This window comes from Acidovorax sp. SUPP1855 (assembly GCF_030158955.1).
Lineage (GTDB): Bacteria > Pseudomonadota > Gammaproteobacteria > Burkholderiales > Burkholderiaceae_C > Paracidovorax.
This window is the reverse complement of the sequence record NZ_BQXI01000006.1, coordinates 108,253-220,320: the sequence shown is the minus strand read 5'-3', so window position 1 is coordinate 220,320 and position 112,068 is coordinate 108,253. Positions and strand designations below refer to the sequence as shown.

The 112,068-nt window shown below is 70.0% G+C and carries 101 protein-coding genes and 1 pseudogene (2 of these 102 cut by a window edge); 56 read left to right on the top strand and 46 right to left on the bottom strand.

From position 1 onward, the window contains the following. The 3 genes from AVMA1855_RS07845 to recQ form a co-directional block, all read right to left on the bottom strand. On the bottom strand, positions 1–204 hold the 5' portion of the coding sequence (locus AVMA1855_RS07845) for a M15 family metallopeptidase (RefSeq protein WP_284425280.1). The gene continues 933 nt to the left of window position 1, outside the view; 204 of the gene's 1,137 nt are visible here — the first part of the coding sequence; it begins with the start codon at positions 202–204; the stop codon falls past the left edge of the window. A gap of 28 nt (positions 205–232) precedes the next feature. After that, a complete protein-coding gene (locus tag AVMA1855_RS07840; protein WP_284425279.1) occupies positions 233–1,234 on the bottom strand; it encodes a hypothetical protein in 1,002 nt (333 codons plus the stop codon). 271 nt (positions 1,235–1,505) lie between these two features. Beyond that, positions 1,506–3,380, bottom strand: a complete 1,875-nt coding sequence (recQ, locus tag AVMA1855_RS07835; protein WP_284425278.1) for a DNA helicase RecQ — start codon at positions 3,378–3,380, stop codon at positions 1,506–1,508. A 280-nt stretch (positions 3,381–3,660) separates the two neighbouring features. On the opposite strand from recQ, the gene AVMA1855_RS07830 reads away from it, so the two are divergent. The 5 genes from AVMA1855_RS07830 (at position 3,661) to AVMA1855_RS07810 (ending at position 8,586) form a co-directional block, all read left to right on the top strand. After that, the gene (locus AVMA1855_RS07830; protein WP_284425277.1) at positions 3,661–4,632 is read left to right on the top strand and encodes a Bug family tripartite tricarboxylate transporter substrate binding protein; all 972 of its coding nucleotides are present in this window, start codon (positions 3,661–3,663) and stop codon (positions 4,630–4,632) included. A gap of 172 nt (positions 4,633–4,804) precedes the next feature. Further along, positions 4,805–6,058: a CaiB/BaiF CoA transferase family protein gene (locus tag AVMA1855_RS07825; RefSeq protein WP_284425276.1), complete on the top strand. Its 1,254-nt coding sequence runs from the start codon at positions 4,805–4,807 to the stop codon at positions 6,056–6,058. Continuing rightward, on the top strand, positions 6,055–6,462 hold the full coding sequence (locus AVMA1855_RS07820) for a cupin domain-containing protein (protein WP_284425275.1): 408 nt from the start codon (positions 6,055–6,057) through the stop codon (positions 6,460–6,462). Before AVMA1855_RS07825 ends, AVMA1855_RS07820 begins: the two co-directional genes overlap by 4 nt. Further along, the gene (locus tag AVMA1855_RS07815) at positions 6,459–7,622 is read left to right on the top strand and encodes an acyl-CoA dehydrogenase family protein (RefSeq protein ID WP_284425274.1); all 1,164 of its coding nucleotides are present in this window, start codon (positions 6,459–6,461) and stop codon (positions 7,620–7,622) included. The genes AVMA1855_RS07820 and AVMA1855_RS07815 overlap by 4 nt, the downstream gene beginning before the upstream one ends. Before the next feature lie 52 nt (positions 7,623–7,674). Then, positions 7,675–8,586, top strand: a complete 912-nt coding sequence (locus AVMA1855_RS07810; RefSeq protein ID WP_284425273.1) for a LysR family transcriptional regulator — start codon at positions 7,675–7,677, stop codon at positions 8,584–8,586. A gap of 68 nt (positions 8,587–8,654) precedes the next feature. Here the strand turns inward: AVMA1855_RS07810 and AVMA1855_RS07805 are convergent, their stop codons facing one another. Continuing rightward, a complete protein-coding gene (locus AVMA1855_RS07805; protein ID WP_284394716.1) occupies positions 8,655–9,491 on the bottom strand; it encodes a carbonic anhydrase in 837 nt (278 codons plus the stop codon). 181 nt (positions 9,492–9,672) lie between these two features. On the opposite strand from AVMA1855_RS07805, the gene AVMA1855_RS07800 reads away from it, so the two are divergent. From AVMA1855_RS07800 to AVMA1855_RS07770, 7 genes are all read left to right on the top strand, one after another. Further along, entirely contained in the window at positions 9,673–10,737 is a 1,065-nt protein-coding gene (locus AVMA1855_RS07800) for a homocysteine S-methyltransferase family protein (RefSeq protein ID WP_284410384.1), read from the top strand. Positions 10,738–10,886: 149 nt separating this feature from the next. Further along, entirely contained in the window at positions 10,887–12,344 is a 1,458-nt protein-coding gene (locus tag AVMA1855_RS07795; RefSeq protein WP_284425272.1) for a sensor histidine kinase, read from the top strand. Then, complete coding sequence (locus AVMA1855_RS07790; protein ID WP_284425271.1) at positions 12,329–13,717, top strand: sigma-54-dependent transcriptional regulator; 1,389 nt, start codon at positions 12,329–12,331, stop codon at positions 13,715–13,717. The genes AVMA1855_RS07795 and AVMA1855_RS07790 overlap by 16 nt, the downstream gene beginning before the upstream one ends. Before the next feature lie 151 nt (positions 13,718–13,868). After that, positions 13,869–14,564, top strand: coding sequence for a hypothetical protein (locus AVMA1855_RS07785; protein ID WP_272566079.1), 696 nt, complete (start codon positions 13,869–13,871; stop codon positions 14,562–14,564). 61 nt (positions 14,565–14,625) lie between these two features. Continuing rightward, positions 14,626–15,183, top strand: a complete 558-nt coding sequence (locus tag AVMA1855_RS07780; protein ID WP_284425270.1) for a hypothetical protein — start codon at positions 14,626–14,628, stop codon at positions 15,181–15,183. A gap of 4 nt (positions 15,184–15,187) precedes the next feature. Next, positions 15,188–16,519, top strand: a complete 1,332-nt coding sequence (locus AVMA1855_RS07775) for an MFS transporter (RefSeq protein ID WP_284425269.1) — start codon at positions 15,188–15,190, stop codon at positions 16,517–16,519. Between the two features lie 162 nt (positions 16,520–16,681). Next, positions 16,682–18,151 (top strand): methyl-accepting chemotaxis protein, encoded by a 1,470-nt coding sequence (locus AVMA1855_RS07770; protein WP_284425268.1) that lies wholly within the window; start codon positions 16,682–16,684, stop codon positions 18,149–18,151. A gap of 24 nt (positions 18,152–18,175) precedes the next feature. On the opposite strand, the gene AVMA1855_RS07765 is transcribed toward AVMA1855_RS07770, so the two are convergent. From AVMA1855_RS07765 to AVMA1855_RS07750, 4 genes are all read right to left on the bottom strand, one after another. Then, the gene (locus tag AVMA1855_RS07765) at positions 18,176–18,499 is read right to left on the bottom strand and encodes a non-heme iron oxygenase ferredoxin subunit (RefSeq protein WP_284425267.1); all 324 of its coding nucleotides are present in this window, start codon (positions 18,497–18,499) and stop codon (positions 18,176–18,178) included. 13 nt (positions 18,500–18,512) lie between these two features. After that, positions 18,513–19,004, bottom strand: a complete 492-nt coding sequence (locus AVMA1855_RS07760; protein ID WP_284425266.1) for an aromatic-ring-hydroxylating dioxygenase subunit beta — start codon at positions 19,002–19,004, stop codon at positions 18,513–18,515. A gap of 3 nt (positions 19,005–19,007) precedes the next feature. Further along, positions 19,008–20,273, bottom strand: coding sequence for an aromatic ring-hydroxylating dioxygenase subunit alpha (locus AVMA1855_RS07755; protein WP_284425265.1), 1,266 nt, complete (start codon positions 20,271–20,273; stop codon positions 19,008–19,010). A gap of 83 nt (positions 20,274–20,356) precedes the next feature. Beyond that, on the bottom strand, positions 20,357–21,349 hold the full coding sequence (locus tag AVMA1855_RS07750) for a 2Fe-2S iron-sulfur cluster-binding protein (RefSeq protein WP_284425264.1): 993 nt from the start codon (positions 21,347–21,349) through the stop codon (positions 20,357–20,359). Positions 21,350–21,462: 113 nt separating this feature from the next. On the opposite strand from AVMA1855_RS07750, the gene AVMA1855_RS07745 reads away from it, so the two are divergent. The 3 genes from AVMA1855_RS07745 (at position 21,463) to AVMA1855_RS07735 (ending at position 26,197) form a co-directional block, all read left to right on the top strand. Further along, on the top strand, positions 21,463–22,374 hold the full coding sequence (locus AVMA1855_RS07745) for a LysR family transcriptional regulator (RefSeq protein ID WP_284425263.1): 912 nt from the start codon (positions 21,463–21,465) through the stop codon (positions 22,372–22,374). 259 nt (positions 22,375–22,633) lie between these two features. After that, a complete protein-coding gene (locus tag AVMA1855_RS07740) occupies positions 22,634–23,632 on the top strand; it encodes an AAA family ATPase (protein ID WP_284425262.1) in 999 nt (332 codons plus the stop codon). Between the two features lie 39 nt (positions 23,633–23,671). Continuing rightward, the gene (locus tag AVMA1855_RS07735; protein ID WP_284425261.1) at positions 23,672–26,197 is read left to right on the top strand and encodes a S8 family peptidase; all 2,526 of its coding nucleotides are present in this window, start codon (positions 23,672–23,674) and stop codon (positions 26,195–26,197) included. 316 nt (positions 26,198–26,513) lie between these two features. Here AVMA1855_RS07735 and AVMA1855_RS07730 read toward each other — a convergent pair whose 3' ends face one another. The 7 genes from AVMA1855_RS07730 to gtdA all read right to left on the bottom strand — a co-directional run bounded on the left by AVMA1855_RS07730 (position 26,514) and on the right by gtdA (position 33,222). After that, complete coding sequence (locus AVMA1855_RS07730; RefSeq protein WP_284425260.1) at positions 26,514–27,278, bottom strand: OmpW/AlkL family protein; 765 nt, start codon at positions 27,276–27,278, stop codon at positions 26,514–26,516. A gap of 84 nt (positions 27,279–27,362) precedes the next feature. Continuing rightward, the gene (locus AVMA1855_RS07725; protein ID WP_284425259.1) at positions 27,363–28,091 is read right to left on the bottom strand and encodes an alpha/beta fold hydrolase; all 729 of its coding nucleotides are present in this window, start codon (positions 28,089–28,091) and stop codon (positions 27,363–27,365) included. 199 nt (positions 28,092–28,290) lie between these two features. Next, positions 28,291–29,304 carry an AraC-like ligand-binding domain-containing protein gene (locus AVMA1855_RS07720; RefSeq protein ID WP_284425258.1) on the bottom strand — a complete coding sequence of 338 codons (1,014 nt, stop codon included), beginning with the start codon at positions 29,302–29,304 and terminating at the stop codon, positions 28,291–28,293. Positions 29,305–29,357: 53 nt separating this feature from the next. Then, positions 29,358–30,683: an MFS transporter gene (locus AVMA1855_RS07715; RefSeq protein WP_284425257.1), complete on the bottom strand. Its 1,326-nt coding sequence runs from the start codon at positions 30,681–30,683 to the stop codon at positions 29,358–29,360. Between the two features lie 61 nt (positions 30,684–30,744). Beyond that, on the bottom strand, positions 30,745–31,389 hold the full coding sequence (gene maiA, locus AVMA1855_RS07710; protein ID WP_284425256.1) for a maleylacetoacetate isomerase: 645 nt from the start codon (positions 31,387–31,389) through the stop codon (positions 30,745–30,747). Positions 31,390–31,405: 16 nt separating this feature from the next. Further along, positions 31,406–32,104, bottom strand: coding sequence for a fumarylacetoacetate hydrolase family protein (locus AVMA1855_RS07705; RefSeq protein ID WP_284425255.1), 699 nt, complete (start codon positions 32,102–32,104; stop codon positions 31,406–31,408). Positions 32,105–32,151: 47 nt separating this feature from the next. Continuing rightward, positions 32,152–33,222, bottom strand: coding sequence for a gentisate 1,2-dioxygenase (gene gtdA / locus AVMA1855_RS07700; RefSeq protein ID WP_284425254.1), 1,071 nt, complete (start codon positions 33,220–33,222; stop codon positions 32,152–32,154). 163 nt (positions 33,223–33,385) lie between these two features. On the opposite strand from gtdA, the gene AVMA1855_RS07695 reads away from it, so the two are divergent. Continuing rightward, positions 33,386–34,306 carry a LysR family transcriptional regulator gene (locus AVMA1855_RS07695; RefSeq protein WP_272566096.1) on the top strand — a complete coding sequence of 307 codons (921 nt, stop codon included), beginning with the start codon at positions 33,386–33,388 and terminating at the stop codon, positions 34,304–34,306. 88 nt (positions 34,307–34,394) lie between these two features. Next, complete coding sequence (locus AVMA1855_RS07690) at positions 34,395–36,062, top strand: acyl-CoA dehydrogenase family protein (protein WP_284425253.1); 1,668 nt, start codon at positions 34,395–34,397, stop codon at positions 36,060–36,062. A gap of 209 nt (positions 36,063–36,271) precedes the next feature. Here the strand turns inward: AVMA1855_RS07690 and AVMA1855_RS07685 are convergent, their stop codons facing one another. Both AVMA1855_RS07685 and AVMA1855_RS07680 read right to left on the bottom strand, forming a co-directional pair. After that, positions 36,272–36,610, bottom strand: a complete 339-nt coding sequence (locus AVMA1855_RS07685) for a hypothetical protein (protein WP_284425252.1) — start codon at positions 36,608–36,610, stop codon at positions 36,272–36,274. After that, positions 36,611–38,056 (bottom strand): NEL-type E3 ubiquitin ligase domain-containing protein, encoded by a 1,446-nt coding sequence (locus AVMA1855_RS07680; RefSeq protein WP_284425251.1) that lies wholly within the window; start codon positions 38,054–38,056, stop codon positions 36,611–36,613. It abuts the gene before it with no gap. Between the two features lie 157 nt (positions 38,057–38,213). Between AVMA1855_RS07680 and AVMA1855_RS07675 the strand changes: the two genes are divergently transcribed. The 14 genes and pseudogenes from AVMA1855_RS07675 (at position 38,214) to AVMA1855_RS07605 (ending at position 53,160) form a co-directional block, all read left to right on the top strand. Continuing rightward, positions 38,214–39,422: a threonine ammonia-lyase gene (locus AVMA1855_RS07675; protein WP_284425289.1), complete on the top strand. Its 1,209-nt coding sequence runs from the start codon at positions 38,214–38,216 to the stop codon at positions 39,420–39,422. A gap of 128 nt (positions 39,423–39,550) precedes the next feature. After that, entirely contained in the window at positions 39,551–41,152 is a 1,602-nt protein-coding gene (locus AVMA1855_RS07670) for an OpgD/OpgG family glucan biosynthesis protein (RefSeq protein WP_284425250.1), read from the top strand. Positions 41,153–41,234: 82 nt separating this feature from the next. Then, entirely contained in the window at positions 41,235–41,390 is a 156-nt protein-coding gene (locus AVMA1855_RS07665) for a hypothetical protein (protein WP_284425249.1), read from the top strand. 76 nt (positions 41,391–41,466) lie between these two features. Next, a complete protein-coding gene (queC, locus tag AVMA1855_RS07660) occupies positions 41,467–42,177 on the top strand; it encodes a 7-cyano-7-deazaguanine synthase QueC (RefSeq protein WP_284425248.1) in 711 nt (236 codons plus the stop codon). A gap of 214 nt (positions 42,178–42,391) precedes the next feature. Then, positions 42,392–44,038, top strand: coding sequence for a long-chain-fatty-acid--CoA ligase (locus AVMA1855_RS07655; RefSeq protein ID WP_284425247.1), 1,647 nt, complete (start codon positions 42,392–42,394; stop codon positions 44,036–44,038). Between the two features lie 112 nt (positions 44,039–44,150). After that, positions 44,151–45,374 carry an ABC transporter substrate-binding protein gene (locus AVMA1855_RS07650; RefSeq protein ID WP_284425246.1) on the top strand — a complete coding sequence of 408 codons (1,224 nt, stop codon included), beginning with the start codon at positions 44,151–44,153 and terminating at the stop codon, positions 45,372–45,374. Positions 45,375–45,410: 36 nt separating this feature from the next. Beyond that, a pseudogene (locus tag AVMA1855_RS07640) lies at positions 45,411–46,318 on the top strand (SMP-30/gluconolactonase/LRE family protein). Then, complete coding sequence (locus tag AVMA1855_RS07635) at positions 46,315–47,070, top strand: SDR family NAD(P)-dependent oxidoreductase (RefSeq protein ID WP_284425243.1); 756 nt, start codon at positions 46,315–46,317, stop codon at positions 47,068–47,070. The pseudogene AVMA1855_RS07640 and the gene AVMA1855_RS07635 overlap by 4 nt, the downstream one beginning before the upstream one ends. 22 nt (positions 47,071–47,092) lie before the next feature. Further along, a complete protein-coding gene (locus AVMA1855_RS07630) occupies positions 47,093–47,848 on the top strand; it encodes an ABC transporter ATP-binding protein (RefSeq protein ID WP_284425242.1) in 756 nt (251 codons plus the stop codon). Then, positions 47,841–48,560, top strand: coding sequence for an ABC transporter ATP-binding protein (locus tag AVMA1855_RS07625; RefSeq protein ID WP_284425241.1), 720 nt, complete (start codon positions 47,841–47,843; stop codon positions 48,558–48,560). The genes AVMA1855_RS07630 and AVMA1855_RS07625 overlap by 8 nt, the downstream gene beginning before the upstream one ends. Positions 48,561–48,594: 34 nt before the next feature. Beyond that, positions 48,595–49,476 (top strand): branched-chain amino acid ABC transporter permease, encoded by an 882-nt coding sequence (locus tag AVMA1855_RS07620; protein WP_272566111.1) that lies wholly within the window; start codon positions 48,595–48,597, stop codon positions 49,474–49,476. 8 nt (positions 49,477–49,484) lie between these two features. Further along, a complete protein-coding gene (locus AVMA1855_RS07615; RefSeq protein WP_284425240.1) occupies positions 49,485–50,441 on the top strand; it encodes a branched-chain amino acid ABC transporter permease in 957 nt (318 codons plus the stop codon). A 9-nt stretch (positions 50,442–50,450) separates the two neighbouring features. Further along, positions 50,451–51,242: an SDR family NAD(P)-dependent oxidoreductase gene (locus AVMA1855_RS07610; RefSeq protein ID WP_284425239.1), complete on the top strand. Its 792-nt coding sequence runs from the start codon at positions 50,451–50,453 to the stop codon at positions 51,240–51,242. A 214-nt stretch (positions 51,243–51,456) separates the two neighbouring features. Further along, positions 51,457–53,160, top strand: a complete 1,704-nt coding sequence (locus tag AVMA1855_RS07605) for a flavin-containing monooxygenase (RefSeq protein WP_284425238.1) — start codon at positions 51,457–51,459, stop codon at positions 53,158–53,160. On the opposite strand, the gene AVMA1855_RS07600 is transcribed toward AVMA1855_RS07605, so the two are convergent. Further along, positions 53,078–53,959: an IclR family transcriptional regulator gene (locus tag AVMA1855_RS07600; protein WP_284425237.1), complete on the bottom strand. Its 882-nt coding sequence runs from the start codon at positions 53,957–53,959 to the stop codon at positions 53,078–53,080. The two genes, AVMA1855_RS07605 and AVMA1855_RS07600, sit on opposite strands and share 83 nt — an antisense overlap. 218 nt (positions 53,960–54,177) lie before the next feature. Here AVMA1855_RS07600 and AVMA1855_RS07595 point away from each other — a divergent pair, with 218 nt between their 5' ends. Then, complete coding sequence (locus tag AVMA1855_RS07595) at positions 54,178–54,975, top strand: SDR family NAD(P)-dependent oxidoreductase (RefSeq protein ID WP_284425236.1); 798 nt, start codon at positions 54,178–54,180, stop codon at positions 54,973–54,975. Positions 54,976–55,153: 178 nt separating this feature from the next. Here AVMA1855_RS07595 and AVMA1855_RS07590 read toward each other — a convergent pair whose 3' ends face one another. From AVMA1855_RS07590 to AVMA1855_RS07555, 8 genes are all read right to left on the bottom strand, one after another. After that, positions 55,154–56,383: a porin gene (locus AVMA1855_RS07590; RefSeq protein ID WP_284425235.1), complete on the bottom strand. Its 1,230-nt coding sequence runs from the start codon at positions 56,381–56,383 to the stop codon at positions 55,154–55,156. Between the two features lie 288 nt (positions 56,384–56,671). Continuing rightward, the gene (locus tag AVMA1855_RS07585; protein WP_284425234.1) at positions 56,672–57,229 is read right to left on the bottom strand and encodes a nuclear transport factor 2 family protein; all 558 of its coding nucleotides are present in this window, start codon (positions 57,227–57,229) and stop codon (positions 56,672–56,674) included. Further along, a complete protein-coding gene (locus AVMA1855_RS07580; protein ID WP_284425233.1) occupies positions 57,216–59,327 on the bottom strand; it encodes an acetate--CoA ligase family protein in 2,112 nt (703 codons plus the stop codon). Before AVMA1855_RS07580 ends, AVMA1855_RS07585 begins: the two co-directional genes overlap by 14 nt. Before the next feature lie 69 nt (positions 59,328–59,396). Then, positions 59,397–60,476: an acyl-CoA dehydrogenase family protein gene (locus AVMA1855_RS07575; protein ID WP_284425232.1), complete on the bottom strand. Its 1,080-nt coding sequence runs from the start codon at positions 60,474–60,476 to the stop codon at positions 59,397–59,399. Positions 60,477–60,479: 3 nt separating this feature from the next. Next, the gene (locus AVMA1855_RS07570) at positions 60,480–61,697 is read right to left on the bottom strand and encodes an acyl-CoA dehydrogenase family protein (RefSeq protein ID WP_284425231.1); all 1,218 of its coding nucleotides are present in this window, start codon (positions 61,695–61,697) and stop codon (positions 60,480–60,482) included. A 154-nt stretch (positions 61,698–61,851) separates the two neighbouring features. Beyond that, positions 61,852–62,847, bottom strand: coding sequence for a Bug family tripartite tricarboxylate transporter substrate binding protein (locus AVMA1855_RS07565; protein ID WP_284425230.1), 996 nt, complete (start codon positions 62,845–62,847; stop codon positions 61,852–61,854). Positions 62,848–62,998: 151 nt separating this feature from the next. Further along, entirely contained in the window at positions 62,999–63,628 is a 630-nt protein-coding gene (locus AVMA1855_RS07560; protein ID WP_272566127.1) for a TetR/AcrR family transcriptional regulator, read from the bottom strand. A 165-nt stretch (positions 63,629–63,793) separates the two neighbouring features. Further along, positions 63,794–64,567: an enoyl-CoA hydratase/isomerase family protein gene (locus AVMA1855_RS07555; RefSeq protein WP_272566129.1), complete on the bottom strand. Its 774-nt coding sequence runs from the start codon at positions 64,565–64,567 to the stop codon at positions 63,794–63,796. A 421-nt stretch (positions 64,568–64,988) separates the two neighbouring features. On the opposite strand from AVMA1855_RS07555, the gene AVMA1855_RS07550 reads away from it, so the two are divergent. From AVMA1855_RS07550 to AVMA1855_RS07535, 4 genes are all read left to right on the top strand, one after another. Then, positions 64,989–66,851, top strand: a complete 1,863-nt coding sequence (locus AVMA1855_RS07550; RefSeq protein WP_284425229.1) for a phosphoenolpyruvate carboxykinase (GTP) — start codon at positions 64,989–64,991, stop codon at positions 66,849–66,851. Between the two features lie 351 nt (positions 66,852–67,202). Further along, on the top strand, positions 67,203–68,453 hold the full coding sequence (locus AVMA1855_RS07545; protein ID WP_284425228.1) for an efflux RND transporter periplasmic adaptor subunit: 1,251 nt from the start codon (positions 67,203–67,205) through the stop codon (positions 68,451–68,453). 52 nt (positions 68,454–68,505) lie between these two features. Then, entirely contained in the window at positions 68,506–71,667 is a 3,162-nt protein-coding gene (locus AVMA1855_RS07540; RefSeq protein WP_284425227.1) for an efflux RND transporter permease subunit, read from the top strand. Next, on the top strand, positions 71,664–74,783 hold the full coding sequence (locus AVMA1855_RS07535; RefSeq protein ID WP_284425226.1) for an efflux RND transporter permease subunit: 3,120 nt from the start codon (positions 71,664–71,666) through the stop codon (positions 74,781–74,783). The genes AVMA1855_RS07540 and AVMA1855_RS07535 overlap by 4 nt, the downstream gene beginning before the upstream one ends. A gap of 68 nt (positions 74,784–74,851) precedes the next feature. Here the strand turns inward: AVMA1855_RS07535 and AVMA1855_RS07530 are convergent, their stop codons facing one another. Then, positions 74,852–75,292: a hypothetical protein gene (locus tag AVMA1855_RS07530; RefSeq protein WP_272566134.1), complete on the bottom strand. Its 441-nt coding sequence runs from the start codon at positions 75,290–75,292 to the stop codon at positions 74,852–74,854. Positions 75,293–75,418: 126 nt separating this feature from the next. Between AVMA1855_RS07530 and AVMA1855_RS07525 the strand changes: the two genes are divergently transcribed. The 3 genes from AVMA1855_RS07525 (at position 75,419) to AVMA1855_RS07515 (ending at position 77,815) form a co-directional block, all read left to right on the top strand. After that, positions 75,419–76,387, top strand: coding sequence for a LysR family transcriptional regulator (locus AVMA1855_RS07525; RefSeq protein WP_272566136.1), 969 nt, complete (start codon positions 75,419–75,421; stop codon positions 76,385–76,387). Positions 76,388–76,421: 34 nt separating this feature from the next. Next, positions 76,422–77,267, top strand: coding sequence for a metallophosphoesterase (locus AVMA1855_RS07520; protein ID WP_284425225.1), 846 nt, complete (start codon positions 76,422–76,424; stop codon positions 77,265–77,267). 125 nt (positions 77,268–77,392) lie between these two features. Continuing rightward, positions 77,393–77,815 (top strand): universal stress protein, encoded by a 423-nt coding sequence (locus AVMA1855_RS07515; protein WP_284425224.1) that lies wholly within the window; start codon positions 77,393–77,395, stop codon positions 77,813–77,815. On the opposite strand, the gene AVMA1855_RS07510 is transcribed toward AVMA1855_RS07515, so the two are convergent. Then, positions 77,763–78,440 carry a TetR/AcrR family transcriptional regulator gene (locus AVMA1855_RS07510; RefSeq protein WP_502870290.1) on the bottom strand — a complete coding sequence of 226 codons (678 nt, stop codon included), beginning with the start codon at positions 78,438–78,440 and terminating at the stop codon, positions 77,763–77,765. The two genes, AVMA1855_RS07515 and AVMA1855_RS07510, sit on opposite strands and share 53 nt — an antisense overlap. Positions 78,441–78,484: 44 nt before the next feature. Beyond that, positions 78,485–79,396: a LysR family transcriptional regulator ArgP gene (locus AVMA1855_RS07505; protein WP_272566141.1), complete on the bottom strand. Its 912-nt coding sequence runs from the start codon at positions 79,394–79,396 to the stop codon at positions 78,485–78,487. An 88-nt stretch (positions 79,397–79,484) separates the two neighbouring features. Here AVMA1855_RS07505 and AVMA1855_RS07500 point away from each other — a divergent pair, with 88 nt between their 5' ends. Beyond that, positions 79,485–80,828: a D-amino acid dehydrogenase gene (locus AVMA1855_RS07500; RefSeq protein ID WP_284425222.1), complete on the top strand. Its 1,344-nt coding sequence runs from the start codon at positions 79,485–79,487 to the stop codon at positions 80,826–80,828. A 29-nt stretch (positions 80,829–80,857) separates the two neighbouring features. Further along, positions 80,858–81,418, top strand: a complete 561-nt coding sequence (locus AVMA1855_RS07495) for an NAD(P)H-dependent oxidoreductase (RefSeq protein ID WP_284425221.1) — start codon at positions 80,858–80,860, stop codon at positions 81,416–81,418. Between the two features lie 26 nt (positions 81,419–81,444). Here the strand turns inward: AVMA1855_RS07495 and AVMA1855_RS07490 are convergent, their stop codons facing one another. Both AVMA1855_RS07490 and AVMA1855_RS07485 read right to left on the bottom strand, forming a co-directional pair. After that, the gene (locus AVMA1855_RS07490) at positions 81,445–82,623 is read right to left on the bottom strand and encodes a M14 family zinc carboxypeptidase (protein ID WP_284425220.1); all 1,179 of its coding nucleotides are present in this window, start codon (positions 82,621–82,623) and stop codon (positions 81,445–81,447) included. Beyond that, positions 82,620–83,402: an alpha/beta fold hydrolase gene (locus tag AVMA1855_RS07485; protein ID WP_284425219.1), complete on the bottom strand. Its 783-nt coding sequence runs from the start codon at positions 83,400–83,402 to the stop codon at positions 82,620–82,622. The genes AVMA1855_RS07490 and AVMA1855_RS07485 overlap by 4 nt, the downstream gene beginning before the upstream one ends. A 99-nt stretch (positions 83,403–83,501) precedes the next feature. Here AVMA1855_RS07485 and AVMA1855_RS07480 point away from each other — a divergent pair, with 99 nt between their 5' ends. Then, positions 83,502–84,059, top strand: coding sequence for a flavin reductase family protein (locus tag AVMA1855_RS07480; protein WP_272566146.1), 558 nt, complete (start codon positions 83,502–83,504; stop codon positions 84,057–84,059). Between the two features lie 64 nt (positions 84,060–84,123). Here AVMA1855_RS07480 and minE read toward each other — a convergent pair whose 3' ends face one another. The 5 genes from minE to AVMA1855_RS07455 form a co-directional block, all read right to left on the bottom strand. Beyond that, positions 84,124–84,387, bottom strand: coding sequence for a cell division topological specificity factor MinE (gene minE, locus AVMA1855_RS07475; RefSeq protein WP_092744488.1), 264 nt, complete (start codon positions 84,385–84,387; stop codon positions 84,124–84,126). A gap of 3 nt (positions 84,388–84,390) precedes the next feature. Then, positions 84,391–85,206, bottom strand: coding sequence for a septum site-determining protein MinD (minD, locus tag AVMA1855_RS07470; protein ID WP_284397011.1), 816 nt, complete (start codon positions 85,204–85,206; stop codon positions 84,391–84,393). Positions 85,207–85,263: 57 nt separating this feature from the next. Beyond that, complete coding sequence (minC, locus tag AVMA1855_RS07465; protein WP_272566149.1) at positions 85,264–86,046, bottom strand: septum site-determining protein MinC; 783 nt, start codon at positions 86,044–86,046, stop codon at positions 85,264–85,266. A 290-nt stretch (positions 86,047–86,336) separates the two neighbouring features. Next, a complete protein-coding gene (pssA, locus tag AVMA1855_RS07460; protein ID WP_284425218.1) occupies positions 86,337–86,960 on the bottom strand; it encodes a CDP-diacylglycerol--serine O-phosphatidyltransferase in 624 nt (207 codons plus the stop codon). Between the two features lie 116 nt (positions 86,961–87,076). Continuing rightward, on the bottom strand, positions 87,077–87,538 hold the full coding sequence (locus AVMA1855_RS07455; protein ID WP_284397018.1) for an Lrp/AsnC family transcriptional regulator: 462 nt from the start codon (positions 87,536–87,538) through the stop codon (positions 87,077–87,079). Between the two features lie 149 nt (positions 87,539–87,687). Here AVMA1855_RS07455 and ocd point away from each other — a divergent pair, with 149 nt between their 5' ends. Next, the gene (ocd, locus tag AVMA1855_RS07450; protein ID WP_284425217.1) at positions 87,688–88,821 is read left to right on the top strand and encodes an ornithine cyclodeaminase; all 1,134 of its coding nucleotides are present in this window, start codon (positions 87,688–87,690) and stop codon (positions 88,819–88,821) included. Positions 88,822–88,979: 158 nt separating this feature from the next. Then, positions 88,980–89,951, top strand: coding sequence for an arginase (gene rocF / locus AVMA1855_RS07445; protein ID WP_284425216.1), 972 nt, complete (start codon positions 88,980–88,982; stop codon positions 89,949–89,951). Positions 89,952–89,974: 23 nt separating this feature from the next. Here rocF and AVMA1855_RS07440 read toward each other — a convergent pair whose 3' ends face one another. The 4 genes from AVMA1855_RS07440 to AVMA1855_RS07425 all read right to left on the bottom strand — a co-directional run bounded on the left by AVMA1855_RS07440 (position 89,975) and on the right by AVMA1855_RS07425 (position 95,435). Beyond that, entirely contained in the window at positions 89,975–92,095 is a 2,121-nt protein-coding gene (locus AVMA1855_RS07440) for an acetoacetate--CoA ligase (RefSeq protein WP_284425215.1), read from the bottom strand. Between the two features lie 134 nt (positions 92,096–92,229). After that, positions 92,230–92,466: a DUF6139 family protein gene (locus tag AVMA1855_RS07435; protein WP_272566159.1), complete on the bottom strand. Its 237-nt coding sequence runs from the start codon at positions 92,464–92,466 to the stop codon at positions 92,230–92,232. Between the two features lie 208 nt (positions 92,467–92,674). After that, positions 92,675–93,505 (bottom strand): M48 family metallopeptidase, encoded by an 831-nt coding sequence (locus tag AVMA1855_RS07430; RefSeq protein ID WP_284425214.1) that lies wholly within the window; start codon positions 93,503–93,505, stop codon positions 92,675–92,677. Between the two features lie 301 nt (positions 93,506–93,806). After that, the gene (locus AVMA1855_RS07425; protein ID WP_284425213.1) at positions 93,807–95,435 is read right to left on the bottom strand and encodes an IclR family transcriptional regulator domain-containing protein; all 1,629 of its coding nucleotides are present in this window, start codon (positions 95,433–95,435) and stop codon (positions 93,807–93,809) included. A gap of 184 nt (positions 95,436–95,619) precedes the next feature. On the opposite strand from AVMA1855_RS07425, the gene AVMA1855_RS07420 reads away from it, so the two are divergent. Further along, positions 95,620–97,104: an aldehyde dehydrogenase (NADP(+)) gene (locus AVMA1855_RS07420; protein WP_284425212.1), complete on the top strand. Its 1,485-nt coding sequence runs from the start codon at positions 95,620–95,622 to the stop codon at positions 97,102–97,104. A 51-nt stretch (positions 97,105–97,155) separates the two neighbouring features. On the opposite strand, the gene AVMA1855_RS07415 is transcribed toward AVMA1855_RS07420, so the two are convergent. Both AVMA1855_RS07415 and AVMA1855_RS07410 read right to left on the bottom strand, forming a co-directional pair. Continuing rightward, positions 97,156–97,683 (bottom strand): class IV adenylate cyclase, encoded by a 528-nt coding sequence (locus AVMA1855_RS07415; protein ID WP_284425211.1) that lies wholly within the window; start codon positions 97,681–97,683, stop codon positions 97,156–97,158. A 28-nt stretch (positions 97,684–97,711) separates the two neighbouring features. Further along, positions 97,712–98,167 carry a winged helix-turn-helix transcriptional regulator gene (locus AVMA1855_RS07410; RefSeq protein ID WP_284425210.1) on the bottom strand — a complete coding sequence of 152 codons (456 nt, stop codon included), beginning with the start codon at positions 98,165–98,167 and terminating at the stop codon, positions 97,712–97,714. 121 nt (positions 98,168–98,288) lie between these two features. Here AVMA1855_RS07410 and AVMA1855_RS07405 point away from each other — a divergent pair, with 121 nt between their 5' ends. The 5 genes from AVMA1855_RS07405 to AVMA1855_RS07385 all read left to right on the top strand — a co-directional run bounded on the left by AVMA1855_RS07405 (position 98,289) and on the right by AVMA1855_RS07385 (position 102,937). Next, positions 98,289–99,509 (top strand): MFS transporter, encoded by a 1,221-nt coding sequence (locus AVMA1855_RS07405; RefSeq protein ID WP_284425209.1) that lies wholly within the window; start codon positions 98,289–98,291, stop codon positions 99,507–99,509. 81 nt (positions 99,510–99,590) lie between these two features. Further along, complete coding sequence (locus tag AVMA1855_RS07400; protein WP_284425208.1) at positions 99,591–100,202, top strand: helix-turn-helix domain-containing protein; 612 nt, start codon at positions 99,591–99,593, stop codon at positions 100,200–100,202. Further along, entirely contained in the window at positions 100,199–100,777 is a 579-nt protein-coding gene (locus AVMA1855_RS07395; protein WP_284425207.1) for a GNAT family N-acetyltransferase, read from the top strand. The genes AVMA1855_RS07400 and AVMA1855_RS07395 overlap by 4 nt, the downstream gene beginning before the upstream one ends. A gap of 230 nt (positions 100,778–101,007) precedes the next feature. Beyond that, positions 101,008–102,303, top strand: coding sequence for a 5-demethoxyubiquinol-8 5-hydroxylase UbiM (ubiM, locus tag AVMA1855_RS07390; protein WP_284425206.1), 1,296 nt, complete (start codon positions 101,008–101,010; stop codon positions 102,301–102,303). A 79-nt stretch (positions 102,304–102,382) separates the two neighbouring features. After that, positions 102,383–102,937 (top strand): gamma carbonic anhydrase family protein, encoded by a 555-nt coding sequence (locus tag AVMA1855_RS07385; protein ID WP_284425205.1) that lies wholly within the window; start codon positions 102,383–102,385, stop codon positions 102,935–102,937. 25 nt (positions 102,938–102,962) lie between these two features. Here the strand turns inward: AVMA1855_RS07385 and AVMA1855_RS07380 are convergent, their stop codons facing one another. Continuing rightward, positions 102,963–104,000, bottom strand: coding sequence for an MBL fold metallo-hydrolase (locus AVMA1855_RS07380; protein ID WP_284425204.1), 1,038 nt, complete (start codon positions 103,998–104,000; stop codon positions 102,963–102,965). A 147-nt stretch (positions 104,001–104,147) separates the two neighbouring features. Here AVMA1855_RS07380 and AVMA1855_RS07375 point away from each other — a divergent pair, with 147 nt between their 5' ends. Then, positions 104,148–104,792 carry a TetR/AcrR family transcriptional regulator gene (locus AVMA1855_RS07375; RefSeq protein ID WP_284425203.1) on the top strand — a complete coding sequence of 215 codons (645 nt, stop codon included), beginning with the start codon at positions 104,148–104,150 and terminating at the stop codon, positions 104,790–104,792. A 13-nt stretch (positions 104,793–104,805) separates the two neighbouring features. Here the strand turns inward: AVMA1855_RS07375 and AVMA1855_RS07370 are convergent, their stop codons facing one another. Continuing rightward, entirely contained in the window at positions 104,806–105,702 is an 897-nt protein-coding gene (locus tag AVMA1855_RS07370) for a LysR family transcriptional regulator ArgP (RefSeq protein WP_284425202.1), read from the bottom strand. A 95-nt stretch (positions 105,703–105,797) separates the two neighbouring features. Here AVMA1855_RS07370 and AVMA1855_RS07365 point away from each other — a divergent pair, with 95 nt between their 5' ends. From AVMA1855_RS07365 to AVMA1855_RS07345, 5 genes are all read left to right on the top strand, one after another. Further along, a complete protein-coding gene (locus tag AVMA1855_RS07365; RefSeq protein WP_284425201.1) occupies positions 105,798–106,439 on the top strand; it encodes a LysE/ArgO family amino acid transporter in 642 nt (213 codons plus the stop codon). Next, entirely contained in the window at positions 106,436–106,849 is a 414-nt protein-coding gene (locus AVMA1855_RS07360) for an ACT domain-containing protein (protein WP_284425200.1), read from the top strand. The genes AVMA1855_RS07365 and AVMA1855_RS07360 overlap by 4 nt, the downstream gene beginning before the upstream one ends. 103 nt (positions 106,850–106,952) lie before the next feature. Next, positions 106,953–107,231, top strand: a complete 279-nt coding sequence (locus tag AVMA1855_RS07355) for a DUF2164 domain-containing protein (protein WP_284425199.1) — start codon at positions 106,953–106,955, stop codon at positions 107,229–107,231. Beyond that, positions 107,228–107,794: a GNAT family N-acetyltransferase gene (locus AVMA1855_RS07350; protein ID WP_284425198.1), complete on the top strand. Its 567-nt coding sequence runs from the start codon at positions 107,228–107,230 to the stop codon at positions 107,792–107,794. The genes AVMA1855_RS07355 and AVMA1855_RS07350 overlap by 4 nt, the downstream gene beginning before the upstream one ends. 85 nt (positions 107,795–107,879) lie before the next feature. Continuing rightward, positions 107,880–109,793, top strand: coding sequence for a B12-binding domain-containing radical SAM protein (locus AVMA1855_RS07345; protein ID WP_284425197.1), 1,914 nt, complete (start codon positions 107,880–107,882; stop codon positions 109,791–109,793). Between the two features lie 4 nt (positions 109,794–109,797). Here the strand turns inward: AVMA1855_RS07345 and AVMA1855_RS07340 are convergent, their stop codons facing one another. Both AVMA1855_RS07340 and AVMA1855_RS07335 read right to left on the bottom strand, forming a co-directional pair. Beyond that, on the bottom strand, positions 109,798–111,780 hold the full coding sequence (locus tag AVMA1855_RS07340) for a sensor histidine kinase (RefSeq protein ID WP_284425196.1): 1,983 nt from the start codon (positions 111,778–111,780) through the stop codon (positions 109,798–109,800). Then, positions 111,780–112,068 carry the 3' end of a response regulator transcription factor gene (locus AVMA1855_RS07335; RefSeq protein WP_284425195.1) on the bottom strand. 419 nt of this gene lie beyond the right edge of the window, so 289 of the gene's 708 nt are visible here — the last part of the coding sequence; its start codon lies off the right edge, out of view — the gene reads right to left on this strand; its stop codon occupies positions 111,780–111,782. The genes AVMA1855_RS07340 and AVMA1855_RS07335 overlap by 1 nt, the downstream gene beginning before the upstream one ends.

The window sequence follows — 112,068 nt, the reverse complement described above, 5'->3', positions numbered from 1 at the left end:
GACCGGGCTCTGCGCCAGCTTCTGGTCGATCTGAAAGCGTTCGATCGCCGCGCGGGTCTGCCCACCGTAGCTGCCGTCGTAGTCCACGCTGAGGTAGGGCGCATTCTTGGCGTCCTTGATGACCCGCAGCATGGCTTGCAGAAGTGCCACGTCGTGGCCCTGGTTCTTGGCGCCTTCTCCGACGCTGTCCTTGATGTCCGGCATGGTGCTCCCTCGGTGCAATGGTTCGGGCTTACGGGTTGGAGGATGAACGCGGCGACAGGCGACTGAGCAGATGCTGCCGTGCCTGCAGGCCTGGCTGGCACTGCCCCAGGCGCGCCGCCTCTGCATTGGCCTGCTCGGGTGCCACCGCCAGTGCGATCAGCGCGTAGCGGTGGGACACCCGCCCTTTGCCAGGCCAGGTGTCCACCACGCCATATCCCGCGAAACAGGCTGACGCGGCGCGTGCAGCGCGGGCCGCACGGACGGTGGGATACGAACCCGCCACCACCGCTTGCACGGCGGCCAGAGACGGTTCTTCGGAAAACACCTGCCGTTTGGCGTCCCACGCCAGACGCTGGGCGGACACCTTGTCGGCCGCATCGTCATCGGGGGAAAAGAACACGGAAAGGTACATGGGCGCATGGCCTGGCGTGGCGATGACCTGGGACACGTAGGGTCCCTGCGGTTCGCTGCGCGACCATGCCGTCTTGAGAGTGCCCTGCGAAGCCACGTACAGCGCGTGGCGGCGCTTGGGGTGGTCGAACCCGGCCATCTGCGTGACCAGCAAGGCGCGCGCACCAGAGGGCTTGCCCGGCTCCACCGGCACGGCGCTGGCCGACGCGGTGACCGTGCTTTCCTCTTCCCCCGTCGACCAGACGCGGGACGCGGCGGTGTTGGCCAGAAACGGGCCGGTTCCCGGCTGCGGGGCGTCCAGCGGCTGCGCGGGCGCTGCAGAGGCAGGCCACTCCAGCGCCGTGGCCCCAAGTACCGATACACCCGCACCGCCTTCGGCCAGCGGCTCCCCGACCCCGGACAGCAGGCGAACCTCGAAAGCACAGGCCGCATCCTTGCATGCGGCAAGGGAAAGCTCGTAGCCCTGCCGCACCCCAGGCGCCGGCTGGCCATTCACCGGGAAAGTCTCCAGCACCTGGCGGGAGGAAGGAACGTCTTGCTGTGCGGAGGCGGCATTGGCCACTCCTGCCAGCAACAGGAAGGACGCCAGCACCCCCAGCGCCCGGGTGGCGGCGGGCACGCCAACCGACGAGCAGGCACTGCGACATGACGATGAGGGGGAAACCATGGACATCCGCCTAGAAAAAGAAGGAAACACGGTGCGCTGGTCCCAAGGAAGGACAGGCAAAGCATGCGCGCGCCAGGCCATGCGCTTCGGGCAAGACCGGGGGCCATGGCAACGCCCGGCGCAGCGTTCGAGAGCGAACGCCGGCGGATGGTACCGGTCGCGTTACACCTGATCCAGTCTTCTTACGAGCTGAATCAATTAAGGCCGCGGTGTCAGGCGGGTGTCATCCAACGGTGCTCTCGCCCTGCCCGCAAACCCGCAGCACCTCGGCCCCATACGCCTCCATCTTCTTGGCGCCCATGCCGCTGATGCCCTGCAGATCGTCCAGCGTGGACGGGTTGCGTTCGGCGATCGCGGCCAGCGTGGCGTCGTGGAAGATCACGTAGGCGGGCAGGTTGTGCTCGCGCGCGACCTCGGCGCGCCAGGCCTTGAGGTTGATGAAGCGCACCTGCGCGTCCGGCCCCAGGTTGGCCGCGGCGGCCGGTGGGGCGGCGCTGCGGCGCGTGCGCCGGGCCGGCGTGGCGGCCGTGGATTCGCGCAGCTGCACCGGCGTCTGGCCCTTGAGCACGGGGCGCGAGCCGTCGGTGAGGCTGAGCGTGTCGAAGCTGTGGCCGCTCTCCAGCATCACCTTGTGCAGGCCCACGGCGCCGGTGGCCAGCAACTGGCGCAGCACGCCGCGCAACTGCGCCTCGGAGTAGTCCTTGCCCAGGCCGAAGGTGGAGAGCTGGTCGTGGCCGAACTGCTTGACCTTTTCGGTGTCCTTGCCGCGCACGATGTCCATGATGTGCCCGGTGCCGAAGGTGAGGCCGCTGGCCTCGTGCACGCGGTAGATGGTGGACAGCAGCTTGCGCGCCGCATCCGTGCCGTCCCACACCGCGGGCGGGCTGATGCAGTTGTCGCAGTTGCCGCAGGGCTCGGACGGCTCGCCGAAATAGCCCAGCAGCCGCACGCGCCGGCAATCGGTGGCCTCGGCCAGGGCCAGCAGCGCGTCGAGCTTGCCGCGCATGACCTGCTTGAATTCCTCGCCCGCCGGGCTTTCGTCGATCATGCGGCGCTGGTTCACCACGTCCTGCAGGCCGTAGGCCATCCAGGCATCGGCCGGCAGGCCATCGCGGCCGGCGCGGCCGGTTTCCTGGTAGTAGCCCTCGATGTTCTTGGGCATGTCCACGTGCGCGACGAAGCGCACGTCGGGCTTGTCGATGCCCATGCCGAAGGCGATGGTGGCCACCATCACGATGCCCTCCTCGCGCAGGAAGCGGTCCTGGTTCTGCTGGCGCACCTCAGGCGGAAGACCGGCGTGGTAGGGCAGCGATTTCAGGCCCGCATCCACCAGCGCGGCGGACATCTCTTCCACCCGCTTTCTCGACTGGCAATAGACCACGCCCGCGTCTTCGGGGTGTTCGCGCTCGATGAAGCGCAGCAGCTGCGCGAGCGGCTCCTTCTTTTCTTCGATGCGGTAGCGGATGTTGGGCCGGTCGAAGCTGCTGACGAAGTGCTGTGCGCCTTCCAGTTGCAGCCGCTCGACGATGTCGGCCCGCGTGAGCGCATCGGCCGTGGCGGTGAGCGCGATGCGCGGCACGCCGGCATACCGCTCGTGCAGCACGGTGAGCGCGCGGTATTCGGGGCGGAAGTCGTGGCCCCACTGGCTCACGCAGTGCGCCTCGTCGATGGCGAACATCGACAGTTGCCCGCGCTGGTGCAAGCCGTCCAGCAGCTCCAGGAACCGCGGCGTGGTCAGCCGCTCGGGCGCGGCGTAGAGCATGGTGATGTCACCGCGCGCCACGCGCTTTTCCAGCTCCTGCGTCTGCTGCCAGTCGAGCGTGGAATTGAGGTAGGCCGCATCGACGCCCGCCTCGTGCAGCGCGCCCACTTGGTCGTGCATGAGCGCGATGAGCGGCGAGACGACGATGGCCACGCCCTGCCCCGCATCGCGCCGCACGATGGCCGGCACTTGGTAGCACAGCGACTTGCCGCCGCCCGTGGGCATGAGCACCAGCGCATCGCCGCCGGCGATCACGTGCTCGACGATGGCCTGCTGGGGGCCGCGGAACTGGTCATAGCCAAAGACGTCGTGCAGAACGAAATGCGCGGGGGACAAAATCGAATACTCTCTTTTTGATAGCAGATCGCCCTAGTGGAATATGCACTAGAGGCCGATTGGACAGAAATTCCCCGGCCCCGCCGCGCCGGGCGGCCCACCAGGAAAGGCGCTTATTGTGCGCCGGCCCCGCGCCCCCACCACCGGCCGGCGGCCCCCAACGATTCGCAACGCGAATGGATCGCTCCGATTATTCAATTGGACGCGAATCGCTGCGCCAGACAAGATGCCTTCAGCCCCGGCACAGGGGCATGGCCTACCGACCCAGGAGACAAACGACATGAAGCACCTCATCCCGGCCCTGCTGGCAGCCTGCGGCCTGGCCGCCGCCATGGCGCCCGCACGGGCCCAGCAGCCGGCGTACCCCAACGCCCCCATCACCCTGATCGTGCCGTTCGCGGCCGGCAGCGGCACGGACTCGGTCGCGCGCACGGTGGGACAAAAGCTCGCCGAGCGCCTGAAGCAGCCGGTGCTGGTGGACAACAAGCCCGGCGCCAACGCGCAGGTGGCCGCGCAGATCGCGGCCAAGGCCAAACCGGACGGCTACACGCTGTTCATGACGACCAACACGTCGCACTCGGCCAACCCGGCGCTCTACAGCCACCTGAAGTACGACCCCATCAAGGACTTCACGCCCGTGGCGCGGGTGGGCGAGCTGCCCTTCGCGCTGGCGGTGCACCCCGGCGTGCCGGCGAAGACGCTGGCCGAACTGATCGACTACGCGCGCGCCAACCCGGGCAAGCTGAGCTACGCCACGCCCAACAGCACCTCGCTGGTGGCGATGGAGAGCATCAAACACATCGCGCAGGTCGATGTGCTGAGCATCCCCTACAAGTCCAGCCCTCAGGCCATGACGGACCTGGTGGGCGGGCAGGTGCAGGTCTACGTGGCCGACCTGGGTTCGGGCAAGAGCATGCTCACCAGCGACAAAGTGCGCACGCTGGGCATCACCACCACGCAGCCCTCGCCCCTGCTGCCGGGCGTGCCGCTGATCGGGCAGACGGTGAAGGGCTTCGACCTCACGTCGTGGAACGGCATCTTCGGGCCGGCCGGCATGCCGCCGGCCATCGTGAACCGCCTGAACACGGAGCTGCAGGCCGTGCTGGCCGAAAAGGACACGCAGGACAAGCTCGCGCAGATCGGCTTCCAGGTGTGGCCCAGCAAGACGCCGCAGGAGTTCGCGACCTACGTGGCCCACCAGTTGGCCCACTGGCGCACGCTGATCCAGCAGGCCCGCATCCAGCCCGAATGAACGACATCCCCCTGAGCGGCGTTGCCGCTTCCCCCCTTGCTCTCGTATCGCTGCGCGCTGCGGGAAGGGGGACGACGCCAGCGCGGCGGGGCGGCCCTTGCGCCGCGTCTGCTCGCGCTGGCCGCACCGGTGGCACCGGCCGCTGCCCCTGTCAGACGTTCTGGAGAATGGCATGACCGACAACACGCATAGCACTTCACGCACCGGCCCCCTGGCGGGCGTGCGGATCCTGGACCTGACCTCGGTCATCATGGGCCCGTTCGCCACGCAGATCCTCGCCCAGCTGGGCGCGGAGGTCATCAAGGTGGAAACGCCCGACGGCGACAACATGCGCCATGTGGGCCCCATGCGCCACCCCGGCATGGGCCACATCTTCCTGCATGCCAACGCGGGCAAGCGCAGCATCGCGCTGGACCTCAAGCACCCGGAGGGCCGCGAAGCCGCGTTGCGGCTGGCCGAGCGCTGCGACGTGCTCATCAGCAACGTGCGCCCGCAGGCGCTGGCGCGGCTGGGCCTGGACCCGGCCAGCGTGGCCGCGCGCAACCCGCGCCTCATCCACGTGAGCTGCTGCGGCTTCGACCAGGAGGGCCCCGACGCGGCGCGCCCCGCCTACGACGACCTGATCCAGGGCGCCACCGGCATCCCGTGGCTCATGCAGCGCTACGGCGCGCCCGAGCCGGCCTATGCGCCGACCACGCTGTCGGACCGCGTGACCGGGCTGCATGCGGTGTACGCGGTGACGGCGGCGCTCTATGCCCGCGAGAAGACGGGCCAGGGCCAGGCCATCGTCGTGCCCATGTTCGAGGCCATGGCGCAATTCATCCTGGGCGACCACATGGCGGGCCTGACCTTCGAGCCGCCGCAGGGCGAGGCCGGCTATGCCCGGCTGCTGACCACGCACCGCAAGCCCTACGCCACGGCCGACGGCATGCTCTGCGTGCTGATCTACAACGACAAGCACTGGCGCAGCTTCTTCGCGGCCATCGGCGAGATCGGCGAGGCGCAGGGCCTGGCGCAGGACCCGCGCTTTGCCACGCACGGCGCCCGCGCGGCGAACATCGATGCCGTCTATGCCGAGGTGGCGCGCATCCTGCGCACCCGCACCACCGCCCAATGGCAGGCGCTGCTGGATGCCGCCGACGTGCCGCACATGCCGATGAACTCGCCGGCCGACCTGCTCACCAACCCGCAGCTGCGCGCCACGGGCTTCCTGCACGACAGCGTGCACCCCACCGAGGGGCCCATGCACGCCATGGCCCATCCCACGCGCTGGTCGGCCACCCCGCCGCCCCGCACCCTGGCGCCTGCGCCGCAACTGGGCGAACACACCCGCGCCCTGCTGGCCGAGGCCGGCTACACCCCCACCCAGATCGACGCCCTGCTCGCGCAAAACGCCTGCCACGCCGCCACCGGAGAACCCGCATGAACCCCGCCACCCCCACCACCGCGCCCCGGTACCGCGTGCGCGCCCCCCAGGTGCCCAGCTACCAGCCCGCCAACCACCACCACACGCACAACCAGCGCCTGATCGGCCCCGAGACGGTGGGCGCGCGGCAGATGGAGGTGCTGCTGGGCACGCTGCACAAGGGCGGCGGCGCCCTGCCCCATGCCCATCCGGGCATCGAGCAATCGTGCTACCTGCTCGAAGGCACGGCCCGCGCCGAAGTGGCGGGCGAAGCCTTCGACATGGTGCCGGGCGACATGTGCTTCTTTCCGGCCGACCAGATGCATGTCTTCACCGTGACCAGCGACACCCCCGTGAAGCTGCTGGTGATCTACAGCCCGCCCTACGGCGAATCGCCCGACAAGGTGATCCGGCCCGCCCCATGAACTTCGACCTCTCTCCCGAACACGCCCAGATCCGGGACGCGATCGAGCGCGTGTGCGCCCCGTTCGATGCCGACTACTGGCTGCGCCGCGACCGCGAAGGCGGCTTTCCGGAGGACTTCCACCGCGCGCTGGCCGACGCCGGCTGGCTGGGCATCGCCATGCCCGAGGCCTACGGCGGCGCCGGCCTGGGAATCCGCGAGGCCGCGCTGATGATGCACACGATCTCGGCCACCGGCGCGGGGCTGTCCGGCGCCTCCGCGGTGCACATGAACATCTTCGGCCTGCACCCGGTGGTGGTGTTCGGCACCGAAGCGCAGAAGGCGCGCTGGCTGCCGCCGCTGATCGCAGGCCGCGACAAGGCCTGCTTCGGCGTGACCGAACCCAACACCGGGCTGAACACGCTCCAGCTCAAGACCCGCGCGGTGCGGGAGGGCGACCATTACGTGGTGCACGGCCAGAAGGTCTGGATCAGCACCGCGCAGGTGGCCAACAAGATCCTGCTGCTGGCGCGCACTACGCCGGTGGAGCAATGCCGCGGCACCGAGGGCCTGAGCCTGTTCTACACCGACCTGGACCGCCGCACGGTCGAGGTGCGCGAGATCGACAAGCTGGGGCGCAAATGCGTGGATTCGAACCAGGTGTTCATCGACGGCCTGCGCATTCCGGTGGAAGACCGCGTGGGCGAGGAAGGCCAGGGCTTCCAGTACATCCTGCACGGCCTGAACCCCGAGCGCATCCTGATCGCCAGCGAGGCCGTGGGCCTGGGCCGCGCGGCGCTGGCACGCGCCGCGGGCTATGCCAGGGAGCGCGAGGTGTTCGGCCGCCCCATCGGCCAGAACCAGGGCATCCAGCACCCGCTGGCCCTGTCGTGGATGGAGCTGGAGGCGGCGCACCTCATGGTGCAGAAAGCCGCATGGCTGTACGACCAGCACCTGCCGTGCGCGGCCGAGGCCAACGCCGCCAAGTACCTGGCGGCCGAGGCCGGCTACCACGCCTGCGAGCGCGCCATCTTCACCCACGGCGGCATGGGCTACGCGAAGGAATACCACGTGGAGCGCTACCTGCGCGAGTCGTGGATACCGCGCCTGGCGCCGGTGAGCCCGCAGCTCATCCTGTGCTTCATCGCCGAGAAGGTGCTGGGCCTGCCGAAATCCTATTGAACGGCCGCAAGCCGCTGCCGGCGCTGTGGGCCGCGCTGGCATCATCGCCGCCATGAAACTGCACCTCCTGCGCTACTTCGCCGTGCTGGCCGAGGAACTGCACTTCGGCCGGGCCGCCGAGCGGCTGGCCATCACGCAGCCGCCGCTCAGCTCGGGCATCAAGGCGCTGGAGGACGAACTGGGCGTGCGGCTGTTCGAGCGCACGAGCAAGCAGGTGGCGCTCACGCCCGCCGGCCACGCCTACCTGGCCGAAGTGCGCGTGGCGCTCGACCGCGTGGCGCGCGCCGGCGAGACGGCCCGCGCCGTGGCCGCGGGGCAGCGCGGCCGGCTGGACATCGGCTTCACCGGCTCCATGGTGTACCGCGACATGCCCGCCATCGTGCGCGCCTTCGGCGAGCGCGCGCCGGGCATCGAGGTCAACCTGCGCGAGATGTCCTCGGGCGAGCAGCTCGAAGCCCTGCTGCACCGGCAGTTGCATGCCGGCTTCATCAATGCCAGCGTCGTGCCCGCGCCGCTGCGCAGCCTGCCGCTGGCCGAGGACCATTTCGTGGCCTGCCTGCCGCAGGACCACACCCTGGCGGGCCAGGCGGAAGTCGACCTGCGAAGCCTCGCCGACGAGACCTTCGTGATGTTCGCGCGCGACGTGGCGCCGGCCAACCACGACAACGTGATCGCCCTCTTCCACCGTGCCGGCATCCACCCCCACACGCGCCATGCCACCCGGCAGTGGCTCACCGTGGTGGCACTGGTGGCCATGCGCATGGGCGTGGCCCTGGTGCCGGCCTCGATGGCGCAGGCGGCCGTCCAGGGCGTGCGGTTCGTGCCGATTGCCCGTCTGCACCACCCCACGGTGGGTGTGCTGGCGTGGCATGGAGAAGCGGTGACCCCGGCGCTGCAAACCTTTCTGGACGTGGCCGCAACCGCAGCCCGGAGCACCCCCCGGCCGGAAAACCCGGGCCGCTGATGGCCGGACCCAAGGCGAGAGGAAGGCAAGCGGGCCCGCGAGCAAAGCACCGTCGCCGTGCGCCCTCTTCAGCGGCTCTTCAGCAGGAACCGGCGGTGCAGCGGCTGCAGCGGGCGGGCATTGAACGGGTAGACGCGCTCGAACGCATCGATCTGCGCCGCGGAGACCTGCAGGGGCGCGCTCAGGACCACCCAGTCCACGGTTTCGGTGCAAGGCGGGGTGGTGAGCGATCCTTCGTAGCGGAAGAAGCGGCGGTGCTTTTGTGGCGGAAGAAAGTCGCTGGCCTTGATCGAGGCATGGGCCACCGCCTGGGTCTGGCCCTTGTCCCGGGGCATGGCATCCAGCACCCGCTGGAACACGGGGTTGCTCTTGCCCGTTTCGAAGAAGATCCCCAGCACGCCCAGCGTTCCGTCGGGGCCCTGGTGAACGATGTGCGCCTCCATCGGAAAGCGCCGGCCATTCAGCAGATGCTCGCTGGGGTGGTGGAAATGGATCTGCAGCGCCTCGTACTGGCGGCCACCGGTGCGCATCGTGCCGCCGCCGGGAAGGTCGAGCTGGATGGAGTGCCCGGTATTGCGCACCGCCATCGGCACCGAACGGTAGTTCAGCAGCAAGGGCCCCAGATCGGCCGCGACCGCCTGCCGAAGGTCGACGGGGCTGTTTTGCTGCCCACTGCCGCACAGCGCGTTTTCCTTGGCCAGGTCCGCCCAATGCTCGGCGCCTGCGGGGCCGGTGTAGCCCCATTCATGGCCGTCGTGCGGCGCGGTCTCGTGCGACTCGACCGGCGCCGCAGCGGGCAGCTCCGGGGTCTGCGCTCCAGAGGCGGCCGCCCACACCGCGGCCACGCACAGGCAAAGGGGCCGGATCCGGCGAAGAAGCGAGGGCAAGGCAGTGGGTGAGGGCATTTTTCGCCTCCATGGAACGAGGAAGGGGCGGGCCGGGCGACAGGCCGGCGAACGACGCCCGCCTGACGGCGGCCCGCATCGCAGCGAAAACCGCGAGTCACTCATATTACCTATTAATACATTTTTACAGAACACCAGCGGCGGCGGCGTGGCCGGCATGCAGCGTTCTTACAATTCAGCCATGCAGCAGATTACCTATACCCGCGGACAGCAGCTACCCGACATCCTGGCCCGCCGCATCGCCATCCTCGACGGCGCCATGGGCACCATGATCCAGCGCTTCAAGCTGGGCGAGGCCCAGTACCGCGGCGAGGGCTACAGCGGCCCGGACGGCGCGGGCGACCGGTTCAAGGACTTTCCGCGCGACGTGAAGGGCAACAACGAGCTGCTGAGCCTCACGCGGCCCGACGTGATCCGCGACATCCACGAGCGCTATCTGGCTGCCGGCGCGGACCTGATCGAGACCAACACCTTCGGCGCCACGACCATCGCGCAGGAGGACTACAAGATGGCCGATCTCGCGCGCGAGATGAACCTGAAATCGGCGCAGCTGGCCCGTGCCGCCTGCGACAAATACGCCACGCCCGACAAGCCCCGCTTCGTGGCCGGCGCCCTGGGCCCCACGCCCAAGACGGCCAGCATCAGCCCCGACGTGAACGACCCGGGCGCACGCAACGTCGATTTCGAGCAATTGCGCGCGGCCTACTACGAGCAGACCGAGGCCCTGGTCGAAGGCGGCTCCGACGTGCTGCTGGTCGAGACCATCTTCGACACGCTCAACGCCAAGGCGGCCCTCTTCGCCATCGACGAGTTCTTCGAGAAAAGCGGCGAGCGCCTGCCGCTCATCATCAGCGGCACGGTGACCGACGCCTCCGGCCGCATTCTCTCGGGCCAGACGGTGACGGCCTTCTGGCACAGCGTGCGCCACGCCCGGCCGCTGGCCATCGGCCTGAACTGCGCTTTGGGCGCCACCCTGATGCGCCCCTACATCCAGGAGCTGAACCGGGTGGCGGAAGACACCTTCATCAGCTGCTACCCCAATGCGGGCCTGCCCAACCCGATGAGCGACACGGGGTTCGACGAGACGCCCGAGGTCACCAGCCGGCTGGTGCATGAATTCGCCGCCGAAGGGCTGGTCAACATCGTGGGCGGCTGCTGCGGAACCACGCCGGACCACATCGCGGCCATCGGCCAGGCCGTGGCGCCCGTGCCGGCACGCAAGCTGTTTTACCCCGAAGCCGCCTGATCCCAAGGGGGCCGGATCGGCCCCATTCGAAGCCCCTGGCCCCGGCACGGGCTGCGGCCACCACCGGGCGATGCAAGACACGCCGCTTTCCTACCGGGCGGCCGCGTGTTCGCCCTTACGATCCGCCGTCCTCACTCCGATGGGCTACCGTGCGGTCTTTGCGCATCCAACTGCTTCTTTTCTGGGCCTTTCTGCTGGCCGCCTGTGCCCTGGTCGCGGCCATCATCGTGGTGCTTTACCAGACGGGCTCGGGCGCCCAGGTGGCGTCCAGCCGAGCACGCGCCACGCAGGCCTGCGAGGACATCGCCACGCGCTACGCCAAGTCGGTGCCCACCGTGCCGGCCGACAGCCCCCAGACCGACCTGCTGCGCGTGCTGCTGCACGTGGTGCTGCTGGAAGTGCCGCAGGTGGAAGGCGGCGTGTGGCGCGCCGGCAGCGGCATGCTGGCCTACGCCTACCCCACCTATGAAGGCAGCGGCGTCAAGATCGACGTGCCGGCCGCCGAGCAGCCGCTCATCGTCGAGTCGGCCAAGCAGGCCGGCAGCACCGGCCAGCCCATCGTGAACCTGGTGCGCGGCAGCCGCGAGGTGCTGGTCGTCGCGGCCTGCCCCCTGGCCGCGCACCCTGGCACCGCGGTGTGGACCATGACGCGCGCTCACGCCGGCGCCATCGCCGCCCAGGACACCCTGCGCACCGGCATCGCGGTGCTGGCACTGCTGGTGGTGGGATCGGGTGCCTGGCTGGGCTGGATGCTGCTGCGCGGCCTGCGCCAGGTGCGGCGCCTGGAAGGCGCGCTGGCGCAGGCCCAGGGCGACACCGTGCCGCGCCTGGAGCGCACCGGCATCCGCGAGCTGGACCGCATCGTCGACGGCTTCAACGCGTTCGGCACCCGCCTGGAAGACGCCCGTGCCCGGCTGAAGGAGGCCCTGGCCCAGCGCCACCGCGACCTGCGCCTGACCGCCCTGGGCCGCATGACGGCGTCGGTCGCGCACGAGATCCGCAACCCCATCGCCGCCATGCGCCTGAAGGCGGACAACGCCCTGGCCGCGCCCCCGGCCCCCCATGCCGACGCGCTGGCGTCCATCGTCACGCAGATCGACCGTATGGAGGGCCTGGTGCAAAGCCTGCTCTCGCTGGTGCAGCCGCTCAACCTCAGCCCCCGCACCGTGCCGCTCGGCCCCTGGCTGCAGGAACGGCTGGACACCGCCCGCCCAGCGGCCCAGGCCCGCGGCGTGCGGCTGGCGCTGCGCGGCGAGGCCCCCGCCGACGCCGTGTTCGACCCCGTGCACGCGGCACGCGCCATCGACAACCTGCTGGACAACGCCGTGCGCCATGCGCCGGCTGGCGGCGAGGCCGTGCTGTCGGCGCAGGTGGATGCGACACGCACCCTGTGCACGCTGACGGTGGAGGACGACGGCCCCGGCGTGCCCGAAGACCTGCGGGCGCAACTGTTCGAGCCCTTCGCCACCGGCCGCGCCGACGGCAACGGCCTGGGGCTGGCCCTGGCGCGCGAAGTGGCGCTGGCCCATGGCGGCGACCTGCACTACGCGCCCCGCGAAGGCGGCGGCGCCCGTTTCATCCTGGAGCTGCCATGGCGCGCCTCTTAGTCGTCGATGACGACGCGGCCTTCCGCGAATCGCTGGTCGAAACCCTGCAGAGCCTGGGCCACGAAGTGCACGGCGCCGGTGGCGGGGCCGAGGCGCTGCGCCGGGTGGAGAGCCACCGCTACAGCGCCATCTTCCTGGACCAGCGCATGCCCGGCATGGACGGGCTGCAAACGCTGCAGGCGCTGGCCGCGCGCATGGCCCGGCTGCCGCCCGTGCTGGTGCTCACTGCCTACGCCAGCGGCTCGGGCACCATCGAGGCCATGCGCCTGGGGGCGTTCGACCACCTGACCAAGCCCGTGAGCCGCGCGGCGGTCGTGGAGGTGCTGGAGCGCGCCCTGCGCTCCGAGGCCGACGCCGGTGCCACGGCCGCTGCGCCAGCACCGCTGCCCGATGCACAAGAGGACGGCGAACTCATCGGCATCAGCGAAGCCATGCGCGAGGTGCACAAGCGCATCGGCATGGCCGCCGCGAGCGACGCCCCGGTACTGATCGAGGGCGAGACCGGCACCGGCAAGGAACTGGTGGCGCGTGCCCTGCACCGGCATTCCACACGCGTGGCGGGTCCGTTCGTGGCGGTGAACTGCGCGGCGATTCCGAAGGAACTGCTGGAAAGCGAGCTGTTCGGCCATGTGAAGGGCGCCTTCACCGGCGCGGCCACCGAGCGGCCCGGGTGCTTTCGCGCGGCCGATGGCGGGGTGCTGCTGCTCGACGAAATCGGCGACATGGCGCCAGAGGTGCAGGCCAAGCTGCTGCGCGCGCTGCAGGAGGGCGAAGTCACGCCGTTGGGCAGCCACCGGCCCGTGAAGGTGAACGTGCGCGTGCTGGCCGCCACGCACCGCGACCTCGCGGCGGCCGTGCGCGAAGGGCGCTTTCGCGAAGACCTGCGCTACCGGCTGGACGTGCTGCACATCGTGCTGCCGCCGCTGCGCGAGCGCCTGGCCGACATCGTGCCGCTGGCCGAGCATTTCCTGCGCGGCGCAGCGGCGCCGCAGCCCGCCAAACGGCTGTCGGCCGGCGCGGCGCGCGCGCTGCTGGACCACGCCTGGCCGGGCAACGTGCGCGAACTGCGCAATGCCATGGAGCGCTGCCATGCCCTGCAGCGCGGCCCGGTGGTGGGGGCCACTGACCTGGGGCTACAGCCATCGCCGACCACGCCCGATGACCTAGGCCACAGCCACCGCGCCGGGGCGAGCGACGCGTTGCCCGCCGCCTGGCTGGAGGGATCGCTGCCCCAGGCCATCGAGCAGTTGGAGCGGCGGATGCTGGCACACGCGCTCGCGCAGGCCCAGGGCAACCGCTCGCTCGCGGCCCGGCGGTTGGGCATCCACCGCCAGTTGCTCTACAGCAAGCTCACGCAATACGGCATCGAATGACCGCCGGCCTGTCGCAAAAGCAGACAACCTGTCGCCGCTCCACCCACTGCGCGTGGTCACCATCGCACGCAAGTGGTTGATTCATAAGGAATTCAGCCCTGGCACGCGTCTTGAGTGAGAAAGCGCACCACCACTCGAAAGGATGACTTTCATGACGCTCCACCCCTTGCTCCGCACCAGCCTGATGGCCGCAGCCCTCGCCGCCGCCACCGCCCACGCACAGCTGCCCCCACCCCCGCCCGGCGGGCCGGGCCCCCTGGCCCAGGCTCCTGCCGCCGAGCAGTCCGCGACCGCGAGCGGCCGGCTGCAACGCTGGCTGCCCAACCCGAACGGCGAAGCGGACGGCCTGCTGCTGCAGGACGGCACGCAGATCGCCTTCCCGCCCCACCTGTCGGAATCCCTCACCGCGTGGCTGCGCCCCGGCGACCCGTTGGAAGTGACCGGCTGGCACCGTCCCGATGCGCCCGTGCTGCGCGCCGAGACCTTCCAGTCGCAGGGCCGCACGGTGCAGGACACGCCGCCCACCCCCGGCCAGCGCCCCCCGCCACCCCCACGCGAAGCCCTGACGGCCCTGCAGGCCAATGGCCGCGTGGCCCAGGTGCTGTTCAACAGCCGCGGCGATGCGCATGGCCTGCTGCTGGAAGACGGCGTCGTCGTGCGCTTTCCGCCCCACATGGGCACGTCGGTCGCGGCGCTGCTCAAGCCCGGCGCCACCGTGGCGGTGCGCGGCTGGGGCACCCGCAACGCGCTGGGCACCGGCATGGAAGCGGCGCAGATGGGCGCCACGCCGGACACCCTGCAGGACATGCTGGGCGGCCCGATCGGCGCCCCGGCGCTGCGCCCGTAAAACCGCCGCCCGGCACGCTTCATACACCGGTTTCTTATTCCCTCACCCATTCGGAAACACCATGAGCAAACCCCAGGAAATGATCGACGTCTGGTCCCTCGAAGGCCAGTTCCAGCATGCCCTCTACAGCCCGCGCGGCGACGTCGAGGGCGTGATGATCGACGTGGACGGCGTGCCTGCGCAGTTCGTGTTCGGCAAGCACGACGACCGCGCGGCCCAGTCCTTCGAGGCCCTGCGCGCCGGCCAGACGGTGATCGTCGACGGCACCGTGGCGCCACCGCCTCCCCATGGCGAGGCCGCGCACGAGGTCTATGCGTTCGAGCGGCTGGTGTCCATCGACGGCCAGGCGTTCGCGCCGGACGACGCACCGCGCGAGGTGAAAGGCCATGTGGCGCGCCTGCACCACGCCCGGCACGGTGAGCCCAACGGCGTGGTGCTGGACACGGGCGATTTCATCCACACGCGACCCGACGGCTTTGCCCGGCTGCACCTGAAGCCGGGCGATGCGGTGACGGCCGAGGGCCCCGCACGGCCCTTGCGCGGCAGCACCGGCGCCCACGTGATCGAGGCGCACACCGTCAACGGCCACGCCGTGCCGGGCAAACCCGCCAAGCCGTAACGCCATGACCGCCGCGCACACCGCCCCCGGCGCGCTTTCCGCGCCCACCCCGGCCGTACCGCCGCCCGCCCGCACGGGCGTTGCGGCCGGGGCTTCCCTGACCGCCCTGGCCTGGATGGCGTTCTTCATGGCGGACGTGCGCGACGGGCTCGGTCCGTTCCTCGCCACCTACCTGCAGACCCAGCGCATCGACCAGACGATGATCGGCATCGTGCTGTCCGCCGGGGGGCTGGCCGCCATGGCGGCCACGCCGCTGGCCGGCGCCCTCGCGGACCGTACGCGCGCCAAGCGGGCGCTGGTGGCGGTCTGCGCGCTGGCGGTGCTGGGCGCCAGCGCCGTCGCCTTCCTGACCCGGTCGCCCAGCCTGCTCGTTCTGTCGCAGGTGCTCACCGGCGCTGCCGGCGCCGTGCTGGCGGCCGCACTGGCCGCGCTCACGCTCGGGCTGGCGCGCAGCGCCGGCCTGCGCCACCAGACCGGCCGCAACGAGGCCTACAGCCATGCCGGCAACATCGTGTCCGCGCTGGGGGCCGCGGCCTTTGCGCACTGGATGGGCGCGCCCTGGATGCTCGTCGTCATGACCGCCATGGCCGTGGGTGCGCTGGCGTGCCTGCGGGCGATCCGGCCGGGCGACATCGACCATGTGGCCGCGCGCGGCGCCGAAGCCGACGGTGCCAAGCCTGCCCCCTCCTCCCACCCCGAAGCCGTGGCACCCGAAGGTTTCCGCGCGTTTCTGGGCCACCGCGCGCTGTGGTGCTTCGGGCTGGCCTGTGCGCTCTTTCATCTGGGCAATGCGTCCATGTTGCCGCTGCTGAACCAGCGGCTCGCCGCCACGGTGCCCGACTCGTCCCCGCTGCTGTGGACGGGCGTTGCCATCGTCGTCGCGCAACTCACCATGGTGCCGGTGGCCCTGTGGGTGTCGCGCAGCCGGCGGTGGGACCTGCAGGTGTTCGTCTACATCGCCATCCTGGCGCTCCCCGTGCGGTGCGTCATCGCCTGGGCCATCCCCGATGCCTGGGCCAACATTCCGGTGCAGGTGCTCGATGGCCTGGCGGCCGGCGCGCTGGGCGTGGCCACTCCGCTGATGGTGGAACGGTACGTGCGCGGCAGCGGCCGCTACAACACCGCGCTGGGGCTGGTGATGACGCTGCAAGGCGTGGGCGCCGCGCTGAGCCCCGCCGTTGCCAACAGCGTAGTCGGTGCGCAAGGGCATTTCGGCCTCGCGTTCGCCGTGCTGGCGGGATGTGCGGTGCTGGCCTTGCCCGTCTTCTGGCTGGCGCAGCGGGCTGCCGGCCACAGTGGCCCGGCGCCTGCACAACCGCCGGCCTTGCCTGCCTGAGCAGAAAGGCCCCGCCACACCTTTTCGGTTGACGCCTTAGGGCCCGCTGCGTTACAACATGTTTCCCGCCGCGTCCTGATTGCTGGTTCCGATTCTCGGGAGCAACCCCATGCGTTGCCTGCCCCGCGGCCTGTCCCAACGAAACTGCAGGGAGCATTCCGCATGGCACGAGGCGAAGGCATCCACGACATCTCCATGGGCGCGCACGACGCCCTGCATGCGATCGGCCGCCGGGCCGACGCCCTCCTGCTGGGCATCGTCGCCCTGGGCTGGGGTATCGCCCTCTGGATCGGCGTGGTGCACGGCCGGCCCGGCACCGCCGCGCTGTGGGGCCTGGGGCTGACGGGCCTGGCCGCCCTGGCCTACCTGCTGGCACGCGGCACGCTGCTCAGCCGCCTGGCCATGGTGGTGGCCGGCATGGGCATGGTGGCGCTGCACATCCAGCTCAGCCTGGGCGCCACCGAAATGCACTTCGGCGTCTTCGTGTTCCTGGCCTTCCTGCTGGCCTACCGCGACTGGCGGCCCATCCTATTCGCGGCGGGGCTGATCGCCGTGCACCACATCGCGTTCGACCGGCTGCAACTGGCGGGGCTGCCGATCTATTGCCTGACCGAGCCCGACTTCGGCCGCATCCTCATCCATGCCAGCTTCGTGGTGGTGCAGACCGCGGTGGAAGTCGCCATCGCCATGCGTACGCGGGCCGACGCCATCGAGTCGGCCGAGCTGCAGCAGCTGTGCCGCCTGCAGCCGAACGGCCAGCTGTCGCTGGACGTGGGCCATGTGGTCGTGCGCAGCGCGGCGGCCCGGGCGCTGCAGGGCGCCTTGGGGCGCCTCAACGGCGTGGTGGCGGACGTGCATCAGGCTGCGGCCGGCCTGGCGTCGGCTTCGGGCGAGATCGCCTCCGGCAACCGCGACCTGAGCCAGCGCACCGAGCGCACCGCTTCGCACCTGCAGGAGGCCGCCGCGTCCATGGAGCAGCTGGACGGCGTGGTGCGCCACAGCGTGCAGGAGGCCGTGGCCGCGCGCCGCCTGACGCAGGAGGCCACGCAACTGGCCGAGCGATGCGGCGGCGTGGTGACGGAGGTGGTGGCCACCATGGAGGGCATCCATTCCAGCGCCGGCCGCATTGCCGACATCGTGGGCGTGATCGACGGCATCGCCTTCCAGACCAACATCCTGGCGCTGAACGCGGCCGTGGAAGCCGCCCGTGCCGGCGAGCAGGGCCGGGGCTTCGCCGTGGTGGCCAGCGAGGTGCGGGCCCTGGCCGGGCGCAGCGCCGAGGCCGCACGCGAGGTGCGCACGCTGATCGCCGCCTCGGTGGCGCAGGCCGAGCGCGGCAGCACGCTGGCGGCCGACGCGGGCCGCAACATGCAGAACGTGGTCGATTGCGCACGGCGCGCCTCGCAGGTGGTGGGCACCATCAGCACGTCGGTCGAAGGCCAGTCCAGCGACCTGGGCCGCGTGAGCACGTCGGTCACCGAGCTCGACCACATGACCCAGCAGAACGCCGCGCTGGTCGAACAGTCCTCCGCCGCGGCGGCCAGCCTGCTGGAGCACGCCGGGCGGCTGAAAAGCGTGGTGGAGGGGTTCCAGTTCCAGACGCCGCGCGGCACGCTGGCGGCGCCCACCTGAGACGGCGGCGCATGCCGCCTCGCGTCAAGCGAGCTTGAGGTACACCGTTCCCTGCTCCACACGGACGGGGTAGCTGCGCAGGCCCTGGGTGAGCGGCGCGCACAGCGCGCTGCCGTCCCGCACGTCGAAGCGGCCCTGGTGCAACGGGCACTCGATTTCGTGCCCCTCCAGGAAGCCGTCGCACAGCCGCGCATTGCCGTGCGTGCACAGGTTGTCGGTGGCGAACACTTCGCCGTCCACGGTGTAGAGCGCCACGTCGCGTCCCTCGACGGTCACGCCCACCACGTCGTCCTCGGGCAGGTCGGCGCGCGGGGTCGCCTCGGTCCATCCGGTGTCGATTGCTGGCATGGTGTGTCTCCTCTCAGATGGGGTAGATGATGGAATTCGGGATCATTTCGCTGTCGTAGATGCACTCCTTGCGGGCGAAGCGCAGGCCCTCGGGCGTGCGCACCACCACGTCCAGGTAGCGCCCGACGTTGAACACCGTGGAAGGCTCCGAGAGCTTGGTGCGAAAGACGGCGTAGTTCGCCTCGCACGCCCAGCGGCCCTCCCCGGCCTGCCGCACGATCGGCGCACCGATCAAGTGGCGCTGGTAATACGGGTCGTGGAACAGCGTTTCGCGGATGCCGTAGACGCGGTCCTTGAGCATGCCCTGGCTGTCGAACGACAGCGTGGCCAGCGGCAGGCCGCGCTCGTAGTTCTCGCGCGGCTGCAGGCGGTAGAGGCAGTCTTCGGTGAAGAAGCCGGGCCACCGGTCCCACTGCGCCGCGTCGAGCGCGGCGGCGTAGTCGGAATAGAGCTGCTGCAGGGCGAAGTAGTCGGCGAATTCGATCGCGGTGGATTGGGCGTCCATGGTTCAGTCCTCCTTTTCCATCACGCTGCGCCAGTACTCGTACATGCCGCGGATCAGCGTTTCGGTGACCATGTGGTCGGTGTCTCCCACCTCCCGGCCGCCCAGTTCCACCAGCGCGCGATGGAAAGGCTTTTGCTCGAAGCCCTGCTGCGAGAACTCGATCACCTCGCCGTCGTCGGCCGAGACGAAGCCCGCCGGCCCGAACAGATTGGCCTGGCGCAGGCGGCGCTCGGTCATCTCCTCGGTGTCGTCCTCGAAGCCGAAGTGCGTCCATTCGAAATCGAAGGCATCGTGCCCCACGGGCTGGATGTGGCGCGTGGAAACGCTGTTGACCTGCTGCTGCAGGATCACGCTGGGGAACAGCGTGGTCATCACCGCCGTGGGCCCGCCCCACCAGGGCTCGGGCACGATGTCGAGAAAGCGCGGGTCTTCCAGCTGCATGCCGGCCTTGAAGCTGGAGACGTTGGACACGTCGGACTGCTTCTTGGCCTCGCCGCGTGTGGACACCATGGCCGCGTGGCGGTGGCGCGCATCCATCTTCAGCTCCGACTTGTTGTCGGCCCGCCAGAGGCCGAAGGTCACGAACCAGGTGTGCAGCAGACCGGGGTGGTAGGGGTCCTTGATGTTCTCCTGCATCAGCTTCCAGTTGCCCGGAATGCGCTGGCGGTTGTAGCCCAGGATCTTGAGCTTGCGGCCGTTGAACAGGCGATCGAAGTAACCCAGGATCACCGGCCCGAGGAAATCCTCCAGCGACTCCACGCCGTGGTCGAACGAGGCAAAAACCACGCCGCCGCGCGTGGCCACCTTGAGCCGCGTCAGGCCGTGTTCCTCCAGCTTGAAATCCGCCGGCATGCCGCCGTGGACCTTGCCGTCCTGCTTGACGCCGCGCCGGAAAGGCACGCCCTGCAGCGCGCCGTCGAGCTTGTAGTTCCACTGGTGGTAGGGGCAGACGAACTCCTTGCGGTTGCCATGGCGCTCCCGGCAAAACCGCATGCCGCGGTGCGCGCACACGTTCTCCACCACGTGCAGCTGCATGTCTTCGCCACGCACCAGGATGACGGAGCGCTCGCCGATGGCCGTGCGCTTGAAGTCGCCCGGGTTCGGCACCTCGGCCTCCAGGCCCACGTAGCACCAGTGGCTGCGGTAGAAGAACCGCTCCAGTTCGCGGCGGTAGATGTCCTCGCTGGTGTAGGCCGCGAAGGGCACGCGGTGCGTGCCGGGGCTTTCCCAGGTCGGATGCAGTGGGAAGACGGGGTGGGGCGTACTCATGGCGTTGTCTCCTTGGGGCTTGTGATGGGGCGCTGCGAATCAAGAGAAGGAAGGGCGCGCAGGAAGGGGCGCTGGCCCCTGCCTCACGGCGTGCTGGCGTAGAAGGCATCCGCATAGAGGTGCTCGGCGGCGACGCCACGCTGGCGCGCCAGCAGCGACACGGCCTCCACCATGGGCGGCGATCCGCACAGGTAGGCGCGCCAGCCTTCCAGCGTGGGCCAGTCCTGCGCGATCGCGTCGGTGACCAGGCCCATGCGCTGGCCCGGCGCCGCATCGGCCGCGGCCACCACGGCATGCACCTGCAATTGCGGGTGCCGCTGCTGCAGATCTTTCAGCCACGGCAGGCCGTAGACGTCGCGCGCCGATCGGGCGCCGGCATAGACGTGGATGGGGTTGGGCATGCCCGACTCCAGCGCGCCGCGCACGATGGAGAGGATCGGCGCCAGCCCCGTGCCGCCCGCCACGCAGAGCATGGGGCCCTCGTATTTGCGGCGCAGGTAGGCCGAGCCCAGCGGCCCGCTCACGCGCACCGCATCGCCCACGGCCAGCACCTGGGCCACATGGGTGGACACCTGACCGCCCTCGACCAGCCGCACGTGGAATTCGAGTTCGTCATCGTGCGGCAACCCGGCCATCGAATACGGCCGCACCAGGCCCGGGCCGAACTGCAACTGCGCGTACTGCCCCGGCGAGAAGTCCAGCGGCTTGGCCGGCTTGAGGCGCAGGCGGCGGATGTCGTGCGTGAGCGTTTCCACCGCCGTCACCGTGGCCTTGAGCGTGCGGGCGGTGTGCACCACCACCTCGTCGGGCTCGGGAATCTCGATGGTGCAGGACTCGCTCAGCACCGTCTGGCAGGCCATCACGTACTGCCCCTCGCCGCCGCCCAGCGGCGGCATGCGCAGCGCCTGGCCCGCATCGATCACCTCCCCAGATAGCACTTTGCAGCGGCAAGTGCCGCAGCGCCCGGCCATGCAACTGTAGGAAACGGGAATCTGGTGCTCGCGCAGCACTTCCAGCAGGTTGGCGCCCGGCGCCACGGGCAGCACGCGGCCCAGCGGCTCGATATGCAGTTCCATCGGGTTGTCTCACTCACGGTCGTTGTTATGGCCCCGATCATTCCCGCGATCCGATAATCAGCCAATAGAATGGCGTGAATACACCGCATCACCCTGATGAATAAAGGTGCCCCGTGGAACTGGAAGACATCGATCTGAATTTGCTGGTGGTCTTTCAGCAGCTGCTGGTGACGCGCAAGGTGTCGCAGGCCGCGGAAAACCTGGGCCTGACGCAACCGGCGGTGAGCAACGCGCTGGCGCGGCTGCGCCGCCTGCTGGGTGACGAGCTTTTCTTGCGCACGGCCCAGGGCATGCAGCCCACGCCCTATGCCGACCAGTTGGCGGAGTCGGTGTCGTACGCGCTGGCCATGATCCACGGCGCCCTCAACCACAAGCTGGGGTTCGATCCCGCCACCAGCCGGCGCGTGTTCAAGGTGGGCATGACGGACATCGGCGAGATCTACTTCCTGCCCCGCCTGCTGGAGCGGCTGGCCCAGGTCGCACCGGGCGTGCGCCTGACCACCGTGCGCAATTCAGCCACCGACCTGAAGGACGCCATGGAAGCCGGCAAAGTGGACCTGGCCGTGGGCCTGCTGCCGCAGCTCAAGGCCGGCTTCTTCCAGCGCCGGCTGTTCCGCCAACCCTATGTGTGCCTGTTCCGCGAGGGCCACCCGCTGCACAAGCGCCGCAGCATCGCACTGGCGGATTTTTCCAAGGCGGAGCACGTGGTCGTCGTCTCCGAAGGCACGGGCCACGGCAAGGTGGACGAACTGCTGGAGCGCATGGGTGTGACCCGCGACGTGCGGCTCACCGTGCCGCATTTCGTCGCCATCGGCCACATCCTGCAGGCCACGCAAATGGTCGCCACCGTGCCCGAGAAAATGGCCCAGAGCATGGCCGAGCCCTTCGGTCTGGCCTATGCACCCCACCCGGCCAAACTGCCGCAGGTGGCGATCAACCTGTTCTGGCACACGAAATACCACCGGGATCCGGGGAACCAGTGGCTGCGGGGGGTGTTGGTGGAGATGTTTGCGGAGGGGGAGTGAGGGAGGGGCATGGCACATCCTCATGAATTAGCCACTACGTTTATGGACATATTGCTGTGGCGACGCTTGTCTACCTGGAGCAGAGCGGCGCAATGTTGCCTACAGGCTGATTGCTGGCGTTCTGTGGAAACACTCAGACGGCAGCTGTGCACCCAAAGCGGAAACTGGAGACCTGTGGCCAAGCCGACGTAGATACAGCAGCCCGCGCGTTAATCCGCATTTGGGTTTTGCCGACGCTGGGCCTGATAATCAGGGGCACATGGCAAATGGCGACCAACTCAAAGCACTCATCCGCTCCCACGCGGAGGGAGACGAGCGCCATTTCTACAGCGTCGCTATGCAGATGGCAGCGCATGAGGCTAAGCAAGGCCACGGAAAGCTCGCCGAGGAGTTGCGCGGGCTGATCGACGCGGCAAAGGCGCGGCGCAACGCGACAGGTTCGGAGGCAGCTATTCCGCTAGCTCGTCCCAAGGGCGAGCTGTCGTCGCTGCTGAGTGTGTCTTACCCGTCCAAACGACTGTCAGACATGGTCTTGGCACCTGTTGTGCTCAATGGCCTTAAGCAGGTCCTGAAGGAACAGCGCCACCTTGCGAAGCTGCGCAGCCACGGGCTGCAGCCGCGACGCAAGCTACTGTTGGTAGGGCCTTCCGGCACGGGTAAGACGATGACGGCGGCGGCGCTTGCCGGCGAGTTGGGCATTCCGCTGTTCGTAGTCCGGCTAGACGCCCTCATCACCAAGTTCATGGGCGAGTCGGCCGCGAAGCTGCGGCAAGTCTTTGATGCCGCAGCGACGACCCGGGGCGTCTACTTCTTTGACGAGTTCGATGCAATAGGCAGCCAGCGGGGCTTGACCAACGACGTTGGGGAGATCCGCCGCATCCTCAACAGCTTTCTGTTGATGATCGAACAGGACGAATCCAGCAGCGTCATCGTCGCAGCCACCAACCACGTGGATATCCTAGACGAAGCGCTCTTCAGGCGCTTTGACGACCTAGTCGAATACCACGTGCCGTCTGCCGACGAAGTCCGGGCGCTGCTGCGTATGCGCCTGGGAAACTTCCTTAAGTCGCCGAAGGCCATTGCTAGCCTGTCCACTGAGGCTGCGGGCCTGAGCCATGCCGAGATCACACGCGCCGTCGGCGATGCGGTCAAGGAGGCCGTCATGCACGACCAGGACTGCGTCCCGGTCGAGACTGTGAAATTGTTGCTGCAGCAACGCCACTCGGTCCGACGCCGCTCTCCGGCATCACGGACTTAAACACCAATCCGAACAATAGGTAGGGCACACACTCAAGGTATGGCGACACAAGATCCGCAGCATCGTCAGCACCTGTTCCCGCAGAACACGAGTACTGTCGAAAACTACACAGCCAAACAGCAGGCGCGCGATCCCCTGCCGGCAACGCCGGCCAAGGACCGACAGCCGCACGGCCAACACCTACGTGCGCAACTCGCAGTCGTGGCTATCGAGCAGAAGGAGCGCACAGCGCAGTTGCATTCGCTCAATGTGCAGAGCGCCCTCGGCATCCAGGTCGAGTTCGAGAGTGAGCAAGCTATCGCGCTCGCTGCCGAGAGTCTGGCTCGAGACAAGCAGGGCATCGAGCTGATGAACGTCCGAAAGCACAATGACCAAGTACTGGCCACCGTTTTTGTGCCCGAAGGCAAGCTTACGCATTTCGAGAAGCTGGTCAGCGAATACGTCGACTACAAGACCGACGTCAACGGCGCGCCGCGCGACAACCGCAAGCTGATCGACGCCATCCGGACCCTGCGGGTGGCGAGCTTCGAATCGCTCTGGACCGATGCAGCCGAGGCTCTGCCAGCCAATGATGCTGATGCGATTTGGTGGGAGGCCTGGCTGCCGCTGGGCAGGGAGGCGCAGCAGACCCTCGCCGACTTCAGGACTGTGGCTCGCTTGGCAGGGCTGCTCGTGAGCGAGCGGGTGCTGTACTTTCCCGAGCGCATCGTCGCCCAGTTCCACGGCAGCAAGGAACAATTGCTGCAGTCATCGCTGGTGCTCAACATGGTGGCAGAGCTGCGCCGGGCCAAGACGACGGCGGAATTCTTCGCCAGCCTGCTCCCACACGAACAGGCTGATTGGCATCAGGAACTGCAGGCGCGCCTACAGCCACAGCCAGCAGGCGATGCCTACGTTACCTTGCTCGATACCGGAGTCAACCACGGGCACCCCCTGCTGGCACCTTTTGTCGCCGATGCCGACCGCCATGCGATCGAGCCGGCATGGGGCCCAGATGATGGCGACGGGCATGGCACTGAACTCGCGGGTCTGGCACTCCTAGGCGACCTGACCCATGTGCTGGCCGATCAGATGCCGCTACAGGTTGCCCACCGACTCGAATCGGTCAAGGTGCTGCGCTGGGCGGGCGACAACGAAGGCGAATCCTACGGCGTTATCACGGCCGAAGCCGTGGCTCGCGTCGAGATCACCGATCCGGAGCGCCGACGGGTGTTTGCCATGGCGGTTTCCTCCACCGACGCACTGGACCGCGGCCGGCCGTCGTCCTGGTCTGCCGAGGTAGACCGCCTGGCTTGCGACTACGACGGCAAGGGCCGTGCGCCACGGCTCTTCGTCCTGTGCGCGGGAAACACCGCCGATCCCCACGCCTGGGCAACTTACCCCCACAGCCTGGCGACCTGTTCGGTACACGACCCGGGTCAGGCATGGAATGCCCTGACGGTCGGCGCCTGCTCCGAACTGACCACCATTACCGAAGACGACGCACCACAGTATGTAGCAGTCGCACCTGCTGGCCACCTGAGTCCATACACCACGACCTCAGCGACTTGGCAGAGCGGATGGCCTTTTAAGCCTGACATCGTGATGGAAGGCGGCAATACCGCCATTGAGCCTACAGGCTTCGCCTGCCAGATGAACAGCCTATCCCTGCTGACGATTAGTCACCTACCTCACGAGCGCATGTTCGCGCTGAGCTGGGCCACCAGCGCAGCTACAGCGCTGGCTGCGGGCATGTGCGCCAGGATCGCTGCGGCCTATCCTGGCTTCTGGCCGGAGACGGTGCGGGGCTTGATGGTGCATTCGGCGCGGTGGACCCAGCCCATGCTTGACGCCTACACGCCTGGGGGCGTGCGAAGCAGGCAGACCCTGCGCAGTCTGCTGCGCCACTGTGGCTACGGCGTGCCAAGCTTGGAGCGGGCTCTGTACAGCGCAAGCAACTCCCTGACAATGATTGTGCAAGACCAACTCCAGCCGTACTACAAGGCCGATCAAGGAGGCATCAAGACCCGAGAGTTGCATTTGCATGACTTGCCTTGGCCGACCGACGTGCTGGCGGCTTTGGGCAACGTACCAGTCACCTTGCGCGTGACCTTGTCCTATTTCGTCGAACCCAATCCGGGCGAGCGCGGTGGCATCGACAAATACGCTTACCAGTCGCACGCGCTGCGCTTCGCAGTGCGTCGGCCACTTGAGAGCCAACTTGAGTTCAAACGGCGCATCAACGCACAGGCCGACGCTGATGAGCAAGGTCTGCCTGGCGCTGCGTCCGGTGGGGATGCCGGCTGGACCATCGGGGAGAAGCTACGAGCCCGCGGCTCCCTGCTGTCCGACAGCTGGACAGGCACGGCGGTCGAGCTCGCCAACCGCGGCCAGCTGGCCGTGTTTCCCGCTATGGGCTGGTGGCGCAACCGCAGCTCGCACCAGCGCTTCGACCGGTCGGCGCGCTACAGCCTGCTGATTTCAATCGAAGCACCGACTGTGGAGCAGGATCTGTATGCTCAAGTCGCGCAGCAAATCGCTGCGGCTGTGCCGGTAGAGGTCCACGTCCCTGGCGTGGCCGGATGAGGCAGCCTTCCTGGGAATCTCGGTTCTCTCGGATGGCGGCCTGCACCCCTCCTGTGCTCGGACGATTTGCGCTTGCGCCGCAGAGCGCTCCGGTCGCCGATAACCCTTGTTGCATGTCATCACCCCGTACTTTATTCCTCCTACGAAATTCCTTTCCCTAAATTGGAGGTACGCTTCTGGTCCCACAGCTGCCGTCGAAGCCTCGTCTTTGATCGAGTGCAATCGCTGAAAAGCAGTGTTTCAAAAGCGATAGTGGCGTATCGGAGCCTCACCCTGATACGCCTTGTCCACCGGCTCACCCGGACGAACACCCTCCTCAAAACCGATAACCCACCCCCGCCGTCACCACCAGCGGATCCAGCCGCACCTTCGCATGTGCGGACGCCCCGCCCAGTACCGGCAGCGTGCCGGTCGCCGTGGTCTTGAGCCAGATCTTCTTGGCATCGACGAAGAAGCTCCAGCGCGCATCCAGCGGCACCTCGAAGCCGGCCTGCAGCACGGGGCCGATACCGTTCTTCACCTTCAGGTCCGACACGAAGCCGTCGCGGGATTCCAGCACCAGCGTGTAGTTGATGCCAGCGCCGATGTAGGGCCGCACGGGGCCGCCATCCCACAGCTGGCGGCGCACGGAAAGCACGGCGGGGCCGTACTTCACCTTGCCCAAAGTGCCCGCGCCAGCCAGGGCGCCGGTGCCCTTGAGCGCGGTGGTGGGCGGCAGGCCCAGGGCGAGTTCGGCGCTCCAGCCTGGGTGGAAGTCGTAGATGGCGCCGAAGCCGATGCTGTCGTTGGAGTCGGCCTTGGCGCTGGCGCCGGGCACCAGTTGCCCGCCGGCCCGCACTTCGGCCGACGTGCTGAAGTCGATGTGCGCGGGGCCCGCGTAGATGCGCCAGGGCGAGGGCGATGACGCATCCGGCGATGCCGGGGTCTGCGCGTATGCCTGTGCGGGCAGTGCCGCGATGAGGCTGCCGACAGCGGTTGCCACGGCCAAGACCGCGGCGGCCTGGCGTGCCCGAGCGCCAGGGCAAGCGTGCCGCGCAGAGAAACAGCGCGCGGTGATGTGGTGGTTTGCGATGCCTTGCATGGTGTCGTCTCCTGGATTGATTTGTCTGTGTCTTCGCTTCGCGTTGCCGTGCTGCGGCGTGGGCGCCGCAGCGGCACCTGCCGATCAGTCCCGGCCGGCCCGCTCGATGCCGCGCGCGAAGCCTTCGGGGTCGGTGAACAGCGCCTCGTGGCTGCCGCCCGCCTCCACGTAGCGGAACAGGCCCAGCCGTTCCGACAGGCGCGGGTGCCAGGGCAGGCTGTGCGGCAGCGCGGTGTCTTCGCGGCAGTTCAGGTACGACTTGCCCAGCGCCAGCGCGGCAGTGGGCTGCGACAGGGCGATGGGGTCGGTCAGGCAGCGCAGCGGCTGCGGGTGCAGCAGGGCGTAGGTGCTGCGCGCCAGATCGGCATCGGCGTCGTTGATGAAGCATTCGCGCCAGACCTCGAAGGGCAGTTGCACGCCGCCGCCGCCAGCGGCCGCGAGGCCCTCGAACATGGCGCGGTAGTGCGGGGGGGCCATGTCGCACAGGGCCTCGCCGGGCAGCGGAACGAAGGCGTTCACATAGACCAGCCGCCGGATGCGTTCGGGCACGCGGTCGGCGGCGCCGGACAGCAGCATGCCGCCGTAGCTGTGGCCGACGAGCCGCACTTCGCGCAGGTCGTTCGATGCGAGGAACAGCACCAGCCCGTCGATCGCATCCTGCAGGCCCAGCGGGGCCGTGCCGTCGCCGGGGCGGTTGCCCGGCAGCGTGGGGCAGTGCACGGTGTGGCCGCGTGCGCGCAGGTGCTCCGCGGTGGCTTGCAGCGTGTCGCCCGTGTGCCAGGCGCCGTGGACCAGAACGTAGGTGTCCGCCATGTCGTTGTCTCCTTGTGATGTGGGAGACCCATGGTGTCGCGCCTGCCGGGCCGCGGATGGCCGATGCGTGCCAGCGTGGCGGACGCTGCGTGCCGTGCGGCGAGCCTTCAACCGACCGAGCTGGTTGGCTCCGCATTGCCATGCTGCGGCACTGTCTGCGGCGACCCTTGCCTGGTTGCCCGACTGAATCCAGGCCGTGTCAGTGCGGGCTGACGAAGGCTTGCGTTGGCGCGCAGCGCTCCTGCGCGGGGGTTCTGCCGCACCACTGGCGGCAGGCGCGCGCGAAGTGCGATGTGTCCAGAAAGCCCGCGCGCCGGCCGATCTCGGCCACCGTCAGGTGCCGGTGGGAGGGCGCATGCAGCATGCGCTGCGCCACCGCCATGCGCTCGCGCATGAGCAGCAGCGCAAAGGTGCTGCCGCCCGCCGACAGGGCGCGGTGCAGGGTGCGCAGCGACACGCCCACGTCATCGGCCACGTCGGCGGCGGTGAGGCCGTGCTCGCCAAAGCGCTGGCGCACGCAGTGCTCGATGCGCTGCAGCAGGCCGGGGCGCGGCGGCGCTTCAGGCGCAGCGCCGCAGGCCAGCGACAACAGGCCGCCCAGGTGCTCGGCCTGCAGCGTGCCCAGGCGGGCGGGCTGTTCGGCGCGCAACTGGGTCACGTAGGCGCTCAGCACCCGGCCCCATTCGGCGGCGCCGTCCAAACGCCGGCCCAGCCAGCGGTCGGCGACGGGTAGCCAGGTGTCCAGCCAGCCGATGGGGATCTGGATGGAGACGGTGTCCACCGCCTCGGGAAACTCCAGCAAATAGCGGCGGCGCGAGTCGATCAGTGCCAGGTCGCCGGGCAGCAGGCGCGCGGCGCCGGCATCGTCCTGCGCGACGTGGCAGGGCGACGACTCCTTGCAGAGCAGGTAGTAGAAGTTGTCTCCCCCGCTGCGGCGAATGCCCTGCAAGGTGCGGCGCACGCGCTGCGCGCTGCCGCTCACGCGGTTGACGCGCAAGCCGCCGCAGGGCATGGAGGCGAGCGTGGCCGAAAAAGCCTGGCGCTGGCTGGGCTCCACCTCCATGTCGAGGAAGCAGTCGCAGACCGCGCCGACCCAGTAGTCCGCCCGCTGCGCGGCAGGAACGGCATCGGTGGTCCACCTGCGGATGGCGCATTCCATGGCCTGCCTGTCGCCGGTCGGCTCCGACTGCATTGCTATGCTTTTGGATGCCATGGTGCGCGCTCCCTATGCGCTGCGGGCCGTTTTGGCTTGAATGGGCGCTCGGCTCAGGCGTCCCTGCGCACACGCCCGAGCAGCAGCACCGCTGCAGCCGCCAGCACCGCGGGCACGGCGGCCACCAGGATGATGGACGCGGGCGTCCAGGCCGCGGCCAGCAGGGTGCCGCCTGCCAGCGGGCCGACGATGGCGCCGATGCGGCCCACGCCCAGGGCCCAGCCCACGCCGGTTGCGCGGATGTGGGTGGGGTAAATGGCGGCGGCCAGCGCGTTGCAGCCGATCTGCGCGCCCACCACGCCGAAGCCCGAGAGCGCGGCGCCGGCCAGCAGGCCCGTGAGGTTCTGCCCGCTGAAGGCGATCAGCGCGATGAAGCCGGCCGAGGCGGCGTAGGCCGCGCCCAGCACGGTGTAGGCGCTGAAGCGGTCGATGAGCCGGCCCAGCGCGAGCGCGCCGACCACGCCGCCCAGGTTGAGCATGGCGGTGGAGAGAATGGCCTTTTCCAGCGGCAGGCCGGCGCTTTTGAGCAGCGTGGGCAGCCAGTTGACCAGGAAGTACATGACCAGCAGGTTCATGAAGAACGCCAGCCACAGCAGCATGGTGGTGGGCAGTCGGCCATGGCGGAACAGTTCGAACACCGAGAAGCCCGCCTGCACGCCCGCGGCCTCGCCGCGCAGCCCGGCCATCACCGTGGCCGGGTCTTCGTCCGGGTAGGCGCTCTTGACGATGGGCTCGTAGCGCGCGGGCGCGGCGCCGCTGGCGGCCAGGTAGCGCAGCGATTCGGGCAGCAGCGCGGCCAGCACCGGCAGCAGCAGCAGGGGCAGCACGCCGCCCAGCACGAACACCGAGTGCCAGTCGAAATGCGCGATGAGCCAGCTGGAGATCAGCCCGCCCAGCGTGGAGCCGAGCGGAAAGCCGCAGAACATCACCGTGACCAGCGTGGCGCGCAGGCGCTGCGGCGCATATTCGCTGGTCAGAGCGATGATGTTGGGCATGGCCGCCCCCAGGCCCACGCCGGTGATGAAGCGGTAGGCCAGCAGCTCGTTCATGCTGGTGGCCCAGGCCGTGAGCAGCGCGAACAGGCCGAAGATGAAGGTGGACAGCAGGATGATCTTCTTGCGGCCCCAGCGGTCGGCGGCCGGGCTGAGCAGGAAGGCGCCGGCCATGAGACCGAAGAGGCCGGCCGCGAAGATGGGCCCGAACTCCGAGGGCTTGAGCCCCCAGTCTTCCGCGATGCGCGGCGCCACGTAGGCGATGGACTGGGTATCGAAGCCGTCGAGCATGGCGACGATGGCGCACAGCAGCGTCACGCGCAGCTGAAGCGGCCCGAAGGCGGCGCGGTCTGCCGCCGGAATGCCGGCGGCCATGGATGGGGTCATTTTGTCTCTCTCCGTCTTGTAGGGATGGGGGTGGCTCATGGGCCGGGGACCACAGGAAAAATCAAGGCTGGTAGTCAGGCTGCTCCTGCGGTCGGGCCGCGATGAAGGCGGGGTGCCGTTCGGCGTGCGCGTACACGGCCATGGCACGCGCATGGGGTTGGAGGTCGCAGCCTGCGCGCAGCGCGTTGGCCACCTGGGGCACCAGGCACACGTCGGCCAGCGTGGGCTGGTCGCCAAAGCACCAGGGGCCACCGCCGTCACCGTGCCTGGCCAGCAGCCGCTCCACAGCCTCGAAGCCCTCGGCCGCCCAGTGGGCGTACCACGCATCCTTCTGCGCCGCGCTCAAGCCCAGCGGCCCTTGCAGGTACTTCAGGATGCGCAGGTTGTTGACGGGGTGCATGTCGCAGGCGATCACGTTCGCCAGCTCCAGCACGCGGGCACGCAGCCGGGGCTCCAGCGGGATCAGGCGCGGCTCGGGGTGGCGCTGGTCCAGGTAGTCGAGGATGGCCATCGACTGGCCCAGGGCGAAGTCGCCATCCACCAGCGTGGGCACGACGCGCGAGGCATTCAGTTCGGCATAGCCCGGCGCGCGGTGCTCACCGGTGCGGATGTTCACCCCGTGGTAGTCGGCGGGCAGCCCTTTGAGGGCCAGCGCGATGCGCACCCGGTACGAGGTGGAGCTGTTGAAGAAGCTGTAGAGCTGCACGGCGGGCTCCACGGCGTCAGACCACGTCCACCCGCAGCTCGCCCAGGCGGTCCACGCCCACGACCATGCGGTCGCCGCGCACCACCGGGCCCACGCCTTCAGGGGTGCCGGTGTAGATCAGGTCGCCCGGCTCCAGCCGGAACCAGGTGGAAAGGTCGGCGATGGTCTCGGCCACCGACCAGATCAGGTGCGACACGTCGCTGCGCTGGCGGTCCGCGCCGTTCACGGTGAGCCAGATGCCGGCCTGCTCGAAGTGGCCCACGTCGCTGGCGCGGTGGATGGGGCCGATGGGCGCGGAGGCATCGAAGGCCTTGCCGATCTCCCAGGGCCGGCCCATCTGGCGCATCTCCATCTGCCGGTCGCGGCGGGTCATGTCCAGGCCCACGGCATAGCCCCAGGCGTGCTGCAGCGCGTTCTCGCGGGCGATGTCGCTGCCCGCTTTGCCGATGGCGACCACCAGTTCCGCCTCGTAGTGGAAGTTGTCCGTGCGCGAGGGGTACGGCAAGCGCAGCGTCTCGCCATGGGCCACGGGGATGACGGCATCGGCCGGCTTGCAGAAGAAGAAGGGCGGCTCGCGGTCGGGATCGAACCCCATCTCGCGGGCGTGGGCCGCGTAGTTGCGGCCCACGCAGTAGACGCGGCGCACGGCGAAGGCATCGCCGCTGCCTGCAACGGGCACGGCAACGGAGGGAGGAGCGGGAAACACGAAGGCCATGGAGATGTCTTTCAAACGGGGATTGAAGATTCAGGATGCGCAGCGGCTCACAGGCGCTCTTCGCGCAGCAGGCCCAGGGCGGCCTGCACCGGGCGGTCGGAATAGCTGAACAGCACCGCGTCCTGCGTCGCGGCCAGCTGCACGGGCGCCCATGAGGGGGCGACGAAGGTGTCGCGCGGGCCGAACTGGAAGGTGCGCTCGCCGATGCGCGCCGTGCCCTGGCCCTCGACCACGCTGAACACGGTCGCATCGGTGGCACGGTAGGTGCGGCCCTGGAAGCCGGCCGGCAAGAACTGCATGAACGTGGCCATGGTGGGCATGGGCCACCCCCCGGTGGCGGGGTTCACGTAGCGCAGCTTGACGCCGTCCCAGGCGTCCAGTTCGCCCTGGCGGAACAGCCGGTCCAGCGCCTCGCGGCTGCGCTCGTAGGGGTAGCTGAAGAGGGGCGAGGTCGAGCCCTCCGCAGCACGGTGGCGCACCGGCACCATGTTGTGGCCGAAGGCGGCAAAGCTGTGCCCCTCGGCCCGGCTCACGGGCTGCACCGCTTCGGGGTAGTTCTCCGCGAAGCCCGCATCCAGGTGGCCGATGAGGGGAATGTCGAGCCCATCGAGCCAGACCACGGGCTCGCCGCCGTCCACCACCGCCGGGTTGCCGTGGTCGTGCCAGGTCCACGAGGGGGTGATGATGAAGTCGCCCGGGTGCATGGTGGTGCGCTCGCCGTTGACGGCCGTGTAGGCACCCTGCCCTTCCACGATGAAGCGCAGCGCCGACTGCGTGTGGCGGTGGCTGGGCGCGACCTCGCCGGGCAGGATGAGCTGCAGCCCCGCATACAGCGTGGAGGTGATGCTGGCGCGGCCGGGCAGGCCGGGGTTCTCCAGGATGAGCACGCGGCGCACCGCCTCCTCGGCGCTGATGACGTCGCCGGCCTGCATCACCAGCGGGCGCACGTCCTCGTATTTCCAGAAGGCGGGCACGGCCCGCGGGCGGGGTTCGCGCGGCACCAGGCTGTGCAGCGATTCCCAGAGCGGGGCCATGCCATGGCGGGCGATGTGGTCGTAATAGGCCTGCCGGTCGGCGGATGCGGCGGCAGGCGGCGATGCCAGGGTGGGCGTGTCCATGCGTTGTCTCCTGTGTCTGCGGCCAGCCATGCCAAAGCGCTCGAATGCGCGCTGCCAGCCGGTCCATGGGGCGGATTATTCGAACCCGTCGATAGTCCGTAAAATCATTTATTGGTCTTATCCATAATCTTTTGGATATACCTTCAACACCACCGACGACCCCATGGACTGGACCCACCGCCTGCGCCTGCGACAGCTGCAGATGCTTTTGAGCCTGGCGCAGACCGGCAACATGAGCCAGTCGGCGCAGTTGCTCCACACCGCGCAGCCCGCGCTCTCCAAGTGGCTCAAGGAACTGGAGGAGGACCTGGGCATGGTGCTGTTCGAGCGCCATGCGCGCGGGCTCAAGCCCACGCCCCAGGGCGAGGCGCTGATCGCCCATGCCCGGCGCATCGAGGCCCACCTGGACAGCGCGCGCGACGACATGCAGGCCCTGCGCGACGGCGGCAGCGGGCTGGTGGCGGTGGGCACCTCGGGTGCGTCGGCGTCCGACGTGGTGCCCATGGCGGTGCTGCGCCTGCTGGAGTGGCTGCCGCGCGCACAGATCCGGCTGGCCGAAAGCACCATGAACGTGCTCATGCAGCAGCTGGCCCATGGCGAGCTGGACGTGGTGGTGGGCCGCTCCGCGCCCGAACTGCACGACACCCACATCCACACCGAGATGCTGTACATGGAGCCCATCCATTTGGTGGCGCGCCCGCAGCACCCGCTGCTGCGGCAGGAGCGCGCGCTGGAATGGGGCGATCTCATGGCCTACCGCTGGCTCGTCTGGCCGCGCGGCACGCCGATCCGCAATGCGCTGGAGGGCGCGCTGGCAACCGCCGGGCATGCGCTGCCGCAGGGCAGCGTGGAGTCCAACTCCGTCACGCTCAACCTCACGCTGCTGGGCCACAGCGACATGATCGGCATGGCCTCGCACCGCGCGGCGCTGCGGTTTTCGCACATGGGCGCGCTGCGCGTGCTGCCGGTGCGGCTGTCGGGCTTCGGCTCGGTGTCGATGTACTGGCGCGAGAACACCACCGACCGGGCGGCCGTGGCCAGCATGCTGCGCGCCCTGCGCGAGGCGGCCGCACCCGCCTCCTGACCGCACGCCAGGGCGTGCAGGCCCGTGCCATTGGGGGCACCATGGCGGCCTGGGCGCACGGTGCGCCCCCACGCGCAGGAGACAACCCATGGCCCAGACCACCCACGCAGTTTTCAACCAGTTTTCCGAACGCACCGACTACGACCTGCTCGCCACCGATGCCGCGCTGCAGGACGGGCTGCGCCGCGCGGGTGCGCAAGGCGCCCTGCCCGCCCTGGGCGCCTACGCACGGCAGCTCGGCACGGCCGCGACAGGGGCCCTGGCCGAACAGGCCAACCGCCACACGCCGCAACTGCACCGCTTCGACAACCGGGGCCGGCGCATCGACCGGGTCGAATTCCATCCCGCGTGGGACGCGCTCATGGCGATGTACCGCGCGCAGGGCCTGGTCTCCATGCCCTTCGACAGCGACCGGCCCGGCCGCTGGACCGCCTGGGCCGCGGGCTTTTACCTGCACGGCCAGGTCGAGCAGGGCACCCTGTGCCCCGCCACCATGACGCAGGCCGCGATCCCGCTGCTGCGCAAGGAGCCCGCGCTTTGGGCGCAGCTGGAGGACAAGCTCCACAGCCGCACCCACGACCCGCGTGACCGGCCCGCGCAGGAAAAATCCAGCGTCTGGCTTGGCATGGGCATGACCGAAAAGCAGGGCGGCTCCGACGTGCGCGCCAACACCACCGTGGCCACGCCCGTCGGCGCGGGCGGGCGCGGCGGCGAATACCGGCTGCACGGCCACAAGTGGTTCTTCTCCACCCCGCAGAGCGACGCGCACCTGGTGGTGGCGCGCACCGGCGAGGGCGGCCCCTTCGCCTGCTTCTACGTGCCGCGCTGGCGGCCCGACGGCACGCTCAACGCGGTGCACGTGCAGCGCCTGAAGGACAAGGTGGGCAACCGCAGCAATGCCAGCGGCGAGGTGGAATTCGACGGCGCCTGGGGCCTGCTGATGGGCGAGGAAGGCCGCGGCATCCCCACGATCATCGAGATGGCGACCACCACGCGCCTGAGCTGCGTGGCCGGCAGCGCCGCCATCCTGCGCCAGGCCACGGTGCAGGCCATCGCCTATGCCCGCCAGCGCCACGCCTTCGGCCGGGCCCTGGCCGAGCAGCCGCTGATGCGCGCCGTGCTGGCCGATTTGGCGCTGGAGAGCGAGGCCGCGCTGGCGCTGCTGATGCGCCTGGCCGAGGCTTTCGAGCGCGACGACGACGGCACCGCCAGCGCGGCCGACCGTGCCTGGAAGCGCGTGATGACGCCCGCCGCCAAGTTCTGGGTATGCAAGCGCGGCGTGGGGCTGGCCGGCGAGGCCATGGAGGTCTTCGGCGGCAACGGCTACGTGCAGGACGGCGTGATGGCGCGCCTCTTTCTCGAATCGCCCGTCAACTCGATCTGGGAAGGCTCGGGCAACGTGATGTGCCTGGACGTGCTGCGCGCCCTGGCGCGCGAGCCCGAGGCCGCGTCGGCGCTGCTGCAGGACTTCGCCGACGCCGCGGCCGGCGAGCCGCGCATTCTCGACGCGCTCCGGCCCCTTGAAGGCCTGCTGACCCTCCCGCCCGAACAGCTGGAGCCCCTGGGCCGCCAGCTCGTGCAGCGCCTGGTGCTGGTGGCGCAAGCCTGCCTGCTGCGCCGCCATGCGCCGCAGGCGGTGGCGGATGCGTTCATTGCCACCCGGCTGCAGGACGGCGGCGCAGGCCGCGTCGTGGGCGCCATCGACACCCGAGCGATGGATGCCGGGGCGATTCTGGAACGGGCGTTTCCGGCGTGATCCAGCCGGCTACGCCCCACGCGCTGCCACGCGGCCTTCGCGCGTCCGGCGGACGTCGCTCCGGCCCTCTTTTTGCTATCAATTAAATAGCAATACAGGCATGCAATCTACCGGCATGCGGCGGTTTTCGCTAAAAAAGGGCCCGGACGCGCCTGCCACAGTGGGCGAGGGCCGCCTGTGGTCGCTTCGATCACCGCCAGAGAGCACGCTCACCCCGGCACGCCACCCCAGCGCTGCAGCAGCAACGCGTCCTCGGCAGCGCGCTGGCGTTGCATGAACTCGGCGGCGGCCACGTTGTAGGCCACGCGTTCCTCCACGTGGGCATCGCCATCGCGTGGCAGATCGCGGTCATGGAACGGGTCTTCGTCGAAGGCCGCTTCGAGTGCGGCGAACGGCTCGCGATGCAGGTGCCGCATGCCGACGCGCCAGGTTTCGTTGGACAGCAGGTAGGCCGTGAGCTGCCGGTCGTCGCCTTCGGCGTCCATCACCCCCGCGGCCAGGGCCGACAGGTCGCCGGGCGTCAGCACGCTTTGCGTGGCATAGGTCATTTAGGAAGGCACGCTGCCCGGCAGCACCAGCAGGGCCTTCAGGCTGACCTTGGCGTGCAGCATGGTTTCCAGGGGTTCCCTGCGCAGCTGCCGTTCCATGTCCTCGGGAATACCGGGCGTTGCCAGTGCCTGCCGGATGAAGTGGTGCACGGCCGTCTCCAGCGCTCCCAGGCGGAACTGCTGCCGCGCCCAGCCGTCCAAGCCCGACGCGTCGATGCGGCCCTCTTGCACCGCCTGGGCCATCTGGTGGTTGCGCACCGCAAGGACGATGGCGGAAAAGCCTTCGGCCACGTTGTCGCCGCACGATCCGAGCGCGTTCTCGGCCATGGCCAGCACCCTCGCCCGGAGCGGACCGTCGCGGGCGATGGCCCGAATCACCTGCGCCCCTTCCTGCAGGAGGGTGGCGCCCGGCCCGTGGGCTTTCTGCAGCGCCAGCGTGGACGGCAGCCTTCGCTCCAGCAAATGGGCGAACGCGGGCGCGTTTTCCTCCCCATCGAAGGCCTCCTGGGCTTCCAGCCAGAGCGAGAAGGGCTCCCGCAGTTCGGATCGAAGGTGGGGTGGCGTGGCTTTGTGCAGGGCCCCGGCACCGATCGCCCGGTAACCCCGCTCCGCGAGGACCACGATGCCCTCCCGGGACAGCCGTGCGGCATGGTCCGGCGTGAGCGTGGCGCCGTTCTCGCAATGGGCCTGCAAAGCGCGTTCGGCCGCATCGCGCAGGGGCTGCGCGAGCGATTCGTCACCGATCACCCGCAGGAGGTGGTTGAACGCCGCGCGGTACTCCGGCCCCCGCATGCGGCCCTCCCCGTCGCGGACCGCCACCCCGCCATCGAGCGGAGCGCAGGCCCGCAGCAGGGACAGGACCCGCTGGCCGGCCTGGGCCAGGAGCCCGGCATCGTGGCGGATCTCGCGGCGGGCCCGCAGTTGCGCCTTCATTACCGACATCCAAAGGTTCATCTCCGGGGAGGGCGCCTGCAGGTCGGGATGCTTTCGCCAGCGCGCTTCCAGGGTTTGCGCGAGAAGCGCGCGCTGCGCGGGGGCCAGAGCCTTGGCGTGCAGATACTGGGCGGCGGCAGGCGCTTGCAGCCAGTCCGCCCATGCCGGCAAGGGCACGGCAGGCGCCTCGGCCGCTGGGCCCGGGGCGGACGCTGCGGCCGGCGGCACGGGCGTGGCTGGTGCGCCGTGCGCGGCCCCGCCTGCGGCGGGCGGGGGCGGGATTCCCAGCAACTCCCCCAGCGTGCGCCGCACGGGGGGCGCGGGCATCGGCGCGGCGGCGGCCCCTGGTGCCGAAGGGGCCCGCGCCGCCATGGCCTCCAGGGGCATTCCCAGCAGCGATCCGAGTGTGTGCCTCTCCGGCGGGGCGACCGGCGCGGCCACGTGATCGGCCGGCCTCTGCGGTGGCAGCGCGGCCGGCACAGACAGCGCACGGGAAGGGCCGGACAGGGGCATGGCGCAACGCGGAGTGAAGAACGCCGACATGCTGCCCCGGGCCCGAACCCAGGGTCGCCCACACTCCGAAAGGGGTGCGCTGGAGGCGAACCGGCCGGCCGGCGCCGCCGGTGGGTTGGCGTTGTCATGGCCGGTGCGCGTTCCGGCACGCGCCACAATGGCGGCCATGCTCACGCTCCAAACCATCCAGGATGCCGCCGCCCGCCTGCGCGGCCATGTGCTCGACACGCCGTGCGTGGAATCCAAGACGCTCTCGCAGATCGTGGGCGCCCAGGTGTTCCTCAAGTTCGAGAACCTGCAGTTCACCGCTTCCTTCAAGGAGCGCGGGGCCTGCAACAAGCTCAGCCAGCTGTCGCCCGAAGAGCAGCAGCGCGGCGTGATCGCGATGAGCGCCGGCAACCACGCCCAGGGCGTGGCCTACCACGCGCAGCGCCTGGGCCTGCGCGCCGTGATCGTGATGCCGCGCTTCACGCCGGGCGTGAAGGTGGAGCGCACGCGCGGCTTCGGCGCCGAGGTGGTGCTGCACGGCGACACGCTGGAGGAAGCCCGCGCCCACGCCTATGCATTGGCCAAGGAGCGCGGCCTGACCTTCGTGCACCCCTACGACGACGAGGCCGTGGCCGCCGGCCAGGGCACGCTGGGCCTGGAGATGCTGCAGGCCGTGCCGGACCTGGACACCCTGGTCATCGCGGTGGGCGGCGGCGGACTGATCTCCGGCGTGGCGACGGCCGCCAAGGCGATCCGCCCCGGCATCGAGATCGTGGGCGTGCAGACCGCGCGCTTTCCGGCCATGGTCAATGCCATCAAGGGCACGCAGCATCCGCAGGGCACCTCCACCATCGCCGAGGGCATCGCCGTGGGCACGCCGGGCACGCTCACCCGCGAAGTGATCGCGCGGCTGGTGGACGACCTGGTGCTGGTGCAGGAGGGCGACATCGAGCAGGCCGTGCTCATGCTGCTGGAAATCGAAAAGACGCTGGTCGAGGGCGCCGGCGCCACGGGCCTGGCGGCGCTCGTGCGCTACCCGGAACGCTTTCAGGGCAAGAAGGTGGGCCTGGTGCTGTGCGGGGGCAACATCGACCCGCTGCTGCTGGCCGCCATCATCGAGCGCGGCATGGTGCGCTCCGGGCGGCTGGCCCGCATCAAGGTCAGCGCGCGCGACATCCCGGGCGTGCTGGCGCGCATCACCGCCACCGTGGCCGAAGCCGGCGCCAACATCGAGGAGGTGCACCACCAGCGGGCCTTCACCATGCTGGCCGCCCAGAACGTGGAGATCGAACTCGTGCTGCAGACGCGCGGCAAGGCGCACGTGCAGCAGGTGCTGGAGCAATTGCGCGCAGCCCACATGGAGGCCGACCTGATCTGAGGCCCAGAAAGGCGTCCGCTCCGGGCTGCGGGTTTTTTGTAGGAGAAACGCGTTTTTTTGCCGAAATTCCCCGCCGAATACACGGCGTTGCATGGGATGGCGCACGGTTTTCGGCACACTGCTGGCCCATGCAGCAACCAAAACGACGCCATTTCCTGCGCACCCTCGGCCGAGGCGCCGCCCTGGCCTCGGCCGGGACCCTCGGCCTGAACTGGACCCAGGCCTTCGCCACGCTCAAGCCCCTGGGCAAGCCGCAGCCCTTCGATTTCGCCGCCCTCAAGGGCCAGGCCCGCGCCCTCGCGGCCAAGGCTTACGAGCCGTACCAGGGCACCCTGCCCCCCTCGGTCACGTCGCTCGACTGGGACCAGTACCAGTCCATGCAGTTCCGGCCCGACCACTCCCTGTGGGCCGACGAGAAGCTGCGCTTCCAGGCCAAATTCTTCCACCTGGGCCTGTTCTTCAAGAAGCCCGTGCACATGTACGAGCTGGCCAACGGCCAGGCGCAGGAGCTGGCCTATGACCCGGCCATGTTCGACTACGGCAAGAGCGGCCTCAAGGCCGGCGACCTGCCCGCCGACCTGGGCTTTGCGGGCTTTCGACTGAACTTCCACACCGACCCCGTGCGCGACGTGGCGGCCTTCCTGGGCGCCAGCTACTTCCGGGCCGTGGGCGGCGAGTGGCAATACGGCCTGTCGGCGCGGGGCCTGGCCATCGACACCGGCATGCAGCGGCCGGAAGAGTTTCCGGACTTCACCGCGTTCTACCTGGAACGGCCGGCCCCGGGCTCCAACACCGTGGTGGTGCTCGCCCTGCTCGACTCCCCCAGCGTGGCCGGTGCCTACCGCTTCGCGATCACCCCGGGCGACACGCAGGTCATGGAGATCGACGCCGCGCTGTACCCGCGCAAGGAAATCGAGCGCATCGGCATCGCCCCCTGCACCAGCATGTTCCAGCACGGCGAGAACGACCACCGCATGGCCAACGACTGGCGCCCGGAAATCCACGACTCCGACGGCCTGTCGATGTGGCGCGGCAACGGCGAATGGGTGTGGCGCCCGCTCACCAACCCGCCGAACCTGCAGTTCAACGCCTTTGCCGACCAGAACCCGCGCGGGTTCGGTTTGCTGCAGCGCGACCGCAACTTCGACCACTACCAGGACGATGGCGTGTTCTACGAGCGCCGGCCCTCGCTGTGGGTGGAGCCCAAGGCCGACTGGGGCGCGGGCTCGATCCAGCTGGTGGAGATTCCCACCATCGACGAGACCTTCGACAACATCGTGGCGTTCTGGAACCCCGAGCGCAAGCCGAAGGCAGGCGAAGAGCTGCTGGTGGGCTACCGCCTGTACTGGGGCGCGCACCCACCGGCCCGGCCCGCGCTGGCCAGCTGCGTGGCCACGCGCACGGGCCTGGGCGGCGTGGTGGGCCAGCCGCGCAAGTATTTTTCGTGGCGCTTCGCGGTCGACTTCGCGGGCGAGAATCTCGTGGCGCTCGGCCGGGACGCCAAGGTGGAGCCCGTGATCACGGTGAGCTGCGGCAAGGTCGAGATCACGTCGGCCCGCCCCCTGGACGCCGTGAACGGCTGGCGCGCGATGTTCGACATCCGGCCCGAGGACGACAGCACCGAACCCATCACCATCCGCCTGTTCCTGCGCGTGGGCAAGGAGCCCATCACCGAAACGTGGCTCTACCAGTGGGTGCCGCCGGCCCCTGCGGACCGCAAGCTGGTGTGACACCCGTCGAAACCCTGTGGTGGCCGCCCAGCGGCTGCCGCTAGAATTTCATCACTTTTTGAGGCAGCCACCAGGAGAACCCATGGCCCACGAAACGACCACCACCCCGCACGTTGGCGAACACCACCATGCCCCCGATGGCGTCGAGGCCGTGGTCCCGCTGATGCCCATCGTGCTGCCCGTGGTGGGCGGCGTGCTGATGTTCCTGCTGGCCTTCATCGCCATCTACATGGCTTGAGCGCCGGCCCCTCCCCCTTCGCAGAGCCCCGCGCCGCGGGGCTTTTTTACGCCCACGTCCTTCAAAGGAACACCCCATGAGAGCCGGCCACGCCCTGGTCCTTTTTTCCGGTGGACAAGACTCCACCACCTGCCTGGCCTGGGCTCTGACCCACTTCGAGCGGGTGGAAACCATCGGCTTCGACTACGGCCAGCGGCACCACGTGGAGCTTCAGGCACGGCAGGACGTGCTGGCCGCGCTGCGCGCCGAGTTCCCGCAATGGGCCGGCCGCATGGGCGAGGACCACATGGTCGATCTCGCGGTGCTGGGCCAGATCAGCGACACCGCGCTCACGCGCGACACCGCCATCCAGATGACCGAGGCCGGGCTGCCCAACACCTTCGTGCCCGGCCGCAACCTGCTGTTCTTCCAGCTCGCCGCCGCGGTGGGCTACCGGCGCGGGCTGCACACGCTGGTGGGCGGCATGTGCGAGACCGATTTCTCGGGCTACCCCGACTGCCGCGACGACACGCTCAAGGCCTTGCAGGTGGCGGTGTCCCTCGGCATGGGGCAGCGCTTCACCTTCGAGACGCCGCTCATGTGGATCGACAAGGCCGCCACCTGGGAGATGGCGCGCCAGCTGGGCGGCGATGCGCTGGTGGACCTGATCGTCCAGCGCTCCCACACCTGCTACCACGGGGTGCTCGACACGCTGCACGCCTGGGGTTACGGCTGCGGCACCTGCCCGGCATGCGAACTGCGACGCGCAGGCTACTTTCAATGGACGGGGTTGCCGCCAGGCCCTTGACGACTGTGGAGATGCGCTACTTTCCGGCCGTCTCCGCACATTCCCTGAGTCCCCACCCGGCGTCGAATGCCTCGCGACGCAAGGGTTTTCACCCAGCGCGCGGGCGTTGTTGGTCCGGAGTCGTTCTGCTAGCATCAATTCACTTACCGGCCGGCATGTAAAAAATAGATCGCTCATGGAATCAGGGCGACGCCGCAGAGAAAGAGGAAGACAAATGCAGGGTTTGATGCAATCCGGAGCACTGCTCATCTCCACGTTGCTGGAGCACGCGGCTCGCCACCACGGCGACGTGGAGATCGTCTCCCACGTCGACGCGCACACCAGCCTGCGCACCAGTTGGGGCGAAGTGGGCCACCGCGCGCGGCGCCTGGCCAGCGCCCTGCACGCTCGCGGTCTGCCGCAGGGCGCGCGGGTCGGCACGCTGGCCTGGAACACGCACCGGCACCTGGAGCTGTACTACGCGGTCTCGGGCATGGGCGCCATCCTGCACACCGTGAACCCGCGCCTGTTCCCCGAGCAGATCAGCTACATCGTCAACCACGCGGCCGACGAGTACCTGTGCTTCGACCCGGACTTCGCGCCGCTCGTGGCCCAGATCGCGCCGCACCTGCCCTCCGTCAGGGCCTACGTGGCCCTGTGCCGGCGCGACCAGTTGCCGGCGGTGGAACTGCCTGCACCGCTGCTGTGCTACGAAGACCTGGTGGACGCGGGCGACGCCGCTTTCGCCTGGCCCGCGCTGGACGAGAACACCGCCTCGTCGCTGTGCTACACCTCGGGCACCACCGGCCATCCCAAGGGCGTGCTGTACAGCCACCGCTCGACGGTGCTGCATTCGTGGACCGCCTGCGCCACGGACGGCCTGGGGCTGGGCGCGCGCGACAGCGTGCTGCTGGCCGTGCCCATGTTCCACGTGAACGCCTGGGGCATTCCGTATGCGAGCGCCATGAGCGGCGCCAAGCTCGTGCTGCCCGGCCCCAACCTCTCGGGCGAGCGCCTCTTCGCGCTGCTGCGCGACGAACAGTGCACGCTTTCGCTGGGCGTGCCCACGGTGTGGCTGGGCTTCTTCCAGCATGCCGAGGCGTTGCCCGCCGCCGAGCGCGCGGCGCTGCGGCTGCAACGCGTGGTGGTGGGCGGATCGGCCGCGCCGCGCGCCATCATCGAGAAGTTCGACCGGCTCTTCGGTGCGTTCGTGATCCAGGCCTGGGGCATGACGGAGACCAGCCCGCTGGCCACCATCGGCAACCTGCTGCCCCGGCATGCCGACCTGCCCGCCGAAGGGCGCCACGCCGTGCAGGCCCGCCAGGGCCGCGCCATCTTCGGCGTCGAGATCGCGGTGTTCGACGCCGAGGGGCGCCAGCGCGCGCAGGACGACCGTACCCCCGGCGATCTCAAGGTGCGCGGGCCCTGGGTGGTGTCGGCCTACTACGGCCAGGAGCCGGGCGCTGCCCTGGATGCGGACGGCTGGTTCGCCACGGGCGACGTGGCGCTGATCGACGCCGAGGGCTACGTGCAGATCACCGACCGCTCCAAGGACGTGATCAAGTCCGGCGGCGAATGGATTTCCTCCATCGACCTGGAGAACCTGGCCGTGGGCCACCCCAAGGTCCAGGAGGCCGCGGTGATCGGCGCCTACCACAGCAAGTGGCAGGAGCGCCCCCTGCTCATCGTGGTGCCCAAGGCGGGCGAGTCGGTGAGCGGCGCGGAGATCCTCGACTTCATGAAGGACCGCATCGCGCGCTGGTGGATGCCCGACGACGTGGTGTTCATCGACGCGCTGCCCCACACCGCCACCGGCAAGCTGCAAAAGACGCGGCTGCGCGAGCTGTTCCGCGACCACCGCCTGCCCACCGACGCGGCCTGACTCCACGCCCCGCGGCCCCTGCCGGCCGCTGGCATCGCACACCCCGCGGACGGCGGGGCCCTGGATGCATCCGTCCCGACCGAAGACACGCACACACCAAGGAGACACACCCATGCCATTGCCCAGCTCCCGCCTTGCCCTTGCCGCCCTGGCCCTCGCCTGCGGCGCAGCGGCCCACGCCCAGATCAGCGACGATGTGGTGCGCATCGGTGTCATGGCCGACCAGACCGGCCCCTACTCGGGCAACGGCGGCCCCGGCTCCACGCTGGCCGTGCGCATGGCCGCGGAGGACTTCGGCGGCGCCGTGCTCGGCAAGCCCGTCGAGGTGGTCGTGGCCGACGACCAGAACAAGCCCGACGTGGGCTTGAACATCGCGCGCAAGTGGCTCGACACCGAGAAGGTGGACACCATCGTCGGCGGCTCGGCCTCGTCGATCGCGCTGGGCATCTCCAGCCTGCTCAAGGAACGCAAGAAGCCCTACCTGATCGCGGGCACGGTGAGCGCGGAACTGACCAACAAGTCCTGCTCGCCGATGAACTTCCAGTTCCTCACCGACACCTATGCGCTGCCCAAGGCCGGCGTGCAGAGCCTGATGAAGCAGGGCATCAAGAGCTTCTATTTCATCACCGTGGACTACGCCTTCGGCCAGGCCTACCAGGACGATGCGACCCGCTTCATCCAGGCCGCCGGCGGCAAGGTGGTGGGTTCGGTCAAGCACCCGCTGGGCGCCACCGACTTCTCGTCGTACCTGCTGCAGGCGCAGTCCAGCGGCGCGCAGGCCATCGTGATCCTGAACGCGGGACTCGATCTGTCGAACGCCCTCAAGCAGGCCGCGGAATACAAGATCACGCGCGGCGGCCAGGTGGTGACGGTGTTCGGCATGACGATCAACAGCGTCTCGGCCATGGGACTGGACGTGGCCCAGGGCCTGCAGCTGACGCTGCCGTTCTACTGGGACCGCGACGAGGCCTCGCGCGCCTGGGCCAAGCGCTTCATGGCGCGCAACAAGGGCGTGGTGCCCACCTACATCCACGCGGGCGCCTACAGCGCCGCCTGGCACTACCTGCAGGCCGTGAAGGCCGCGGGCACCGACGACGGCGCCAAGGTCGCGGCCAAGATGCGCGAGCTGCCCATCAACGACTTCTTCTCCAAGGACGTGAAGATCCGCGAGGACGGCCAGGCGCTGCGCACGGTGTACGCCATACAGGTCAAGAAGCCCTCCGATTCCAAGGGCCCCAACGACTTCTACACGGTGCGCGGCGAGATCCCGCCCGAGCAGACCTGGCGCCCGCTGTCCGAGAGCAGCTGCGACTACATCAAGGCCGCCGCCAAGTAGGCCCGCGCCCGGCCGATACGCAGCCCGAGCCCCACCATGGACCTTCGGATCGACATCCTGGCCCCGCAGCGGGACCTGCTGGGCGAATGCCCGCTGTGGGACGCGCGCACGCAGTCGCTCTACTGGATCGACGGGCGCGCCGGCATCGTGCGGCGCCACACGCCGGCCACCGGAGCCGACGCGCAGTGGCAACTGCCCCAGCACATCGGCGCGATCGCGCTGTGCGACAGCGGCCGCCTGCTGCTGGCGCTGGAGGACGACTTCCAGTATCTGGACCCGGACACGGGCACCTCTCGCCCCTGGGCGTGCGGGTGGCGCACGGCGCCGACCGGATGCGCCTGAACGACGGCCGCACCGACCGCAACGGGCGCTTCGTGGTCGGATCGATGACGCTGGGCCGCATGGCGCCCGAGGGCGCGCTCTACCAGCTCGGCACGCACGCCGTGCGCACGCTGGACACCGGCATCCACGTGGCCAACGGCACCTGCTTCAGCCCCGACGGGCGCTGGCTGTACTTTGCCGACAGCCCCACGCATCAGGTGCGCCGCTACGCCTACGACCCCGCCACGGGCGGCATCGGCCCGGCCGAGGTGCTGGTGGACACGCGAGCGCTGGGCTCCGTGCCCGACGGCGCCACCGTGGACGCCGAGGGCTGCCTGTGGGTGGCGCTGGTGCAGAACGGCCAGCTCGCACGCTTCACGCCCGACGGGCGGCTGGAGCGCCGCATCCAGCTGCCCGTGACCTTCGTGACCTGCCCCTGCTTCGGCGGCCCCGGGCTGGACGTGATCTACCTCACCTCCATCCGCGACAGCGGCAACCTGCTGCGCAGCGATCACCCGGACGCGGGCGCCGTGTTCGCCATCCACGGCACGGGCGTGCGCGGGCTGGAGGAAGCCCGCTTCGCCGACCTCCCCTCTCACCATTCGACAAGGACCCCTCAATGACCACCCGACGTTTCGAAGGCAAGGTTGCCCTCATCACCGGCGGTGCGCGCGGCATCGGCCGTGCCATCGCCGACGCCATGGCGGCCGAAGGCGCCGCCGTCGGCATCCTGGACCGCGCCGAGGACATGGCGCACGAAGCCGCCGAGCAGTTGCAGGCACGGGGGCTGCAAGCCATGGCCTTCGGTGGCGACGTGGCGCGCCGCGCGAGCTTCAGCGACGCCGTGGGTGCGCTCAAGGAGCGCTTCGGCCGCCTGGACGTGCTCGTGAACAACGCCATCTGGGTGCGCTACGGCCCCATCGACGCCATCACGCCCGAGATGCTGGATCGCATGGTGGGCACGGGCTTCAACTCGGTGGTCTGGGGCATCCAGGTGGGTGCCGAGGCCATGGAGGCCGGCGGCAGCATCGTCAACATCGCCTCGTCGGCCGCCTTTCTGGGCCTGCCCGAGGGCATGCTGTACTGCGGCGTGAAGGCCGGCGTGCTGGGCCTGACCCGCTCGGCCGCCGTGGACCTGGGGCCGCGAGGCATCCGCGTCAACGCCATCTGCCCGGGCTCGGTGCTCACCGAGGGCGTGAAGATCAACGTCGATGCCGAAAAGGCCAAAGTGCGCATCGCCAAGACGCCGATGAAGCGCCTGGGCGAGGTGGAGGACATCGCCAAGGCCGCGTGCTTCCTGGCCTCGGACGACGCCAGCTTCGTGACCGGCGAGTCGATGCTCGTGGACGGCGGCGTCACCCATGCCTTCCTCTGAGCCGCCCAACGGCCGCCCCGCCATGGACGCCCCCTTCATCCTCGAAGCCCGCCAGCTCAGCCGGCAGTTCCGCGGCTTCTATGCCGTCAAGGACGTGGACCTGCGGGTGCGACGGCACTCGGTCCACGCCCTCATCGGACCCAACGGCGCGGGCAAAACGACCTGCTTCAACCTGCTCACCACCTTCCTGCGGCCCTCCTCGGGCACCGTGGTCTTCAACGGCCGCGACATCTCGCGCAGCGACCCCGCCTCCGTGGCCATGGCGGGCCTGGTGCGATCGTTCCAGATCTCGGCCGTCTTCGGACAGATGACGGTGCTGGAGAACGTGCGCGTGGCGCTGCAGAAGCGCCACGGCGGCACCTTCGCCTTCTGGCGCAATGTGAAGGTCCTGCGCACGCTGGACGCGCGGGCGCTGGAGCTGCTGGAACGCGTGGGCCTCACGCGATGGCGCGACACGCCCGCCGGCGAACTGCCCTACGGGCGCAAGCGCGCGCTGGAGCTGGCCACCACCATCGCCATGGAGCCCGAGATGATCCTGCTGGACGAGCCCATGGCGGGCCTGGGCCACGAGGACATCGGCCCGGTGGTGGCACTGATCCGCGAGGCCGCGCGCGGGCGCACGGTGCTCATGGTCGAGCACAAAATGAAGGTCATCGCCGAGCTGTGCGACCGCGTGACCGTGCTGCAGGCCGGCCAGGTGCTGGCCGAGGGCAGCTATGACGAGGTCTCGCGCGACCCGCGCGTCATCGAAGCCTACGTAGGAGGTGCCCATGCCTGAGACCCCCGACACGCAGCCCCTGCTGCAGGTGCGCGGCCTGCGCGGCTGGTACGGCGAAACCCTGGCGCTGCAAGGCATCGACCTGGACGTGCACGAGGGCGAGGTGGTATGCCTGCTGGGGCGCAACGGCGCCGGCAAGACCACCACGCTGCGCGCCATCATGGGGCTGCTGGGCCGGCGCGAGGGCGGGATCACGCTGCGCGGTCAACCCACCGAGGGCCTGCCGCCCGAGGCCATCGCGCGCCTGGGCGCGGCCTACTGCCCCGAAGAGCGCGGCATCTTCGCCAGCCTTTCGACCGAAGAGAACCTGCTGCTGCCGCCGGTGCTGCTGCCCGGCGGCCTGAGCGTGGCCGAGATCTACGCGCTGTTTCCCAACCTGCAGCAGCGCCGGCACAGCCCGGGCACGCGGCTGTCGGGCGGCGAGCAGCAGATGCTGGCCATCGCCCGCATCCTTCGCACGGGCGCCAAGCTGCTGCTGCTGGACGAGCCCACCGAGGGCCTGGCGCCGGTGATCGTCGAGCGCATCGGCGCCACCATCCGCATGCTGCGCGAGCGCAGCTTCACCGTGCTGCTGGTGGAGCAGAACTTCCGCTTCGCCTGCGCGCTGGCCGACCGCTTCTACGTGATCGAGGAAGGCGAGGTGGCAGGCCACTTCCGCCGCGACGAGCTCGACACGCAGCGCGAACACATCGAGTCGCTTCTGGGCCTGTGAGCCCTTCTTCACCCAACGCAGGACGGACAAAACGATGGACGGGCTATTCGGAATCCCCTGGGCTGCACTGATCGGGCAGCTTCTGGTCGGGCTCATCAACGGCGCCTTCTATGCCCTGATGAGCCTGGGGCTGTCGATCATCTTCGGGCTGCTGCACGTGGTCAATTTCGCCCACGGCGCGCAGTACATGCTGGGTGCTTTCGTGGCGTGGGGGCTGCTCGAATACCTAGGCATCGGCTACTGGCCGGCGCTCGTCATCGCGCCGCTGGTGGTGGCGGGCTTCGGGGTCGTGTTCGAGCGCCTGATGCTGCGCCGGCTGTATGCGCTGGACCACGTGTACGCGCTGCTGCTGACCTTCGGCGTGGCGCTGCTCATGGAGGGTGCCTTCCGCCTGCAATTCGGCGTGAGCGGCCAGCCCTACCCCAACCCGCTGACGGGCGGCATCGACGTGGGCGTGACCTTCCTGCCGCTGTACCGCGTTTGGGTGATCGCCGCAGCGCTGGCGGTCTGCCTGGGCACCTGGTTCTTCATCGAGAAGACCAAGCTGGGCGCGTACCTGCGCGCGGCCAACGAGAACGCCCCGCTGGTGCGCACCTTCGGCATCAACGTGCCGCGCATGCTCATGCTCACCTACGGGCTGGGCGTGGGCCTGGCGGGCCTGAGCGGCGTGATGGCCGCGCCGATCTACCAGGTGAGCCCGCTGATGGGCTCGAACCTGATCATCGTCGTGTTCGCGGTGGTGGTGATCGGCGGCATGGGCTCCATCCTGGGCTCCATCGTCACCGGTTTCGCGCTGGGCGCCATCGAGGGCCTGACCAAGGTCTTCTATCCCGATGGCGCGGGGGTGGTCATCTTCGTGGTGATGATCCTCGTGCTCGCCGTCCGTCCCCATGGCCTCTTCGGCCGTGCCCACTAGGAGTCGCCATGGACCTGCTGAGTCGACGCACCCACAACGCGCTGCTGCTGGCCGCCCTGGCCTGCCTGGCCGCCGCGCCGTTCGTGGTGTATCCCATGTTCCTCATGAAACTGATGTGCTTCGCGCTGCTGGCGGCATCGGTCAACCTGCTGGTCGGCTACGTCGGCCTGCTGTCGTTCGGCCACGCCATGTTCTACGGCACCGCCGGCTACATCACCGCGCACGCGGTCAAGGTCTGGGGCTGGGAGGGCCTGAGCGGCATCGCCCTGGGCGCGGCCGCGGCCGCGGTGCTGGGCCTGCTGACGGGGCTGCTGGCCATCCGCCGCCAGGGCATCTACTTCTCGATGATCACGCTGGCCTTCGCGCAGCTGGTGTACTTCATGGCGCTGCGCCTGCCGTTCACGGGCGGCGAGGACGGCATCCAGAACATTCCGCGCCCCACCGTGCTGGGTCTGTTCTCGCTGGAGAACACGCTGGTGCTGTACTACTTCGTCACGGTGCTCATCGGTGGCGCGTTCTGGCTGATCCACCGGCTGGTGCACTCGCCCTTCGGGCAGGTGCTGCGCGCCATCCGCGACAACGAGCCGCGCGCCCAGAGCCTGGGATACCGCGTCAACCGCTACAAGCTGCTGGCCTTCGTGCTGTCGGCCGCCATCGCGGGCTTCGCGGGCTCGCTCAAGGCCCTGGTGTTCCAGCTCGCCTCGCTGACCGACGTGCACTGGGCCACCTCGGGCGAGGCCCTGCTCATCTGCATCGTGGGCGGCATGCAGACGCTGCTGGGCCCGGTGGTGGGCGCCATGGTCATCGTGACCATGGAGAACTACCTGGCCTCGTTCGCCGAGTGGGTGCTGATCCTGCAGGGCGTGGTGTTCGTCATCGTGGTCATGCTGTTCCGCAAGGGCATCGTCGGCCAGTTCCAGGCCTATCTCGCCAGCCGCCGCCAGCGCGGCGCGGCACCGCTGTAGGAAGACCCCATGCCAGCCCATGCACTTCCCCCCACCTGGCCCGCCACGCCCGGCCTGCTGGCCGGCCGCCTGGCCCTTGTCACGGGCGCGGCCAGCGGCATCGGCCGCGCGGTGGCGGTGGCCTTCGCCCAGGCCGGCGCGCGCGTCATCGTGACCGACCTGCAGGCCGAGCGCTGCGCGAACACGCTGCGCGACGTGCGCGCCGCCGGCACCGAGGGCTGGGCCTGGGCGCTCGACGTGTCCAGCGCCCAGGCCTGCCATGACCTCGCCACGCAGGTGGCGCAGTCGATCGGCGACGTTGACACACTCGTCAACAACGCGGGGGTGATCATCCGCGAGGGCATCGACAGCCCGCGCGCCGCCGACAACCTGCGCCGCACGATGGACGTGAACCTCTTCGGGGTGTTCCACACGGTGCACGCCTGGCTGCCCGCGCTGCGGCGCACGCGCGGCAGCATCATCAATGTGGCCTCGGGCGCGGCATTCATCGCGCAGGGCGGTGCGCTGGGCTACTCGCCCTCAAAGGCGGCGGTGAAGATGTTCACGCAGACCCTGGCGCTCGATCTCGCTCCCGATGGCATCCGCGTCAACGCGCTGGCGCCGGGCGTGATCGACACACCGATGACCGAGGCCACGCGCGCCAACCCCGAGCGGCTCGCGCGCTTCATGCAGCGCATCCCCGCCGGCCGACTGGGCCAGCCGCACGAACTGGCGGGGCCGGCGGTGTTCTTGGCCTCGGACATGGCGAGCTTCGTCAATGGCGTGACGCTGCCGGTGGACGGCGGCACGCTGGCCGTCTGAGGCAGGCGGGCACGGGCCGCGCGAGCACCCGGAAATCATGGATGTGATGTTGCAGGCCCCACCCGTGCATTTGCTTGATGCGCGCACGGCGCGAACGCATCATTTCCCGCAGGACAGACCGCACGCCGCAAGCGCCAGCGCAGCGCCGGTGGCGACCTGACCCCATCTGAAACCATCCGCGGCACGGACCATGCCGCCCCCCAGAGGAGACAACATGACAACGCAAACCCCGCACGGGAACGCCAACGCTCCCACCCCGCCCCAGCGCATCGACGTCGCCATCGTCGGCGCGGGCTTCGGCGGCATGTACGCCGTGTACAAGTTCCGGGAAATGGGCCTGAAGATCCAGGGCTTCGAGGCCGGCGGCGACGTGGGCGGCGTGTGGTACTGGAACCGCTACCCCGGCGCGCGCGTGGACCTGCCCAGCATCGACTACAGCTTCTCCTTCTCGCCCGAGATCGAGCAGGAGTGGACCTGGTCGGAGCAGTTCGCGGCCCAGCCCGAGCTGCTGCGCTACATCAACTTCGTGGCCGACCGGCTCGACCTGCGCCGGCACATCCAGTTCAACACGCGCGTGACCAGCGCCGTGTGGAGCGAGGAGCGCCAGCTGTGGACGGTGAAGACCGACCGCGGCGCCGTCTACGAGGCTACTTACTGCATCATGGCCACTGGCCCGCTCTCCATCCCCAAGGACCCCGAGATCCCCGGCCTGGAGCGCTTCAAGGGCCGCCTGCTGCGCGCGGCCAGGTGGCCGCACGAGCCCGTGCGCTTCGAAGGCCTGCGCGTGGGCGTGATCGGCACCGGCTCCAGCGGCATCCAGATCGTGCAGGAGGTGGGCAAGGAGGCCGGCGAGCTGTTCGTCTTCCAGCGCACGCCCAGCTTCACCATGCCCATGCGCAACGAAGACCTCACGCCCGAGTACATGGCCGAGGTCAAGCGCCACTACGCCGGCATCCGCGAGTCCGCGCGCAACAGTGCCGTGGGCGGCGTGCGCCCGCAATCCACCCGCGCGTTCTTCAGCGTGACGCCCCGCCAGCGCCAGCAACTGCTGGAAGATGCCTGGAAGAGCGGCGGCCTGGCCATGCTCGGCACCTTCTGCGACCTAATGACCAACGCCGAAGCCAACGAGCATGTGGCGCAATTCGTGCGCGGCAAGATCGGCGAGGTCGTGAAGGACCCGGTGACGGCCGAGCAGCTCAAGCCGCGCGGCTACCCCATCTTCGCCCGCCGTCCCTGCCTCGACTCCAGCTACTACGAGACCTACAACCGCCCCAACGTGCACCTGGTGGACCTGCTGAACGATCCGATCGTGGAGATCACCGAGAAGGGCGTTCGCACGCAGTCCGGCGAGGTCGAGCTGGACATGCTCATCCTGGCCACCGGCTACGACGGCCTGACGGGCGCAATGCTGGCCTTCGACGTGGTCGGTCGCGACGGCCGCACCGTCAACGGCAAGTGGCAGGACGGCGCGCGTTCCTACCTGGGCCTGATGATGGAAGGCTTCCCCAACCTCTTCATGACCACCGGCCCCAACGGCCCCGCCGCGCTGGCCAACATCATCCGCATCAGCGAGAACGACGTGGACTGGATCGCCGCCGCCATGCAGCACATGCAGGGCCAGGGCCTGGCCACCATCGAGCCCACGGCCCAGGCCGAGCAGGGCTGGATGGACCTGGTCTACACGCTGTCGCAGCGCTCGCTGCTGCTCAAGGCCAAGACCTGGTACGTGGGCGCCAACGTGAAGGACAAGCCGCAGGGCCTCACGCTGTTCACCGGAGGCTTCGCCAAGTACCGCGAGCACTGCGCGGCCGCCGCGCAGGACGGCTACCGCAACTTCACCTTCCAGCGCCCAACCCTGACGCGGCCGGTGCCGCACACGGGCCAGGAAGCCCCGGCCGAAGCAGCGGTGGCGGGCTGACCGCCCGCGCCGCCCCGCCCAATGAGTGCGCTATGCGCGGCCCGGCCCGGGCTGCGGTTGCTCCAGCTGCAGGGCCAGCCGCCGCATGAGCGCGGTGTAGCGCGCCCGGTGGGGCCGCATGCGCTCGATGGTGCCACCCATGCCCAGCACCACGAGGCGGCCCTGCACACGCCAGGGCAGCACCACGCCGATGGTGGCGCCGCCCAGCAGCGGCAGGTTCTCCAGGTAGAGCGCCTTGCGCAGCCGGGCGCCGGCCACCTCGGGGGCGATGGGTCTCCAGCGGCACCCGGTCTTCGCGCCCTTGCACGGCAATGTTGGCGCGGTGCACGAGCTTTTCCACCTCCGCATCGGTGCGGTCGGTGAGCAGCAGCCAGCCCACGGCCGAACGGGTCAGCGGGCGCAGGCTGCCCTCGTCGGTGTGAAAGCGGATGGCATGCGTGGACTGGATGACGCGGATGTACTGCACATAGATGTCGTTGAGCATGGCGATGGACACCGTCTCGCCCGTGGCGCCGTGCAGGTCGTGCATCAGTTCGAAGATGCGGCCCTGCCCGAACAGCGCCTGCGAGATCCAGTCGCCCAGCGAAGTGACCCGCGGCGTGGGGAAGTACAGGCGCTCGGTGCGGTCATAGCGCAGGTAGCCCATGGCGATGAGGTTCTTGAGCAGCACCGTGGTGCTCGACTGGGGGTAGCCCAGCGCCTCGCTGATGCGCTTGAGCGGCAGGGGCGTGCGCACCTGCGCGAAGTATTCCAGCACCTGCAGCACCCGGGTGGCGGACTTCACCGTACTGGCGGGCATGGGAAAGCTCCGGAGACGACGCGGCGGGTGCATGGCATGGCCGGCCCATTGTGCGGCCCCGCGCCACCGCCGGCAGCCCTGCGCGCGACACGGGCACGGGCCCGCGCGGCGGACCGCTTTCCTTCCCGCAAGCCTTCATTCCACCCCTTGAACCCCATGGCACACCTTCCTTTCCCTTCCATCGGCCAGCCCGGCGTTACCACGCCAGCGGAGGCCGCATGAACCGCTGCATCATCACCGGCGCCGCGCGGGGCATCGGCCGCGCCATCGCACTGCGTCTGGCGCGGGACGCGGCGCCCCACGGCGGCGCCCGCATCGCGCTGGCAGACCAACATCTGGCCGAGTTGGAGCCCCTGGCGGCCGAGATCCGGCAACTCGGCGGCACCGCGCTCGTGCTGGGCGGCGACTTGGCCGACGCGGCTTTTCCGGCTCACCTGTGCGCTCAGGCAGTGAAGGCCTTCGGGGGCCTGGACGCCGTGGTCAGCAACGCGGGTTTCGCGGCGCCGGGCCCGCTGGCCACTTACGACCCGGCTACCTGGGACCGCGTCTTCGCCGTCAACACGCGCGCGCCGCTGCTCCTGGCCCAGGCCGCCTACCCGGCGCTGAAAGCCGCGCGCGGCACCGTGCTGTTCATCACTTCGATCTCGGGCAGCCATCCGACGCCGCCGCTGGGCGCCTACAGCGCCAGCAAGGCCGCCGCGCTCATGCTGATGCGCCAGATGGCTGCCGAGTGGGGCCCCGAGGGCATCCGCGTGAACGCGCTCTCGCCCGGGCTGACGCTCACGCCGGGCACGGCGACAGCCTATGCCGACCCCGAGGCCCGCATGCTGCGCGAGGCGCGCGTGCCCCTGCGGCGACTGGCCGAAGCCGATGACATGGCAAGCGTGGCCGCCTTCCTCCTGGGCCCCGACGCGGCCTACGTGCATGGCGCCGAATTGCTGGTGGACGGCGGCCTGGCGCACACGCTCATGGGCTCGCTGCCCATGGGCGGCTGGGGCCGGCCCGCCGCCGGCTGAAACGCCTGCGGGCGCGGTGCGCAGGCCCGTCGAGCCTGCGCACCGCGCCTTCCAGAGCTTGGTACCCGGCAGCCGACCCGCGCTGCAACGCGGCCGGTGCCCTTGGACTGCTGCTGCTCCGCGCGCCATCAGGTCAGGCCCCGTCCCCACCAGGTGGGCCTGCCCGCGACCGCGGGTTTCAGAAGGCGTGGCGCACGCCCACGTGCACGGCATCGCTGTTGCCGCCGTCACCGAGACCAGCCTGCGACGTCGCGCCCGTCAGCGCGTAGCCTGCACCGTTGCGGTTCTTCACCTTGCCATAGTCCGCATACAGCGTGGTGCGCTTGGACAGGGCATACAGATAGGCCACGCCGAACTGCGTGGCATCGCGGTTCAGCGGGCCGCGGTCATCCACCTTGACGACCTGCGCGAGCACCGTGCTGGCCCCGAACGGTACCGCCACGCCCAGAGAGGCGCTGCGGTCGTCCTGCCCGGCGTAGTAGCCCACGGTCGGAATGCCCGCCAACTGCACATTGCCATCGAGTGCGGCATGCACGGCCGGGCTGAGGTCGGCGCCGGGGTTCTTGAACGTCGCGAACGAGCCGAACAGCTTGAAGCCGCCGAAGTTGTAGGCCAGGCTGGAGTTGAGCCAGCGCACCGTGCTCAGGTCCGTGGGATGGCGCAAGGTGGTGTATGCCACCGCTCCGCTGAGCGCCTGGCCGGAATAGAACAACGCGACAGCGGCCTGGTTGGCGGCCTGGGTGCCGCCCGTGGCACTGGTGCGCTCGCCGAAGGAGTACGAGAACTTGCCGATGAATCCGGACAACGACGGCGACTGATACCAGACCGTGTTGTTCGCGCGGCCTGTGGCCGGCTGGATGCCCTGCAGGTTGCCGGCGCCCCCCAAACCGAAGGCATCGCCCACGGCCTGCGCCTCGGAGCTGATCGTGGTCACCGTGCGGCCCAGCCGCACCTCGCCGAAGTCGCCCGTGAGGCTGACCAGGGAACCTCGGCCGAAGAACTTGGCACCTGCGCCCTGGTTCTGCCCCGAGCCACCCGTGTCGGAGTTGATGCCCGCCTCCAGCCAGAAATTGGCACGCAGCCCGCCGCCCAGGTCTTCGGAGCCCCGGAAACCGAACCGCGATCCATTCATGTGCCCGCTGTCCAGCTTGGTGATGCGCCCGCCCGCGCCGGAGGCATAGGCGATGCTGGTGTCGATCAGTCCATAAAGGGTCACGCTGGATGCGGCGGCGGCCATGCCGCCCGCGGGCGTGGTGATCTGGCGCAGCTCTTCTTTCTGCGCCTGTTGCGCCCACGCCGGCGCTTGGCCACAGGCCCAGGCGGCCATGGCGCCCACTAGCACGCGTGATGGCGTGCTTTGGATGCCCCGGCGAATGCGGCCGGCTGTTTTGTTGAATATTTCCGACATCGAATGTCTCCTCACGCAGCAATATGAATCGCCACCCGCCAAGGGTGGCACATGACCGGCCACCCACAGCAAAACCATTAATTACCTGTCGACCGGTTAAAAAATGGTAAGAAAAAATCCTATTGATTTCAATGACCTACATAGCAATTGCAGGGTATGCACCGATCGATTAGGGGTATTCACCGACCATCAAAGAAACCCATCCGGAAATCCAAAAAATCCAGCGCCAATGGCCCGGATTATTCATCCAGGCCATTATTGAAGCCCAACGAAAATCAGGCGTCGAAATTACCCATCGGGTAATCCAGACAGCAGTGCATACCATGCATCCGCCGGCTTGTGCGCGCCCACAGGCATGCGCACGCCGAAGCGCTGCGCATCGGTGCCCGGAGCGGCGGGCGCCTCGCGGATCCAGTCGTAGACCACGGTGCGGGCCGCCACGCGCCATTGGCCCGAGCGGCGTTCGAAGCGGTCGATGTAGCGGCCGCACAGAAAGGTCTCGGCGGCCTCCCCCTGGGCGCTGGTACCCGTCTGGAAGGCCTGGAAGTAGCTCTCCACCGCGGCCTGCTCGCCCCGCAGTTCGATCGCGATATTGCCCAGCAGGTGCACCATCCGGCCGCCCCCCGGCAGCTTGTCCAGGGCCCAGTCGATGAATCCCTCCGCACTGCCCTGGTAGGGGCCGTGGCGGTCGGTAGCGTCGGGCCAGTAGGCGCTGCGCAGGGCCTCCGCATCGCAGCGGTCGATGCCCCGGCTGTAGCGGTACAGGCATTCGCGGATGGCATCCTTGTCGGCCAGAGCTTGCCACCCGGCCTCCAGCGCCGTCAGGCGCGCTTCAATGGGTACCATGGGAGTCCCCTGGCGCGGGAGCGCGCACGGCGATCACAGCATCCAGGCAGGCGGCGCCCTGCACCCGCACCACCAGCGGGTTGATGTCGATGCTCTCGATCTGATCGGCATGCGAGAAGGCGAACTCCGACAGCCTGCACAGCGCGTCGGCCAGGGCCTGTTCGTCGTACTGCGGACCGCCGCGCCAGCCACGCAGCAACTGTGTGGAGCGCACGCGCTCCATCAGCGCCCGGGCCCGCTGCGGCGTGAGCGGTGCCGACGCAAAAGCCACGTCCTTGAAAAGCTCCACGGCCGTGCCGCCCGAGCCGAACATCACCATGGGTCCGAAGGTCGGGTCCCGGTGGATGCCGGCGATCAGTTCCACGCCGCCCTTCAGCATGGGCGCCACCAACACGCCATCGAGCCGGGCATCGGGCCGGGCCGATTGCGCGCGCTGCATCAGCGTGGCAAAGCCTTCGGCCACGGCCTGCGCGTCGGGCAGGTTCAGCAGCACGCCCCCCACTTCGGTCTTGTGCACGATGTCGGGCGAGACGATCTTGGCCACCACGGGGTAGCCCATGGCGGAGGCCGCCTCGGCAGCCTCCGTGGCGCTGCGGCAGATCCGCTCGGGCAGCACGGGCAGGCCCGCGGCCGCCAGCGCACGTTTGGCGCCGTCTTCGGTGGCCACGTTCCCCAGTGGTGCGGAAGGCCCGGTCGGTGGGGGCGGCAGGTGCAGGGTGCTCCGGCGCTGGTGCGCGTGGGCCAGCGCCGCCACGGCCTGCACAGCGCGCGATGGGTCTTCGAACACGGCGATGCCATGCTGTTCCAGCGCCGCATTCACCTCGGGCCGCGAGAGCATGACGAGCACCAGCAGCCGGTGCGGATGGCGCTGCTTGAGCGCGATCAGCTCGGCCTGCGTGGCCGCGAAGCGCTGTGGCGATAGGCCCACATGCGCCAGGTAGGCGAACACGGTGCCGTAGTCGGCCTGGTCCAGCATCAGTGCCACGGTGCGCGGCACGCCCTGCGGCACGGCGGTCACCTGCGCCGTCATGTCCAGCGGGTTGCTGGCCACGGCGAACGGCAGCAGATCCAGCGCCGCGGCCCGCGCGGCGGCCGGCAGCGGCGACAGCTGCAGCCCGCGCTCGCCCGCGTCGTCGGCCATCAGGATGCCGATGCCGCCCGAGCCGGTAACCACGCCGACATCGGTGTTCTGCGGCAGCCGGCCCGCGGTGGAGTGCAGGTAGGCGATGTCGAGCATCTCCTCGATCGAAGCGGCGCGCCAGGCGCCGCACTCCTCGAACACCGTGTCGTACACCGCGTCGTCGCCGGCCAGCGAGCCGGTGTGCGTGGATGCGGCGGCCGCACCCAGCTCCGTGCGCCCCACTTTCATGATGACCACGGGCTTGCCGGCATGCGCGGCCTTGAGCAGAGCGGCGCGCAGGCGATCGCCATCGCGGCAGGACTCGAGCGCCGCGCAGATGACGCGCGTATCGGGGTCGTCCACGAGGTAGTCGATGCACTCGGCGACATCCACGTCCGCCTCGTTGCCCGTGGCCACGATCTTGCTGAAGCCCAGTCCGCGCAACGATGCCGCGCCGTAGGCGGCCGAACCGAAGGCACCGCTCTGGGTGGCCAGGGCAATGGGGCCGGGGCGCGGCTTCAAGCCATTGAGCGCCGTGGAGAAGGTGGCGAAGAAGCGCGTGGGCACGTTCAGCAGGCCCAGGGAGTTGGGACCGACCATGCGCACCCCGGCTTCGCGGCACAGGCCCACGATGCGGTCCTGCAGCGCGCGACCCTCGGCGTCCACCTCGGCGAACCCGGCCGTGAGCACCTGGATAGCCTTCACGCCCTGGGCGATGCTGTCTCGCACCGCCGCCTCCACGCCCGCCACGGGCACGCAGATGATGGCGTGGTCCACGGGGTGCGGGATGTCGCGCACGCTGGCGTAGGCCGGCAGGCCCTGGATGGTGTCGCCGCTGCGGTTGACGGGGTACAGTGGCGCCTCGAAGCCCCCTTCGAGCATGAAACGCAGCGGCCTGCCGCCGATGCGTTCGGGGTCCGACGAGGCGCCCACCAGGGCGACCGACGTGGGGTGGAACAGCGGGTGCAACGAATGCATGGGAAAGCGTCCTTCTGTACGGGGGTCTCTGTCTGGTCGGTTCGAGAGGGTGGCTGCGGCCGGGGCGGCTCAGTGCAGCGCGGGCCGCGCCAGGCGGTCCAGGTGCGCGAAGCGATCGCCCCACTGCAGGCTGCAGGCCAGTGCGTGCATGGCCAGGCGCGCCGCGGGCAGTTCACGCGACATGCCGATGCCCCCGTGCAGCTGGATCGCGGACTCGGCCACTTGGCGCCCCGTGACCGACAGGTAGAGCTTGACCAGCGCGATGTCGCGCGGCGAGCCGCTGGCGGGGCCCTCGCACAGGTCCAGCACCTGCCGGCGCACCATGCCGCGCACGTTCTCGTAGGCCACATACATCTCCACCACGCGGTGGCGCAGCGCCTGGAAGGTGGCCAGCGCCACGCCGAACTGCACGCGCGTGGTGAGGTACTCGATGGTCTGCTCGATCATCGCGCCGATGGCGCCCACGGTCTGGGCGCAGGCCAGCAGGCCGCCGACCGCGCTGGCGCGCTCCACGCGGGTGTGCACGCCCTCGCCCTGCGCCAGCACGCTCGATGCCGCCAGCGTAACGCCGGCCAGGGCGATGTCGGCCGTCTGGCGCCCGTCGATGCCCAGCCAGGTGCTGGCGTGGCCCGGCACGGCATCGCGCGGTGCCAGCACCAGCAGCGGCAGGCCATCGTCCTGCGTGGCGACGAACACGAAGTGTGTGGCGGGCTCGGTCAGGTCGGCGCCATGCAGGCGGCCGTTGAGCGTGAGGCGATCGCCATCGCGCACGGCAGCCAGGGGCACCTGGCCCGTGTCCAGCACGGGGCAGACCGAGGCCTCGCCCGCAGCCATGGCCCGCAGCACGTCGCTGGCGCCTGGCAGGCCGGCCAGCAGCAGGGGCACCACGGCACACCGTGCGGCCAGGGGCTGCGCCAGGGCATGCCGGCCCGCGGCTTCGGCGATGGCGGCCACGTCGCCCAGCGAGGCGCCGGCGCCGTCGTGCGCCTCGTCGATCAGCACCCCCTGCCAGCCCAGTTGCAGGAATTGGCTCCAGGTCTCGCTGGGCTCCTGGGATTCGAAGGTCTCGGTCACGGGCGCCGCAGCGGCCACGCGGGCGGTGGTGTCATAGAGGTCGCCGGGAAACATCGGCGTCGCGTGGAATGTCATGGGTCAGGCTCCGAAAAGGTCGCGGGCGATCACGTTCTTCTGCACTTCGCTGGTGCCCCCGGCGATGGTGCGCGAGCGGTAGAACAGGTAGGTGTGGATGAGCTGGCGCAGGGGGTCGTCCGCATCGCTTGCCACCTCCTGACCCGTGGCCGCGACGGTATCGACCAGGCGTGCGGCGTACTCGGGACCGGCGATGTCCAGCGCCATGCCGATGAGCTGCTGGGACAGGTCCGAGCAATAGAGCTTGAGCGCCGACGATTTCGAGGCTGCCAACGTGCCCTGCATCTCCTCCTGGATCGCGCTGAGCAGCATCTCGCGCGCGCCCGCCACGCCGGCCTGGGCCAGGTACAGGCGTTCGAGCAGCACATGCTGGCTCGCGCTGGGCGCCGATCCGCCAGCGCCGCGCGCGCGCAGCAGCTCCCCGACCTGCCCGGCCAGGCGGGCCAGGCGCGGCACCGTCGCGGGCGAAAGCCGCTCACGGTCAAGCAGGAACTTGGCGCACTTCCAACCCTCGCCCTCCACGCCCAGGAGGTTGGCGCAAGGCACGCGCACGTCGTTGAGGAACACCTCGTTGACGTGGTGCCAATGGTCGATCGTGGGGATGGGCCGCACCTCGATGCCCGGCGTGTCCATGGGCACGAGCAGCAGCGAAATGCCGGCCTGCTTGCGCCCCTCGTTCGACGTGCGCACCAGCGTGTACATCATGTCGGCCTCCTGCGCGTGCGAGGTCCAGATCTTCTGCCCGTTGATCACGTAGTGGTCGCCATCGCGCACCGCCGCCGTCTTGAGCGACGCCAGGTCCGAGCCCGCACCAGGCTCGGAGTAGCCCTGGCACCACCACTCGCTGCCGTCCAGGATGCGCGGCAGAAAGCGCGCCTTCTGCTCGGGCGTTCCGAAGTGCATGATCACCGGGCCGATGTGGCCCAGACCGTGGTGGTACTGGGGCGGGCAGTCGGCCTGCGCGGTGACCTCCTCGAACAAGTAGCGCTGCTGCAGGTCCCAGCCCGTGCCGCCGTACTCCACCGGCCAGTTGGGCGCGCCCCAGCCGCGCGCGAAGAGCTTTTCCTGCCAGATGCGGTACTCGTTGCGCGTGACCTTCTGGTTGGTGCGAACGACCTCCTTCAGGGCCGGCGGGCATTCGGACTTGGCGAACTGGCGCAGTTCCTCGCGGAAGGCATCGTAGGGGTCGAGGGTGTGCGATGAAGGGTTGGGGATCGTCATGGTGCTTGGAAGTGCTGGGGCGCTAGCCCCGGTTCGTTGCAGGAAAGAAGGAAGCCACAGCCCTGGACCACGGTGCGGCCGTCAGGGCGGGTGCCGGTGGAGTGCCGCGGCGTGGCGGCTGCGCGCGCAGGCGGGGTGGAAGCCACGGCACGCATCAGTCCAGTTGGATGTTGCGTTCACGGAAAACGGGGGCCCAGCGCTCGCTCTCCGCGCGCAGGTAAGCCGCAAAGGCCTCCAGCTCTAGGTTGCGGGGCTCGACACCGGCACGCTCCACGGCCTCGCGCACGGCGGGCTGCTTCAGAACCTGGCGCAACTCGGCATGCAGCCATCGCTGCAGTGCCGGCGCAGTGGATGCCGGCAGGAAAAAGCCGAACCAGCCCCCTGCGGTGAAATGGGCCAGCTCCGGCACGCCGGACTGGGCAATGGGCAACAGTTCGGGCGCCCGGGCCAGCGGGGCGGTGCTCGCAACGCCCAGTGCCCGCAGCCGTCCGCTGCGCACATGGGAGAACGACGCCACCGAATCGAACATGGCATGCACTTGCCCGCCCAGCAGATCGTTCAGCGCGGGCCCATTGCCGCGGTAAGGCACATGCACGATGTCCATGCCCGTGAGGGACGCCAGCAGTTCTGCGGCGATGTGCGGACTGGACCCATTGCCGGACGAAGCGAACACCAGCTTGCCCGGGTGTGCTTTGCCGTACGCCACCAACTCAGCCACCGACGTGACGGGCAGGCGCGTGCTCACGTACAAGACGCTGGGCGTGTCGCCCACCATGGCGAGGGGAGTCAGGGCGCGCGGATCGTAAGGCAGCTGTCTCATCAACAGCGGATTGGCGATGTAGCCGAATGCCGTGAGCAGCAGCGTATGGCCATCGCCCGGCGCGCGCGCCACCACCGCCGTACCGATGGTGCCGCCCCCGCCGTTGCGGTTGTCGACCACCACCGGCCGGGACCACCGCGCCGAGAGGGCCGACGCGATTGGGCGTGCCAGGTTGTCCGTCAGGCCTCCAGCGGCATAGGGGACGACGATCTGGACGGGCCTGGCCCCCACCAGTCCCTCAGCGCCCACCACGCCTTGCGCCCGCGCTTGGGCACAGGCCAGGCCTGCACTCCAGGGCAACAAGAGGAAATGGCGGCGGTCAGTGCGCATGGGTAGACTCCTGCGAAAAGTCTACTAAACGGCCGGCAAGTTAATGAACAGGGAAAACCCGCGCCGCGTGCCAGGAAGGCCAGAAACGAACAAGCCGCCCCGGCACAGACCGGAGCGGCTTGGAATGGCGCCCGAGGAAAGGTGGCGCGCGCTACTGCAGCAGGCCGCCGAACGCCATGTCGAGGTACTGCTCGATCACCTGCCGGGTGGTGAGGCGCCCTCCAGGCACATGCCACCGCGCGATGTGGTTCAGCATGGACAGCAGCATGCGCCCGGCCATGGCCGGGTCCACCGCGCGGAACTGCCCTGCAGCGGTGGCCTGCGCGATGCTGTCGCGCAGCAGGTGTTCGTACTCGTCGCGCAGATAGACGGCCATGGCACGCGGGTCAACCGCGCTGCCGGACCAGAAGGCGTTGGAGCCAGCGATCCAGGAATGGCGGCTGCGGTCGAGGAAGTCGGCCGACGACTGCATGAACAACCGCACCTTGTCGACCGGCGTGGCGCCCCCGGCCATTGCCTCGCGCACGGAGTCCACCAGCGCCTGCATGGATTCCAGCACGATGCGCTCGTAGAGCGCTTCCTTGTTGGGGAAGTGGTAGTACAGCGCCGCCTTGGTGATCTTGGCCTCTTCGGCGATGTCACGCAGCGAAGTGCCCTCGTACCCGCGCTGCGCAAACAGGCGGCATGCAATGTCGATGAGTTGCTCCTGCCGGGTGTCGGAGCGGGTCGTGGGCGCAGAGTCGACGGGGTCGTTCGCCGAAGCGGCTGGACGGTTTGCCATAGGGGGAGGCCTCCTCTCTTTTGTAGTTCTGGCACCCGGCCGGGCGGCGGATCGGCGCCACCCCGGTGCCACAAACCCCTCGCATCGCTGCGATGGGGATGGTGTCGTGCAGCCTCCATTTTGCAGCAGCGTCCTGGGCACAGGCCCGGCTGCTCTCTGTGCCCGTCAGCGGCCCACGTAAACCGGAGCGCGCTTTTCCAGGAAGGCGCGCTGGGCCTCCTTGGCATCCTCCGTCTTGGACAACGCGACGGTGTTGCCCTGCTCGTAGCGATAGGCATCGCGCGATGGCATCAGCTGCGTCAGTCGTGCAGCCTCCTTGGCCAGTCGCAGCGCAATGGGGCTCTTGGATGCGATCTCGCGCGCCAGGTCCATCGCGTAGGGCATCAGTTCCTCGGCAGGCAGGCAGGCCTCCACCAGGCCCAGGCGATAGAGTTCGGCGCCACTGACCTTCATGCCGGTGAAGAACATGCGACGTGCGCGTGAACGGCCGAACACCTCCTGCAGGAAAGTCACGCCCCCTGCGAGCCCGACGTTGATCTCAGGCATCGACACATAGCAGTCCTCGGAAGCCACCCAGATGTCGGAGGCCATCACCAGACCGAAGCCCGCACCCATGGCAGGCCCGTTGATGGCCGCGATGACGGGCTTGGAGCATTCGACGACGGCGTAGAACGATTCACGCACCAGCCGGTTGTGGCGGCCGTAAGCGCCCGCGGTCGCACCGAGGTTGGGGCGCTCGCGGATGTCGGCACCTGCGGAAAAAACTTTGCCTGCGCCGGTCAGCACCACGACCGAGACGTCCTCCCGATCCGACAATTCATCGAATACCTGCGTGATCTCGGCACGCAGCTCCGCGTTCTGGGCATTGACCGGTGGCCGGTTCAGCGTCACGACGGCGATGCGGTCCTGCACCGCGAGTTGCAAGGTCTGGAAGTCCATATATCTCCTTGTGTGGCATGGAATCTCGCCACGGCCAAAACACTGCAATCCATTTTTTACCTGCCGGGCGGTAATTGAACTTTCGGAGAAATCCGCAGGGCATGCAAGCAGGCGACTACGGAAAATTGTCCCGGCAGCGACATGGCAGTCCAGATCATGCTCACCATCCACATAACCCCATGCCTTTTTTGCATGAAAGTAATGCCTGTCTGACAGACAGGCGCGGGTGGGATTCATAAAATCGTCATCCCAGCCGACCCGCGGACCCTGCAGCTCTCGCCGCACTCCCCGCCCGCCGACTGAGCATCCAGCCGTTTTTTCAAAGGCAGCGCTCAGAAGACCCATGCGCAGGCCCCCACGTCGCGCCGCTCGTCGGCAGCTTCCTTTGAAAAAACTGTTTTTCAACTTCAGGAAGCTCCCGATGAACGCACCCACCATGCAAGGCCTGGATCTCAAAGCCCCCGCCTACGTCAAAAACGCCCGCCTGCTCGCCTGGGTGGCCGACATGGCCGTCCTCTGCAAGCCCGACACCATCTACTGGTGCGACGGTTCCCAGGAAGAGTACGACCGCCTCTGCCAGCAACTGGTCGATGCCGGCACGTTCCAGAAACTCAATCCCGCCAAGCGCCCCGGCAGCTACCTTGCCTGGTCCGACCCGAGCGACGTGGCCCGTGTGGAAGACCGCACCTACATCTGCTCCGCCCAGAAGGAAGATGCCGGCCCTACCAACAACTGGATGGCACCGGCCGAGATGCGTGCCACGCTGCAGCCGCTGTTCGACGGCTGCATGAAGGGCCGCACCATGTACGTGGTGCCGTTCAGCATGGGCCCGCTGGGCTCGCCCATCGCACACGTGGGCATCGAGCTGTCCGACAGCCCCTACGTCGCCGTGAACATGAAGATCATGACCCGCATGGGCCGTGCCGTGTACGACGTGCTGGGCATGGAAGGCGACTTCGTGCCCTGCGTGCACACCGTGGGCGCCCCACTGCAAGCCGGCCAGAAGGACGTGTCCTGGCCATGCAACAAGACCAAATACATCGTGCACTACCCCGAAACGCGCGAGATCTGGTCGTATGGCTCGGGCTACGGCGGCAACGCGCTGCTGGGCAAGAAGTGCTTCGCGCTGCGCATCGCTTCCACCATGGGCCGTGACCAGGGCTGGCTGGCTGAGCACATGCTGATCCTGGGTGTCTCGAACCCCGAAGGCAAGAAGTACCACGTGGCCGCCGCCTTCCCGAGCGCCTGCGGCAAGACCAACTTCTCCATGCTGGTGCCGCCCAAGGCGTTCGAAGGCTGGAAGGTCACCACCATCGGCGACGACATCGCCTGGATCAAGCCCCAGGCCGATGGCAGCCTGCGCGCCATCAACCCCGAAGCCGGCTATTTCGGCGTGGCCCCGGGCACGAATTACCACACCAACCCCAACTGCATGGCCAGCCTGGACAAGAACGTGATCTTCACGAACGTCGCGCTGACCGACGACGGCGACGTGTGGTGGGAAGGCATGGAAAAGGACACCGGCAAGCTGCCCGACCACCTGATCGACTGGCAAGGCAAGGACTGGACGCCCCAGATCGCCAAGGAAACCGGCGCCAAGGCCGCCCACCCCAACGCGCGCTTCACCGTGGCTGCCACCAACAACCCCGCGCTCGACGAAGCCTGGGACGACCCCAAGGGCGTGAAGATCGACGCGTTCATCTTCGGTGGCCGCCGCTCCACCACCGTACCGCTGGTGACCGAAGCCCGCAACTGGACGGAAGGCGTCTACATGGCCGCCACCATGGGCTCGGAGACCACTGCCGCCGCCGCCGGCCAGCAGGGCGTGGTGCGCCGCGACCCGTTCGCGATGCTGCCCTTCATGGGCTACAACATGAGCGACTACTTCCAGCACTGGCTGAACATGGGCGAGAAAATCGCGGCCGCCGGCGCACAACAGCCGAAGATCTACACCACCAACTGGTTCCGCAAGGGCGACGACGGCAAGTTCGTCTGGCCCGGCTATGGCGACAACATGCGCGTGCTCAAGTGGATGATCGACCGCATCGAAGGCCAGGCCAGCGGCCAGGACACGCCGATCGGCACCGCCCCCCAGTACGGCGAGATCAACTGGAAGGGCATCGAATTCACCCCGGCCCAGTTCGACATGGTCACCCGCATCGATGCCGCCGCCTGGGCCGACGAGCTGAAGCTGCACACGGCCCATTTCGATCAACTGGCCTACCACCTGCCTGCCGCGTTGCTGGACACGAAGGCCGCGCTGGAAAAGCGCCTGGCTGGCTGATCCCTTCACGCACAGGCACGCACGGGATTCGGTGGCGTGATGCCGCCGATTGGCCGTTCGACCCCGAGCGCCCGGTCCGCACAGCGGCCCGGGCGCTTTTTCGTGGTGGCACAGATCACCTTCCAATTAAAAGTCATTATCATTTAGACCGTTCTTTCGGCTAAATTCGCAGGCGGCCAATCCCGACCTGGCACCGCAGCACACGTCCCCACCGCCCCGTCTTCGCATGGGGCCGAAAATGCCACTGCGCCGCCCGGTTCGCCGGGTTGCGCACCCGCTTCCTGCGCCCGCGGCGCTGGCACTCTTCTCCCCCTCAACGGGCCCGACATGGTTGAAATGGTTTCTGAGCGGATGCCGGCGGCATCCACACGCCGTCTCTGGCTGCGGCTGCTGGGCTGCGTGATGCTGGTGTTGCTGGCCTGGGTGGCGTGGTATCTCATGTGGCGCCAGCCTGCGCTGCAGGAGACAGGGCCCAGCCCCTGGAGCGGTCCCATTCCGGTGCGCCTCGTGGGTGTGCAGCGGCAGGCCATGGACGAGCAGATCAAGGCCATCGGCACCGTGACTGCGCTGCAAAGCGTGACCGTGCGCAGCCGCGTGGACGGCCAGTTGGCGCGCGTGCTGTTCCAGGAGGGCCAAGAGGTGCGGCGTGGTCAAGTGCTGGCCGAGATCGACCCCGCGCCCTTTCGCGTGAAACTGGCACAGGCCGAGGGCCTGCAGCAGCAGATGCAGGCGCAGCTGCAGAGCGCGGAGCGCGACGTGGCGCGCTACCGCACGCTGCTGCAGCAGGACTCCATCGCGCGGCAGCAGCTGGAAACCCAGGAAGCCCTGGTGGCCCAACTGCGCGGCAGCCTGGCGACCGTGCGCGCCCAGGTGCAGGAGGCCCAGTTGCAGCTGTCGTACACGCGGATCGAGGCCCCGGTGGCCGGCCGCCTGGGCATGAGGCGGGTCGATGCGGGCAATCTGGTCGCGACGGCCGATGCCCAGGGCCTGGTGTCCATCACGCAGACGCACCCCATCACGGTGCTGTTCGCCATTCCCGAAACCCAGCTGCCGGCCGTGCGTGCCGGCGCACACGGCGCACGGCCCCTGGTGGTGCAGGCCTGGGACCGTGCCGAAGCCGCCCTGCTGGGTACCGGCCGGCTGACCACCCTGGACAACCAGATCGACACGGCCACCGGCACCTTGCGGCTCAAGGCCCAGTTCGACAATGCCGACGACGCGCTCTTTCCCAACCAGTTCGTCAACGTGCGGCTGAAAGTGCGCACGCTGGAGAACGCCCTCGTCGTGCCGGCCGATGCGGTTCAGCACGGCAGCCAGGGCCCCTACGTGTACACCGTGCGGGACGGTAAAGCCGTGCTGCGCCGCGTGGCGCTGGGTGCCAGCGATGGCGAGCGCCTGGTCGTGACCCAGGGCCTGGCCGAAGGCGATTCCGTCGTGCTGGAAGGGCTGGATCGCCTGCGGGACGGCATCGACGTGGCGCAGGTGGTGGATGGCGAGCCCCCCCGGACCGCGCAGCAGTTGCAGCAGCGCGCGAAGGCGCAGGCCGCCGCGGCCTCCAGCGCGGCGCAACCCGCCTCCACCCCCGCCAGCACCGCGCGCTGATGGCGATGTCCCGCAACGCCCACCCGACCGTCGCCCTGGTGCCGCCGCTGCCATGAATCTCTCGCGCGCGTTCATCCTGCGCCCGGTGGCGACGCTGCTGCTCATGCTGGCGCTGCTCATCGCAGGGGCGATCGCCTGGCGCCTGCTGCCGGTGGCGGCGCTGCCGCAGGTGGACTACCCCGTCATCCAGGTGTTCACCTTCCAGCCCGGCGCCAGCCCGGATGTCACGGCCCGCGCCATCACCGCACCGCTGGAGCGCCGGCTCGGGCAGATCCCGGGCCTGCGGCAAATGTCGTCCACCAGCTCCAGCGGTGCCTCGGTCATCACGCTGCAGTTCATGCTGGACGCGGACCTGGCCGTGGGCGAGCAGAACGTGCAGTCCGCGCTCAACACCGCGGCCAGCCTGCTGCCCGCCGACCTGCCTGCACCGCCGATCTACCGCAAGGTGAACCCGGCCGACGCGCCCATCCTCACCCTGGCCATCACCTCGACGAGCCTGCCGCTGCACGAGGTGCACGACCTCGTGGAAACGCGCATGGCGCAAAAGCTCGCGCAGCTGTCGGGCGTGGGTCTGGTGAGCCTGGCCGGCGGTCAGCGCCCGGCCCTGCGCGTGCGGGTGAACCCCACGGCGTTGGCGGCGCAGCAACTGGGCATGGAAGACGTGCGCCGGGCGATCGCGGGCGCCAATGCCAACCAGCCCAAGGGCAGCTTCGACGGCCCGTACCGCACCACCTTGCTGGACGCGAACGACCAGATCACCTCGCCGGATGCCTACCGCCGGCTCATCGTCGCCTGGCGCACCCCCACTGGCACGGTGGCGTCCAACCCGACCGTCGCTGGCACGGGCACTGCGCCGCCGGGCGCTCCGATCCGCCTGGGCGACGTGGCCACCGTCGAATCCGGCCCGGAAGATCGCTTTCTGGCCGCATGGGCCGATCGGCAGCCGGCCGTGCTGCTCAACGTGCAGCGGCAACCGGGTGCCAACGTGATCGACGTCGCCGACCGGGTGCGCGCCCTGCTGCCCCAACTCACCGCCACCCTGCCCGCCGCCGTGGAGGTGGTGCTCCTCACCGACCGCACGCAGAGCATCCGCGCCTCGGTGCGCGACGTGCAGCTCGAGCTGGTGTTCGCGGTGGGTCTGGTCGTGCTGGTGACCTTCCTGTTCCTGCGCAGCGCCACGGCCACTTTCATTCCGGGCGTGGTGGTGCCGCTGTCGCTGGTGGGCACCTTCGGCGTGATGTACCTGCTGGGCTTTTCGGTCAACAACCTGAGTCTGATGGCGCTCACCATCGCCACGGGCTTCGTGGTGGACGATGCCATCGTCATGCTGGAGAACATTGCGCGCCACCGAGAGCAGGGCCTGCCGCCGCTGCAGGCAGCGCTCAAGGGCGCGTCGGAGATCGGGTTCACCTTGGTCTCGCTCACCGTGTCGTTGGTGGCCGTGCTGATTCCGCTGCTGTTCATGCGCGACGTGGTCGGGCGGCTGTTCCACGAGTTCGCACTCACGCTGGCCGTGGCCATCGGAATCTCGCTGCTGGTGTCGCTCACGCTCACGCCGATGATGAGCGCTCGGCTGCTCAAGGCCCCCCTGCACGCGCCGCCCGGCGAGGGCAATGGCACGGGCTTCATGGACCGCGTGCTCGAACGCTATGGTCGCGCGATCGACGCGGTGCTCGCGCACCAGGGCCTGACGATGCTGGCGATGCTGGCCACGTTGGTCCTCACCGTCCTGCTCTACCTGGCAGTGCCCAAGGGATTCTTTCCGGTGCAGGACAGCGGGGTGGTCCAGGTGGTGACCGAGGTGGCGCCCGACAGCTCGTTCACCGTGGTGTCGCAGCGCCAGCAGGCGCTGGCCGACGCACTGCTGCAGGAGCCGGATGTGGCGAGCCTTTCGTCCTTCGTGGGGGTGGACGGCAGCAATGCCTCGCTCTCCAGCGGGCGCATGCTCATCAACCTGCGCGCCCATGGAGAACGGCAGGCCAGTGCCCGCGCCATCCTGGACAGCCTGCGCGCCCGCGCGCGCCAGGTGGGCGGCATCACAGCCTGGTTCCAGCCGGTGCAGGAACTCTCCATCGAAGACCGCGTGAGCCGCACGCAGTACCTGTTCACCCTCACCACGCCGGACCCGTCATTGCTCGACACCTGGGTGCCACGTCTGGTGGAGCGGTTGCGCGCCCGCGCCGAACTGGCGGATGTGGCCAGCGATCTGCAACAACAGGGCCGGCAGGCGCATGTGGAGGTGGACCGCGACGCCGCTGCGCGCCTGGGCCTCACCGTGGCCGACATCGCCACCGCCTTGCAGAACGCCTATGCGCAGCGGCAGATCGCCACGCTGTTCACCCAGGCCAGCCAGTACAGAGTGGTGCTGGAGGTCGATCCGCGCCACGCACGCGGGCTGGATGCGTTGCAGACCACGTTCGTGTCCACGCCGTCCGGGCGCAGCGTGCCGCTGGCGGCCGTGGCGCGCATCACCCAGCAGCCCGCGCCGCTGCAGGTCCTGCAGCAGGGCCAGTTTCCGGCGGCCACGGTGTCGTTCAACCTGGGCGCGGGCCACTCGCTCGGGGCGGCCGTGGCGGCCATCGAACAGGAGCTTGCGGCCACCGGCCTGCCGCCCCAGATCGAGACGCGCTTTCAGGGCGCGGCCGAGGCGTTCCGCGCATCGCTGTCCAACACGCTGTGGCTGGTGTTGGCCGCGGTGGTCACCATGTACATCGTGCTCGGGGTGCTCTACGAAAGCACCATCCACCCCATCACCATCCTCTCCACGCTGCCCTCGGCCACCGTCGGCGCGCTACTGGCCCTGCTCGTCAGCGGCCGCCCGCTGGACCTGATCGCGGTGATCGGCATCGTGCTGCTCATCGGCCTGGTCAAGAAGAACGGGATCATGATGGTGGACTTCGCCCTGGATGCGCAGCGTCGCCTCGGGCTGCCCGCGCACGAGGCCATCCGGCGTGCCGCGCTACTGCGACTGCGCCCCATCCTCATGACGACGCTGGCCGCCCTGGTGGGCGCACTGCCCCTCATGCTCGCACAGGGCTCGGGCGCAGAGTTGCGCCAGCCGCTGGGCATCGTGATGGTGGGCGGGCTGGTGGTCAGCCAGGTGCTCACGCTCTTCACCACCCCCGTGGTGTATCTGTATTTCGACCGGCTGGGGCAGAGGCTCTCGCGCCGCCGTGCGGCCTGGCAGGACGGCACGGCGGGCAGCGGGCCATGAACCTGGCGCGCCTGTGCATCCGCCGCCCGGTGGCCACCTCGCTGCTGTCGCTGGCGCTGGTGCTGATGGGCCTGCTGGCCTGGCGGCTGCTGCCCGTGGCGGCGCTGCCGCAGGTGGACTACCCCGTCATCCGCGTGAGCGCCAGCCTGCCCGGCGGCAGCCCCGAAAGCATGGCCGCCACCGTGGCCGCCCCGCTGGAGCGCGCCCTCGGTGCGATTGCCGGCGTGGCCGCCATCTCGTCCAGCAGCAACCAGGGCACGACAGAGGTGAAGCTCGAGTTCGTGCTGGGCCGCGACCTGGATGCGGCCGCGCGCGACGTGCAGGCGGCGATCAACGCAGTGCGCAGCCAGTTGCCGGCGGGCATGAAGGGCAACCCGACCTTCCGCAAGATCCAGTCGTCCCAGCGGCCCATCGTGGTGCTGGCGCTGTCGTCGCCGGACCTGGCGCCCTCGGCGCTGTACGACGCCGCCTCCACGATCCTGGCGCAGAAGATAGCGCAGGTGCCGGGTGTGTCCGATGTCTCGGTCGGGGGCGCCTCGCTGCCGGCGGTGCGGGTGCAGCTCGATCCGGGCGCCCTGGCGCACCAGGGGCTGTCGCTGGACGAGGTGCGGTCGGCCATCGTGCGGGCCGGCTCGGTGCAGCCCCTGGGCGCGGTGGAAGAAGGCGCTCGCCACTGGCCTCTGGCGCTGGATGGCGCGCCCGCCCGCGCGGCCGACTACGAGTCGCTCGTGGTGCGCTGGGCCGAGAACGCCCCGGTTCGCCTGTCCGACGTGGCCCGGGTGACCGACTCCACCGAGAACCGCTACAGCAGCGGCTTCCACAACGAGCGCGATGCCGTCATCCTGCAGGTGCGGCGCCAGCCCGGCGCCAATACGGTGGCGACCGTGGACGCGATCCGTGCGCAGCTGCCCTATCTGCGCACGCTGGTGCCTGCGAGCGCGCGGCTGGACATCGTCGTCGAGCGTTCGCAGGGCATCCGGGCCACGCTGCGCGAGGCCCATCTCACGCTCGCACTCTCGGTGGCGCTGGTGGTGGCCGTGGTGGCGGCCTTTCTCGGGCGGCTGCGCACGGCGCTCATTCCTACCGTGGCGATCCCGGTGTCGCTCATCGGCACGTTCACGGTGATGTACCTGGCGGGCTTTTCGCTCAACAACCTGTCGCTCATGGCCCTCATCGTGGCGGCCGGCCTGGTGGTGGACGACGCGATCGTGGTGCTGGAGAACGTGGAGCGCTACATCGAACGCGGCATGACGCCGTTGCGTGCCGCGCTGCGCGGCGCGGGCGAGGTGGGTTTCACGCTGGTGGCGATGACCCTCGCCCTCGTGGTGGTCTTCGTCTCGATCCTGTTCATTGGCGGCGTGGTGCAGCGGCTGTTCCGCGAGTTCTCCATCACGCTGGCGGCGGCGGTGGTGATCTCGCTGGTGGTGTCCCTGACGCTCACGCCCGTGCTGTGCGCCTATGGGCTGCGCGGGCAGCGCAGCGCACGCCAGGCACAGGCGCGGCATGCCTGGGCCGCCCGTGTGGGGGCCGCCAGCGCAGCGATGCTGGCCGACCTGCGCCACGGCTACGACCGCAGCCTGGGCTGGGCGCTGCGCCACAGCTTCGTGGTGCTGCTCGCCTTCCTGGCCGTGGTAGGCGTGAACGTGTGGCTCTACCAGTCGCTGCCCAAGATCATGATGCCGCGTCAGGACACCGGCATCGTCCACGCTTTCATCCGCGGCGACGATGGCTTTTCGTTCCAGGTGATGCAGCCGAAGATCGAGGCCTACCGCCGCCTGCTGCTGGCCGACCCGGCCGTGGCCCACGTGGCCGGCACCAGCGGCGGCAGCGGCAGCATCGCCAACAGTTTTTTCATCGTCAGCCTCAAACCCCCGGCGGAGCGTGGCGGCGAGCCGACGCAAGCCGTGGTCAACCGGCTTCGCGAGAAGGCGCCAGCCGTGCCGGGCGGGGTGCTGAGCCCCAGCATCGAGCAGGACATCCAGATCGGCGGCGTGTCGTTCGGCGAGGCCGATACGGCCGTCATCCTGCGCTCGGGCGAAGTGCGCTCGCTGCGCACCTGGGCCCGGAAGGTGTCGCTGGCCATGGGCGAGGCACCGGAATTCACCGACGTGCAGGCCGTGAGCGACGGTGGCGCGCAGCAGGTGGTGGTGGACATCGACCGCGAGGCCGCGCAGCGGCTGGGGGTGGACATGCAGGCCGTGGCGTCCGTGCTGAACAACTCCTACGCCCAGCGCCAGGTGACTACGCTGTACGACCGGCTCAACCAGTACCGCGTGGTGATGGAGGTGGACCCGCGCTTCACTTCGCAGCCGCAATCGCTGGCGCAGATGCAGGTGCTCACCCCGAACGGATCGCGCGTGTCGCTCACCGCCTTTGCCACATGGCGCTACGGGCTGGCGGAGGACCAGGTGTGGCACGACGCGCTGTTCGCGTCGATGTACATCGGCTACAGCCTCGCCCCCGGCGTGACGCAGGAGCAGGGCCAGCGTGCCCTCAACGCCGTGATGGCGCGCGTCATGCTGCCCGCCTCGGTGCACCTGGCACCGTCCGGGGAAGACGCGGCACGGGCCAGCGCGGTGCGCTCGCAGCCCTGGCTCATCCTCGGCGTGGTGCTGGCCGTGTACCTGGTGCTGGGGGTGCTGTACGAGAGCCTGGTACACCCGCTCACGATCCTCTCCACCGTCCCGCCGGCGGGCGTCGGCGCGCTGCTGGCGTTGTGGCTGACCAACACCCCGTTCAGCCTCATGGCGCTGCTGGGGCTGTTTCTGCTCATCGGCGTGGTCATGAAGAACGCCATCCTGATGATCGACTTCGCGCTCGACGCCCAGCGCCGCGAAGGGTTGCCGCCGCAGCAGGCGATCCGCCATGCGGCGGCGCTGCGGCTGCGCCCGATCCTGATGACCAATCTGGCAGGCCTGCTCGGCGCGCTGCCCCTGGTGCTCGGCACGGGCGAAGGCTCCGAGCTGCGGCAGCCGCTAGGCCTGGCCATCATGGGGGGGCTGGCGGTCAGCCAGTTGCTCACGCTGTACACCACCCCTGTCGTCTATTACGGTCTGGAGCGCTGGCGCCAGCGGTGGCTGGCAAGGGGTGGTCAGCCCTTATCCGGCGCGCCATGAAAAAGAAAAAGGGCGCCTGGTGGGGCGCCCTTGATGGGGAGACTTCGCGGCCGGTCCGGCCGCCGATCTCAGTAGTAGCGGCGGATGTTGTCCACGGCGATGCCGTTCATGGCACGGCTCAAGTCGGCCATGATGCGGGCGTCGTACAGTGCGGCGTTCCAGGTCTTTTCGTCTTCGGCTTCACGGCGGCGGGCTTCGGCCCAGGCCTTGTAGCCGGAGCGCAACACGGCGCTGGCACGGCGGGCGGGACCGGCCAGGAGGGCCAGCGCGGCGAAGGCGATCACCCACATGACCATCCATGCGGCCAGCATGTGGCCTTCGGCGCGGGTGTCGACCACTTGATTGGCGACCACCAGCACGGCGGCCACGACGGCGGCCAGCAGGAGGGAGGATGCGCCCCGTGCGCCGTCCAGGCTGGCGGCAGCGCCCTTCAGGGAAGCGGCGAAGCGCTCTGCGCGCTGCACGCCGGGGTGTTCGGTGCGGTATTCGATGTGTACAAAATTTGCCATGATGAGGACCCTTTTCAGACGCTTTTGGCGAAATTGCCGGGCGAATGGGTGAATCTTAGGGTTTACCCCATGGCTGTTCCACTTTATATTTTGAATCTCAGTCATTCATTGAGGTGATGGTTCAACATGCTGCCTCTCAACTTCCGCTCGCTCGACCTGAACCTGCTGCGCGTGTTCGACGAGGTGATGACCGAGCGCAACCTCACCCGTGCGGCGCACAAGCTGTCGCTCACCCAGCCGGCCGTGAGCAACGCGCTGCGGCGCCTGCGCGAGGTGCTGGGCGACGATCTGGTGGTGCGCAGCGGGCAGGGCGTGCAGCCCACGCCCCGGGCGCTCACGCTGTGGCCGCCGGTGCGGCAGGCCTTGGCGCAATTGCAACAGTCGCTGGCGCCGGGGGATTTCGACCCTGCCACCGCCAGTTCCACCTTCGTGCTGGCCATGGCCGACGCCACGGGCGCCACGCTGATCCCGCCGCTGGTGGAGATCATCGAGCGCGAGGCGCCCGGGGTGTCCGTGCGCGTGGTGCCGCTCACCACGCGCGATCCGCGCAGCATGCTGGACGACGAATCCGCCGACATGGCCGTGGGCTACTTCCCCGCGGTGATGGCCGACCTGACCGCGCGCGCCCAGACCGACAGCGTGGTGGCCTTCGAAAGCGTGCGCCTCTACGACGGCGAATACGTGTGCGTGATGCGCCACGGCCACCCGCTCGCCCAGGTGCCGATGACGCTCGACCTGTACTGCAACGCGCGCCATCTGCTGGTGAGCTTTTCCGGCAAGCCCTACGGCTTCATCGACGAGGCGCTCACCGCGCTGGGCCGCGAGCGGCGCATCGTGCTCACGGTGAACCAGTTCTTCACCGCTGGGCGCGTGGTGACCACCACCGACCTGCTCACCGTGCTGCCGCGCCACTTCGTGGGCGTGGCCAGCATCGCCGGCGAACTGGTGTGGCGCCCGCTGCCCATGCCGCTGCCCACGGTGCATGTCGATGCGCTGTGGCACCGCCGCCGCCTGCACGATGCGGCCCACCGCTGGCTGCGGGGCGCGATGGTGCGCTCGGCCCTGCCCACGGCCCGGCGCCCCCCCGTGGCCTGACGGCAGCCCCGCGCCAGCCTCCACAATCGGCGGCATGAAGATTCAACTGCTGTCCGACCTGCACCTGGAAGCCCACCCCGCCTTCGCCCCCAGCCCCGCCCCGGGCGCCGACGTGCTCGTGCTGGCCGGCGACATCGGCTCCTACCAATCCGGCTCGCAGCTGGCCGACGATGACTTCGGGCTGGCGCGCTTTTCCCCGCTGCCGCAGTTCGCCGGCTGGCCGACGCCCGTGCTGTTCGTGCCCGGCAACCATGAATACGACATGCAGGACTTCGACGCCGCCCAGCAGCGCCTGCGCCAGGTGTGCGACCGCCTGGGCCTGATCTGGCTGGAACGCGAAAGCGTGGTGCTGGAGGGCGTGCGCTTCGTTGGCACCACCCTCTGGAGCGATTTCGACGCGCTGGCCGAGGACGAAGGCAGCACCGACCTCGCGCGCCGCCTGCGCCAGCGCGAGAAGGCCTTTCGCGCCGCCAACTTCTATCTGCGCAAGACCGGCGGCACCCGCAGCGGCGAGCCCTTCCTGGCCGAGCCGATGCGCGAGCAGTCCCTGGCCTGCCAGGCCTGGCTGCGCAACGCGCTCGCGCGCCCGTTCGACGGCCCCACCGTGGCCGTGACGCACTTCGCCCCCAGCCTCAAGAGCGCGGACCCGCGCTACGGGTTGATTCCCGGCACCGCGGGGTTCTGCAACGCGCTGGACGATCTGCTGCCCCATGCCCAGCTGTGGATGCACGGCCACCTGCATTCGCCGAGCGACTACACGGTGCAGGGCGCGCGGGCCGATGGCACGCCCTGGCGCTGCCGCGTGGTGGCCAACCCGCTGGGCTATGCCCGCAAGGGCGAGCAGGACACCTTCTCGCCGCATTTCACCGCCACCGTATGATCATTCACAGGTGCCGGCTTCCACGCCGGCGCTTTCGCCGCGCAGGGCATACAAAGATGACGCAGGTCAAGACAACAGGCGCACGCGCAGATTAGTCTGGTCCCTTCTCTTTCGGAGACGTCTTCATGAACATCCTCCTCGCCGTCGACGGCAGCCCATACACCAAGAAAATGCTCGCCTACCTCGCCACCCACGAGGAACTGCTGGCCGGCACGCACGATTACACCGTGGTGACCGTGCAGCCCGCCCTGCCGCCCCGCGCCCGCGCGGCCCTGGGCAAGGAAACCGTCGAGAAGTACCACGCCGAAGAGGCCGAGAAAATCATCGGCCCGGTGCTCAAGTTCCTCGCCCGCCACGGGGTGGCCGCCCAGCGGATCGTGAAGACCGGCCCCATCGGCGAAACCCTCGGCAAGGTGGCGGACACCGGGAAGTTCGACCTGCTCGTGATGGGCTCGCACGGCCACGGCGCGCTCGGCAAGCTGGTGATGGGCTCGGTCAGTACCCAGGTGCTGGCGAACAGCCAGGTGCCGGTGCTGCTGGTGCGCTGACCCCTTGCGCGGCCAGGCCGCCGAAGCACGTCTCCACCGCCCAGTCGAGGATGCGCGCATCGGTGTACCGGCCGGTGGCGCGCAGCATGGCCGGCAGCGGGTCGGCCGAACGGGCCAGCAGCGCCCACAGCACCACGTCGGGCGGCCACTGGGCGTTCAGCTGGCCGGCCTCCTGGGCTTCCACGATCCAGGTGGTGATCCGCGCGCTGGCGGTCTGCAGCGACGCCTGATAGCGCTCGCAGTCGCGCAGCGGCCCGGCCAGGCCGGAGTTGCGGCTCAGCAGCAGGGGCATCTCGTCGGTCAGTTGCAGCGACAGCATCCAGCGCAGCAGCGCCTGCAGGCGCTCGATGGCGGACTGGCCGGGCGGCACGCTCTGCAAAAACCCTTGCAGCCGGTCCACGGCATGCACCATGGCGGCGGCGCACAGGTCGTCCTTGCCGGCGAAGTGCTTGTACAGGCTGGCCTTGGCCACGCCCACTTCTGCGGCCACGTCGTCCAGCGTCATGGCCTCGAAGCCCTTTTCGCCGAGCAGGCGGCCCGCAGCCGCCACGATGGCCTCTTCCCGTGCCTGGTGCATTTGCGCCTTGAAGGAGGGGCGGGACGGGTACGTGTTCATGCGGCGCATCTTAGCGACCGGCCGCGGCCCCCGGTACCGGGACAGCCCGGGGCCTACACCGCCAGCATGCGAGCCGCGGTGCGGGTCAGCGCCTCGGACAGCGCATCCAGCACCTCCGATTCGAGGTTCCAGCAGTGCCAGTACAGCTGGATCGGCAGCGAATGGCCGGGCGCCAGGTCCACCAGGCTGCCGTCGGCCAGCGCCCCGCGCACCAGCAATTCGGGCACCACGCCCGCGCCCCAGCCGGCGGTGGCGGCGCGCACCTGGCCTTCGGAGCTGGGCACGAACAGGTGGTGCAGCGCCACGCGCTTGAGGCCGAAGGCGCGCATCACGAACTCGGCCTGCATGTCGTCCTTGCGGTTGAACGACAGGAACGGCACGTCGCGGAAGTTGTGCGGCGTGAGCCCGTGCGGCAGGTAGCGCGCCGCGAGCGCCGGCGAGGCCACGGCCACGTAATGCATGGCCCCGAGCGGCACGACCTTGCAGCCGCGAAGCGCCTGCTTGAGCGTGGTGACGCAGCCCAGCACCTGGCCCGAGCGCAGCCACTCCTGCGTGAAATCCTGGTCATCCACGATGATCTCGACGGGCAGGCGCTGGCGCACCAGATCGTGCAGCGCCTCCAGCGCCCAGGTGGCGATGCTGTCGGCGTTGATGGCAATCGAGATGCGCTCGTCCTCGCGCGCGCCGCCGGGGGCGCTCGGGGCGAGTTCCTGCAGGTCGCGCTCCAGGTCGGCGCGCAGCAGGCGCAGCTGCTTGGTGTGCTTGAGCAGCAGCTGGCCGGCGGTGGTGGGCTTGAGCGGCCGGCTGCGCACGATGAGCACCGAGCCCACCTGCGCCTCCAGGGCGCGCAGCCGCTGCGAGACGGCCGACTGCGTGACGTTCAGGCGCTGGGCGGCGCGCTCGAAGCCGCCCTCCTCCACGATGGCGGCCAGGCATTCCAGTGCGGCGGGATCGAAGCTGCTCATGGGCGTGCGTGCATTAGAGGTTCTGATGAATTTGGATGAAGTTTAATTTTGCTTTTAATTCGCCGCAACGCGATCCACACTCCGGCCCATGAAAACCATCGTCCTGGGCGCCGGCATCATCGGCATCAGCACCGCCTGGCATCTGCTCGAGCGCGGCCATGAAGTCACCGTCGTGGACCGCCAGCCCGGCGCGGCGCTGGAGACCAGCTTCGCCAACGCGGGGCAGATCTCTGTGAGCTACTGCGAGCCCTGGGCCAACCGCGATGCGCCGCTCAAGGCGCTCAAGTGGATGTTCGACAAGGAAGCACCGCTGCTGTTTCGCCCGCAGCTCGATTGGGACCAATGGCGCTGGGGCCTGAAATTCCTCGCGCAGTGCAACGATGCGGCGTTCGAACGCAACGTGCAGCAGATCGTGGCCCTGGGCGCCTACAGCCATGCCGCCCTGAAGGACGTAGTGCGTGCCACCGGCATCGAATACCACCGGCTGGAGCGCGGCATCGCCCACTTCTACACCGACCAGAAATCGTTCGACGCCGCCGGCCACGCGGTCGAGGTGATGCGCCGGCACGGCGTGCAGCGCCGCCTGGTCAGCCGCGACGAGCTGCTGCAGATCGAGCCGGCCTTCCGCGCCTACGGCGACCACATCACGGGCGGCACCTACACCAGCACCGACGAAAGCGGCGACGCCCGCCTGTTCACGCAGGAGCTCGCGCGCCGCTGCGCCGAGCGCGGCGTGCAGTTCCTCTACGGCCACGACGTGGTGCGCCTGAACCAAGCCGGTGGCGCTATCGAATCAGTAGCTGTCCGTGCAAAAAACACTAGCGCTGGAGGCCAGAAAGACCAGAACCTCACCGCCGATGCGATCGTCGTCGCCTGCGGCACCTACAGCGCCCCGCTGCTGCGCACGGTGGGCGTGGACCTGCCGATCTACCCCGGCAAGGGCTACAGCGCGACCTTCCCGCTGCTCAAGCCCGAGGGCGCGCCGCTGGTCTCGACCATCGACGACGGCAAGAAGATCGCCATGAGCCGCCTGGGCAACGTGCTGCGCGTGGCCGGCACCATCGAGCTGGGCGGCTACGACCTGTCGCTGGACAGCCCCCTGGCGCGGGCGCGCTGCCACATGCTGTCGCGCCGCATCGAGGCCATTCTGCCCGGCGTGTGCGACACCCGCACGCCCGAGGAAGGCGGCAACCCGCAGTACTGGACCGGCCTGCGCCCGGCCACGCCCACCAACATTCCTTTCATCGGCCGCACGCGCGTGGGCAAGCTGTGGGTCAACGCGGGCCACGGCACGCTGGGCTGGACGCACGGCGCGGGCTCCGGCAAAGCGGTGGCCGAGCTGATCAGCGGCGAGCGGCCGGCCATGGCCTTCGGCTTCCTGGGCCAGGGCGTGGCCGCGGGTGCCGCCGCGTCCGCCCCCGTCGCGGCCTGACCGGGGCGGCACCCCCGGCCGGCGCTACCATGCCGGGCATGCCTTCCCACACCCTGTTCCTCACCACCTCCACCCGCGAGCCCGGCCATGTCGGCAACACCGAATGGCTGGCGCGGCAGGCCGCCGCGGCCCTGCCGGCGGACACCGTTCAGACCTGGCTGAACCTCGCGCGGATGGAACTGCCGCCCTTCGTGGATCGGCGCCACACCACCGGCGAGTACCCCGCCCCCACCGGCGACATGAAGACGCTGCTGGAGGCCACGCTCGCGGCGACCGACATCGTGTTCGTCGCACCCGTGTACTGGTACAGCATTCCCTCGCCGCTCAAGACCTACCTGGACCACTGGAGCGGCTGGATGCGCATTCCGGGCCAGCCGTTCAAGGAGCCCATGGCGGCCAAGACGCTGCGGCTCATCACCACCAGCGGCGACCGCGCCAAGGCGCAGCCCATGATCGATTCGGTGCGGCTGTGCGCGCAGTTCCTGGCCATGCCCTGGGGCGGCGCCCTGTGGGGCAAGGGCGGCCCGCCCGGCGCGGTGCAGTCCGATGCGCAGGCCCTGGCATCGGCTGCTACATTTTTAATAGCATAACGCCCTAGTCGAATCTGCGCTGGAGGCTATTTTTGCGGTGATGCCTGGCCGTCCACGACGGCCAGGTGCTCGTCCATCCAGCGCAACAGGTCGCGCCACATCACGCGCACCTCGTCGTCCTGCGGCATGCGCAGCTCGTGCTGCAGCTCGATGGTGACCACGGGCAGCCCCAGGTGCACGCTGCCGTAGTGCCCGAGCGAGCCCGGGAAGATGCCCAGCTGGTCCAGCCGCAGGCGCCCCAGCCGGCTGGGCGGGGGCTGGGGGCCGTCGAAGTCGAGCACGCCGTAGGGCGCATGGATGCTGACCACCAGATCGGGCTCGAACTGCGCCATCTGCGTGTGCAGGAACTGCGATTCGGGCTCGGACAGCGCCGCGGGACCCGGCCAGCGGCGGGGGTCGCGGCGGGTGCGCTTTTCCCAGTAGATGGGGGCGTCACGCTCCCAGTTGGGCGTGGGGAAGTTGCGGTTCAGGTCCACGCCGCGCGCATTCACCCGGGTGGCGGGCTTGGCGAGCATGCCGTCCGGGTTCAGCGCGGGGATGAACCGCCAGTGCACCGGCCGCCGCGTGGGCAGCAGGCGCGTCTCGGCGAACCCGATCCAGCGCAGCGCGAGCGACGCCGCCGTGGGCTCGTCGCCATGCATGGCGCCCACCAGCAGCACGCGCAGCGGCACCGTGCCCGGGGCTAGGCCGGCCGGCGGCACGTCGCGCCAGTACAGGGGGATGCCGTTGCGCGACAGCGCGCCGCTGGGCACCAGATGGGCGGACTGGCACTGGGCCTTGGAGATGCCGGGCAGGCGCGGCAGGAGCAGCGGGCAGGCGGTGTCGGGCTCCGCGGCGGCGGTGCCCACGGCGGCCGTGCCGGGCGGCGATGGCGCCGGGGCCGGTGCGGACGCCGCCTTGTGCGGCGCGCCGGGGCCGGCATGGGAAGGGGCCACGCCCCGTTCGGGCGTGCGGGCCTGCGGCAAGGGCGCCTCTGGAGAACGGGGCTGCACGATCACGGCCGACTGGATGCCGGCCATGCGGGCAGGCACCGTCACCTGGGCGGTGGCCGGCCCCTCGCCGAGCGGCACGCGCGCGCCGCCCACCAGATCCGGGTTCCAGATGCGCGTGCCCATCAGCGCCAGGGCCAGCGCCGCCCCCAGGGGCAGCAGCCAGGGCAGGGCGGCCGCGGCGGCGCCGCGCGGCATGCGGTCGGCGGCGCTCAATGCAGCACCCGCTCGGAAGCAGCCAGGAACGCCAGCAGCGCGCCGTCGAAGCCGTCGGGGTCTTCCAGCTGCGGCCAGTGGCCGATGTGGGGCAGATCCAGATGGCGCGCATCGGGCAGCACCTGCGCCAGCGCCTGCAGCGCCTCAGGCGGGGTGCAGCGGTCCTGCTCGCCGCCCAGCAGCAAGGTGGGCATGTGCAGTCGCGACAGCTCGGCCGCGCTGCGCGCGAACGTGGGCAGCGCCTCCAGGGCGCGGCGGTAGGCCGAGCGGTGCACCTGGCCCATGGCGTGGCCGGCCAGGCGCACGCCCTCGGGCAGTGCGCCGGTGCCGATGTGGCGCGGCACCAGGCGCTGGGCGATCTGCTCCATCGACTGGCCGGCATCCAGCTCGGCCAAGCGCGGCGCCACCCATTCGTCCAGGCTGTGCGCATCCAGGGCCGGCCCGCCGCTGCACAGCACCAGCCGGCGCACCAGCGAAGGCTCGCGCAGCGCCACCTCGATGGCGATCATGGCGCCCAGGCCGTGGCCCACCAGCACGGCGGGGCCGCACTGCAGCGCCTGCAGCAGCTGCACGCAGCTGTTGGCCAGGCCCTTGAAGCTGTAGGGCTCGATGGGGGCGCTGCGGCCATAGCCGGGCATGTCGCAGGCCACGGCGCGGTAGCCGGCCGTCGCCAGGGTCTCGACCTGGGGAGCGAAAGTGAGGTGGTCGCCGTCCGCGTCGTGCAGCATGAGCACGGTGGGTCCGGAGCCGAGGGTCGTGAAAGTGGGTAGAAGGGCCATGAAGAGAACGGCAGGCGCCGCGGCCGCCGGCAGCAAATCGCCAGGCGCCGGACCATAATAGCCGACCCCTTCCCTCCGGCCGCCCGCGCCCGCGCCTTCGTGAACAGCCCCCTGCACCGCCCCATCGCCGCCCGTCCGCCCGGTTTCTCCACTCGCGAGTTCCGCGATGCGCTGGGCATGTTCGCCACGGGCGTGACCATCGTCACCGCGCGCGGCCCGGACGGCGGGCTCATCGGCCTCACGGCCAGCTCCTTCAATTCGGTGTCGCTGCAGCCCCCGCTGGTGCTGTGGAGCCTGGCGCACAAGGCCTCCACGCTGACGGCCCTGTCGGCCGGCTCCCACTACGCGATCAACGTGCTGGCGGCCGACCAGCGCGCGCTGGCCGAGCGCTTCGCCTCGCGCGGCGTGGACCGCTGGGCCGGCGTGGCCCACCAGCCGGGCATCGCCGGCGCCCCCGTGCTGGACGGCGCCGCGGCGGTGTTCGAGTGCTTCAACCGCAGCCAGTACGTGGAGGGCGACCACACGATCTTCGTGGGCGAGGTGGAGCGCTGCAGCCACCGCACGGGCGCCTCGCCGCTGCTCTACCACGGCGGCACGTTCTACACCGAGCACCCGCTGGGCGCCGCGCCCGCGCTGCAGGCCGAGATCCGCAAATGACGGCGCCGCGGGCCCTTCGAGGGGGCACCGCGGCGCGGCGGGGACCGAACGGCCAGGGCGGCGGCTATTTCACGCCGTCGGGCAGTTCGATCTTGACCTCCAGCACTTCCAGGTTGTCCTGGCGCTCCAGGTGCACCTTGATGTCGTCGGCATGGATCGACACGTACTTGGAGATCACCGCCACCAGTTCGCGCTGCAGCGCGGGCAGGTAGTCGGGCGTGGAGGCGTTGCGGCCGTTGCGTTCGTGCGCGAGGATGATCTGCAGGCGCTCCTTGGCGACCGAGGCGGTCTTCTTTTTCTCGCCCAGCAGGAAAGACAACAGAGACATGCGTTACCTCCCGCCGAAGATGCGTTTGAAGAAGCCGGGCTTGTGCGCGTCGATGAACCGCAGGGGCTTGTCCTCGCCGAGGAAGCGGGCCACCACGTCCTTGTAGGCCTCGGACACGTCGGTGCCCTGCATGTGGATGGCCGGCGTGCCCTGGTTGGAGGCCTGCAGCACGTTCTCGGATTCGGGCACCACGCCGATCAGCTCGATGCGCAGGATGTCCTGGATGTCCTCCAGCGACAGCATCTGCCCGTCTTCCACGCGGTTGGGGTTGTAGCGCGTGATGAGCAGGTGCTCCTTCACGGGCTCGCCGCCGGCGATGGCGCGCTTGGTCTTGCTGCCCAGCATGCCCAGGATGCGGTCGGAGTCGCGCACCGAGGACACCTCGGGGTTGGTCACCAGCAGCGCCTCGTCGGCGAAGTGCATGGCCATGAGCGCGCCGCTCTCGATGCCGGCGGGCGAGTCGCAGACGATGTACTCGAAGCCCATGCCGGACAGGTCGTTCAGGATCTTCTCCACGCCGTCCTGCGTGAGCGCATCCTTGTCGCGCGTCTGGCTGGCGGCCAGCACGAACAGGTTGTCGCACTGCTTATCCTTGATGAGGGCCTGGTTCAGGTTGGCCTCGCCCTGGATCACGTTGATGAGGTCATACACCACACGGCGCTCGCAGCCCATGATGAGGTCCAGGTTGCGCAGGCCGACGTCGAAGTCGATCACCGCGGTCTTGTGGCCGCGCAGTGCGAGGCCGGATGCGAAGCTGGCACTGGTGGTGGTCTTGCCCACGCCACCCTTGCCGGAGGTCACGACGACGATTTTGGCCATGTTGTGAAAATTCCCTGCGTTGGTCCGAATGAAAGAAGAAGGCGGTCAGAACGGGTTCTAGAGCGGCTCGATGAGCAGCTTCTCGCCGTCGAGCCGCACCTGGGCCGGCTTGCCGCGCACGGCGTCCGGCAGCTCGGTCTCTGTGGTGCGGTAGATGCCTGCGATCGACACGAGTTGCGGCTCCAGGCACGTGCTGAAGATGCGCGCGCTGGTGTCGCCGCGCGCGCCGGCGATGGCCCGCCCGCGCATGGGCGCATAGACGTGGATGTTGCCGTCCGCGATCACCTCGGCGCCGAAGCTCACCACGGCCATCACGACCAGGTCGGCGCCACGGGCATACACCTGCTGGCCCGAGCGCAGCGGCTTGTCCACCACCACGGTGGTCGGGCCGCCGGCGGGCACCTCGCGCACCACTTCGACCTCACGGATGACTTCTCGCACCACCTCGCGCGGGGGCGGGGCCGCGTCGCGCGGGGCGTCTGCCGCCGGGGCGTGCACGCGGGCCGGGGGCGCCTCGGGCGCGGCGATCAGGCCGGCGGCGTGCGCGGCCTCCATCTGCGCGGGGCTGCCGCCGCGCACGGCCACGGGCTGGGTATGGTGGCCGCGCAGCGCGGCGCACAGGGCGTCGAAATCGATGGCGTCGCCGGCCTCGCGCACGCCGGCCAGGTCGATCAGCACGGGGTCGTTGTCGAAGAAGTCCGGGTCGCTCTCCAGCCGTGCGGCCAGGTCGGCGGCGAGCACGCCGACGTCGGTGGTCTTGAGCACGACCGCCACCACGGGCAGCTGGGCGCTCTTGAGGTCAAAGCTGGTGCGGGCCTGGCCCGCCGTGTCAACGGCCATGGAAGGGGGGTGCGTGGTGCGGAAAAAAGGGGGAGCGGTACGCCCGGCCCGAAGGCGCGAAGTGTACCGTGGGGGCCCGCCGGTGCCTGTCGCGGGACGTATCCGCGCGCCACGCGTCCCACGGGGCGAGCCCGTGGCGCCAAGGCCCGGCCGGACAAGCCCATGCTTGCAGGCCGCGTGCGGCAGGCGCCGGCACCCTGGATCGAATCGGGCCTCAGCGCAATCAAATCAACGGCATACAGCTATTATTTTCATAGCAACACTTCGTCTCCCGAAGCCCGTTGCCCTCTTCAGAACTTGGGAATGCGGATGCGGCTGATCATGAGCGAGCCCGACAGCGCGAACAGCAGCACCAGCGGGTGCAGCGTGAACCCGCCCAGCGCCACGCTGCCGAACCACAGGTGCTCGCGCACCGCGCCCAGGGAGGCGGCCAGCGCCATCAGGGCCACGAGCACGATGGAGGTGGGAATCGGCGTGCCCTCGAAGTATTTGACCTTGCCCGAGCCTTCCGACAGCGTTTCGGCGGTGACGTTGTAGCGCGCCAGGCGCGAGACGCCGCAGGCCACGAAATACGCCAGCACGATGCGGTCGTACAGGCCCTGCATGCCGCAGGCGTAGGCGATGATGGCCGGGGCCACGCCGAACGAGATCACGTCGGCCAGCGAATCCAGCTCGCGCCCCATGGCCGAGGACTTTTGCCGCCAGCGCGCGATGCGGCCGTCCAGCACGTCGAAGATCAGCGCCGCCAGCACCAGCGCGCAGGCGAAGTACACGTGGCGCACCTCGCCGGTCTCCAGGAACGTCATGGACGAGAACAGCGCCCCCACGCCGCACACGGCGTTGCCCAGCGTGAACCAGTCGGCGAGGTGGAACTCGCGGATCATCGAAAAGCGCTTGGGGGTGGACTGGGACATGGACTCTCCTGGGTGGATGGCGGCCGCCGCGCGCCGTGGAAGGCGGCGGTGGCAATGCCTGCCGATTATGGGCGGCGCCCCGGGGCGCGCACCGTCAGGCATGTCCTACGGGCCCGCTACGGCCCGGCCGTGCCGCGCCCGCCGGACGCGATGGGCGCGCGCACGGTCTCCAGGTGGATGCTGGTCTCGGTGTTGCTGATGCCCTTGATGAGGCGTATGCGCTCCAGCGCGTGCGCCAGCTCCGCCAGGCTGCCCACCTGCAGTTCGGCCAGCAGGTCCCACCGGCCATTGGTGCTGTGCAGCGCCAGCACGCTGGGCTCGCCCAGCAGCGAGGCCGTGACCCGGCGCGCGTCGTTGCCCTCGATGGAGATGCTGGTCCAGGCCTGCAGCCCGCCGCCCGTCTCGCGCTCGGGCCGCAGCCGCACCGTGTAGCCGACGATCACGCCCGTGTCCTCCAGCCGGCGGATGCGGTTGGTGACGGTGCCGCGCGACACGCCCAGCCGCGTGGCCAGCGTGGCGACGCTGGCCCGGGCGTTGTGGCGCAGCTGGGCGATCAGTTGCTGGTCGATGTTGTCCATTTCGGCAATTCCTTTGAGCAAAAAGCCAGTTTTTTGCGCTTATGCGTGCATTTTTGCCGATTTGAATTGGCACGCCCTTGTGGGACGCTAGGACCCATGCCGCCCCGACCCCCGTCGCGTGGCGCGCCCATCGACGAGGAGCCGATCCCATGACCCCCGACCAACGCCCCATCCCCGGCACCATGTCCACCGAGTTCCTGAGCGCCACGCGCGCCGCGCAATTGGTCGGCCGCACCGGCGTGGTGGAATGCCTGCGCGGCATGGCGCAGGCCATCGAAGAGGACTACGCCCGGTGGCAGGACTTCGACAAGTCCGCGCGCACCGCGAGCCATTCGCCCAATGGCGTCATCGAACTCATGCCCGTTGCCGACGCCCGCGACTACGCCTTCAAGTACGTGAACGGCCACCCGGTCAACACCCGCCACGGCCTGCCCACGGTGATGGCCTTCGGCGCACTGGCCGACGTAGCCACCGGCCACCCCTCCTTCCTGAGCGAGCTCACCCTGACCACGGCGCTGCGCACCGCGGCCACGTCGGCCATGGCCGCGCGCTACCTGGCCCGCCCGGACAGCCGCAGCATGGCGCTGATCGGCAACGGCGCGCAGAGCGAGTTCCAGGCCCTGGCCTTCGTGGGCCTGCTGGGCATCGGCGAGCTGCGCCTGTACGACATCGACCCGGCCGCCACGGCCAAGCTGGCGGCCAACCTCGCGCCGCTGGTGGCGCGGGGGGAGCTGGAGATCGTCCGCTGCGCCAGCACCGCCGAGGCCGTGCGCGGCGCGGACATCGTCACCACCGTCACCGCCGACAAGGCCTACGCCACGATCCTGCACGGCGACCTGGTCGAGCCTGGCATGCACATCAACGCCGTGGGCGGCGACTGCCCCGGCAAGACCGAACTGGCGGCCGAGGTGCTGCGGGCGGCCAGCGTGTTCGTGGAGTACGAACCCCAGACCCGCATCGAAGGCGACCTGCAGCAGATGCCTGCCGACTTCCCCGTGACCGAGTTCTGGCGCGTGGTGCGCGGCGAGGCGCCGGCCCGCACCTCGCCCGCGCAGGTCACCGTGTTCGACTCGGTGGGCTTTGCGCTGGAGGACTATTCCGCCCTGCGCTTCATGCGCGCCCTGGGCCGCAGCGCGGGCCTGCTGCAGCCGCTGGAGCTGATTCCCGACCAGGCCGACCCCAAGGACCTGTACGCCCAGATCCAGCCGTGGATCGCCTTGGGCACGCCCGCAGGCGCACCCCCGCTGGTGCAGGCCGCCGCCCACCTGGCGGAAGCGCTTTAAGCACGGGTGGGCCGCGCCAGCACACGGCACCCATCGTCACCATCCGCGTGCACACTGCACGCGCCCCATCCCTTTTTCCGCATGCCGCCAGACCGCATGTGGGTGAAAACTTTGGCGCCACGGCGCCCGCACGCCGTGCGTTTCCAGGAGATGAACCCATGACCGACATCGCTACCCCCGCCGCCCCGCACACGCGCGCCACCCTCATCGGCGCCCCCACCGACGCCGGCGCCGCGCGCCTGGGCGCGGCCATGGGGCCCGACGCCCTGCGCGTCGCCCAGCTGGGCCCGGCCCTCGCACGGTTCGGCGTGGACGTGGAAGATGCCGGCAACCTCTTCGGCCCGCCCAACCCGCAAAGCGCGCGGGGCGACCACGGGCTGCGCAATCTGGCGGAATGCGTGGCTTGGAACCGCGCGGTGCACGACGCCGTGTCCGCGCAGTTCGCCGCCGGCCGCATGCCCATCCTGCTCGGGGGCGACCACCACCTAGCGGTGGGCTCGATCAGCGCGGTCGCGCGGCACTGCCGCCAGACGGGCAAGCGCCTGCGCGTGCTCTGGCTCGATGCCCACGCGGACTGCAACACGCCCGCCATCTCGCCCAGCGGCAACGTGCACGGCATTCCCGTGGCGAGCCTGTACGGCTTCGGCCCCGAATCGCTGTCGGCCCTGGGCGGCGCCGTGCCCGCGCTGCAGGGCGCGCAGCTGTGCCAGATCGGCCTGCGCAGCGTGGACGACGAGGAAAAGCGCCTGATCCGCGAGTTGGGCATCGAGGTGTACGACATGCGCTCCATCGACGAGCTGGGCATGCGCGAGGTCATGCGCCGTGCGCTCGACGGGCTGGAGGGCGAGGCCGGCGAAGGCGTGCACCTGCACCTGAGCTTCGACGTGGACTTCCTCGACCCCGAGATCGCCCCCGGCACCGGCACCACCGTGCGCGGCGGCCCCAACTACCGCGAGGCGCAGCTGTGCATGGAGATGATCGCGGACACGGGCCGCCTGGCCTCGCTGGACATCGTGGAGCTGAACCCCGCGCTCGACATCCGCAACCAGACCGCCGAGCTGGTGGTCGACCTGGTGCAGAGCCTGTTCGGCAAGAGCACGCTGGTGCGCGCCCGCCCCGCGGCCGCGTGACGGCGCGCTGACGCGCTGAAGCGCTAATGCGCAGCAGCGCCGGCCGTGCGCTGCCGCGCGAACGCCACGTACCAGGGCAGGCAGCCCGGGTTGGCCATGGCGTCCTGGTTGACCACTTTGTCCAGCGGCTGGCCCAGCAGCAGCTTCTTGATGGGCAGCTCCTGCTTCTTGCCGCTCAGCGTGCGCGGCACCTCGGCCACCTGCACGATCTCGTCCGGCACGAAGCGCGGCGACAGCGCGGTGCGGATGGCCGCGGCGATGCGCCCGCGCAGGGCGTCGTCCAGCACCACGCCGCCCCGCAGCGCGACGAAGAGCGGCATGTAGCTGTCGCGGCCCAGCGATTCCAGGTCGACCACCAGGCTGTCCAGTACCTCGGGCAGGGCCTCGACGGCGCGATAGATCTCGCTCGTGCCCATGCGCAGGCCGTGGCGGTTGATGGTGGCATCGCTGCGCCCGTAGATCACGCAGCCGCCGTGTCGGCCGATCCGGATCCAGTCGCCGTGGCGCCAGACCGGGCCCATCTCCACGGGCCCGTCGCCGCCGCCCGGCCGCCGGCCGTGGCCCGGCGGGTACATGTCGAAGTAGCTCGCCAGGTAGCGTTTGCCGTTCGGGTCGCCGCCCCGCCCGGCCGGGCCCGGCTCGCCATCGCCCCACAGGTACAGCGGCATGGACGGGATGGGCTGCGTGCACACCAGTTCGCCCACCTCGTCGATCACCGGCTGGCCCTCGGCGTTCCAGGCCTCCACCGCCGCGCCCAGCATGCGGCACTGCATCTCGCCGGGCACCTGGGGCAGCTCGCGGTGCCCGCCGATGAAGGCGCCGCAAAAATCGGTGCCGCCGGAGATGTTGTTCCACCAGATGTCGCCGTCCGCATGCCCCGACACGCCCAGGGCGCGGAACTGCGCCGTGCCCCAGGCCTGCACCTCGGGCGCGAGCGGCGAGCCGGTGGTGCCCAGTGCCCGCACGCGAGAGAGGTCGCCGCAGTCCGTGAGCGACAGGCCCGACTTCATGCAGTTGGCGTAGAAGGCCGCGCCCGCGCCGAAGAACGTCACGCCCGTCTCGGCGGCGAAGCGCCAGAGCGTGCCCCAGTCGGGCCGCTCGCGGCTGCCGCCCGGGTTGCCGTCGTAGATCACGCACGTTGTGCCCGCCAGCAGGCCGCTCACCTGCGCGTTCCACATCACCCAGCCGGTCGAGCTGTACCAGTGGTAGCGCTCGCCGAACGAATTGGGCTCGTAGCTGCAGCCGATGTCGTTGTGCAGCCCCTTGAGCTGCAGCGCCACCAGCACCATGCCGCCGTGGCCGTGCACGATGGGCTTGGGCAGGCCGGTGGTGCCGCTGGAGTAGACGATCCACAGCGGGTGGTCGAACGGCAGCCACTCGGGCTCGAACGCAGCCACTTCGGCATCGTTTTGGCCGCATGCCCTAGAAAAATCTGCCGTGTCTGCTATGGTTTCAGGAGCATGCAGGTGCTGCACCACCACCATGTGGGTGACCGAGGGCAGCGCCGCGCGCAGCTCGGCCAGCACGCCGCTGCGGTCGTGGTCGCGCCCGCCGTAGGTCACGCCGTCCACCGCGATCAGCACCTTGGGCGCGATCTGGCGGAAGCGGTCCAGCACGGCGGCCGTGCCCATGTCGGGCGCGCACACGCTCCACACCGCGCCCAGGCTGGCCGTGGCCAGCAGGGCCACCATGGCCTCGGGGATGTTGGGCAGGTAGGCCGCCACGCGGTCGCCGCGCCGCACGCCCTGGCGGCGCAGGTGCAGCGCGAGCGAGGCGACCTGGCGGCGCAGCTCGGGCCAGGACAGCTCGCGGTGCAGGCCGCGCTCGTTGCGGCTCACCACGGCCGGCAGGCCCGCGGCGTGCGCCGGGTCCACATGGCGCAGCACCTGGCGCGCGTAGTTGACCTGCGCCCCGGGAAACCACACGGCCCCCGGCATGGCATTGCGTGCCAGCACGGCCGTGTGCGGCGTGGGCGACTGCAGGTCGAAGTAGTCCCAGATGCTCTGCCAGAACGCATCGAGGTCGGTGACGGACCAGCGCCAGAGCGCGTCGTAGTCCGCGAAGGCCAGTCCGTGGCGGGCCTGCAGCCAGTCCTGGTACAGGCGGATCTGGGGAACGAACGGGGGGGTGTTTTTTGTCTCCATGGCGCCGCAGCGTAGCGTGCGCCACCGCCGCTGTCACCGGGCGGGCGTCCCCGAATGGACAAAGCCGCCGGCCGGGTGCGGCGGGCGGCTTTGCGAAGGGAGCGGCAGCAGGGCCCTGCCCGCCGGCCCCGGGGTCAGTCGGTCAGCTCGTGCACGCTGGTGATGGCGTAGCCCTTTTCCTCGATCTGCGCGGCCGGCTGCGCGATGCCGTAGTCGTCCCAGTGGTCGGCGTTCTCGTCCATCTCCTGGCCGCGGGCTTCGGTGTCCCAGTCCACGTTGATCGCCTCCTGCGGGATGGGGCGCCCTTCGGGCACGGCGAGGTGGGAGAACTTGCCATCGGCTTCGGCTCGGCGATAGATGTCTACGCGCATGTGGGAGTCCTTTTCGGAAATGAGACGCAAAGGCTGTCCACTCTATCGAGCGGGGTTCTGGCGGGGCGTAGGAAAACACCTCTCGCGGGAGGGTGGCACCGGAAGGCGCCCCACCCCCACGCCCTGCAAAAACCAAAAAAGGCGGCCGGGCCTTCGCCCGCCGCCTTTCTGGTTTGGCTGCCTTGACTGGCTGCCTCAGGCTGGCCGATTACTTCGCCGAGGCCAGATCGCGCATGCGGTCCGCACGGCCGCCCGCGTCCGGGTGGGTGGACAGCATGGCGTCCATGCCGCCGCTCTTGCCGCTCAGCGAGGCGATCTTGCGGAAGGCCGACTCCATGGCCTGCACCTTGTACTTGTGCTTCTTCATGAAGGCCAGGCCGTAGTCGTCGGCGGCGGTTTCCTGGCTTTGCGAGAACTGGCTGTTGACCAGCTTCTCGCCCAGGGCGCCCAGGTCGGAATCGGCCAAGCGGCCCACACCGCCCGCGGCGGACGCGGCCTTGCGGCCGGCGGAGGCCATGTAGGCCGTGCGCATGGCCGACAGCGAGTGCTGCAGCTTCACGTGGCCGATTTCGTGGCCGATCACGCCCAGCAGTTCCTGGTCGTTCATCATGTCCATGAGGCCGCTGTACACGCGGATGGAGCCGTCGGCCGTGGCGTTGGCGTTCACGTCCTTGCTCAGGTACACCTTGAAGTTCAGCTTCATGCCGTCTTCGTTCACGTGCTTCTTGGTCAGGCGCGCCAGGCGCTGCGCGTACTTGTTGTTGGCCGGGGCGGCGTTCTCGGTGCGGTCTTCGTAGTTGCGGTACTGCAGCGAGACGGTCTTGAGTTCTTCGTCGGACACGGTCACGGCCTTGAACACGTCCAGCGCGGCGCCCGCCTTGTTCTCGGTGCTGCTGGAGTTGGAACCGCCGGCGGTGGCGGCGCCCAGCACGCTGGAGATGGCCGAGGTGCCGGAACCGCTCTTGCTGCCATCGCCCGTGGTGGCGCAACCGGACAGCAGCAGGGCGAGCGCAACGGCGCTCAGTGAGAACTTCTTCATGGAAACACTTTCGTTGAGGTCTGGAAACAAGCGCCAAGGGGCGGCGGATGCGGTGCTCGGGAGGCTCTGCGGCCCCTTGGCGGTCACGGGGTGGACCGGGCAGGCGGAAATTGTTTCACGGGCGTTTGAAATGCCATACGGTGTGGCGCCGCGAATGCATCGAGTTGTATCCACGGCCTGGCCACCGCTTCCGCCGCTTTACAAAGTAACGAAACGCCTTCGCGCCATAGGGTGAACCAACCCGTACACAACCTTTTGTTTCAATAAAGACGCCATCAACTGGGAACGAAACGGCGCTCCGCTACACGGCCACCTCGAACAGCCGGCCCGACAGCGGGGCCTTGACCAGCACATCTAGCGGCACCGGCTGGCGCGCCGTGGTGATGAACAGCCGCCGCCCGTCGGCCCCGCCCAGTTCCACGTCGGTGGGACAGGGCACCGGCAGCGCCACGACGCGGTCCAGGCTCCCGTCGGGCAGAAAACGCACCACACTCCACCCATCGCGCAGGGCCGTCCACACCCCGCCCTCCGCATCCAGCGCCAGGCCGCTCACCCGGCCCGAGCCCTTGGGTACGGAAACGAGGCGGCGCACGGCGCCGGTCTCGGGCTGCAGCGACAGGATGGCGCCCGTGTCCGGCACGGCGGCCCAGAGGGTGCCGTCCGCCGCGCGCCAGCGCAGGCACTGCACCGGCTCGGGCAGGCGCCAGCGCACCTCCAGCGGCGCGCCGGGCCGCAGGCAGCCCACGGCGCTGCCGCCCTCGGGCGTCTCGCACGCCAGCCAAAGGTCGCCGCCCGCGCCGCGGCAGACGGCCTGGGCCGGCAGCGCGGGCCAGGGGGCCAGGCGCTGCGCCGGCCCGCCCCGGGGCAGCGCGAAGGCGCCATGGGCGCACCACGCGATGGGCGGGGGCGCGGTGGCGGGGCCGGCACCGGTCGCTTGCGCCTCGCCGCTGCCGTCCTGCCCCAGCAGCAGGCCATGCACGGGGCCTTCGGCCTCGGCCCAGAGCGTGTCGCCTTCGTCCCCCGGGCCCACCGCCCGCAGCGCGGGGGCGAGCGTGTCGGCCCAGAACAGCCGGCCGCTGGCCGCGCACCAGCGCGGGTGGGCACCGTGGAACGCCCAGGGGCCGGGCACGGGGCGGGCCTCGGCATCGCCCAGGGTGGGGCGCACGCCGTGCAACTGCGCGCCCACGCGGCGCGCGGCCTCGGCCACCTCGGGGCCCAGCAGCTCCAGCCGCTCGGGCGTGAGCCGCCAAGCCGGCCCGGCCACGCTGAGCGCGCCGCGCACCTGGCCCAGGCCGTCGATGATGGGCGCGCCCACGCAGCGCACGCCGGGCACGATCTCTTCGTCGTCGATGGCGTAGCCGCGCGCCGCCGTCACCCGCAGCTCGGCCAGCAGGCGCCGCCGGTCGGTCAGCGTGCGGGGCGTGACGGGGCGCAGCACCAGTTCGCGCACCAGGGCATCGCGCGCCGCGCCGTCCATGGCGGAGAGGATGGCCTTGCCCTGGCTGGTGCAGTACACCGGCTTGCGCTGGCCCAGGGCGCTGGACGAGCGCTGGCTGTGCGCGCCATCGCAGCGCTCGAGCGACACCACGTCGCGCCCGTCCAGCGCGGCCAGGTAGGTGGTCTCGCCCGTCAGGTCGCGCAACGTGCGCAGTTCCATCACGGCCGCCGCGGCCAGATCGGGCATGGCATGGGCCTGGCGTGCCAGCTCGAAGCAGCGCACGCCCAGGCAGTACACCTTGCGCAGCGGATCGCGGCGCAGCATGCCGCGCGCCACCAGCGTGGCCAGCAGGCGGTAGGCCGTGGTGCGGGGCAACGCCAGCCGGGCCGCCAGGTCGGCGTGGCTCAGGCCTTGCGGTGCGGCGCCCACGGCGTCCAGCACGTCGAGGGCTTTTTCGAGCGCGGCGGTGCCGTCTCCGGGCGATGCAGGCATGTTTGTCTCACAAAATGGAATTCAGAACCGCGCAGGGAAGTGGCGGCGGGCCGCAGGGATTTTAGGTGGCTCGCCCTTTCATTACGATGGCAGGCTCCCACCGGCGGGCCCCTGCCGATCGGCGAACAATTCCATTCAGTGAGACAGCAGGCCGCGACGGCCCTTGCCCTTTTCAGGAACCTCCATGCCCGACAACACCCTGCAATCCATCGACGCCCGCACCGGCCAGCCCCACGGCGCCCCTTGGCCCGAATCCACCCCGGCCGAGATCGACGCCGCTGTGGCCACCGCGGCGAGCGCCGCCGATGCCTTCGCCGCCACCCCGGCTGCCGACCGCGCCGCCCTGCTGCGCGCGCTGGCCGAGGCCCTGGAAGCCCAGCGCGAAGCCCTGGTGCCCGTGGCCGACCGCGAAAGCGGCCTGGGCCCGGTGCGCCTGAACGGCGAGCTGGACCGCACGGCCTTCCAGCTGCGCGGCTTTGCCGAAGTGCTGGAGCGCGGCGCGGCCCACACCGTGCTGGACGACGCGGCCGTGGCCGGTGCGCCGCCCGCCGGCCGCCCGCGCCTGACCCGCGTGCGCGTGCCCGTGGGGCCGGTGGCCATGTTCTCGGCCAGCAACTTCCCGTTCGCGTTCTCGGTGCTGGGCGGCGACACCGCCTCGGCCCTCGCGGCCGGCTGCCCGGTGGTGGTGAAGGCGCACCCCGCACACCCCGAGCTGTCGCGCCAGACCGCGGCGCTGGCGCAATCCGTGGTGGCCGCGCGCGGCCTGCTGGCCGGCGTGTTCCAGTTGGTGCAGGGCGGCTCGATCGAGGCCGGCGTGCGCCTGGTGCAGGCGCCGGCGGTCGCGGCCGTGGCGTTCACCGGCTCGTTCAAGGGCGGCACGGCGCTGGCCAAGGTGGCCGCAGAGCGTCCGCGCCCGATCCCGTTCCACGGCGAACTGGGTTCGGTGAACCCGCTGGTGGCGCTGCCTTCGGCGCTGCAGGCCAACGGTGCCGCGTTGGCCGAGACGCTGGCCGGCTCCATCTGCCTGGGCTCGGGCCAGTTCTGCACCAGCCCCGGCGTGATCGTCGTGCGCCAGGACGCCTCGGGCAATGCCTTCGTGCAGGCGCTGGCCGACAAGCTGCGCCCCCTGGCGCCGCACGCCATGCTCACCCCCGGCATCCGCGGCGCATTCGACCGGGGCGTGGCCGCATGGCGCGGCCACGGCAAGCTCCGGGCCCTGGTGAGCGAAACGGCCGAGGCCGGCGCCACGCCGCGCCCGTTCCTGGGCGAAGTGCAGGCGGCCGACTTCATCGCCGACCCTGCGCTGCACGAAGAGGTCTTCGGCTCCGCCGCGCTGGTGGTGCGCGTGGCCTCCATCGAGGAGACCGTGGCCGTGCTGCAGGCCATCGGCGGCTCGCTCACCGTCACCCTGTGGGGCGCCGATGCCGACACCGCCGAGCACCGCACGCTGGTGCGCGCCGCCACGCAGGTGGCCGGCCGCGTGCTGTTCGCGGGCGTGCCCACCGGTGTGGCCGTGACTGGCGCGCAGATGCACGGCGGCCCCTACCCCGCCAGCACCGCGCCGTTCACCACCTCGGTCGGCTACGCGGCGCTGGACCGGTTCCTTCGCCCCGTGGCGCTGCAGGACGCCCCCGCCTGGCTCATCGAGCGCAACGGCGTGCCCTGCTGAAGGGCGTGCCGCGGGGCCAAAGCCCTGCGGCGCAGCGCGCGCGCCCGGGCGTCAGCCGCCCCGGCCGCGCAGCAGATCGACGTAGGCGCAGTCCACCCACTGCGCCGGCGCCACGCCGAGCCGGGCCATCAGGTCGTGCGCCTCCCGCAGGCCGGCGTCTTCCAGCTCGGCCTCGGCCAGCACCACCTCCAGTTCCATGAACTCGCCCAGGCCCGCCACGCGGTCCAGGTGCACGCGCGTGCGGCCCACCAGGTACAGCGTGCGTTCCTTGACCACCCGCCCCGCCTGGCCGTGCGCCAGCGTGAGCGCCTCGCGCAGCCCGTCGGGATCGGCCGTGGGCGTGCGCACGTAGAACGCGGTCTTGGGCCCCTGCACGTCGGGGCGGCGGTAGAAGATCAGCTCGCCCGCGCCGGCGGAGAACGCGCGCAGCTTGAGCCGGCCGGCCGCGCAGCAAAAGAACGTGTCGTCCTGGTGGATCCGCTCCGGGCCGCGGTCGGCCAGCACTGCGGCGCGGGCCTCCAGCGCGGCCAATGCGCCGGGCGACGGCAGGCGTGCCTTGATTTCGATGTTGCGGGGCATGGGCCCAGTATGCCGGCGGCCGCGCGGATCAGGGCCGCGCACGCACCTTCTTCACGAGGGTGTCCGCCGGCCAGACGACCCGCCCGTCCTCCAGCCGCAGCAGGGCTTTCGGCAGCGGCTTGCCCGTGGCGCGATCGACGAGCACCGAGTGCTTCTCGCCCCGGGCGTACAGGTGCGCCTCGCCCCACTGGCGCAGGGCCACGACCACCGGGAACAGCGTCTCGCCCTTGGCGGTCAGCACGTATTCCTGGTAGGCGCTGCCATCGGAGGCGGGCGCGATCTCCAGCACGCCCTCTTCCACCAGCGTGCGCAGGCGGTCGCTGAGGATGTTGCGCGCCGCGCCCAGGCTGGCCTGGAACTCGCCGAAGCGCCGCAGTCCGTCGAACGCATCGCGCACGATCAGCATCGACCAGCGGTCGCCCACTACGTCGAGCGAACGGGCCACTGGGCAGGGGGAATCCGCGAGGCTTTTTCTTTTGGCCATGGCCACTCCTTGGGTGCCGGTGGCAGACCGGGCATTCGATCCACGCACCAAAGTGGTTTCATTTTAAAACAGGATGGGACTACACTCGATCCAGTTTCAATCAGCAACTGGATCAGAGCCCATGACCGCCACCACCCCGCCTGCCCGGCGCGCCGCCCCCAGGCCCACTCTGACGCCGGGCCTCGTGCGCCTGCTGGCCGTGTGCTGCGGCGTGAGCGTCGCCAATGTCTACTACGCGCAACCCCTGCTGGATGCCATCGCGCTGGATTTCGGCATCCCCGCCATGGCGGTGGGCGGCGTGATCACCGCCACCCAGGTGGGCTGCGCCATCGCACTGCTGTTCGTGGTGGCGCTGGGCGATCGGGTGGACCGAAAGCGCCTGCTGTGCGGGCAGTTGGTGCTGCTGGCGCTGGCGCTGCTGGGCGTGGCCTGGGCGCCCACGCCGCTGCTGTTGCTGGCGGCCATGGCCGCCATCGGGCTGCTGGGGACGGCCATGACGCAAGGGCTGATCGCCTGCGCCGCCACGCTGGCCCCTCCCGCCGAGCGGGGCCGCGTGGTCGGCGCCGTGCAGGGCGGCATCGTCATCGGCCTGCTGCTGGCCCGCACGCTGGCCGGCGCGGTCACGGACCTGGCGGGCTGGCGCGCCGTGTACCTGGTCTCGTGCGGGTTGTCGCTGGCGATGCTGGCGCTGCTGTGGAAGGCCCTGCCGCCCGCCCGCGTGCCCCCGGCAACGCTGGGCTACTGGCCGCTGCTGCGCTCGATGGGCACGCTGCTGGCGACCGAGCGCGTGCTGCAGATCCGCGGCGTGATCGGGCTGCTGATGTTCGCGGCGTTCAGCGTCTTCTGGAGCGCGCTGGTGCTGCCGCTGAGCGCGCCGCCCCATGCCCTGTCGCACACCGCCATCGGCGCGTTCGGGCTGGTCGGCGTGGTGGGTGCCCTGGCCGCCACGCGGGCCGGCCGTTCCGTGGACCGGGGCCAGGGGCAATGGACCACCGGCCTCGCGCTGGCATGCCTGCTGGCGTCGTGGGTGCCCATCGCGTTCGCGGCGCACACGCTGTGGGCGCTGGCGGTGGGCATCGTCCTGCTCGACCTGGGCGGGCAGGCGGTCCACGTGGTCAACCAGGGCCTGATCTTGCGCACCCGGCCCGAGGCGCACGGCCGCCTGGTGGGCTGCTACATGCTGTTCTACGCGGTGGGCAGCGGCCTGGGGGCGGTGGCATCGACCGCGGTGTACGGCCTTGCCGGCTGGCCCGGCGTGTGCGCGCTGGGCTTGGGGCTCAGCCTGGCGGCGCTGGTCTTTTGGGCGGCGACGCTGCGGGCGATGCCTGCGCAGGGGGCCTGATACGGCATTGACCCGGCCTTGATCCGGCCTTGATCCGGCGCGCATCCATTTTTCTGGAATCATTTCCATTAAACTGGAGGCATGGACATCAATACCCGCCTGGCCCGCCGCGTGCGCGAACTGCGCGATGCGCGCGGCCTCTCGCTCGACGCCCTGGCCGAACGCAGCGGCGTGAGCCGCTCCAACATCTCGCTCATCGAGCGCGGCGAAAGCAGCCCCACCGCCACCGTGCTGGACAAGCTGGCCACCGGCCTGGGCGTGGCGCTGGCCTCGCTGTTCGATGCGCCCCAGGCCGAGAGCGACGAAGGCCGCGCCGCGCCCTCGCCCGTGGCCCGCGTGGCGCAGCAGCCCGTGTGGACCGACCCCGCCTCCGGCTACCTGCGGCGCAACGTGTCGCCCACGGTGGCGTCGCCGCTGCAGCTCGTGGACGTGGTGTTTCCCCCGGGCCAGCGCGTGGCCTACGAGCGGGCCGACCGCGGCGCGGAGATCCACCAGCAGATCTGGATGATCGACGGCCGCATGGACATCGCGCTGGATGGCACGGTCTGGCGGCTGGAGGCCGGCGACTGCCTGGCCCACCGGCTGGAGGGCGCCATCGAATACCGCAACCCCACGCGCAGCCCCGCGCGCTACCTGGTGGCCCTGGCCACCCTGCCCGCCATTCCACCCCACCCGACCCGGAGCCCGACATGACCGCCGCCACCTCACTCGCCACGCCCTCCGCCGAAGTCCCCGCCGGCGCCCCTGCCGTGACCGTGCGCCGCCTGGGCGTGAACGAAGCCGCCGCCTGCGTGCCGGCGCTGGCCGAGGTGCTGATCGACTGCGTGGCCGGCGGCGCTTCGGTGAGCTTCATGCATCCGCTGGCGCACGACAGGGCCGTGGATTTCTGGCGCGGCGTGGCCGAGGGCGTGGCGCGCGGCGAACGGGCGCTGCTCATCGCCGAAGCGGTGGACAGCGGCGCGGTGCTGGGCACCGTGCAGCTCGTGCTGGCACAGCCCGAGAACCAGCCGCACCGGGCCGACGTGGCCAAGATGCTGGTGCACCGCCGCGCCCGCCGCCAGGGCGTGGCCCGGCAGTTGCTGGACGCCGTGGACGCGGTCGCCCGGCAGGAGGGCAAGACCCTGATGGTGCTGGACACGGTGACCGGCGGCGACGCCGAACGGCTCTACGCCCGCGCCGGCTGGCAGCGCGTGGGCGAGGTACCGGGCTATGCCCTGATGCCCGACGGCGCGCCGTGCGGCACCACGTTCTTCTACCGGGCGGTGTGACGCAGCGGGCCGTGGCCCCATGGCCCGCCGGGGTGCCGCCGCGAGGCATTGGGGCCTTTTGGGCCTCCAAAGCAATTGATACTAGGGCATGTTGCTATTGAATTGATAGCAAACTAATCCAACCCGGCCGGCCACATTCCCTTGACCCAGTGCAAGCCGGAGGCGCGGCGGGGCCCGCACAATGGCCGCCGGCGCCCGCCGGGCGCTCGCCTTCCTTGGTCTTTCCTCCCATGCCCCAGCAGCATTGCGACGTTCTCATCGTCGGCGCGGGCCCGGCCGGCCTGTCGCTGGCCATCGCCCTGTGCCAGGCCGGTTTCACCAGCACGGTGCTGGACCGGCAACCCGCCACCGCGCTCGCCGATCCCGCGCCCGATGGCCGCGAGATCGCGCTCACCCACGCCAGCGGCGACACGCTGCGCCGCCTGGGCACCTGGGCGCTGCTGGCCCCACACGAGATCGGCCGCATCGCCGAGGCCCGGGTGCACGACGGCCCGGTAGGGCGGCACGCGCCGCTGCGGCTGCACCCGGGCCAGGCCGCGGACCAGGGGGTCGCGCACCTGGGCTGGATCGTGCCCAACCACGCGCTGCGCCGCACCGCCCACGCCGTGGCGTCGCAGCGGCCGGGCGTGCGCATCCTGGCCGGCGCGCAGGTGGCGCAGGTGTCCGTGGCGGCCGACCATGCGGCGGTGGAAACCATGCCAGCCGCTGGCGATGCAGGCGATCCGGCCGCGCCCCGCACGCGCCTGCAGGCCCGGCTGGTCGTGGCCGCCGACAGCCGGTTTTCCGCCACCCGCCGGCAACTGGGCATCGGCGCGCGCATGGCGGACTTCGGGCGCACCGTCATCGTCTGCCGCATGCGCCACGCAGCACCCCACCACGGCATCGCGCACGAGGCCTTCGGACACGACCGCACCCTGGCCGTGCTGCCGCTGCCGGACGACCCGGCGGACGGCGCGCCGCAGTGCTCCGTGGTCGTCACCACCGGCGCGGCCGAGGCGGCGGCCCTGATGGCGCAGGACGCCGCCACGTTCGCCGCGCAGGTGCAGGCCCAGTTCGCGGGCCGGCTCGGCGCGATGGCGCTGGTGGGCGAGCGCCACGCCTACCCGCTGGTCGCCACCTATGCGGACCGCTTCGCCGGGCACCGCTGCGCGCTGCTGGGCGATGCCGCCGTGGGCATGCACCCGGTGACCGCCCATGGCTACAACCTGGGCCTGGCCGGCGTGGAGGGCCTGGCGCGCGCCCTCGCCGATGCCCGGCAGCGCGGCCGGGACATCGGCAGCGCCGACGCGCTGCGGCCCTATGCCCGCGCGCACCACCGCCGCGCCTGGCCGATCTATGAAGGCACCAACGCCATCGTGCGGCTGTACACCGACGCGCGCCCCCTGCCCCGCGCCGTGCGGCAACTGGTGCTGCAGGGCGCCCGGCGGCTGGCGCCGCTGAAGGCGGCCATCGTGGGGGAGCTGACGGGGCGCAGTCCGTGGCGGCCGGCACCGCTCGGGGCGCCGGGCGACGCGCCGCCGCGGTGAGCGCCGCGGCGCACGGGGTTCTTGCATAAGATCGCTGCCGACGCCAACGTCCCGCCCCTTTCTCTCCGGACCGCACCCCATGCCCCTCGCCCCCTACCTCGACACCGCCCCCGCGCTGGACGCCGGCGTCTACCTCCACCCCTCGGCCCAGGTGATCGGCGATGTGCACCTGGGGCGCGACAGCTCGGTGTGGTGCAACGCGGTGCTGCGCGGCGACGTGAACCGCATCGTGGTGGGCGAATGCTCCAACGTGCAGGACCTGGCCATGGGCCACGTGTCGCACCGCCATCCGGGCAAGCCGGACGGCTCGCCGCTCGTGATCGGCAGCCACGTCACGCTGGGCCATTCGGTGATCCTGCACGGCTGCACCATCGGGGACGAGTGCCTGATCGGCATGGGCAGCATCGTGATGGACGACGCGGTGGTCGGCGACCGCGTGATGCTCGGCGCCGGCAGCCTGGTCACGCCCGGCAAGGTGCTGGAGAGCGGCTACCTCTACACGGGCCGCCCGGCCGTGCGGCAGCGGGCGCTGACACCGCAGGAAATCGCGTACCTGCGGTATTCGGCCGAGCACTACGTGCGCGTGAAGAACAACTACCTCGCGGCGCCGCAGGCGGGCGCGGCGGCGGCCTGAAGCCCTCGCCGCGCGGCGCGCTCTTTCAGCGCGCGGACGGCACCGCGGCTTCTCGCCACCACTGGCGGGACGGCGCCGGCGCCCGGATGTCCAGCCGCTCGCCCATCGCCGGCGCCACCAGCGGCACGCCGGCTGCGGCGGCCAGCGCGGTGATGCGCTCGAAGGGCTCGGTCCACGGGTGCAGCGACAGGTCGAACGTGCCGTTGTGGATGGGCATCATGTAGCGGCCCTTCACGTCCAGATGGGCCTGCAGGCTCTGCTCGGGCTGCATGTGCACGTCGGGCCAGTCGGCGTTGTAGGCGCCGGTTTCCACCAGCGTGAGATCGAACGGGCCGAAGCGCTCGCCGATGGCCTGGAAGCCGTCGAAATAGCCCGTGTCGCCGGTGAAGAAGATGCGGGTGTCCGCCGTCATCAGCACCCACGACGCCCACAGCGTGCGGTTGCCGTCCGACAGGCTGCGCCCCGAAAAATGCTGCGCCGGTGTGGCCACCAGGCGCAGCCCGCCGAGGGTCGTGCCCTGCCACCAGTCGAACTGCTGCACCTTGGCCGCCGGCACGCCCCAGGCGATGAGGCGGTCGCCCACGCCCAGCGGCGCGACGAAGTGCTCCACCTTGGGCGCGAGCTTCAGGATCGCCGCGTGGTCCAGGTGGTCGTAATGGTCGTGCGAGAGGATCACGCCCGCGATGGGCGGCAGGTCTTCGATGGCCAGCGGCGGCGCATGAAAGCGCTTGGGGCCCAGGAACTGCACCGGCGAGGCGCGCTCGGAAAACACCGGGTCGGTGAGCCAGAACCGGCCGTCCAGCTTGAGCAGCAGGGTCGAATGCCCCAGCCGCCACAGGCTGTCGTCCGGCGCCTGCAGCAGTGCGGCGGTGGTCAGGGGCTGGACGGCGATGGGCCGGTCCGGCACCGTGTCCGCGGGCTTGCCGAGGGCGAACCGCCACAGCACGCCGAGCGTCTTGAGCATGCCCAGGCGGTGCCGGGGCGCCGCGTTGCGAAAGCGCCCGTCAACGAACTGGGGCGACGGGCCGTGCGGAGCGGCCGGCGATTCGGAACAGGAGGACATGCGGTAAGCCATGGCGATGTAGGGAGTGAAGCAGCCGGGAAATCCGGAACATGCGGCGAGGCAGGGAGCTAAGCCTTCGCAAAAACTGCACTGCACAGTGTAGTGTTCTATCCAGAAAAGTAAACTGCCCAGTGTAAAATTTTGCCTATGACCGCCATCGCTCCGCCACCCTCCCGCCTGACCGACCGCAAGCGCCATGCCATCGTCCAGGCGGCGATCGGCGAGTTCCGCGAGCACGGCTTTGCCGGCACCAGCATGGACCGGGTGGCCGCCGCGGCCGCGGTCTCCAAGCGCACGGTCTACAACCATTTCCCCAGCAAGGACGACCTGTTCGCCGCCATCCTCGGGCAGCTGTGGGACCGCAGCCAGTCGCTGGCGGCCCCGGGGCACGATCCGCAGCGGCCCCTGCGCGCGCAGTTGCTGGAGCTGCTGGAGCGCAAGATGGCGCTGCTGGGCGATGCGGCGTTCATGGACCTGTCGCGCGTGGCCATGGCCGAGATGCTGCACACCCCGGCCCGCGCGCAGGCCATGGTGGCGCGCCTGGGCGAGAAGGAAGAAGGCGTTCCCGCGTGGATCCACGCGGCGCAGCAGGCCGGCCGCCTGCGTGGCGGGGTCGATCCGCAATACGCCGCGCACCAGCTGCAGGGCATGGTCAAGGCCTTCGCCTTCTGGCCGCAGCTGGCGCTGGGTCAGCCGCCGCTCACGCCGGCCCAGCAGCGACAGGTGCTGCACGACGCGGTGGACATGTTCCTGGGCTTCTACGCCGTACCCGGGCCGGGCGCCGCCACGTGAGCGAACGGCGGGCCTACAGCAGCCCCCGGGCCGCCTGCATCACCCGCTGGGCAAGCCGCTCCAGCCGGGACGGCTGCTGCGCCCAGCCGTGCCAGTACAGGGCCACGTCCGTCGCCGCATCGGGCAGCACGTCGATCAGCTCGCCGCGCTCGATGGCATCGCCGATCTGCAGCTCCGGCACCATGCCGTAGCCCAGCCCCAGCCGGATCGCCGCGACAAAGGGCTCCGATGCCGGCACGTAATGGCTCGGATAGGCGCTGGCCTGCAGCCCGAACGCATTGAGCAGCGCATTGGCCTGCAGCGGGTCCTTGCGGTTGAACACCACCGTGGGGGCCCGGCGCGCCGACGCCCGGGTGATGCCGCGCGGCCCGAACCATTGCGCGGCGAATGCGGGCGAGGCCACCAGCCGGTAGCGCATGCGGCCCAGCGGCTCGGCCGTGCAGCCGCGCATGGCATGCGGCTGGGCCGACACGCAGGCATGGGCCAGGCCGGCCTCCAGCAGAGAGTGGGTGTGCTCCTGGTCGTCCACCACCAGTTCGATGGCGATGCGCTCGCGCTGCAGCACGCCCGACAGCGCCGGCAGCAGCCAAGTGGCGAGCGAATCGGCATTGACCGCGAGCGTGACGGCGAAGAACGCATCCCCGTCCCCATCGCCGCCCGAGAGCCCCGCCAGCAGGTCGTGTTCCATGACGCGGGCGCGCTGCAGGTGCTGCAGCAGTTGCCGGCCCGCCCGGGTGGCGCGGCTGGGCCGCCCGCGCACGATGAGCGGCTGGCCGAGCCGCGTCTCCAGCGCGCGCACGCGCAGCGACACCGCCGAGGGCGTGATGTGCAGTGCGGCGGCGGCCTGCTCGAAACTGCCCGCCTCGGCCACGGCGAGAAAGGCCTCGCATTGTTTGGAATCCAGTGCCATGGAGCCTTTAGGGTTGAAAGCTGAGGAATTCTCAGCCAAGTCGATATTTTCCCCATTCAGGATGGGATTCGACCCCGGCCCCAGACAATTCGCCGATGTGGTCTTCCATCGCCCCTTTTCTGCATGGTTTCGGCGCCGGGGCCGGCCTGATCATCGCCATCGGTGCGCAGAACGCGCATGTGCTGCGCGTCGGCCTGCTCGGGCGGCATGTGGCCCTCACGGTGGGGACCTGCATCGCCATCGACGTGATCGCCATCGCCGCGGGCGTGGCCGGCATGGGCGCGCTGATCCAGGGCCAGCCGTGGCTGCTGGCGATCGCCCGCTGGGGCGGCGCGGCGTTCCTGGCCTGGTACGGCCTGGGGGCGCTGCGGCGTGCATTGCGGCCCGATGGCGCACTGGCCGCCGGCCTGGGCGCGCCGGGCGCGGGCCCCACGGCGCGGCAGGCGCTCGCGGCGGTGCTGGCCGTGTCGCTGCTCAACCCGCACATGTATCTGGACACCGTGGTGCTGCTGGGCGCGCTGGGCGGCCAGCAGCCGGCGGGCCAGCAGCTGCGCTTCACGCTAGGCGCCACCACGGCCTCCACCCTGTGGTTCCTCACGCTCGGGCTGGGCGCGCGGCGGCTGGCGCCATGGTTCGCCCGGCCGGTGGCCTGGCGCTGCCTGGACGCGGGCATCGCGGCGGTCATGTTCTCGATCGCGCTGTTCCTGGCCTTCACCCCCCTGCATTCCACCCCATGACTGCTCCACCCCTCTCCACCCGCAGCATCACGCTCGCCACCCTGCCCTCCCTCTACGCCGTCGCCCGGCTCGCGCCGCAGGCGGCCATTCCGCCGTGGGCCGATGGCGAGGGGTTCGTCTCGATCTCGCGCAGCGGCGAGGAACTGTCGATCACCTGCCTGCAGGCGCGCGTGCCGGACGGCGTGCAGGCCGACCGGGGCTGGGTGGCGTTCCGTTTCGTGGGGCCGTTCGGCTTCGGCGAGACGGGCATCGTCCTGTCGGTGATCCGCCCGCTGTCGGAGAACGGCATCGGCATCTTCGTGGTCTCCACCTTCGACGGCGACCACCTGCTGGTGTCGCAGGCGGACGGCGAACGCGCCTGCGCGCTGCTGGCCGCCGCGGGCCACCGGGTGGTGCCGGCGGCCGGCTGAAGGGGCACGGGCGGGCGGGGACCGAAGGCGGGCAGAATCGACCGGGTCGCCGGCTTGGGGCTTTCCGCCCTCCCGCAGCCGGCCCCTTCGCACTGGAGCCCGCATGACCATCGCATTGCCCAAGGACGTCCACCAGCAGGCCGTGGCCTCGATCGAGCGGTATTTCCGCGACAACATGGAAGAGAAGATCGGCAACATCGCCGCCAGCGGCCTGCTGGGCTTCTTTCTGGAGGAGATCGGACCCAGCGTCTACAACCAGGCCGTGGCCGACGTGCAGGAGCGCCTGCAGCAGCGCGTGGCCGAAATCGATATCGAGGTGCACGAGGACGAATTCCGGTACTGGCAGAAGTTCGACCGCGCGGCAAAGAAAGGCCGGCCATGACCGCGCACCTGCGCCCCGCCCGACCCGCCGACGCCCCGGCCATCGCGGCCCTGCACACCGCCAGCTGGCGGTTCGCCTACCGGGGCGCCCTGTCCGAGCACTACCTCGCCACCGACGTGGAAGCCGACCGGCTGGCCCTCTGGACGCAGCGGCTTCAATCACCGCATCCGCCCGCTGGGCAGCACGTGATCGTGGCCGCTGAAGGCGACCGCCTGCTCGGATTCGTCTGCGCCTATCCGGGAGAAGACCCGGTGTGGGGCAGCCTGCTGGACAACATCCACGTGAGCGCGCAGGCGCACGGGACGGGCATCGGCGCGCAGCTGCTCGCCGCCGTGGCGGACCACTGCGCCGCGGCCTGCGCCGATGCGGGGCTGTACCTCTGGGTGCTGCAGAGCAACCTGCAGGCGCAGCGCTTCTATGCCGCCCACGGGGCCGCGAACGTGCAGGCCGACCAGTGGGACGCGCCCGGCGGCACGCGGGTGCCCACGTTCCGCTTCGCCTGGCAGGCGAGCGCACTGCCCGTGTCCGGGCGGCCGAAGCCCCCACGCGGCGCGCCGGCCTGAGCCCGGCGGGATAATCGGCCCTCGCCCGCCTTCCGCCGCGCTTTGCTGCCCCCGCCTTTTTGCGCGGCCGCCCTGCCCCACACCCATGTCCGCCTCGACCCCCCGCGTGCTGGCCGTCATCCCGCCGATGACGCAGCTGAACACGCCCTACCCCTCCAGCGCCTACCTGACGGGCTTTCTGCGCTCGCGCGGCGTCACCGCGTTCCAGGAAGACCTGGCGCTGGCCCTGGTGCTGCGCCTGCTCTCGCCCGAGGGCCTGCAGGCCGTGGCCGCGCGGGTGCAGGCCCTGCCCGAGGCGCGGCGCAGCCCGGCGGTCCAGTCCTTCGCCGCGCAGCAGGACCGCTACCTCGCCACGGTGGCGCCGGCCATCGCATTCCTGCAGGGGCGCGACTCGACGCTCGCGCACCGCATCGCCGGGCGCCACTACCTGCCCGAGGGCCCGCGCTTCGCCTCGCTCGACGTCTATGTGGACGACGAGGGCGGCGATCCGCTGGGCTGGGCCTTCGGCGCCCTGGGCCTGCACGACAAGGCCAAGCACATCGCCACGCTGTACCTGAACGACCTGGCCGACGTATTGCGCGATGCGGTGGACGAGCGCTTCGAGTTCGTGCGCTATGCCGAGTCGCTGGCCGGCAGCCAGCCCACCTTCGATCCGCTGGCCGACGCGCTGGCCGCGCCGCCCACGCTGGTGGACGAGATGCTCGAGGCGCTCACGCACGAGGCCATCGCGCGCCACACGCCCGACGTGGTGCTGCTGTCCGTGCCCTTTCCCGGCTCGGTGTACGCGGCCTTTCGCATCGCGCAGGCCATCAAGGCGCGCTACCCGCACATCGCCACGGTGCTGGGCGGCGGCTTCGTGAACACCGAACTGCGCGAGCTGGCCGAGCCCCGCGTGTTCGACCATTTCGACTACGTGACGCTGGACGCGGGCGAGCGCCCGCTGCTCGCGCTGCTGGAGCACGTGCAGGGCCAGCGCGGCCGCCAGCGCCTGGTGCGCACCTTCGTGCGGGGCGACGACGGCGCCGTGCAGTACGTGAACATGATGGAGGCCGACATCGCCTTCGCCGAGGTGGGCACGCCCACCTGGGACGGCCTGCCGCTGGACCGCTACCTCTCGCTGCTGGACATGCTCAACCCCATGCACCGGCTGTGGAGCGACGGGCGCTGGAACAAGCTCACCGTTGCCCACGGCTGCTACTGGAAGAAGTGCAGCTTCTGCGACGTGAGCCTGGACTACATCAGCCGCTACGAGGGCGCGAGCGCCGCCGTGCTGGCCGACCGCATCGAGCAGATCGTGCGCGAGACCGGGCAGACCGGCTTTCACTTCGTGGACGAGGCCGCTCCGCCGAAGGCCCTCAAGGCGCTCGCCACCGAGCTGATCGAACGCAACGCCGGCATCTCGTGGTGGGGCAACGTGCGGTTCGAGAAGACCTTCACGCCCGAGCTGGCCGAGCTGATGGCCGACTCCGGCTGCATCGCGATCTCGGGCGGGCTGGAGGTGGCCTCAGACCGGCTGCTGCAGCTCATGAAGAAGGGCGTGTCGGTGGACCAGGTGGCGCGCGTGACGCGGGCCTTCACCGATGCCGGCATCCTCGTGCACGCGTACCTGATGTACGGTTTTCCGACCCAGACGGTGCAGGACACCGTGGATGCGCTCGAATACGTGCGCCAGCTGTTCGCCAACGGCTGCATCCAGAGCGGGTTCTTCCACCGCTTCGCCTGCACCGTGCACTCGCCCGTGGGCAAGAACCCCGGGGAGTACGGCGTCACGCTCGCGCCGCTGCCGCCGGGCGGCTTCGCCAAGAACGACGTGGCCTTCATCGACCCCACCGGCGTGGACCACGACGCGCTGGGCGGCGCGCTGAAGAAGGCGATCTACAACTACATGCACGGCATCGGGCTGGACGAGGACGTGCGCGCCTGGTTCCCGTTCAAGGTGCCCAAGACCACCGTGACGCGGCACCGCATCGAGCGGGCGCTCGCCAGCCGCGCGCACTGAAAAGTCAATCGCCCGAAGGGACCGGGGGAACTGGCGGATCGGCGGCCTGCCATGCCACGTCGACGGCCACCCGGCACCCCTGGCCCGGGGCGGTTTCGAGCTGCAGCACCGCCTCCAGGGCGATCGCGCGCTGCCGCATGTTCGCCAGCCCCATCCCCTGCGCGCCGGCCCGCGTGGCATCGAAACCCCGGCCGTCGTCCTGCACGCAGACCTGCAGGCACGCCCCCCGGCGCAGCACCGATATGCCGACGCGGCGCGCTCCGCTGTGCCGGATGGCATTGGTCACGGCCTCCTGCAGGAGCCGCAGCAGGTTCAGCGCACGCGCCCCCTCCAGCCGCACCCCGTCCAGGCCCTCGGCATGCCAGCGGGCATCGATGCCCGCGGCCTGCAGGCGCGACATCAGGCGGCGCCGGGGGGCGGCCAGCAGGGCCTGCAGATCCCCTTGCGGCACATGGGCCGTGGTGTCGATGATCAGCCGCAGGTCGTCGCTGATCTGCGCCAGCACCGCGAGCGCCTGCGGCGCGGGCACCGGCACCTGCGGCGCCTCGCCCCAGCAGGCCGCCGCATGGACCAGCGTGCCGCCCAGGCCGTCGTGCAGGTCGCGCACCATGCCGATGCGCTCGGCCTGGCGGGCGTTGGCCAGTTCCAGGGCGCGCTGCCGGGCCAGCGCCGCGGTCAACTCGGCGCGCGCGCCCTCCACCTTCTCGCGCAGTTCCGCATTGAAGTAAGCCTCGCGCTCGAACGCGCTGCGCAGCCGCCACGCCAGCAGGAACGCCATGCTCACGAGCGAGAAGGTGGAACAGACCACCGCGTAATAGCGCGTGTCGTCGATCCACGCGAGAAGGGCCGCCATGTCGTGCAGCCCGCCGGCCAGCGCGATCACCACGGCCAGCGCCAGCGCGATGCTGGAGGGGCTGCGCGTGCGCAGGGCATGCTGCAGCACATAGGCCACCGCCAGCATGAACAGCAGCAGCCCGGCCAGCAACGTCGCCATCCGCACGGCCGGCAGCGCCTGCGGATACCGGCCCATGGCCAGGATGCCGGCGAGGACGGCTGCGCCCAGGGTGAAGGCCAGGGCGGCCTCGCAGCGGACATGGCGCCGGCCGGCGAAGCGGAAGACGAAGACCAGGTAGCTGCCGGCGAACAGCAGCAGCAGCGCGGCCATCGCGAACTGCCATTGCGGCACGGTGCGCAGCGGCCACACGCCCGTGGCCACCTGGTTGTAGCAGCCCGCGGACCACGCCAGCGCCGTGAGCGCGAACCATCCGTACAGCCGCTCGCGCGGCCAGCAGATCCACAGCATGAGAAACAGCAGCGCCATGGCCACGTTGACCCCCAGGCTCACCTGCTGCAGGCCCACGCGCCACCATTGCGCCTGGGCGTGCAGGCGCTGCACCGGGTCCGCGGCCCCCAGCCACACCTCGCTCAGGCCGCCCACATAGGGCGCGTAGCCGGTGATGCGCACAAGCAGCGTGTGCTCGTCCCCGGCCTGCGCACGGCCCGGCCCCGGCGCCCGCAGCGCGCCCAGGCGCACGAAGCGCGGCTGGTTCCAGGCCCGGGTCAAGCCGGGTTCGGCCAGGCGCTCGTCGCGCCACAGCAACTGGCCGTCGAGCCACACCGCGCCGGCCATGTTCATCGCGTCCAGGGCGAGTGCGAACTCCCGCTCCGCGGGGATGTCGGGCGGCAGCGTGAAGCGCAGGCGGTACCACACCACGCCGTCGTGCGCGGGCCAGCGGTCGCTCCAGGCATCGGGCAAGGTGACGGGCACCCAGCCGTGCGCGGGCGGCGCGGCCACGGCGGGCGCCTGGGATGCCATGGCCTCCAGCGGCTCGCCGCGCACCGACTCCACGGCGGTGAAGGCCAGGAGATCGCCCGCCCCCCAGGCCCGCGGGGACGGCAGCAAGGCGCTCACCAGCAGGGCCACCGCGCCCAGGGCGAGCAGGGCAGCCAGCGCCAGCGAGGCACCACGCGACGCCCTGCGCTCCACTAGAGCCAGCCTTGCGCCTGTGCCAGGACCACGGCCTCCGTGCGGGTGCGCACCACCAGCTTGCGGTAGATGCTGCGGGTGTGGCATTCCACGGTGTGCACGGACAGGCCCAGGGTGTGCGCGATCTCGCGGTTGGTGTCCCCGAGCGCCACCTGGTGCAGCACCTGCAACTCGCGCGCCGACAGCGCCACGCGCAGCACCCCGTCGGCAGCGCCGCTGCCGGCGCCAGGGGCCGGCGGTGCGGTGCTGGCGCCTTGGCCGGGGGCCGAGGCCAGCAGGGCGAGGATG

Coding starts and splice junctions, on each gene's coding strand:
- AVMA1855_RS07800 (WP_284410384.1), top strand. CDS start 9,673: ATGCAGCAGATTACCTATACCCGCGGACAGCAGCTACCCGACATCCTG.
- AVMA1855_RS07365 (WP_284425201.1), top strand. CDS start 105,798: ATGTGGTCTTCCATCGCCCCTTTTCTGCATGGTTTCGGCGCCGGGGCC.
- AVMA1855_RS07610 (WP_284425239.1), top strand. CDS start 50,451: ATGCCAGCCCATGCACTTCCCCCCACCTGGCCCGCCACGCCCGGCCTG.
- AVMA1855_RS07685 (WP_284425252.1), bottom strand. CDS start 36,610: ATGACCTATGCCACGCAAAGCGTGCTGACGCCCGGCGACCTGTCGGCC.
- AVMA1855_RS07705 (WP_284425255.1), bottom strand. CDS start 32,104: ATGGCCTTCGTGTTTCCCGCTCCTCCCTCCGTTGCCGTGCCCGTTGCA.
- AVMA1855_RS07520 (WP_284425225.1), top strand. CDS start 76,422: ATGAAGATTCAACTGCTGTCCGACCTGCACCTGGAAGCCCACCCCGCC.
- queC (WP_284425248.1), top strand. CDS start 41,467: ATGAGAGCCGGCCACGCCCTGGTCCTTTTTTCCGGTGGACAAGACTCC.
- AVMA1855_RS07420 (WP_284425212.1), top strand. CDS start 95,620: ATGCCCGACAACACCCTGCAATCCATCGACGCCCGCACCGGCCAGCCC.
- ubiM (WP_284425206.1), top strand. CDS start 101,008: ATGCCCCAGCAGCATTGCGACGTTCTCATCGTCGGCGCGGGCCCGGCC.
- AVMA1855_RS07735 (WP_284425261.1), top strand. CDS start 23,672: ATGGCGACACAAGATCCGCAGCATCGTCAGCACCTGTTCCCGCAGAAC.
- rocF (WP_284425216.1), top strand. CDS start 88,980: ATGACCGACATCGCTACCCCCGCCGCCCCGCACACGCGCGCCACCCTC.
- AVMA1855_RS07505 (WP_272566141.1), bottom strand. CDS start 79,396: ATGAGCAGCTTCGATCCCGCCGCACTGGAATGCCTGGCCGCCATCGTG.
- AVMA1855_RS07770 (WP_284425268.1), top strand. CDS start 16,682: ATGGCACGAGGCGAAGGCATCCACGACATCTCCATGGGCGCGCACGAC.
- AVMA1855_RS07825 (WP_284425276.1), top strand. CDS start 4,805: ATGACCGACAACACGCATAGCACTTCACGCACCGGCCCCCTGGCGGGC.
- AVMA1855_RS07585 (WP_284425234.1), bottom strand. CDS start 57,229: ATGGTACCCATTGAAGCGCGCCTGACGGCGCTGGAGGCCGGGTGGCAA.
- AVMA1855_RS07780 (WP_284425270.1), top strand. CDS start 14,626: ATGAGCAAACCCCAGGAAATGATCGACGTCTGGTCCCTCGAAGGCCAG.
- AVMA1855_RS07545 (WP_284425228.1), top strand. CDS start 67,203: ATGCCGGCGGCATCCACACGCCGTCTCTGGCTGCGGCTGCTGGGCTGC.
- AVMA1855_RS07435 (WP_272566159.1), bottom strand. CDS start 92,466: ATGCGCGTAGACATCTATCGCCGAGCCGAAGCCGATGGCAAGTTCTCC.
- minE (WP_092744488.1), bottom strand. CDS start 84,387: ATGTCTCTGTTGTCTTTCCTGCTGGGCGAGAAAAAGAAGACCGCCTCG.
- AVMA1855_RS07820 (WP_284425275.1), top strand. CDS start 6,055: ATGAACCCCGCCACCCCCACCACCGCGCCCCGGTACCGCGTGCGCGCC.
- pssA (WP_284425218.1), bottom strand. CDS start 86,960: ATGTCCCAGTCCACCCCCAAGCGCTTTTCGATGATCCGCGAGTTCCAC.
- AVMA1855_RS07455 (WP_284397018.1), bottom strand. CDS start 87,538: ATGGACAACATCGACCAGCAACTGATCGCCCAGCTGCGCCACAACGCC.
- AVMA1855_RS07715 (WP_284425257.1), bottom strand. CDS start 30,683: ATGACCCCATCCATGGCCGCCGGCATTCCGGCGGCAGACCGCGCCGCC.
- AVMA1855_RS07630 (WP_284425242.1), top strand. CDS start 47,093: ATGGACGCCCCCTTCATCCTCGAAGCCCGCCAGCTCAGCCGGCAGTTC.
- ocd (WP_284425217.1), top strand. CDS start 87,688: ATGACCCCCGACCAACGCCCCATCCCCGGCACCATGTCCACCGAGTTC.
- AVMA1855_RS07655 (WP_284425247.1), top strand. CDS start 42,392: ATGCAGGGTTTGATGCAATCCGGAGCACTGCTCATCTCCACGTTGCTG.
- AVMA1855_RS07550 (WP_284425229.1), top strand. CDS start 64,989: ATGAACGCACCCACCATGCAAGGCCTGGATCTCAAAGCCCCCGCCTAC.
- AVMA1855_RS07385 (WP_284425205.1), top strand. CDS start 102,383: ATGCCCCTCGCCCCCTACCTCGACACCGCCCCCGCGCTGGACGCCGGC.
- minC (WP_272566149.1), bottom strand. CDS start 86,046: ATGGCCGTTGACACGGCGGGCCAGGCCCGCACCAGCTTTGACCTCAAG.
- AVMA1855_RS07485 (WP_284425219.1), bottom strand. CDS start 83,402: ATGGCCCTTCTACCCACTTTCACGACCCTCGGCTCCGGACCCACCGTG.
- AVMA1855_RS07670 (WP_284425250.1), top strand. CDS start 39,551: ATGCAGCAACCAAAACGACGCCATTTCCTGCGCACCCTCGGCCGAGGC.
- AVMA1855_RS07740 (WP_284425262.1), top strand. CDS start 22,634: ATGGCAAATGGCGACCAACTCAAAGCACTCATCCGCTCCCACGCGGAG.
- AVMA1855_RS07415 (WP_284425211.1), bottom strand. CDS start 97,683: ATGCCCCGCAACATCGAAATCAAGGCACGCCTGCCGTCGCCCGGCGCA.
- AVMA1855_RS07530 (WP_272566134.1), bottom strand. CDS start 75,292: ATGGCAAATTTTGTACACATCGAATACCGCACCGAACACCCCGGCGTG.
- AVMA1855_RS07535 (WP_284425226.1), top strand. CDS start 71,664: ATGAACCTGGCGCGCCTGTGCATCCGCCGCCCGGTGGCCACCTCGCTG.
- AVMA1855_RS07395 (WP_284425207.1), top strand. CDS start 100,199: ATGACCGCCGCCACCTCACTCGCCACGCCCTCCGCCGAAGTCCCCGCC.
- AVMA1855_RS07785 (WP_272566079.1), top strand. CDS start 13,869: ATGACGCTCCACCCCTTGCTCCGCACCAGCCTGATGGCCGCAGCCCTC.
- AVMA1855_RS07765 (WP_284425267.1), bottom strand. CDS start 18,499: ATGCCAGCAATCGACACCGGATGGACCGAGGCGACCCCGCGCGCCGAC.
- AVMA1855_RS07605 (WP_284425238.1), top strand. CDS start 51,457: ATGACAACGCAAACCCCGCACGGGAACGCCAACGCTCCCACCCCGCCC.
- AVMA1855_RS07590 (WP_284425235.1), bottom strand. CDS start 56,383: ATGTCGGAAATATTCAACAAAACAGCCGGCCGCATTCGCCGGGGCATC.
- AVMA1855_RS07580 (WP_284425233.1), bottom strand. CDS start 59,327: ATGCATTCGTTGCACCCGCTGTTCCACCCCACGTCGGTCGCCCTGGTG.
- AVMA1855_RS07495 (WP_284425221.1), top strand. CDS start 80,858: ATGCCGGGCATGCCTTCCCACACCCTGTTCCTCACCACCTCCACCCGC.
- AVMA1855_RS07730 (WP_284425260.1), bottom strand. CDS start 27,278: ATGCAAGGCATCGCAAACCACCACATCACCGCGCGCTGTTTCTCTGCG.
- AVMA1855_RS07675 (WP_284425289.1), top strand. CDS start 38,214: ATGGCGGCCATGCTCACGCTCCAAACCATCCAGGATGCCGCCGCCCGC.
- AVMA1855_RS07350 (WP_284425198.1), top strand. CDS start 107,228: ATGACCGCGCACCTGCGCCCCGCCCGACCCGCCGACGCCCCGGCCATC.
- AVMA1855_RS07370 (WP_284425202.1), bottom strand. CDS start 105,702: ATGGCACTGGATTCCAAACAATGCGAGGCCTTTCTCGCCGTGGCCGAG.
- AVMA1855_RS07665 (WP_284425249.1), top strand. CDS start 41,235: ATGGCCCACGAAACGACCACCACCCCGCACGTTGGCGAACACCACCAT.
- AVMA1855_RS07560 (WP_272566127.1), bottom strand. CDS start 63,628: ATGGCAAACCGTCCAGCCGCTTCGGCGAACGACCCCGTCGACTCTGCG.
- AVMA1855_RS07555 (WP_272566129.1), bottom strand. CDS start 64,567: ATGGACTTCCAGACCTTGCAACTCGCGGTGCAGGACCGCATCGCCGTC.
- AVMA1855_RS07625 (WP_284425241.1), top strand. CDS start 47,841: ATGCCTGAGACCCCCGACACGCAGCCCCTGCTGCAGGTGCGCGGCCTG.
- minD (WP_284397011.1), bottom strand. CDS start 85,206: ATGGCCAAAATCGTCGTCGTGACCTCCGGCAAGGGTGGCGTGGGCAAG.
- AVMA1855_RS07750 (WP_284425264.1), bottom strand. CDS start 21,349: ATGGAACTGCATATCGAGCCGCTGGGCCGCGTGCTGCCCGTGGCGCCG.
- AVMA1855_RS07400 (WP_284425208.1), top strand. CDS start 99,591: ATGGACATCAATACCCGCCTGGCCCGCCGCGTGCGCGAACTGCGCGAT.
- AVMA1855_RS07500 (WP_284425222.1), top strand. CDS start 79,485: ATGAAAACCATCGTCCTGGGCGCCGGCATCATCGGCATCAGCACCGCC.
- AVMA1855_RS07760 (WP_284425266.1), bottom strand. CDS start 19,004: ATGGACGCCCAATCCACCGCGATCGAATTCGCCGACTACTTCGCCCTG.
- AVMA1855_RS07620 (WP_272566111.1), top strand. CDS start 48,595: ATGGACGGGCTATTCGGAATCCCCTGGGCTGCACTGATCGGGCAGCTT.
- AVMA1855_RS07720 (WP_284425258.1), bottom strand. CDS start 29,304: ATGGCATCCAAAAGCATAGCAATGCAGTCGGAGCCGACCGGCGACAGG.
- AVMA1855_RS07565 (WP_284425230.1), bottom strand. CDS start 62,847: ATGCGCACTGACCGCCGCCATTTCCTCTTGTTGCCCTGGAGTGCAGGC.
- AVMA1855_RS07690 (WP_284425253.1), top strand. CDS start 34,395: ATGGCCCAGACCACCCACGCAGTTTTCAACCAGTTTTCCGAACGCACC.
- AVMA1855_RS07650 (WP_284425246.1), top strand. CDS start 44,151: ATGCCATTGCCCAGCTCCCGCCTTGCCCTTGCCGCCCTGGCCCTCGCC.
- AVMA1855_RS07355 (WP_284425199.1), top strand. CDS start 106,953: ATGACCATCGCATTGCCCAAGGACGTCCACCAGCAGGCCGTGGCCTCG.
- AVMA1855_RS07695 (WP_272566096.1), top strand. CDS start 33,386: ATGGACTGGACCCACCGCCTGCGCCTGCGACAGCTGCAGATGCTTTTG.
- AVMA1855_RS07380 (WP_284425204.1), bottom strand. CDS start 104,000: ATGTCCTCCTGTTCCGAATCGCCGGCCGCTCCGCACGGCCCGTCGCCC.
- AVMA1855_RS07510 (WP_502870290.1), bottom strand. CDS start 78,440: ATGCGCCGCATGAACACGTACCCGTCCCGCCCCTCCTTCAAGGCGCAA.
- AVMA1855_RS07815 (WP_284425274.1), top strand. CDS start 6,459: ATGAACTTCGACCTCTCTCCCGAACACGCCCAGATCCGGGACGCGATC.
- AVMA1855_RS07810 (WP_284425273.1), top strand. CDS start 7,675: ATGAAACTGCACCTCCTGCGCTACTTCGCCGTGCTGGCCGAGGAACTG.
- AVMA1855_RS07540 (WP_284425227.1), top strand. CDS start 68,506: ATGAATCTCTCGCGCGCGTTCATCCTGCGCCCGGTGGCGACGCTGCTG.
- AVMA1855_RS07615 (WP_284425240.1), top strand. CDS start 49,485: ATGGACCTGCTGAGTCGACGCACCCACAACGCGCTGCTGCTGGCCGCC.
- AVMA1855_RS07525 (WP_272566136.1), top strand. CDS start 75,419: ATGCTGCCTCTCAACTTCCGCTCGCTCGACCTGAACCTGCTGCGCGTG.
- gtdA (WP_284425254.1), bottom strand. CDS start 33,222: ATGGACACGCCCACCCTGGCATCGCCGCCTGCCGCCGCATCCGCCGAC.
- AVMA1855_RS07425 (WP_284425213.1), bottom strand. CDS start 95,435: ATGCCTGCATCGCCCGGAGACGGCACCGCCGCGCTCGAAAAAGCCCTC.
- AVMA1855_RS07570 (WP_284425231.1), bottom strand. CDS start 61,697: ATGACGATCCCCAACCCTTCATCGCACACCCTCGACCCCTACGATGCC.
- AVMA1855_RS07345 (WP_284425197.1), top strand. CDS start 107,880: ATGTCCGCCTCGACCCCCCGCGTGCTGGCCGTCATCCCGCCGATGACG.
- AVMA1855_RS07410 (WP_284425210.1), bottom strand. CDS start 98,167: ATGGCCAAAAGAAAAAGCCTCGCGGATTCCCCCTGCCCAGTGGCCCGT.
- AVMA1855_RS07405 (WP_284425209.1), top strand. CDS start 98,289: ATGACCGCCACCACCCCGCCTGCCCGGCGCGCCGCCCCCAGGCCCACT.
- AVMA1855_RS07600 (WP_284425237.1), bottom strand. CDS start 53,959: ATGCCCGCCAGTACGGTGAAGTCCGCCACCCGGGTGCTGCAGGTGCTG.
- AVMA1855_RS07790 (WP_284425271.1), top strand. CDS start 12,329: ATGGCGCGCCTCTTAGTCGTCGATGACGACGCGGCCTTCCGCGAATCG.
- AVMA1855_RS07375 (WP_284425203.1), top strand. CDS start 104,148: ATGACCGCCATCGCTCCGCCACCCTCCCGCCTGACCGACCGCAAGCGC.
- AVMA1855_RS07635 (WP_284425243.1), top strand. CDS start 46,315: ATGACCACCCGACGTTTCGAAGGCAAGGTTGCCCTCATCACCGGCGGT.
- AVMA1855_RS07830 (WP_284425277.1), top strand. CDS start 3,661: ATGAAGCACCTCATCCCGGCCCTGCTGGCAGCCTGCGGCCTGGCCGCC.
- AVMA1855_RS07440 (WP_284425215.1), bottom strand. CDS start 92,095: ATGGAGACAAAAAACACCCCCCCGTTCGTTCCCCAGATCCGCCTGTAC.
- AVMA1855_RS07680 (WP_284425251.1), bottom strand. CDS start 38,056: ATGCCCCTGTCCGGCCCTTCCCGTGCGCTGTCTGTGCCGGCCGCGCTG.
- AVMA1855_RS07515 (WP_284425224.1), top strand. CDS start 77,393: ATGAACATCCTCCTCGCCGTCGACGGCAGCCCATACACCAAGAAAATG.
- AVMA1855_RS07805 (WP_284394716.1), bottom strand. CDS start 9,491: ATGCCCTCACCCACTGCCTTGCCCTCGCTTCTTCGCCGGATCCGGCCC.
- AVMA1855_RS07575 (WP_284425232.1), bottom strand. CDS start 60,476: ATGACATTCCACGCGACGCCGATGTTTCCCGGCGACCTCTATGACACC.
- AVMA1855_RS07430 (WP_284425214.1), bottom strand. CDS start 93,505: ATGAAGAAGTTCTCACTGAGCGCCGTTGCGCTCGCCCTGCTGCTGTCC.
- AVMA1855_RS07595 (WP_284425236.1), top strand. CDS start 54,178: ATGAACCGCTGCATCATCACCGGCGCCGCGCGGGGCATCGGCCGCGCC.
- AVMA1855_RS07755 (WP_284425265.1), bottom strand. CDS start 20,273: ATGAGTACGCCCCACCCCGTCTTCCCACTGCATCCGACCTGGGAAAGC.
- AVMA1855_RS07360 (WP_284425200.1), top strand. CDS start 106,436: ATGACTGCTCCACCCCTCTCCACCCGCAGCATCACGCTCGCCACCCTG.
- AVMA1855_RS07725 (WP_284425259.1), bottom strand. CDS start 28,091: ATGGCGGACACCTACGTTCTGGTCCACGGCGCCTGGCACACGGGCGAC.
- AVMA1855_RS07775 (WP_284425269.1), top strand. CDS start 15,188: ATGACCGCCGCGCACACCGCCCCCGGCGCGCTTTCCGCGCCCACCCCG.